Consider the following 115,343-nt stretch of genomic DNA (forward strand, 5'->3'; position numbering starts at 1 on the left):
ACTCCTGCGGAGCTTATATACACGAAGGCAAGCTGATTATTCCCTATGCGATGTCCGATTATGCCTCAACGTATGCCGTTGTCGACGTGAACGAACTGCTGGAACACCTGTTGGCCCGGGGCTGAGGTGCCGCCGGGCCCGGCGTTATTTTATTTCTTTTCGTTTTTGTAAACCGTATTCAGCGCTTGGAGCACTTCGTTGGTGATTTCCAGGCTCTCATCTGCATACAGTACCGCTGGATTGGCCGTAGAGTAGGAGAGCACCATTTTATACCCGTTTTCCTTGGCGTGTTTTTTCAGGTAATCCGTAATCCGTGAATACAGCTTTTCGTTTTCTGCCGCTTCTTCCTGGGCAAACGATGTGCTGGCATTCTGGTTGTGACGGGCAAGTTCATCCTGCTTACGGGCGAGCCGCTCTTCAGTGCTTTGCCGGTCGGCAGCACTCATGGTTGCTGCCTTTTGCTGGTAGTCAGCCACCTCACGCTGGAAGGCTGTACTACGCGATTGCAGGTCGGCCTGTGCTTTCTTGGCCTTGTCTTCCAGCCGGGTGCGTACATCTTTGAAGTATTCGTATTTTTCAAGCAGGGTGTCGGCATTTACATAGACGATCTTTTCCGTATTTGCCTGCGTGGAATCACGGCTGGCTGATGCGGCGGACGGTGCCGTTCCCTGGTTGTTGCAGGATATGACCGCGGCGGCGAGCACGGCGAATACGCCAGTTCTGGTAATCAATGCGGATGCGTTGTTCATGTTTTCTGTCTTTTTCTGATTTAAAGCACAAACCTAAGAAAAAATCCAGCATTTTCTGTTTTTTGTCCTCCTTTTTAACGGGGATTATCCAGGGTTATTATGCCGGGGTAAAGGTTTGGATTTACCGTTGTTTTTGTGTATTTTTGGGCATCGAATTTCAGAATGATAATGAGCGAAGAAAACAAAACCAAATCTACTTATTCAGCAGATAACATACAGGTATTGGAAGGACTGGAGGCCGTACGTAAGCGGCCTTCGATGTATATTGGCGATACCGGTGTCAAAGGACTCCACCATTTGGTATACGAAGTGGTTGATAACTCCATTGACGAAGCTGTAGCAGGTTACTGTGATGATATTCAGGTTGTTATCCATAAGGATAACGCCATTTCAGTTGAAGATAACGGCCGGGGTATCCCCACTGGTATCAACAAAAAAGAAAATAAATCCGCCCTTGAGCTCGTCATGACGGTGCTGCATGCGGGCGGCAAATTCGATAAAGATACCTACAAGGTATCCGGCGGCCTTCACGGTGTAGGGGTGTCCTGCGTGAACGCCTTATCCACTTTGCTGATTGCCGAGGTGTACCGGGAGGGGAAAATATTCAAGCAGGAGTATGAGCGGGGTAAGCCGATGTATGATGTAAAAACGATCGGCGAGAGCGAACGCACGGGGACGAAGGTGACCTTCCACCCGGATCCGGAGATTTTCAGTTTAACCACGGTGTATAACTACGATACGCTGGCAACCCGCCTGCGTGAGTTGGCTTTCCTGAACAAGGGTATCCGGCTTACATTGATGGATGAACGCGAAGATCAGCCTGACGGATCGTTTAAGAAGGACGTTTTCTTTTCCGAGGGCGGACTTAAAGAGTTTGTGAAATACCTGGATGGTACCCGCCAGCCGCTCATTCCGGAGCCGATTTATGTGGAGGGGGTAAAACAGGGAATCCCGGTGGAGCTTGCGCTGCAATACAACGATACCTATTCGGAAAACGTACACTCCTACGTCAATAATATCAACACAATCGAAGGTGGATCCCATGTCGCCGGCTTCCGCAGGGGACTGACCCGCACGCTGAAGTCGTATGCCGACAAATCCGGTTTACTTAAAAACCTGAAGGTGGAAATCACCGGCGATGACTTCCGGGAAGGACTTACCGCCGTGATTTCCGTGAAGGTTGCCGAACCGCAGTTCGAGGGGCAGACGAAGACCAAACTGGGCAACAACGAGGTGATGGGAGCCGTGGATATCGCCGTAGGGGAGATCCTGGGGATCTACCTTGAGGAGAATCCCCGTGAAGCCAAGGCCATCGTCCAGAAGGTAGCGCTTGCCGCACAGGCTCGTGCAGCTGCACGCAAGGCCCGTGATATGGTACAGCGTAAGAACGTGATGGGTGGCAGTGGTTTGCCCGGTAAACTGGCCGACTGCTCCAACAACGATCCGGCAAAATGCGAAATTTACCTCGTGGAAGGGGACTCCGCGGGTGGTACGGCCAAACAGGGCCGCGACCGCGAATTCCAGGCAATCCTTCCCCTGCGGGGTAAGATCCTCAACGTGGAGAAGGCCATGGAGCACAAAATCTACGAAAACGAGGAAATCAAGAACATGTTTACCGCCCTGGGCGTCAGCGTAGGCACCGAGGAGGACGGCAAAGCGCTGAACCTGGAGAAACTCCGCTACCACCGGATCATCATCATGACGGATGCTGACGTGGACGGGTCGCATATTACCACGCTGATCCTGACGTTCTACTTCCGCTACATGAAGGAGCTGATCGAAAATGGCTACGTATATATCGCCACACCGCCGCTTTACCTGGTGAAAAAGGGTAAGGAGCAGCAATATGCGTGGAACGATGATCAGCGGGATGCCGCTATCCAGCGCCTCAAGGGAACAGGTAAGGAAGACAGCGTGCATGTACAGCGCTACAAAGGCTTGGGTGAGATGAACGCCGAACAGCTTTGGGAAACCACCATGAATCCCGAAACACGGACGCTGCGCCAGGTAACCATCGAAAATGCCGCGGAATGCGATCACATCTTCTCGATGCTGATGGGCGATGAAGTGGCTCCCAGACGGGAGTTCATCGAGCGCAATGCGAAGTACGCCAAGATCGATACGTAGATCCTGTTATAATTTCTCGACCGCCTGCCCGTGCAGGTACCTCTTTTGGATACCCAATCGTGTTTCGGCTATTTGCGGACGGGACTCACTTTTGTCCTGAGCTGTGCGATGTCCTTTAAAATCTGCGTTGTATTGCTGTGGATTTCGATCTCCTCGCCAACAGGCCCGTCAAATGCCGGATTGTTTTCCTGTGTTATTGCCATTTCCGCCGTGATGTGGAAGGCATCCAGGATAATGGTTGGATAGAAGCATTTATTCGTGGTGGGTATCCGCTGGTTCAGCCAGTTCATGGAAGCGTAACGTAACGAGAACACCACGAAAGCGATGGCGCCGGCCGGCAGTTGCCTACGGCTGATCCAGTTAATTTCCGCCTGCTTATCCTGGTTAGCGAACGGAAAGCTGGCATGATCAATTAACCACATGTATCCTACCTTTTCCCGAAAGTGAAATGCGACGATGGCGATGGTAAACTCCAGGTCCATCCGCGGGCTGTCCGTTGGATAAGCAATGTCTTTCAGGATGTTGAACGTCGGGAGCGAAAACCGGAACTCCCCATCCGGCATACGCTCAACGAAGGGCTTTACGGAAACCAGCCGTTCAAATGGCGCGTCCGTATTGAACGGAAACCCGACGAGGGGCTGGAGGTCCGCATCGTGCAGATCGCGCTCCCCGATCTCCTTCCCGGATGCCCGTATACAGGCCGCTACTGCGGCATTTAACCGCAATGACATTTTGCTGTCGCATTCGTCGTAGAAGGGGCGCATAACCTCCCGGAGTGCCCGTGCCTGGGTACTTGCCAGCCCAAATTCCAGTGCATTTAATTTCGTAGCCAGGGTTTGCTTTACCCGGCCCGGCATTACCTGCATGATCTGTTTATCTCCGGCTGTCCGGTATACGGTGTTATTCAGCTTGCCATGGATCTTGCCTTTTCTGTCTTGTATAGCCATAATGAAATACTATTGTGTAATATGATTAGGTTTTGCTATTTTGGTTTATCCTCTACGCATGCCAACATCCCACCGTACGGCCCTGCCGGGCTTGTATCCCCCACCACAGTGTCTTGTCACCTGCTTCGGGGTCAATCAGTCGTCCGGCTATCGTGCATCCGGCATGAGTCCAGGTATTTATCGATGAAAACTGGACTCACCCTGGACTCACTATGGACTCACCCTGGACTCACTCCGAAGAAGGTGCGGGCAGCATATCCACCCGGTCCCGTACCGGTATGCTTTTGCCAGGTCAAATCAATCAGCAGAAATAGGTTACGTTTAGTTGCTGAACCAAAGGTAATGGTTTACATCCTTAATCCCAAATCGGCTGCGTTTCAATGAGATGCAAATCGTGCTGGCATATGACTCATGGAGGGGCTGACCGGTTATGTTGTTTAAAATAGTATATTGCAGTTTGATAAACCTTTTTTGCACTAAACATGTCAAAAATGAATAGGAAGGATAAAAACGATCTCTTTATCATGGGGCTGTTTATGGCGGCCGTTTTCTCATCGTGTTCAGGTACCCCATCGGACAAGACAGATCCGCCAAACGATATCACCGGACGGTACCATCTTCCCGCGCTGGTGGATTCAACTAATAGCGCTTACCTGCGGGGTGAGCTGATTTATTCGCTGGACAATAGGCCTGCTCCACAAAGTCATGCTTCGACCATCGTGGAAACACCGGACGGTATGGTCGCCGCTTTTTTTGCCGGTACCCATGAAGGCAATAATGATGTGGGCATCTGGATTTCGAGATTGGTGGACGGAAAATGGACAAGGGCTCAGGAAGCCGCTAACGGCATCCAAAGCGACACACTCCGGTATCCCTGCTGGAATCCGGTGTTGTTTCAACCCGAAGGCGGAGACCTGATGTTATTTTATAAGATTGGTCCCGGACCGCAAACCTGGTGGGGCATGGTAATGACTTCGTCGGATAACGGACGATCGTGGTCCGAACCGCGGAAACTGGGGGAAGACCCGAAGATCGGATCATTGCTGGGGCCGATAAAAAATAAACCGATACAGCTGGATGATGGGACGATTATCAGTCCAACAAGTATCGAATATCCGAAAGGAGACGGGGCGGACCAGGACTGGCGGGTTTATTTTGAGATCAGCAAAGACCTGGGACGTACCTGGGAAGTGGTAGGGCCGATTAATGATGGTGTTGAATTTGATGCCATTCAGCCCAGTATACTCACGTATCCCGGCGGCAGGCTTCAGGTGATCTGCCGTACACGGCAGGGGGTGCTGGCAGAAAGCTGGTCGGACGATCAGGGTCGCACGTGGAGTGCGATGACCGCCATGGACCTGCCTAATCCGAATTCAGGGACGGATGCGGTGACATTGCGTGACGGTCGGCAGCTGCTGGTATACAACCACTCCACGAAAGAGGGAGAAGAACCTAAAGACCGGAACATCCTCAACGTGGCCGTGTCGGCGGATGGAAAGGACTGGACACCGGTAATGACCCTTGAAAATGAACCCGTCGAAGATGGCTATGCTTATCCGGCAGTTATACAGGCATCCGATGGGTACGTACACATTACCTATACATACAACAGAAGGTCAATCAAGCATGTTGTACTTGATCCTTCGGGCATTTAACCATTGTACGTATGCATTCATCGTGGTAATGTGTAGGTACTAAGTAACATGGCGGCATCGCCAAACACAAACAACATGCCGCATTTGACAATGGTTTTTTTATATTCGCATGGAGATCGTAATCGTCTTTAACCACCAATTTTATAACCATGAACAGAATTGTATTCATCCGTATGTTTACCGCTACCTGCGGGCTGCTTTTCCTTTCTTTATGGGGTGTTGCGCAAACCCAGTCGCGTTCCGCCCAGTTGATCCAGGTACTGGTAACCCCTAATAAGGCAGACTGGACCTACGCGCTGGGGGAGGAAGCTTCCTTTGAAGTGACTGTATTGAAGCATCAGGTGCCGGTTGAAAATGCGACCGTTAGCTACCGGATCGGACTGGAAAAAATGCCACCCACCCAATCGGGTGAAGCCACCTTGTCTTCCGGTACCGTCGTGGTAGGCAAAAAAGCCACGCTGGACACCCCGGGTTTTCTGCGGTGTGAAGTGCGTGTCACGGTTGACGGTGCGGATTACCGGGGATTTGCCACGGCCGCCTTTGCACCGGAATCCATACAGCCTACCCAGCAGCTTCCCAACGATTTCTGGACCTTTTGGAATGCCGCCAAAGCCGAGGCTGCTAAGGTTCCGATGGATGCAAAACTGACCCTGCTTCCCGGGCGTGGCACGGAAACAGTGGATGTATACGAAGTTAATATCCAGAACTACGAGCTGGGCACGCGGTTATACGGTATTCTCGCGCGCCCGAAAAAGCCCGGAAAATATCCGGCTGTGCTCCAGGTGCCAGGTGCTGGCATCCGTCCTTATGCCGGCCTCATTGAGCTGGCAGCGGAAGGCATGATTACGTTGCAGATCGGTATCCACGGTATGCCGGTAACCTATGAGACTGGCCTTTATAACGACCTGGGTGCCGGCGCGCTCCGGGGCTATCAGTTCTTTAATATGGACGACCGCGACCGGTATTACTATAAGCGGGTATACCTGGGCTGTGTGCGTGCCATTGACTACCTTTATTCGCTTCCTGAGTTCGACGGCAACAACCTGGCCGTCTGGGGAGGCAGCCAGGGCGGCGCGCTGGCGATTATTACGACAGCATTGGACAATCGGGTGAAGTACCTGGCTTCGTTTTACCCGGCACTGAGCGACCTCACCGGATACCTTCATGGCCGTGCCGGCGGATGGCCGCATATGTTCAACGAAACGAATGCACCGTTTATGGCCAAAGACGATAAAATTGCCGTGTCGGCCTATTATGATGTGGTCAATTTTGCACGCTCGGTAAAGGTACCCGGCTTTTACAGCTGGGGCTATAATGACGAAACCTGTCCGCCCACCTCATTTTATGCCGCCTACAATCAGATAAAGGCCCCCAAGGAACTCTACCTCGTACAGGAAACGGGACATTGGACGTTTCCGGAGCAGCAGATCAAAGTGCAGGAGTGGCTGGTTGCGCAGCTGCGGCGGTAATGTCCGGACAAATGTCCCAAAGATTTCAGGCAGCGGGACAGCGCTGCGGGTATCGCCTTTGATTACTGGCTAAAATTTCCCAAATTTGGGAAATGCGCAGTAAATTTCTTTTTGGGGCCGTCATTATCCTGGCGGTAATCGGCCTCGTCAGCATGTGGTGGTTACCCGTGCTGTGGAGCTTGGTTATCGTTTTGCCGCTGGTGACGCTGGGGATAGTTGATATGATCCAGACCCGGAAAGCCATCCGTCGGAATTTTCCGCTGTTCGGCCGGTTGCGTTACCTCTTTGAAAGCATCCGACCGGAAATACAGCAGTATTTTGTCGAAAGCGATACGGCCGGCCGGCCCTTCAACCGGCTGCACCGCAGCCTGATTTACCAGCGGGCTAAGCGCGAGCTGGATACCACGCCGTTCGGCACACAGCTTAACGTATACGACAACAATTACGAGTGGCTCAATCACAGCATCAACGCACTCGATTTCTTTAAGATCAACGAACACCCGCGCGTGGTGGTGGGTGGCCCGGAATGCACGCAGCCTTACTCGTCAAGTGTGTACAACATCTCCGCCATGAGCTACGGTTCCCTGAGTAAGAATGCGATCCTGGCGTTAAGCGAGGGCGCTAAAATCGGCAACTTTTACCACAACACCGGAGAAGGCGGCCTGAGCGATTATCACCTGGCAGGGGGCGGCGACCTGGTCTGGCAGATCGGGACGGGGTATTTCGGCTGCCGTCATCCCGATGGGAACTTCAATCCCGAGGCGTTTGAGATAAAGGCACAGCATCCGCACGTGAAGATGGTGGAGATCAAACTCTCCCAGGGAGCAAAACCGGGTCATGGCGGCATACTGCCAGCCGCCAAGGTAACGGAAGAGATTGCCCGTATCCGGTTGGTGGAAAAGGGAAAAGAGGTGGATTCGCCACCTTATCACCGTGCATTTACTACACCGATTGGCCTGCTGGAGTTCGTCAAACAGCTACGCGAACGCTCCGGTGGCAAGCCGGTGGGATTCAAGCTTTGTATTGGGCACCGAAGCGAGTTTGTCGCCATTTGCAAGGCCATGATACAGACGGGTATTTATCCCGATTTCGTAACTGTTGACGGGGGCGAGGGCGGTACCGGCGCGGCGCCCCTGGAATTCTCCAACTCCGTGGGCATGCCGTTGCGCGACGCGCTGGCCTTTGTATATGACTGCCTCACCGGGTTTGGCCTCAAGCAGCATATTAAAATCATCGCATCGGGTAAGATTGTCACGGGATTTGACCTGGTCAAGTATTTTGCGCTGGGAGCCGACATCTGCAACAGCGCCCGGGGCATGATGATGGCACTGGGGTGCATCCAGGCACTGGAATGCAATACCAATACCTGCCCTACGGGGGTAGCGACGCAGGACCCGGAACTCGTGAAAGGGCTGGTTGTGGCCGATAAGAAGGTGCGCGTTGCCAACTTCCATCACGATACGGTAAAGAGTGCGGGCGAATTGATGGGAGCTGCCGGCATCAAGCATCCGGATGATATCCACCGGATTTATATCCATCGACGTGTTTCCGCCAGCCGCATTGAAACGTACCTGGACAGTTATCCCTATATCCCCAGCCGCTGCCTGTTGCAGCCGCCCTATCCCAAATCCTTTGAACTGCTGATGAAGGTCAGCCGCGCGGAATCCTTTGAACCCAGCTTTGAAGATGTCGATTTCGAAAAATATGCCTGGGCGAAGAAACCCATGACGGGTTAGTTACAGTCCGAGATGTTGCTTCAGCTCGCTGGCCGCCGAACGACCGGCACGGTTTGCACCGATGGTGGAGGCGGAGGGACCATAGCCCACCAGGTGAATGCGCGGATCTTTGGCTACCTGCGTGGCCAGCCTGCCAGCCATGACGATGCCGCCGTTGGGTTCGCGCAGCATCAGCGGAAGCAGGTGATCAAGCGAGCTCCGGAAGCCGGTACACCACAGAATCACATCTGCATTGACCGTATGGCCATCGGCCCACCGTACACCCTGTTCGGTGATTTCGCTGAACATGGGCTGCCGGTTGAGCACGCCGCGGGCCTGCATGGCCGTGATGGCAGGCGTCAGGGGGAGCCCGGTGACGGACACGACGGAAGCGGGGGGCAACCCGCGCCGTACCCGGTCTTCGACCATTGCCACGGCTGCGCGGCCGTCTTCTTCGGTAAAGGAGCCCTCCCGGAATGCCGGAGGCCGCCGCGTGACCCATGTGGTAGTCGTTACCCGGGAGATTTCGTCAAGCAACTGTATGGCGGAAATACCCGCGCCGACAATTACTACGTGCTTACCGAGGAAGGCATCCGCTGAGCGATAATCCTTCGTGTGCAGTTGGGTGCCCTGGAATCGCTGGGCACCGGGGTATTCGGGGATATATGGTGTTTCCCACGTCCCGGTAGCATTGATGATGCCCTGTGCCGAAAAGAGTCCCCGGTCGGTTTCCACCCGAAAGCGGTCGACCCGGTCACAGATCACCACCACCTTTACCGGCCGGTAAACCTGCAGGTCAAATGCCCGTTCATACGCCTCGAAATAGTGGGGTACCGCCACACTGGCCTGTACGGTCGTGTCCCCATCCGCTATCGTATCGGCAAAGCGCATGCCCGGCAGGTCGTGGATGCGGTTGACGGTACTCAGCGTAAGCGACGGCCAGCGGTGCTGCCAGGCTCCGCCCGGGCGGGGCGACTGATCGAGTACGACAAAACCCTTGCCGGCCGGGACACCCAGTTTGCTGAGGTGATAAGCCGAAGACAGTCCTGCCTGGCCGGCGCCGATAACCACAATATTGGTTTTGTATATTGCCTGCGTCGATTGTCCGGGGGATGAATGGGAATGCGAAGCCATATCTTTTGTGACTAAAATAGCAACAAAATACCGAAGTACAAAGATTGCATTACGGCAGGTCGCACCAATCGGCCATCCCGTTCGTGCAGAAATCCGGCTTCCGTGATAATTTCCGGCTTAACCGCCGCTAATCCGGCAGGTTTTTGGCCACCCAGGCAGCAAAGGCATCGATAAACCCGTTGAGAAATTTCCGGGTTGATTCCTTAACCAGCTGATCGTTGCGGTCGAACAGTTCGCCGGCATTTCCGATATAAGCTTCTGGCTGCTGCATGGCCGGCATGTTCAGGAATACCAATGCCTGCCGCAGGTGATGGTTGGCACCAAAGCCGCCGATGCTGCTCGGCGAAACGCTCACGATTGCCGCCGGTTTTCCGTCCCACGTGCTTTGGCCATAAGGCCGCGAACCCACGTCAATGGCATTTTTAAGTACCGATGGAATCGAACGGTTATATTCAGGTGTTACAAAGAGGATACCGTCGCTCTCCCGGATTTCCTTTCGGAACGCTGCCCATTCGGGGGGAGGGGATTGGTCCAGGTCCTCGTTGTAAAGTGCCAGCTGGCTGATATCTACCACATGGAGTTCGAGCGATTGGGGCGCCATTGCGATCAGTGCATGGGCTACCTTTTTATTCAGGGACGCCTGCCGCAGACTACCCACGCAAACAGCTATGTTGTATGTTTTCATATCTATATAAGCACAAAGAGGTGCAAAAGGTTTTCGTTGGATTCGGCTAACCTGATGGATAATCCGGGCGGACCAGTATGCGGATCTGTCGGACGCGTTGCGATTAGCGGGAGCGGGACAGGCCCGTTGTCTGTACCAAAAACACAGCCGGGCTGCCTTTTTAGGCAGCCCGGCTGTGGCTGGTAAGCTTGTGATGTGGCTATTTTGCCGTTTCTTTCCGTACCGCGGCAACCTCATCGGCAGTTACCGGGCTTGAAGTGTTGCCGAAGTTCGACCGCACATACGTTAACACTTCGGCCACCTGGGCGTCATTCAAAAAGCTTCCATGCGCCGGCATCGGCTCTTCGTAAGGCAATCCCCGCACGGTAATTGGACCGGAGAGACCATTTAGAACCACATTGATGAGCCTGGTTTTGTCGCCATTTACCCACTCGGATTTTTCAAGCGGCGGAAAACGGCCGCCATCGCCCTTGCCATCACGCTGGTGGCAGGCCCGGCAATACATCATATAAACCGCAGCGGCATCCACGGGCCGTCCACGGTCCAGGTTATCTGCTACCGGATCCGGATCCTTGATATTTGCTGCAGTAGCTTTGCGTTCGGCCATTTTGGCGAGCTGGGCTTCACCGAAACCATCCTTATCGCCTTTGTACATGATGCGCCAAACCCGACCCTGTTCCGTATCGCTCACGTAGATGGAACCATCCGGACCTTCCGCGAGACCCATGGGCCGGTAATGTGCGTCGCTATTGCTGACGATAGTATCAAGCCCCGCAAAGCCATCGGCAAACACTTCCCAGGGGCCGGAAGCTGCGCCGTCCTTCATCGGTACGAATGCGATGATGTAGCCGGCCTGCGGGTACGGTGCCCGGTTGGTGGAGCCGTGGAGGGCTACGAATACCCCTTCCTTATAACGCGCAGGAAATTGATTTCCCTTGTAAAACAACAGGTCGTTCGGTGCAAAGTGGCCCGGAAAGCCCACAATGGGCTTCGTCAGCTTTCCACCATTCGCTTCATTTTTGTTGCCGCCATATTCCGGGTTGAGCAGTTTTTTGCCCTGTATTTGATCGTAGTAGTAATAAGGCCATCCACCGTCGAGCCCTTCGTGTACGCGGAAGAGTTCTTCGGCAGGCAGTACGGCACTTTCCCAGGGAGAATACATACCCGGCCAAAGCATTTTGAAATTGTCGCGGCCGTGCGATACGGCATACAGGGAGTTGGAATTGCTGTCCCATTCCATGCCGACGATGCTACGCAGGCCTGTGGCGTAGCGTGTGCCGTCTTCCTGACGCTGGTTCAACGTGTTTTCATTGAATTTCCAGATGCCGCCATGGTCCAGCAGCTGCGGGCACCCTTCACCGGGTGTGGCAGGATCCGCCACTCCCTGGCCTTTTGATCCGGGCTGGCCGTCGGAGCAGTCGTCCGAGCCAGCTCCCCAACCCACATACATATTGCCCTTGCCATCGAATGCCACCGGCTTGGTCTGGTGCGCATGGCTTGGCGGGTTATCAATAACGATGGTGTCCAGCTTGCTGTCCGGTACCAGTTGTCCCGGTTTCAGCTTGTAACGATAAACGATCAGGTTGGAGCTGAAATACAGGTAGCCATTATGGATGCGCATGGCCGTTCCATACTGTCCGCTTTCGTATTTGCTGAAATACACGATGCTGTCCGCTTTTCCATCGTTGTCAAGGTCGCGCATGGCGATGTTGCCGTAGCCGTCCGTGCGTGCATGCAGCCGTACTTTTACATAGATGTCGCCGTTGTCGTTGACGGCGAGGTGCCTGGCGTAGCCATTGAGGCTGTCGACTACCACCAACGCATCGAAACCGTCGGGGAGGTAGAGCCCGCCGTTATCCGGGTCGCCCGGAGGCAGCTTGGAGCCTGTCTGACATTGCACGAAAAAAAATACGGTAAAAAGTACCCCTAAGGCCATCAGTAAACGGGTGGCTTTCCACGGGTGAAGTGATTTAAAATAGGCAGTCATTTTTAGTTAGTTGTTATCATGAAGTTAGTAAAACGCAGCAGGTGCTGTTCCATGCAATAGCGAACGGGAATTGTTCCACGGGCATTAACTATCGTTCATCACAGGGTGGTGTGCGTGCATGGTTAGTATCTGCAGGCTAAACTACATATTCCCTTCGTTTATTCCAAATGATATTGGCCGAAATATGTGTTCATTTTCCGGACGTTGCCGGTTACAAAACAGCAAATTCAATTGGATGTAACGGCGGGAAAGTCCCGCTGTTCTGTATCTTTACACCGGAAATCCAGTATGGTATGCGTATGGAAAAACAAAAGATCATCGTTGTGGGCGCCAGTTCGGGAATCGGGCGCGCGCTGGCCGGTGTCCTGGTGTCGGCGGGCCACACTGTGGGCATTACCGGTCGACGCGCTGAACTGCTCGAGGAGGTGGCGGCCACCTGCCCGGAACGCGTTTACGTGCGGGCATTTGACGCGACAGACACAGCGGCATGCGGGGCGGAACTGGATGCCCTGGCAGCGGCCATGGGGGGTGTGGATGCCGTGGTAATCAGTGCGGGCGGGGGGGATGTCAACGAACAGCTGGACTTTGCCCTGGAACAGCAGATGATCCGGCTCAATGTACTGGCTTTCACCTGTATTGCAGACTGGGCTTTTACCCGTTTTCTGGCACAGGGTTATGGACAGCTGGCGTCCATTACATCCATTGCGGGTATCCGGGGCAGCCGCCAGTCGCCGGGCTACAGTGCGGTTAAAGCTTACCAGATTAATTACCTGCAAGGATTGCGACAGAAAGCGCGGCGTATGCAACCCGCCATTGCAGTGACCGACATCTGTCCGGGGTTTGTGGCCACGCCAGGAGCGAAGTCTCCCAAAAGATTCTGGGTCGCCCCGGTTGATAAGGCCGCGCGCCAGATTTACCAAGGCCTGCAGCGGCGCAGCAGGGTGGTATACATTACGCGGCGCTGGCGCATGATTGCGGCGCTGTACCGGTGGTTACCGGGCTGGCTGCACGAAAGGCTATAAAAAAGCGGGCACCCCTTATGAAAAGGGGCACCCGCCGCAACCAATTATCACAATCTTTATTCCCTTATTCCTTATCCCACCAGATCCGGGTCATGAACAGGTCCGGTCCCTGATGCTGGATAGCTGCATTGTAATTTTCCGTATTCAGGCTGATTTCCGTATCTGGATACATGAGCCGTCGCTGGATCTTTCCACCGGTTTCGTTACCCGGATAGTCCGTCGGTATCAGGTTGGGATATCCCGTCCGCCGCCAGTTGGCATACACCTCGATGTTGTTCATGAACAGCGACGCCCAGAACTGGGTATGGATCTGTTTCATTTCACTGTCGAAACTGCCGGGAGTATACGGATTGTCTGCCAGGTAGCCGTTAGCGGCAACCAATGCCTGGTTGGCATCCATCGCATTGGGATACAGTTCCTGGGCCTGGAATGCAGCGCGCACGCCCGCCTCGTAATGTTCCTGTGCCGTGCCCGGTCCCCAGCCGCGTAGGGCGGCCTCGGCGAGCAGGTATTCCACTTCGGCGTAGCTTTGGAAAATGGTCGGAGCTTCCAAGTGCGCAATGGTATGGATATTGATTTCCGAGTATTCCTGTTGCATGTTGTCGGTCCAGCCCGGTATCAGGTCCTGGATAGAGGTGTAGTCATAACCACCCGGTAGGCCCTTCTGCTTTTCAGGCAACGACTCGGCAGGTAGTTTGGTAATGTCAATATTGCCCTGCCATAGGGTAGCATAAAAAGGTAACCGCGGGTCGTTGGTCGACTTCAAATAATCAATAAACGTTTTATTAAGCTTCGAGAAGCCCTTGCCCTGAGCGGAGGGTGGCACGCCTTCGGCCGTTTGCAGCTGGCGCGAGTTCCAGTTCCAGTTGGTTCCCGAACCGGAAGTATGCTCCAGTCTGGCAATGTCGGCATTGCTTTGCATGACGCCGGCCGCGATGGCCTTCTTCACCCAGCTTTCCGCAGCTGCAGGATCTACCTTGGTCATGCGCATGCCCAACCGCAGTATCAGTGAATTGGCAAAAACACGCCATTGCTCCACGTCCCCGCCATACAGAAAGTCGGCAGCACCATACGACGGTTTTGCCGGATCGAGCGCGGCAGCCGATTCTTCCAGTTCCTTCAGCATATCGGCATATACCGCTTCCTGGTTATCATATTTCGGCTTATAAGTGCCATTGATATAACCCAGGCCAGCCTCAAAGTAGGGGATATCCCCGTACATATCCGTTACCCGGTGCAGGATGAATACCCGCCATATCCGGGCGATGTTGTGCAGGTTGGACTGCTCCGGATCATCGGCGGTAAGTTCCAGGATCTGTACAGGTTCTTTCAGTTCAGTGCGGTACGCGGTATTCCAGAGCCCGTTATTGTAGTCTGGTTTATACAGGTACTTGTCGCCTGTCCACTGCCACGGATTGAGTGAGGCGAAATACTGGACAAAGCAACCTGCCTGTTTGGAATTGGGATAGAGTGTATTGCCGTCCCCCACGCCCGCGGTGCGAATGATCGCAGCCGAAAACAGGTTGCCGATTACGGGTTCCGTAAACGCATTGGGGTTCCGGTTCATCTCTTCGAAGCCCTTGTCGCACGAAGACAACAGCAGCACAGCCGCCGTGCCCAGGCCGAAGGCCATCTTTGAAATTCCTTGCTTGATGTGATCTATCTTCATGTCTTGAATGTTAAATGTTATGATACTTCAGCTGATTGACCGTTAGAACCTGACCATCAGGTTCAGTCCAAAGCTGCGTGTAGGCGGTACCCCGAAATTTTCCAGGCCCTGTGAATTTCCGGCCACGCTGTAGCTTGATTCGGGATCCACGTTGTCCACTTCGCTGTATAAAAGCAGCAGGTTACGGGCAACGAGCGACAGGCTTGCCGATTGCAGCGGTGTGCCCGCGAGCAAGCGCTGCGGCAGGCTGTAACCGAATGTCAATTGGCGGAGTTTCACAAAGTCGGCTCCCGAAACAAAGTCCTCGGTTAACGTGAATGCCGTGCCCTGGAAATATTCCTGTGCGGGAATGACCCGTTCAAACGGATTGCCATCCTGGTCTACTCCGGATACCGCTACACCCGATTCCCGTACGCCGTTTTCCACGGTGCGTTTGTGCAGGCCATAGTTGGTTGCATAAGCATTGGTTGACGTATACAGTACGCCGCCGAATTTTCCGTCGAGCAGGATGCCAAGCGAAAATCCTTTGTACCGGAAATCGTTGGATAAGCCCAGGGTAAGCGGCGGTACACCGCGTCCCAATGCTTCCAGCGGTCCGCGTAGCGGCAGCCCGTTGCCACTGTTGTACACTACATTGCCATTTTCATCACGCAATCTCCGGTAACCGGCAATCATGCCATACGGCATACCTTCGTAGTGGTATACATAGGCATTCTGCGTGCGCGGCTGTCCGCCGGCCAGGCTGTTCAGGTCGTCCGAAACTTTAATTACCTTGTTGTCGTTGTAGGCCATGTTGAGGCTCACATCCCAGTTCAGGCCTTCCGGTACCCGTATAGGCGTTCCGGTCAGCAACACTTCGATACCGCGGTTGCGCATTTCACCCACATTGAGGCTTACGTTGTTGTAGCTTGCGCTCGGTGGCACGGAAGCGCTGACGATGTCATTGGTCGTCGTCCGGTCATACACCGTAATGTCTGCACCTAAACGGCTATCCAGCATCCGCAGTTCCACACCGGCTTCGGTAGTGGTTGAGGTATACGGTTTCAATGCGTTGGGAATGGTATTCCCGTTGATGGTCATAATGGGCTGTCCCAGGTGCGGAATAGAACCAGCAGTATATACGAGGTTCAGGCCGTACGGGCTTGGCGCGCCGCCGCCCACCTGTGCCCAGGAGGCACGCAGCTTGGCGAAGCTTAACCATGCCGGGCGGGTGCCCATCGCTTCCGACAGCACGAAGCCGACACCCACCGAGGGGTAGAACAGGCTGTTGCTTTGGGGCGAAAGCGTGGAGAACCAGTCCTGGCGGCCGGTCAGGTTCAAGAACAGGTAATTGTTGAAACCGACGTCAGCCGACCCGAACACGGAATTGATTGCCCATTCCGAGAAATCTTCCGTAAAAGTCTGGCTGCTGCCGTTGCTGATGAAATACTGGAAAGGTACATTGAAGTTTCCACTGTTCAGCGATACACCGCGGGCCTGGTTATACATCTGGTTACCACCAACCATGGCGTTTACGGAAAACCGGCCGAATGTTTTATCGAATCCGATCATCAACTCGGCGTTGGTTTCGTAAAATACGTCCTGGTCCTTGGTCATGGCACCGAACTGATTGTATAGGATACCACTTGGCGTGATGTTTTCGGCATTCCGGCTGATGTGGTCCATGCCCAACCGGCCACGGGCATACAAGTAATCGGTAAAGTTATACCGGGCGCTGAAGGAACCGATGAACCGCTTGCGGTCGTCGCCGTTCCGCACTTTATTGACGGCAAAATAAGGATTGGTTACGAAGTTATAATCGTTCCATGGCGTTTCAAAGCCATTCGCATCATATCCCGGAGCCAATGTCCGCACGTCAAGGCTTGTGGCCATTACACCGATGGATGCGTTGGGATTTGCCGTAAAGTCGGCGATAGCCGTACGGTTTTTCGCTTCTTCAATGCTGTATTGTGCACGACCTTCGAAGAGGATCTTATCTGACAGGTTCGCATTGGCGCTCAGGTTAAATGTTTTGCGGTTCAGCTTGGAGTTAGGCACGATGCCCGCGTTGTCCATATTAGACACCGAAAAGCGGAAATTCAATGCCTCGCTGCCGCCATTGAGGGCCAGTGTATTGGAGAAGGTACTTCCCAGGTCGTAGAAATTTTTGACATTGTCTTTCTGGGCCACGTAAGGGCGCATTACGCCGTCGTGCTGGATTACCGGCTCACCATCGAGCGGGGCACCCCAGGACATCCGGCCGTTGGCTACGGCTTCACCCTGTGTGGTGGGCTTCAATCCACGGGATCCGGAGCCATAATCAAACTGGTAATCGGGAATAGCCAGCGGCGATTCCATGGTGTAGGTGGAATTGAATTCCACGCCGATACCCTGTTGCGCGCGGCCGGATTTTGTCGTAATCAGGATGACACCGTTTGCTGCGCGTGAGCCATAAAGTGCTGCCGCGGTTCCACCTTTAAGCACGGAGATGCTCTGGATGTCATCGGGGTTAATGCTGATGAGGCCATCGCCCATATCACGCCCGCCAAATGTGCCGGGTGTGCCCTGGTTGGCATTATTGATGGGAATGCCGTTGACCACATACAGGGGCTGGTTATCGCCGCTCAGTGAGCCGTTACCGCGGATGATTACGCGGCTTGAACCGGCAGGTCCGGTTGCCGAGCTCGAGGCATTGACACCCGCAATCCTGCCCGAAAGGGCATTACCAAGGTTGTTTTCACGGGCCTGGGTAAATTCCTCGCCGCCTACTTCGGTGACGGAATAAGACAGCGATTTCTTTTCGCGGGTGATGCCGAGTGCGGTTACCACCACTTCGCCCAGCGCTTCATTGGCCGTCACCAGCTGCACGTTTATGGTGCTGCGCCCGTTTACGTTGATCCGCTGGCTGTCAAAGCCAATGATCGAGAACACCAATACCGCATTTCCACTGGCCGCATTGAGCTGGTAAGCACCCTGTGCATTGGTTGTTGTTGCCGTAGTGGTGCCCTGTACACTGACCGTTACCCCTTCCAGCGGTTCGCCCGCGTCACTGGTAACCGTTCCCGAGACCGCCTGTTGCAGCATGGCGCTTGGCACATTCGCCCCGGCTCCGTTGAGCTTCATCGTCGGTTTCCGATGGATTAATACCGTCGTATTCTTAATTTCGTAGGTTAGCGGCTGGTTGGCGAGCACATTTTTCAGTACCTGATCCAACGGTTGCTGTTTTACGTCCAGGGTCACCGGGTTTGCCTGCCTCAGGTCTTCCGACACATACAGGAAATCATAGCCGGTCTGCTTGGTGAGGGTCCGGAATACTTCACGCAACGAAACGTTCTTTACCTGGATGCTCACCTCCTGGGCGAGTACATTGGCATTTACCTGCACCACGCTGATTAATAGGCATAACACGGCTAATTTCATGGCAAGAAGTGATTTGAATAACGCACGGTGTTTATTCCGTACGAATACCATATTTTTCTTATACATTTGCAATTAGGTTAAATAAATAGCGATTGTTAGTAGCAATTCGTTGTTGCCTAAACAGGTCCTGAACTTTTCAGGCATTGGCCGGCGATGCGCCCACATTGCCGGCTTTTTTGTGGCAACAATTTTTTTGGGTATGGGTAATTACATGCTTACGATAACCCTCCTTTCCGATAACTGGAAATGCGCGCCACTGAGTGCTTCCAGGTGATTCAATAGTTCCTGCAGGCCTTTCGACCGGAGGTAGGTACCTCCGATTTTCTTATAGTTGCCCTTGCCTTTATATTCAATATCCACGTTGTACCAGCGTGCAATATCGTTCATGATGGTCTTGATGTCCTGGTCTTCAAATACGAAATACCCCTTGGTCCACGCCAGCGCGTAAAACGGATCCACATTGAGTTTTTCGATCTCGTCGTTTTCGAAGTTACTGATCGCCTGCTGGCCCGGGGCCAGCACCAGCCGGGTTTTATTCTTGGATACGATGACACCGCCTTCGACCAGTGTGGTCTTTACCTGTTGCTGGTCGTTATAAGCCGAAATGTTAAAATGCGTTCCCGTTACCTCGATTTCATTATCCAATGCCTGTACGATAAACGGCTGCTCGCGGTTGTGGGCCACTTCGAAATAAGCCTCCCCGGTGAGGGTAACGGTCCTTGTTTTGCCTACAAATACCGCAGGATACACCAGCGTGGAGCCCGAATTGAGCCAGACCTTGGAACCGTCGGGAAGCGTGAGCTGGTATTTGCCGCCACGGGGGATGCTGATGGTATTTTTGGCCACGTTGCCGTCTTTATCCAGCGGGATGGATTTGTCGACTTCGTAGACCAGTTCGCCGTTATCCATTTTTTTGATCATTACCCCGTTTTTATTGGACAGCAGGCCATTATCCGCTTCATCCAGCCGGATGGTTGAGCCGTCGGCGAGCGTGAGCAATGCCGCGCTGGATCCGGGATCCACCGCCTCGCTGGTATAGAATTGTTCGTATTGGTCTGTTGATTGCCGCCCGGCATACAGCCACGCCAAGGCACTGAATAGGCAAAGTAAGCACGCTGCGGCGACGGGGCGTAACACCGTCTTCCGACGGTACCATGCCGGCGTAAAGAGCGTGCGGTCCAGGCGATGGTACAGCATCTCCCGTACGGCCATGCGCTCTTCCTCGCTTTGCCATACCGGTTCGTCGCGTTCCGCTTGCCCGGCCAGCCATTGCAGGAGTAGTTTTTTCTCCGCCTTGGTGCAGGTATTCTCCTCGTACCGCTTTAATAACGCCAATACGTCTTCTTGCTTCATTACCTTGGTTAGTTTTGTCAGCTATAGGTAAGTGTCATAAAACACCGTTTGGTAGTAGGAAAAATTAAAATATTTTTAACCTATTGGTTATTCAGGATTAAAATGGCTTTTTAAGGGGCAGCCGGAGCGTGTAGGCGGTTTATTTGAACCACGCATTTACCATCAGGAAAACGAGCAGTGGCAGGTAGTGGTTGGTGATCTTCAACCGCAGGAGTTTCAGCGAGTTGCTGATCTGTTTCTTTACTGTCTTATCCGAGAGCTGTAATTTTTCGGCTATTTCCTTGTAGGAAAGGTTCTCGTGGCGGCTCAGGGTAAAAATGACGCGCATTTTTTTTGGGAATCGTCCTATTTCATCATCAATAAGCTGCTGCAACTCGTCGGCCATCAGCAATTCTTCCGGACTTTGTTCGTGGTGGGTCAGGAAAGCAGCGAGGGAGTCTGCGTAATCTTCGCGGTGAATATGTTTCCGGATATATTGCAGGGATTTATAACGGGCAATCGCAAACAGGTACGCTTTCAGGGATTGTACGGTGGGTACTTGCTGGCGTTGTTCCCACAATGCGATAAATGTTTCCTGCACGATGTCAATAGCATCTTCTTTATTCTGGATTGCCCGGGCGGCATAAACGAACAGCGGTTCCCAATACCCTTCATAGAGCAGTGCGAACGCCGACCGGTCGTCGCCATCCGCAAGGAATCCGATAAACTGTCTTTCAAAATGCTCCATGAATGGACAATTGGTAAAAGGGCTTGCTTATTGCCAGCCCGGTTATTACCCCTCAGTAAACCACCATTTAATTCGTTAGGCCCGTATATATTGGCATTCAATATTACGAATTGATTTTTAAAACGGAAAAAATAAGCTGCAATATCTTTTTGCAGGCCGTCCGTCCGGCTGTCCGGTGCGTTGCGGAAAAGGGGTTTGTGCCGTGTCATTTATCCCTGGGTTACGGCCCGCTCCATTGGCGTAGCGGTGTTCTTACGCACTGCATCTTTGGGTTTCCGTGTTTTCATTTTAAAGAAAGTGACCAGGCCAACCGCCGAGACGGTGATCCAGAGCAGGTCGACAGCGAGGATATCCACTGCGCCCTCACGCCAGGTATTCCAGAGCCAGTTATCACTGAAAATTCCATTGGCCAACGGCACGAGGAAGCCCAGCAAGCTCCCCAGCAATAAGGTTTCCGCATGAGTACGTTGGATATTCCGGCGGGCAATGTAGTAGACCGACAGCGCCAGCCAGCTGTAAAAATAGAGCGGATAAAGAAAACCCTGACCGGAGAGGTGTGTTGCCTTAACCGCAATGAAGGTGAGCGCCGTTACGGGGAACATCGTTAAACAAACCGCCAGGAATACGTTGGCTGCCCAGAAGTTGAACTTCCTTTTGTGATTGGCTACGTTATTTTTATCCCGGGCAACCAGCCAGATCATAATGCCGGATGCGATAATGATGCATCCCATGATACCCAATACAAAATAAATGATCTTTAAAGGGTATCCGCCGTAGTCACCAAAATGGAGACGGTATACCAGGGCACGGATCCAGTCGATGTAGCTGGCGTCGGTATTGGCTGGTTTATCGTATACAATGGAATCGCCGGCCACGTTATAAATCAGTTTTCCGGTAGCGGCAAAATCAGTGTGGGCGTGGGCCGCACCGCGGAAAATCAGGTGCATGCCGCTATCGCCGTAGTTTTTGATCTGTATGTTCGTGAGCCGTGTCGCCGGCCACCGATCGTCAATCTTTTGCATCACCGCGTTGAGATCCACCGGTTTTTGCAGGGGTTTATCCTGGTAGGCAAACTGTTCGTTACTGTAATTGTACACAGTATCGTACAGCTGATCCGGATTGTCGCGGTATAGCAGTTCGCTGAATGGCAAAAGCAGGGCGGTATTGAAAATCAGTACGATGCCCGTCACCGCGTAAATAAACTGATAGGGATAGCCGATTACCCCCAGCACCGTATGCACGTCGGTCCACACGGTTTTCCATTTGGACCAGGGCCTGAATACATAGAAATTGGAAACGATTTTATTCCAGTGCAGCAGCAGGCCGGTGATCAGCGCAAATAAAAACAGAAAGGACACCAGTCCGGCCAGAAAGTAACCGAATGGACCGGCCACACGGAGCGGGACGACGTTGAGTTGCGCCAGAAAGTGCAGCCGGTATAGAAACTCCCCGAGATCATACGACTCGGTATAGGTTGATTTCCGGTGATCGGCAAAGTTATAGGTGAGGGATGCCGGCTTGGCACCTGCGGCATTGGCAACGGTATCCTGCGACGGGGTAAGACTAACGTACGTCTGGTAGTTGTTTGCTTGCAGGTAGAGCTCCATATCCCGTCCGTGAAGGTGGTATTGGGTATCAATGGAATCGATGAGCGTGTTGTAATCGAAAGCCAGCGTACTGGCATGGGTGTAGGACTGGTCTTTTTCCCAAGCCTGTATCTCCTTTTTGAAAAAAGAAAATGAACCCGCGAAGAAAATTACATACAAAATCGCACAGATCAGAATACCGCTGATGGTATGCGTATGAAAATAGATGTTATAGTTCCGGTTATTCATGTTGATCAGCGATTAAGGAGATAGGGTAGGGAGCATATTGCAGTAATTGCCAGGTAAATCAGCCAGATTTTCCACCAGCTCCGGGCCAGGAAGGCGCAGAGCAACAGGATGGCCCAAAGAATATAGCCCGAGAAAAAGGCGGTGGCCACTACCGCATCTTTGCTGAAAACCGATGCCAGCGCGAGGTGTGCCGAAATCATGACGGCATAGCCGCCGACAAAACCGGCCGTAATCTTCATGAACCGCTGGAAGGGGGATTTTGTAAGGTATTTTTTGTTGGCAGGCATGGGCTATACAATAAAATATTCACAGGCCAGTGCGGCCAGGTAAATCAATGCAAGTGAAAACATATTCAGGTATCGATAGGGAAAGAGAACCACGACAAGGCACCCGATTCCCATCACGATGACGACCAGTGAAAAAATACCGGCACCGATCCCATCACGTTCAACCAGCGCCCACACGGCCAGTGCCATCAGCAGGCCGGCCAGTGATCTGGATAGCACCGGGCGTTGCTCCAGCCATTTCATCCATTGGCTTTTCCCGGGCCATCGCATGCGGTGCGAGGTGTTGTAAAAGAGAAAAAAGGCAAAGAATAAGATCAGAAAAACCGTACTGTGCATTGTTTTTGGATTATGGCTACCCCGGCCGGAGCCAAGGTAGCCAACTGTTTCTTGTTTTTTAGTTTCAACCTATAATTTGCTTACGGCAGTGATGACACCGCCCTCCACCTGCAACCCTGGAGTAGCTGTAGCCGTGGCCGCGTTGACGTTATAGACCACGCTTTTACTGTCGGCTGTGGTAATGCCGATGTATGCTGTTTTTCCATCCAGCGGCGTGTAATTATTGGTGGTCACACTCGTGATTTCGGCTGGCTGGGGCGCTCCGGTTACCCATTCGAATGTTTTGTTTACCAGGTTGATGCTCGCCAGCCGGTTACCACCGCCCCATTGGCTTTTATCGGCAGCAGCCTGCATCAGCGCAATTGCATTGCCATTGCCTACGTATACCCATCCCGTGATGCTGTATCCGCCCGAAGCCTGCTCGATGTTGAAATAGTAGTTTTGGTCAAAAGCTGTAGTACCGGCATTTATCCGCACGATAGCTGATGGTTTGCTGGAGTTAAATTGCTGCTTTTTAATCGTATTTGAGGCCGAAAAGGCGTATAAATCACCCTGTTCATCCAACGCCATCCCCCCTTCGAAATAATAGCCGATATTGCTAGTGCGGTTGTCGCGGATCACTTTGTTGAGTGTCATTTCGGGATAGTCGAATACCGCAATCCAGGCGCTGTCGGGGTAGTCGGTGTCCCAGCCTCCCTCATCGGTTGCTTTGATGCAAAAGTAGGGTGCAAACACCTTGTTGCCCACTTGTTTGATCCAGCTGATGTGTGCCAGTTCGCCATTGCCGGCCAGCTTTTCCGAATCAAACTGCCCTTCACCGGTAATGAGCAGCTGATCGGTATTGACCTGGTACCAGTGGCTTACCGGAGACGCGAGGTTACGTGAGTTCTTAATGAGCAGGACGTCCTGGTCGGCGGGGGCAAAAGCCTGTACCGTTTCGGTCTGGAAATTAGTCAGCTTGTTCAAAGAACCGTCGCGCAGATCGTAGGCCGTCACCGCACCGGGATTTCCCTGGCCATACAGCATGCTGAAAAATTTATTGTTATGCGTTACGTAATACCGGTAGGTACCATCCTGTTCCAGTCCATTCCCGGCGGTGGAAATGGTGCCGTTATCCAGTGATGGCGCATTAATCAGGTAGTCGGCAACCCCGGTGGTGGCCACCGGGGTAACGGCGACGATGTAGCTGCCTTTCGTTTTTCCGGTATTGTTGTCAATACTGTCATTTTTGGAGCAGGCACCCAGCGAAATAGCCAGGCTTAAGGCTGTCCATGCGTAGTAATGTGTTGAAATTTTCATCTTTATTTGAGTTATTTATGAGTAATGGCGTATATAATGTATTAATGGAGGGCGGTAATGAAATACCGGAATTTGAGGTAAAAACCACGGCTGGGTTTCTGCAGGCTGTAATTGTCGTAAAGCAGTGCATCCGTCAGGTTCTTGCATTCCAGTGCAATATTGTAACGGCCGTCTTGCAGGGTGTATACGATGTTGGCATCGTGCGCGAGCTGGCGGGGTACGTCGAACTTCCCTGACCCGCGGCTTGGCCAATACAGGTAAAATGCATGTACGTACAACAGATTATAACCAATGCTGAGTGTATTGCCGGCTTTAACGAAGTTGTTGAAGAAGACCGAAGCATCTGCATTGCCAAACAGGAAGGGAATATTGGGCATTCTGTCTTTATACACCGGACTTACACCGGTATAATTCGGCTCGTATTTTTGGCGGTTCAGGATGTTCTGGTATGTTAGGTTTGCACCTAGTGTCAAGCGGTTTTTATACGAATAACGTACTTCTGCATCGCCACCCAGGTTGGATACACCCTCCAGGTTCTGGGCAACCAGTTTCGACTGGTTATTATTGAGTACATAAAAAATATAATCCGTGGCATAGCGGTAAATGGCATTTCCCGAGAGTGAAAACCGGTGATGGCGGTTTACGGAAAAGTCGTACATAATTCCCAGGTTAGCGTTATCGCTGCTCTCGGGTTTCAGGTCGAAGTTGCTTTCCAGGTTTTCGTAATCGCCGAAAAAATCTTCATTTTCCGGAAGGCGGTTGCTCCGTTCATAGGACGCTTTTAATTGCAGGTTGGGACTGAAAAAATAGCTGACGGCCGCCCCATATCCCGGCTTACTGGTCCGCTTAACCTCTTCCCGGTAATATTCATCGTTCCAGTCGCCTGTCGGACTGAACAGTCGGCCTGTCTTTGCATATTGCGAAATGAACTTTCCGAAGAGGGAGACGCTCCAGTGGGGGTTGGGATCGTATTTGTATCCGACGCCGAGTACATTCTTGTTTGTAAGCTGTGGCTGGGCATATTCTTCGCTTTGCGGGCGTGTCCGGTCGAATCCTTTTCGGTCAAACGTGGAAAAAACATTGTTTAATGTAAAGGCATGGCGCTCGGTAGGGGCGTAGTTAAAGGTAGCGGTGACTAGCCCGTTGTTATTCCCGTATTTATACAGGCTGCGGGAACGTTCGCCACCGTTGCCGTTAAATTCTTTATAATTACCGAACCAGTCGTATCGGCGGAAGAGTGTGTCAATGTTCTGTTCTTTCCCGAAGTTGTAATTGGCATTAACCGTTACGTCCAGGCCCGTTACCAGGAGGTCTTTCTTTTGGTATTTTAATGTTGGCATCAACAAAGTGCCGCGGCGGTGCCATGCGCCAAAGGTGGATACCATCCTTGCTCCGGTCTGGATTTCCTTGTAATTGCGTCCGAGTGCTATACCCAGCATCAGCCGGTCGGCAAACGGGCGGTTCACTACCCCGACGTTGGCGATTATCGTTTCGTTGTGATACTGGTCGTGAAAGCGGCGGACGGTTTGGCCGGGGTAATATTGGCCGGTATTGATATCGGCGACATCCAACTGCACCCTGTAATCGTTGTCCGAATAGTTCTGGAAGGCATTGACCTGAATGGTAAACCCATTCCGTGCCGTGTAACCGGCATTGATTACGCTGCGGTGTGTGTTGAACGAGCCATAGGAGTAGGAGACATCCAGGTAGCTTTTCGTATTGCTGGCCGTTACGATATTGACCGCTCCCCCGAGCGCATCGGAGCCCAGCCAGATGGGAACAACCCCTTTATATACCTCGATCCGCTCGGCGAGGTTGATGGGAATGTTATTGATCTGAAAGGAAGAGCCGAAATTATCCATGGGAATTCCATCGATGAAAAACTTCACCCGGTTACCCGAAAAGCCGTTCAATGAAAAGTTGAAATTGGATCCTACACCACCGGTTTCCCGCACGCGTATCCCCGACACCCGGTCGAGCGCATGCGAAAGGTCCAATGTCGAGTTGTGCAGTGCCGTCGCTTTGATGGCCGTTACATTGTAGGACTGCCGGTTTACCTCCTCTACTTTGGTGCGGCCGAAGACCTCGACTTCATCGATATAAGCGATGTCTTCCTCCAGATTGAAATTTTCGGTTAACTGGCGATTGACGGTTACCTGCCGCTCCAGCAGTATACTGCCGATGTGGGCAATGGTTAGCAGGTAGCTGCCGCCCGGCACGTCCTGGAATTCATAGACCCCGTTTTCATCGGTTGTGGTGATGCGGTTATCCAGCTTTACCGTTGCGCCGATGGCGGCGTTGCCCGTGTTGTCTGTTACTGTGCCGGATATGCGGAAACCCGTCTGTGCAATCGCGATATGAACGCCGATCAACAGTAAGCCCCACGTGGCATAGTATTTTCGGGTGACCTGTTTCCGTATGTGTTGAAGATGATTGAAGCAATACATTATTTAGACTAATTATAATTAAGGTCCAAAGATAGCGCTTGATCGGAATATGTCAAGAGGAAATTTAAATTAATTCTAAATAAGCAATTGTATGCGGCTGGATGCCGGTAAATGCTGGCGGAATTGATTATTTTTTTGTGTTTGTCCAATTCCAGCGGTTCGATTGTCATTGGGGTATAATTCATTTTTAAATTTTATACTCATGGAACAACGGATCAATATCCAAGAACAAGGACAGGAAGCATTAAGGGCCCTCTTCGGCATTGGTGCCTATCTGAAGAAATCCCCGGTCGGACAACCCCTCCTGAACCTGATTTATTTTCGGGTGTCGCAGCTGAACCAATGCGCTTATTGCCTGGACATGCACCATAAGGATGCCCGTGCCGAAGGCGAAACTGAACAGCGGTTATATGGGTTAAGCGCCTGGCGCGAGTCGCCGTACTACACCGACCGTGAACGGGCAGCCCTAGCCTGGGCGGAGGCAGTTACCGCATGTGCTGCACCGGATGCACTATACAACGAAGTAACCGCTGTGTTCAGCGACCGGGAGGTAATTGACCTGACGCTGGCCATTACCACGATTAACACCTGGAACCGGATTAACCATGCCTTTTACAATGAACCGGGGATGTACCGTGCGGGACAGTTTGGATAAGTTTATATTTGCGTATACCGTATGCGCTTGAATACATTAATTACCTATAAAAAACGAATGTCATGAACGAGTTTTTAATCGCGATCCATCGGGATCTCAAAAGCAAAGACGCTAAACCCTCTCCTGAACAGATGCAGGAGGCCATCAAACCATTCCAGGATTGGATCGGCAGTATTGCTGCACAGAACAAACTGGTGGCACCGCCCAAGCGATGGGACCTGGGTGGCCGTGTGGTCACTTCAGATACCGTGACAGACGGGCCCTATGCCGAAATCAAGGAATCCATCGGTGGCCTGGTCCTGATCCGGGCCGAGAGTTATGACGACGCCGTGGAAATTGCAAAAGGCTGCCCGGTACTGAAATGGGGTGCAACCGTGGAGGTACGCATGGCGCTGACGGCTGGATAGTGTTGTATTTACCTGATTGCCAGGGATCTGAAGCACTGCGCAGCTCCCTGGCATGATTAAGGGATGATGGACAACCACGTATTGATACCCCACTTATTCCGTACGGAATACCGGAAGATGGTTTCCGTGCTGTGCCGTTTGTTCGGTATCTCCCACATTGAGGTGGCAGAAGATATTGTTTCGGATACGTTTTTGACGGCAACGGAAACGTGGAGCCTGGACGGTGTTCCGGCAAACCCCACGGCTTGGCTTTATACCGTGGCCAAAAATAAGACAAGGAACCAGCTGAAACGGCACCTGTTATTTGAGCAGAAACTGGCACCTGCCATCACCTATGAAACGGATGCCGCCGATACATTGGAAGTTGACTTTTCCGAAAAACACATCGCCGATAGCCAGCTGGCCATGCTGTTCACGGTCTGCGATCCCGCGGTTTCGACAGCATCGCAGATTGCGCTGGCGCTGAATCTGCTGTGCGGCTTTGGGATCCAGGAAATTGCTGACGCATTCCTTACCAATAAGGAGGTGATCTATAAACGGATCAACCGGGCAAAGGATAAACTGAAAGCCGCGGCAATCAAAATTGAACAGCCTTCGCTGTCCGCAATTGATGCGCGGCTTGAAGTGGTACTCACCACCATCTACCTGCTGTTTTCCGAAGGGTATTATTCTACCTCGCACCATACCGTCCTGCGCCAGGAGTTCTGCGCCGAGGCTATGCGGTTGTGTGATCAGCTGATTGCTAACAGGCGTACCGCCACGCCGGCAGTCCATGCCCTTATGGCCCTTATGTGCTTCCATGCTTCCCGTTTTGACGCTCGGACAGGCGCCCACGGGGAGATTATCCTCTATCGCGACCAAGATGACACGCGGTGGGACAAGGCATTGATCGAGCAGGGTCAACATTACCTGAACACGGCATCCACCGGCATCCAGGTTTCCAGGTACCACCTGGAAGCGGGGATCGCCTATTGGCATACGCAGCGTGCCGATACCGAGGAAAAATGGGAAAATATACTGACGTTATATAACCACCTGCTTACCATTGCCTATTCACCGATTGCTGCACTGAACCGTACGTTCGCGCTGGCGAAAGCCCGGGGGAAGGCCACGGCTATTGCCGAAGCCGAAAAGCTGCAGCTTACGGGCAACCTATTCTACTACTCACTGCTGGGCAACCTCTACACCGGTATCGATAACCGGCAGGCGCTGGCCCATTACCGGGCGGCGTTGAAGACTGTCGGCACGGACGCGGACCGCGAAATCATCCAGCGGCACATAACTGAGCTTTCTTCCGATATTCAGGATAGCTGAGCGGGAAGCGATTGGCTACCGCAGCGCCAATTTTTCCAATGCCGCTTCGGTTGAGGCAACGAAATTAACGATCCGTCCCTTATTGCTTTCGTAAATAAAGTCGCGCAGGCTTTTGGATGGGAACCGGTCGAAATCACCTACAATGGCCAGACGCACACGATAATTGGAAAACTTTTGCAGTAGTTCCCCCGCAATACCGTTTTGCAGATCGAAAAAGGCAGGTGTGATATTTTTTTGATGGATAACAATGCTGTCGAATCCCTGATAATACAGGTTTCCCATTAGATCCAGGCCGTCAGCGGCATGGTGCAGCAGGATTTCGTCGGTGACAACCTCGGCGACTTTATTGTTACCCAGGAGATGTGTTACTATATTCATATCCGGTGATTCTTTTTCCAGTTGCGGTACGCCGTTTTCATGCAGTTCCCGCATGGCCGGTATCCCTGTTGCCGGGCTTCCTCCTCGGAACAAAAGAATACCCGGTTTTCCCTTTTCATATTTTTCCCTGATCCGCACCGCAGTGTACCATAAATCTTCAATGCACCATTACCGCCCCAGGAAATCTGTTTTTTCCGGATTAAACTTCGTAAGTTGCCCTCACTTATGTCGGTATGCCGTATCATTGATTGCTGCCATTTACCACCTTTCCCTCGTACTGGCTGCGGTGGGATTTCGGTGGCTAAACAGCGAATGTATCAAAAATAATCGGGGATTATCGGTAAATGGGCGGGCATCGGAGCGAAAAAAAAAATGAAGATGCGACGTGTACCAATGGGCGGCTTTTGGTACTTATCTATATTAAGCGGAAGTACACATGGATGCGAAACGGGCAAAAGTGCTTTTTGATAAATATATTCGGGGAACCTGTTCTCCCCGGGAACGAGAGCTATTGGAGCGGTTTTTAGACTCGTTTCAGGAGCGCGACACGTGGCCGGATGCTGAATTCGATGAGCCAACCCAGCGAAAGATCCTGGCAGGTATCCATGCCAAAATGGAAGACCGGCAACGGCGTAACAGGTCCCGTGGCATCTTTAGCCATCGGTGGGCCGGTATATTGAAATATGCCGCGGTGTTAGCCGGCTTGGCAATCGGGCTTTGGTGGTGGAAAGGCGTAAACAGTCATCATAATCAGCCGGCCACCCAGCTGGATAAAATTGTGCTGAAAACGAGTGCGGATACCTATAACGAGCTCGATATGGGGGTGAATGGTGAAATCCGTAATGCGGCCGGTGAACCCATCGCTTCCCAACAGGGCGATGTGGTAGTTTATCAATCGGGTAATACTACCGGTGAACCGGTGTATCACGAGCTGATTGTACCGATGGGCAAAACCTTTAAACTGATTCTTTCAGATGGAACTTCCGTCCACCTGAATTCAGGTACGGTTTTTCGGTTTCCGGTAAATTTTATTGCGGATTCCGACCGGCAGGTCTTTTTAAAGGGAGAGGCCTATTTTGAAGTTGCCAAGGATAAAAACCGCCCGTTTATCGTCAATGCCAATGACTTGGATATCCGGGTGCTGGGTACTCATTTTGTGGTGAGTTCGTATACCGGTTCGGTAAGCCACACCGTATTATTGGAAGGCAGTGTATCAGTAACTGAACATGGTAACGAGGATCAGCAGAATTCCAGGGTACTTGTCCCGGGGCAGAAGGCGACGCTGGTTTCGGGAAATATCGCGGTGGAGGAAGTTGATGTGACAGACTATACGGGCTGGCGGCAGGGCCTGTTAATATTCAATAATGAGGCCTTCGCTGAAATTATAAAGAAGATTGAGCGGAAATATAATGTGGTTATTCAGAATAACGATCCGGCACTGGGCGCAACCCGGTTTAATGGGAAGTTTAAGGATGAAACGCTGGCTGACTTATTGGAAACATTCAGGGCTAGTGCGGGATTTGATTTCCGTATCGCGGAAGATCGGGTAATTATAAATTAAGAACCAATATAACCTACACAAACAGGTATTGTGTATGGTCGTTTAGATTGAACGGCAATATTAATGGTGGACAAGTATCGTCTCGATGTACTGCACTGTGCATTGCGGGCGATATAGGCTATTAGACCCACTTTAGTGGAAATTAGTAAATGGCATGCTGACCAGTTTTAAGCTATAATCCGGCGCTTGAAACAGCGGAAGTAATCCGTCTGGACCCTTCATGCTTGGAGTAATAGGTAAGGAACATGACAGAATTGATTCTGAAAGATCAAATTTTGAGCGAAAATGGATGATAGGTATACCGATCAGGCGTTGTGGGAGTTGATGCGCAACGACGAAACCGCCGCGTTTGAAGAAATTTATAATCGTTATTCCAAGCGTATGTTTACGTATGCTGCCAATGTACTCCATAAACAGGACGTATGTGAAGATATTATTCAGGATGTTTTCGTTGATTTTTGGTCTAAGCGGAAAACAGCGCAGATTACCAATATTAAACCCTACCTTTTTCAGTCGGTCAAGTTTCAACTGCTTAAACATATGCGCAGCCAGCGGATTTCCGACGAGGACCTGACGCGACTGAATATCATTGATGTTTCCCTTGATGTTTCCCAACACCTTGAATTAGCCGAGCTGGAAGCGCTCATCCGTGACCGGGTTAATAAGCTTTCCCCGAAATGCCAACAAGTATTTGTAATGAGCCGCTACGATTTTAAATCGAATAAAGAAATTGCACTGGAACTGGGCGTTACGGAGCAAGCGGTAAAAAACCAAATCAGTAAAGCGCTTAAGTTCATCAGGCAGGAGCTTTATCCCCAGGAGATTATATTGCTTCTCTTTTTCCTGCTGATTTTCTGACCCCTGTATTTCACGTCTGACAAGCCTTATCTTTTAATTAATAAAAAAAATGCGGAATGACATGTACCGGTGCTTGTCTTTTGGTACTTACTATTGACAGCGCGCCAATGCGCTGCTGAAGGAACCAATTTTTATCTATCAATAAATGCCATGGAAAATAAATGATACCCTAGCTATTACACCTCTGTACAAATGAAACCAATTTTTGACCCTTATTTAAATTGACCATTATGCAAAAAAACAAGTCGGCTTTCCGGCACAGCGGCGAGCGTCTTATTAAGCTGTTTATGAAAAGGAGGTACCTGGTGCTGCCAGTACTTTTGTTTATGGGATTTTACGCTGAATCACATCCGCAGGATGATAAGATTACATTAAATGTAAATAACGCAACCATGGCGTATGTGCTTAACCAGATTGAATCCCAGAGCGACTTCTCCTTTTTTTACAAAACGGAAGAAATTGACCTTAACCGAAAAGTATCATTACACGTGAATCAAATGCCCATTGAGAAAATTCTGAAAATGATTTTCAACGATGGTTCAGTGTCATTCACCACGGTAAAAAATCAGATTGTTTTAAAAAAGAATGTATCCAATGTTTCCCGGGGAAGTGCCCGAATTGAAGAGGCACCGAATCAGGCCGTCCAGGTCGCGGTAAGTGGTACCGTCAAGGACGAAGGTGGAAACCCCATACCGAACGTTTCAGTCATGGAAGCCGGTACGGGTAATGGTGTCGGTACCAATAACGAAGGCAGCTATACGATTACGGTTTCAGGGAATGAGGCGGTACTGGTGTTTACCTCCGTAGGTTATACCAAACAGGAAATTATAGTGGGAAACCAGCGGTCCCTCCATGTGACCCTGTTGGACGATGTCCAAGCATTAAGTGAGATTATTGTGTTAGGCTATGCCTCACAGCAGAAGTCTGATTTAACGGGCGCAGTATCCACAGTGAATGCGGAAGATATTAATAATCTTCCCGCTACCAGTGTGGCTGAAACACTCCAGGGGCGTGTATCCGGCGTGCAGGTCGTTACCGGGTCCGGTGAACCGGGCGCAACCTCCGATATTGTGATCCGCGGTGGAGGATCTGTGAACGGGATGCCGCCTTTATTTATCGTGGACGGTATTCGCATGGGTACTAACTATAGTTTTAATAACCAGGATATTGAATCAATCGAAATCCTGAAGGATGCCAGCGCGGCAGCTATTTACGGTGCCCAGGCTGCGGGCGGCGTGGTATTGATACAGACCAAGCGCGGCGCGCGGGCCCAGGAAAAGATTAATGTGAATTTCGACGGTTATTACGGCATACGGAATGCCATTAATGTGATCCCGTTGTTGAATACCGAGCAGTATTTCAGGGCCCGCCGGGCTTTTGGTGCGGACGTATCGGCCTGGGGTAACCCGGCGGAATTACCCGATGTAAACTGGACAGATGTGCTGTTTAATCCGGGCGCTGACCAGAATTATTCCCTGTCACTTAATGGGGCCTCGGATAAGGCGAACTATTATGTGTCCGGTAATTATTTCCGGCAAAAAGGAGTCCGACTGGACAATTCCTTCGAACGTTATACGCTGCGGTTGAATTCGGACTACATCCTCGGTCCGAAATTAAGGGTAGGGGAGACCGTGTATCTTTACCGGAGTTATTCCAATCCGCCCGAGGCGGGCGGCACTTATTTCCGGTCGGTCCCGTCCATGGCTGTCCGGGATGCGGATGGCGCGTGGGGTGATTCCCCTGCAGGTGGTTATTTTAACGGCAGGAACCCTGCACAGCGCACATTGGGCGCACACGGAGGCACCGGTGAGCATGCTATAGAAGGCAACGTTTACCTTGATTATAAAATACTGGACGGGCTCAGTTTCCGTGCAACACTCGGTGCGTCCATTGGCAGCAGCCAGTATTCCCTCTTCAATGAGGCTTACAATACAGGTGCCCAAACCGGTCCGGCAAACCTAACTAAAACCTTCACTGCATGGGAAAATTATACGGCAAACTTTGTATTAAACTATACTAAAACCTTCGGCCTGCACGATATTAAGGCATTGGCGGGCTACGAGGTTTACCGTGAAGACCGTCATTATATGGAAGGTTATGCGGTTGATTTCGCAGTAAATGAGACACAATCGTTCTTTTTGAATACTGCGCTTGAGACACAGCGTGTTACCGGTGGTTTGTTTCCGGACTCACGGTTGCTTTCGCAATTTGGCCGGGTTAATTATTCCTTTAACAATAAATACCTCTTTTCTGCTACCATCCGCAGGGACGGTTCCGACCGGTTTGGCGCAGAAAATAAATGGGGGATATTTCCCGCATTTTCTGCCGGGTGGCGGATCAGCGAGGAACCATTTTTTAACGTGGATGCCATTTCTTCCCTGCAGCTCCGTGCCAGTTATGGATTGTTGGGGAATATCGGCGCAATTCCGCAATATTTATATCAGGGGTCATTCGGACCGCAGAACATTACCGGTTTAGCGGACGGATCCAAGGTCCAATCCTATGGCCGTAACCTGTCTATGCCCAATCCGCGGATCAAATGGGAAGAAGTAAAGACCACCGATGTGGGCGTGGATATTTCCTTCCTGACTAATCGACTGACGGTGACGGCGGACTGGTATCGGCGTATTACCCAGGATATGATCTATGCCGTTCCCGTGCCGCTATCAGCTGGATATGATGGAAATCCAGTGTTTACCAACATCGGCGAATTGAGTAACCAGGGTGTTGAGCTTGGTGTAAACTATCAGGCATCGATAGGTGATCTGACGATGAATTTAGGGGCTAACGGATCATATAATGAGAACAAGGTAATCAGTCTCGACGGTACGTCGAGCCAGGCGATCAATGCCGGCGAGGGAGGGCAATATTTGTCTAACCTGATTTCCCGGACTGTTCCCGGCCAACCACTTAGCCAATTTTATGGCTATGTTGTCGACGGTATTTTTGCGACGGATCAGGAAGTAGCTGACCGTGGCATCACGCAGACCGGTGCCGGAGCAGGTGACCTGATCTACCGTGATGTCAACGGTGACGGGATTATCACCGAGGAAGACCGTGATTTTATCGGGAATCCATGGCCAAAATTCAATTATGGACTCAATTTCAGCTTTAACTATAAGCGGTTTGATCTTTCCATGGCCTTTCAGGGTGTATTTGATATGGATATCTATAATGCGAACCGACATTACTCTGATTTTCTGGCGGGCGACTACAATACTTCCCCAGCGGTATTTGATGCATCTTTCTTTGATGGCAATGGGTTGACAGACCGGCCAAGGCTTGGGTTTACCAATGGGGCAGGCGACTATGTTCGGGATCCCAATGCCAATTATACCAAGATATCCAGTTACTTCGTAGAGAATGCCTCTTACCTCAAACTCCGCAACATACAGCTTGGGTATAATTTTTCCGGGGATTTCCTGGAGAAGCTGAACATGACGTCGGCAAGCATTTACGTTATGGCGCAGAATGTTTTCACCCTGACCAACTATACCGGAACTGATCCTGAAGTACTCGGAGAAGGGATTACGGCGAGGGGCATTGATAACAATAGCCGCTATCCTCAGACACGATTTGTCTCTTTGGGTGTCAAATTAGGCTTTTAGGCGCAACAGGTAAATCATCGTAACAACTTAAAGAAACACCATGAAAAAATACATAGTACTGCTGATGACCGGATTATTACTCGGCTGTAGCACAGACTTCTTAGAGCTTGAAGACCCGAATAACCTGGTGGAGTCAAATTACCCGACTTCAGCCGCTGATATCGAACAGCTGCTCCAGGGAGCATACGGCACGCAGCACGCTTTTGGCTTATATGGCCATACCATGCTTGCTAAGAACCTTTTTTGCTGGGACCATACACAGGACATGGCCTGGCTGGGTACACAGACCTGGATCAACCTTGCTCAGAACGATACACGGGCATCCGATCCATTTCTTCAGGATACCTGGAATGATTCCTACAAAGGGGTGCAACGCGCCAATACCATTTTGGAAATTGTTGAACGGTTCCGGACGGAGGATGCCCATGGGGTGACCCCGGAGCAGCTGAATACATTTGAAGGCCAGGCACATTACCTCCGGGCATGGTTTTATTTTAACCTGATATCGATTTGGGGCGAAACCTTTATTATTGATGGGCAGGGCAGGGATGGAGCAGGTGTGCCGCTGATTACCACGGTTGCCGGTTCTAATGACGAAACAGCGATTGGACGCTCATCCGTAGGGGAGGTCTGGGATTTTATTATTGGCGAACTGAAGCAAGCCGAATCATTGCTTGAAAACACTTCCTGGAGCGGTGCAGATATTTATAAAGTCAATGTCTGGTCAATCCGTGCATTTTTGGGTAAAGTGTATGCCTTTACGGATGATTGGCAATCAGCCCGAACCTATTTACAGGATGTTGTTGAAAACAGCGGCAAGTCCTTGGTGCCCTTTCAGGTATATAAGGATATGTTCAATGGTGAAAATGAATTTAACTCCGAGTCCCTGATTGAAATCCCGCTGACAGATGATGTTGGCGGCAATGCGAACACCGATCTGACAACGGGTTCCTGGATCGGAATGATCATTGCACCTTCGTGGGCAAACGACGCCGGGTCGCCTGTTGGATCGGGATGGTCAAACGCATTTCCCCATCGGAAGAACCTCAGACGCTTTGGCTATGGCCTGGCCCACTATTTCGATGCCGGTGTCACTGAGGCAAATGCCAATAACGTGCGTGCAGGCTATGTTGATGAGGCGAACGCGGTCCGGGAAAATAAATCCGTGGACCCCCGATTATGGGTAGCCATGCTGCAGCCCTATGTCGATTTTATGACAGTAGGAGGCATACAGCGTGCAATTTCCCATTACCATGACGGCGTCGAGGTTCAAATGGATGCCTGGAGTTTCCGCAAGTACGTATACTTAAAGAACAACCAGACTTCCGTGCGGAATTTCGGGGCGAATATTTATTTCCTGAGGCTTGCCGATGTGTACTTATTGTACGCGGAGGCGCTTATTGAGACCGGAGACCCTGTGCTCGGCCTGGAGTTTGTCAACAAGGTGAAAAGGCGGGCTTACGATTATCCGGTGGATGCCCCTTCTCCGGTGGATTATGCCAGTTTGACCAGTCAGACCATGGCCAATGATCCGGTATTGCAAAATGATCCGCTCAAATATGAACGATTTGCTGAACTTTTCGGCGAAGGTCATAAATGGTTTGATACCCGACGCTGGCAGACAGGTGCAGCAGAAGCCGCCTATTATGAAAGTGTCCGCGGTGGCAGCATAAACTGGGAAGATACGGATTATGCACAACCCATTCCGACGCTGGAAATCGAAACCAATCCGGCTATTGAGTTTGCTGATCAGAATCCTGGTTATTAAGTTACATGATCCACACACGTGCATACTCGTTAAAGCAGCCATCCGGTGATAGCTACATGACTCTATAGGCTGCTTTAGCTTTTCAAAAATATGAATGCGTTAATGAAAATACTGCTGACCTCGATCGGACTGATTGGGTTGTGCAATGCGTGCCGGGCGCAGGTGCCGCCACCGGAAGCACGGCTTTCAAACGGCATCCTTGAAGCAGTGGTCTACCTGCCCGATCCGACGAACGGGTATTATCGTGGCGGGCGGTTCGACTGGTCGGGAGTAATGCCCGAGTTAAAATACAAAGGGCACACTTTTTTTGGGCAATGGTTTGAAACCTACGATCCGTATGTCCATGATGCCATCGTCGGACCAGTTGAGGCATTTGACCCTATCGGTTACGCGGAGGCCAACGTGGGCGGGCCGTTTATAAAGGTTGGTGTTGGCGCACTAAACAAATTGGATACACTGCCTTATCATTTTGCTAAGCCTTATCCCATTGTTGATCATGGGACGTGGGATGTCGACACCGGTGAAGATTGCATTTCATTTACCCACGTATTGCGCAGGGGTCCATTTCCTTATGAATATAAGAAGGTAATCCGGCTGGTCGAAAATAGGATGGTTATTACGCATATGCTGATAAATGAAGGGACGGAAACCATGGAAAGCCAGGTGTTTGACCATAACTTCTTTGTCATAGACCAGGACAGCATCGGCCCGGGATATGTGGTCCGCTTTCCTTTTGCGATTAGCGCGCAGACTAACAGACTTGCGCCATTCGCAACAATTGAGGGTAGAGAGATCAGGTTTATCAAGGCATTAGGTCCGACAGACCACCCCAACCTACGATACATTACGGGCTACCGGCCAATAGCCGCAGACAACGATATCACCATCGAAAACAGGAACACAGGCGTGGGTGTCCGGATTACCTGTGATCGGCCGATCACTAAGCTGGATTTCTGGTCGGCCGCCAAAACGCTTTGCCCCGAACCTTATATCGAGGTGAACGTCGGGCCGGGCGAATCTTTCTCATGGACCATCACTTATGCATATTACACGTTGTAATCCACTCATCACAATGAACAAAGTATTCTTATATGCGTCCTTCGCTGTACTTAGTGTTTCTGCCTGCGATAACCCGGGTTCATCGCTGTATCAGACGGGCGATAACTGGCCCGCCTACGGAGGTAACAAAGCGGGAAACCGGTATTCGCCCCTCGACCAGATTAACCTGGGAAATGTCCGCGATCTGGAAGTCGCATGGATGTATCAGGCGCGAGACCCATTGGATTCCGCGGCTTCCGGGCAGCGCATCCGGGAGATACAATGCCAACCGGTTGTCATGGACGGTGTGCTGTATGGTACCACCCCTGAGCTGGCACTTTTTGCCGTTAATGCGGCAACGGGTGAGGCACTTTGGGAATTTTCACCGCCAATCGAAGGGAATCGAAACCGCGGTGTGATGTACTGGGAAAACGGCACCGACAAACGTATTTTTTATACGGTTGAAGCTGAACTTTATGGCATCGATGCCAAAACCGGTAAATTGATACCGACCTTTGGAACGAAAGGCGTTGTCGATCTGCGTGAAGGGCTGTCGACAGACCTGAAAAAGGACATCAGCAACGCACGTGTCCGGGCAACTTCGCCGGGTGTTATCTATAAGAACACGCTGATTATCGGATCGGCTGTTTCCGAATCCGGTGATGCTGCACCAGGGCATATCCGTGCATTCAATGTCGTTACTGGAAAACTGGAGTGGGTTTTCCGGACTATACCACATCCCGGTGAACCTGGTTTTGAAACATGGCCCGCTGCAGCACATCAGGAAATCGGCGGGGCCAACAGCTGGTCGGGTATGGTACTCGATGAAGCGAAAGGTGTGGTTTTTCTCGGTACCGGCTCGCCAGCGGCTGATTTTTACGGAGGTAACCGGCCTGGCCAAAATCTATTTGCAAATTGTATCCTTGCCCTGGATGCCAATGACGGCCGCTTAAAATGGTTTTTCCAGACCGTAAGCCATGATCTTTGGGATCGTGATATTCCGCTTCCGCCCAATTTTGCGTCGATTGAGCATAATGGAAAGCAGCAGAATGTAGTGGTACAGGCTACAAAAGAGGGATTTGTATATGTGCTGGATAGTGAAACAGGTGAATCACTTTTCCCAATAGAAGAATTGCCGGTGTCTACTGAGGGGTTGCCAGGGGAAACACCGTGGCCGACACAGAAATTCCCAACAAAGCCGAAGCCTTTTTCGCGGCAGGTTTATACCGAAGATGATATATCGGATATCTCGGAAACTGCCCGTGAGTATACCCGGAAAATCTATGAGCAATACCGTACCGATCATATGTATACCCCTCCAAGAGAGGGTGGTACGCTATTGTTTGGGTATAGTGGTGGTGCTGAGTGGGGAGGGAACGCGGTTGATCCTGATGGCATATTATACCAAAATTCGAATGATAATCCGTGGATCCTCGAAATGGTTGAGAATCCTCAATACAATAAGCGCAATACCGGGGAGCTACTTTCAGGTAGTGCACTTTATGCTGCTAATTGCGCAGCATGCCATGGTGTCGACCGTAAAGGAAACGGAACTGATTTTCCCAATATCAGTAATGTGAAGAACCAGTTTAGCCGCCTGCAGCTGCTTAATACGGTTACTAATGGTGTGGGCCGAATGCCATCTTTCCAGCACCTGTCGGCATATGATCGGCAAGCGATTGTAGATTTTCTGTGGGACGGGACCTCGCCTGAGCCACCGGCTTCTATTCTAAATGAACGGAATGAAGTAGTTAGCATTACTACCGATGTCGCTGATAGTGCTTTCGGATTCCAGCCAAGGTATGTGATCAAAGCCTGGACCAAGTTGTTCGACCCTGACGGGTACCCGGGAATAAAACCTCCGTGGGGCACACTGAATGCAATTGATCTGCGTACTGGCGAATACCTATGGCGCGTCCCACTGGGTGAATTTCCCGAGCTTACTGAAAAAGGGATACCGATTACCGGGACGGAAAGTTATGGCGGGCCAATTGTTACAGCTGGCGGACTTGTTTTTATTGCAGGTACAAAAGATGAACGGATCCGTGCATTCAATAAGAAAACGGGGGAGGTTGTATGGGAATATCAACTTCCCGCCGGCGGGTTTGCCACGCCGGTCACCTATGCGGTAAACGACCGGCAATACATTGCCATCGCGGCCGGTGGTGCGCGGGGCCAGCAGGCAGGTCATTATTATATCGCATTTGCATTGCCTGAATAGCAATATGGAAATCAATAACAAATTATAACAACGCATAATTATGAAGACAACAAGCAACATGGATCGCAGGGATTTATTAAAAGCGCTCGGTATTTGCTCCGCAACCGGAGCTATGGGACTATTTGGGCAGTCACGTGCACAGGGTGCCGTGGGGGAAACCCCAAACTACGGCAGAGGAATGGCTAAGGTAACAATCAGGGATGTCAAAGCAATAGCCACCGCGCCAAACAGAGCCAATTTGGTTGTTGTAAAAATTGAGACGTCCGAGCCGGGGTTGTATGGTTTAGGATGTGCTACATTCACACAGCGTGCAGGCGCTGTAGTAACCGCAATCGAAAAATACCTGAAACCATTTTGTATTGGGAAGGATGTTGACAACATTGAGGATATGTGGAATTCGTTCTATATCGATTCCTATTGGCGTAATGGCCCGGTATTGAATAACGCCATTAGTGGAATGGACCAGGCGTTATGGGACATCAAAGGTAAACGGGCTAATATGCCCGTTTACCAACTACTTGGTGGAAGATCGAGATTTGCGGTTCCAGCATACGCAGGAGCAGGAGGATCAACCCCCGAGGAAGTCGCCGAACAGGTACAGCAGCGTATGGAGCAGGGATTCCGTTACGTTCGGATGGGGACATCGGGTGGAGGCAATGCTCAGGGCGATTTTCAGGCTGCAGGTTATGGCTATGCAGGAGATCGTTACATGGATATCCCAGCTTACTTGCGAACAATGCCTAAGGTATTTGAGACCGTTAGAAAAGTGTGCGGTGATGAAATCGAATTGATGCACGACATACACGAGAAGATCCAGCCGATGGAAGCCATTACCCTGATGAATAACATAGCGCCTTATCGTCCGTTCTTCCTTGAAGATCCAGTATCGCCTGAGAACATGGGTTGGTTTAAGGAGATTAGGCAGAGCACGAATGTGCCAATCGCCATGGGTGAGCTTTTCAATAACATCAATGAATTCCTCGAGCCGATGGCTAATCGTTATTTTGACTTCATTCGGTGTCATATTTCACAGATTGGTGGATTGACACCAGCTATGAAAGTTGCCCGGTTAGGTGAGTGGTTCGGCATACGTACGGCTTGGCATGGTCCGGCTGATGTTAGTCCGGTTGGGCACGCTGTGCATGCGCATATCGATACAGCCATCTGGAATTTCGGTGTTCAGGAAATCCGTGATTTCACGGATGCGGAGCGAGAGGTGTTCCCAGGCGCACCAACTCACGAAAAGGGCTATATCCACATTAACGAGAATCCTGGTATCGGCGTCGACATAGATGAAAAAGAAGCAGCTAAATATCCGATCAGTTATCGGGGCTATTCACAGATCAGGAAGGCAGATGGTACGATTATCCGTCCATAGCTCAATTTAGTGCAGGCCGACGAATATATTAGTTAGTAGTAGTTAGTTAAAGTTGCCAGAGCGGAGTACACCAGATTTCTGGTACGCTCCGCTCTACTTTTTGTATTGCCTTTTCCAGCAAACAGGCGGCATTCGTTTGATGGAAACAAGCCGGCTATTGCCGGTGCTAATCCATCGTCTGCGGCTTACGTATTAAAACGTAAACCGCAGGCCAATGCCGAACCGCGCTGCCAGAAACTCACTGTCACCGTCATACAACAGAAATTTTGGCCGCCAGTCAAAAGACAGGGCAATCGGTGCCTTCGCAATTTTGTAATCAAGTCCTGCAGCAGGTACAATGCCAAAAGTGGCGTCGACATCTTCTTCAAAAAAGATATTTCCACCAATACCGAGGTACCATTGCAGTCCGTTCAGCTCACCAATGGGCTGATTGTACTGGTACATGGCCTGCAAGCTGGTTACCCCACCACCAAAGAGTAGCGCGGCCTCCCCGGCATGATTCGGTGCAAAAAAGTGCTTTACATGCGGGCCTACGAGGGTGACTCCCTCACCGACGTCAATGAGTAGGCCGGCTCCCGTGCGATACGGTTGTGCGGCGGATTGCGCAGTAGCGAAAAAGACAGTACAGATCAGGCAGCATGCCAGGGCAGCGCTAATAAACATCTTGGATTTCATGGTTGTTAATTAAAAATTAGTAAGGATTATTTTCGGAAAATCAGTGCAAAGGGCTCACCATCAAAGGTGATACTCAGTTGTAACGTTTGGTTATCATCATTTAGGGAGATGCCCAGGGGTTCCCGTTCACCGTCGGTAATTACGTAATAGGTGCCACCGTCGTTTTCCCAGGCGGCCGACTGGGACTCCGTTTGACAAGAGGCATCCGGCTGACCTGATGGTACTGAAATAAAGAGCGTGAGGTTGTTTTCGTTTACATCGAAACGAGTATCCTGGAAACAGGGTTCGTTCGTGACCTCAATAACCTCTTCGCCATTGTAAATGGCGCGTAACTGCCATGCCCCAATTAATGGGTCTTGCTGACCATTCGGCCCTTCGTCATCTTTTGAACAGGAGAGCACTGTAAATGCGGCGAGCGCCATCATAAAAAGGAAACGTTTCATAATCGTATGTTTCTGGGTTATGCGTTATTTATCTGTCAGATGCAAAGATAGTTTCCGGGAGTACACGGGTAAATCCCAGAAAACCAGTATTTCTTGTCCACGCAACGTAGTGGTTCAATGAAATGTCGGGACTGATATGCTGTAAAGCCTTCATTGCAAGCATGTTGGTTGATGTCGTCAGCACAGTGTTCCCGGTCGCACTGGGGAGTATTTGCCGCTGATGGCGTCCGTTATTGCACCGTTTGAATGCGATAAATGCCTGAGTTTGCCGGCAATGAGGAAAAGGCAGTTCGGTAGATGCCGAAAATAAACGGTAACTTTAGGTATGGTGTAAATGATTAAAGGAACTGTGCAATGAATAAAACGCATGTTGTATTGCTGTTAATGGCAACGTTATTTGCGGCCTGTAAGATCACGGAACGTATTGGGGACAACCGGTATATTTATGTGCAGCGGGAGGGGAGGGAAGCAAAAAACTGGAAACTTGTCTGGCATGACGAATTCGACGAAGCTGCACTCGATACATCCAAATGGTCGCGCATTACCCCGGGCACTTCCGACTGGAACCGGCACATGAGCATCGATGATCAGCTTTTCCGGTTGGATAGCGGGCAATTATACCTGTTGGGTATCAACAACCCGGATACGTCGGTTGACCATCGTCCGTATCTTACAGGGGGTATCCGGAGTAAAGGTAAATTTGCATTCCAGTACGGGAGGGTGGAAATCCGTGCAAAACTGGAAAATGCACAGGGAGCATGGCCGGCCCTGTGGATGCTTGCCGAACAGAACCGGTATGGCGCGTATCCGCGAAATGGTGAGATTGATATCATGGAACACCTGAACCACGATACGATTATTTACCAGACTACCCATTCCCACTATACACTCAATCTGAAGCAGACGGACCATCCACCCCATTCCGGCATAGCACCGTTTCAAGGTGACGGGTACCATGTCTTTGGTATTAACTGGTACCCGGACCGGATTGTATTCCAGCTGGATGGCCAAGATACCTTTACCTATCCCCGTCTCGCAGGCGTAGATCCCTCACAATGGCCCTATGACCAGCCGTTTTACCTGCTGATTGACCAGCAACTGGGCGGCAGCTGGGTAGGTGAGGTGGATCCTGCACAGCTGCCGGTACAACTGATCGTGGATTGGGTTAGGATATACCAATAGCCATACATTGGGAATGCGCGCTAGCCGCTAATGGGCGGCGGATACGTCAATTTTGTCAGTTGACATGTTATTTTTTAACATCAGGATAAAGGGTACGCAAATCAGGAACATGATCCCGATGTACAGGAATACGTCCATATACGAGAGGACAGCTGCCTGGCCCATAATGGATCCGTCCAGCGCGTGTAGTGCAGCTGCCCGTGCTTCGTTCGCGGCCATCCCGTGCTGCATAAAATTGGCGACCATTCCCTGGTATTTTTGCTGGAAAACTTCGTTTTCCGGATTGATATAACCAATCATATCGTTTCGGTGCAATGCGTTCTGGCGGGTCATGAACGTCGTGATCAGGGCGATGCCGAAAGAGCCACCGAGCTGGCGCATCATTCCGGTAAACGCCGCACCCTGACCGATTTGTTTCCCCCGCAAGGTAGACAGCGATAACGTAGTAACCGGAATAAACAACATACTCATTGCCAGGCCCCGCAGCATCAACATCCAGAAAAATGCGTCGTCACCGGTATCGGGTGTCAAAATGTGGTATCCCCACATACAAAAGATGAAAAACAGAAACATACCGGAAGCCGCCAGGTACTTTTGCCGGACACCCCGTTGGATGGCCTGACCGATGATGGGCATCATAAAGGCGGTCATCAATGAAGAAGGTACCATCAGCAGGCCTGCCTGGTAGGCCGTCCAGCCCAATGAATTCTGGGTGTATAACGGAATGATAAATGTAGATCCGTATAAGCCGAACCCGAGAATGAAGGAGAGTATCGTCCCGACACGCAGGTTACTGTTTTTTAACACCCGTAACTCCACAATGGGATTTTTATAGGTTAGTTCCCGCCAGATAAAGAGGTAGGCACATATACCGCATAAGATGGCGAATCCCAGAATCATGCCACTGGAGAACCAGTCTTCTTCCTGCCCGCGCTCCAGCACAAACTGGAGTGAGCCCACGGCACCGGCAAGAAACACGATCCCCCACCAATCGATCTGGCTTGCTGCCTGTTTTTCGCCGTATTTTGGACTTTTTATATACGTTAGCGTGAGCATGGTGGCGATGACACCAATAGGTAAATTGATGTAAAAGATATACGGCCAGCTGTAATGTTCCACGATATACCCGCCCAATGGCGGGCCAAGTGTGGGGCCTACAATAACCCCCAGGCCGTAAATTGCCTGGGCCATACCGCGTTTTTCTAACGGGTATGCCTCGGTAATAATGGTTTGCGAGGTCACCAGCAACGCCCCCCCACCTACACCCTGGAGAAAGCGGAAAAGCACGAGTTCCCACATCGTCGTGGCGTTCCCGCATAAAAAGGAACAGATCGTAAAAAGGACGATGGAGGCTGCGAAGTAATTACTCCGACCGAATTGCTGCGACAGAAAACTGGTTAACGGCACGACAATGACATTCCCAATCGCGTATGCCGTTATCACCCAACCAATCTCACTTAACGTGGCGCCCATGCTGCCGCGCATCTCGTTGAGTGCCACATTGATAATTGTAGTATCCACAATTTCCAGCAGGGCGCAGCAAACCGCAGTAATGGTCACTATTACCCTGCGGAAACCGTATTCGACTGTTAAGTCCTGTTGCATGGTATCAGTTAAGGTATACGTCTACCAGCACATTCATCCCGGTCCGGATTTTCTCAATAAAATTTGCATTGCCCGGTTCCCGGTCAAAATCAATGCGGACCGGCAGCCGCTGCACCACTTTCACAAAATTACCTGAAGCGTTATCCGGCGGCAAAAGCGACTGGACAGCGCCAGTAGCAGGGGAGAAGGAGGCGATCGTTCCCTGCAGTGTGGTGTCGGGATATGCATCTACCTGGATAGCTACTTTCTGTCCGACATGCATGTGGGTCAGCTGGGTTTCCTTAAAATTCGCAACAACCCACTTGTCTGTGGCCGGTACAATATGAAACAAGGATTGGCCGGTGGCCAGAAACTGGCCGGGCTGCAGGTTAACCTTGCCTACCTGACCGTCTACAGCGGCCGTAATTACGGTATACGAAAGGGTCAGGCGTGCGGCATCCACCTCGGCCTCGCGCTGTCTGATCAACGCATTGGCTACCTGGGTCTGGCTGCTGCTTACTGACTTCTGCCGGCTCACCGCATCCACCTGCCGTGCGGCGGACTGTCGTTGTGACTCCAGAATATCGAGTCGTTTTTCAGCCAGCTGCCTGGTGGCCAGGGCCTGCTCATATTGCTGCTGGGTAATGCTGTGATCGGCGATGAGGTTGGCATACCGTTCAAAATCTTTTTCAGCGCGCCAAAGATCAATTTTCGCTGATTCAATCTGGGCCTCCACCGTCCCGATATTGACTTCGGATGTGCTGATGTTCGCCTGTGCCACGGCTACGCCTGCGCCCGCTGCAATGACATTGCTTTTTGCCGATTCAAGCATTGCCTCTGCCTGCGCAAGTTTTATCTGGAAATCCCGGTTATCGAGAACTACCAGGGTGTCACCTGCATGTACTTGTTCATTATCCTTGACCCTGACTTCCCGGATGTAGCCCGATATCCGCGGAATTACCGGACTGATTACCGAGACTACCTGCGCGTCATCGGTTTCCTCGTGGTGCTGTGCATGGAGGTATTTGATAATACCATAAGTGCCGCCGGTTAAAATAAGTACGATAAAAACGAGGGCGAACCGCCTGTTTCCTGATTTTTTCCCGGCCGCTTCGGTCGGATGCTGTTGAGTTGTTTCCATTACTTATTGTGATACCTGTTGATGGGATTGTTCGTTTTGCTGCGATGTTAACGGTGAATACTGGGCGACTGTGATGCCCGCGCGTTCATGAAGCTGATAGTACGAAACCAGGGCATCGGCCTTCGCATATTCATAATCGATGTGGGTCTGTAACCTGGCTACGTCCGCATCCAGCAGATCAGTTGTGGTCGCCAGGCTATTGTCATATTTATTTTTGGTTATCCGGAAATTTTCATCGGCCTGCACCATCGCTTTCTGGCAGACGGTTATTTTTTTCAGGCTTTGATCCAGGTCCTGGTAGGCTTGATGAATTTCGATTTTGATGTCGTCCTGCAGTTGTTCCCGGTTCCAATTCAAGACTTCCTCCCGCGCACGTGCCCGCCGCACGGTTGCACCCGCTTTATATAGCGAAGCCAGGTTATAGCTTAATCCTGCACCTGCATTCATGGCATTGGTCACGGTTAGCGCATGGGGGACATTAACTGCTACGTAGCCCGCACGCAACGCCAGGGTGGGGTAGTAACTGCTTTTTGCCCCCGTTACTGCGGCGTGTGCTGCAAGGATTCTGTTTTCCAGTGCTTTTTCATCGGCGCGATGGTCCAGCGCCGTTTGTTCCCAGTCCATGAGCGTACCGGTAGTTGCACGCCCCTCCACTGCGGTGCTGTCAAGTAGCAGCGGGGTATTTTCAGCGATCCCCAGCATAAGGTCAAAATTGTAGTTGGATATCTGCTCCTCATTTTTTGCAGTCAACAACGCCAATTCCAGGTTGCTTTCCTGCAACTGTACCTTTAACAGGTCGTTACGTGCTACCAGGCCGTTTGCCTCCATATTAATAAAGTCGGCCACCCTCCGGTTTGAAGACCGCAGGTTCTCTTCCACTAATTTGACAGCGGCCTGGGCCTTATACAGGTTAACGTATGCCGCAACGGTATTTTGTATTACCTGCTGCCTGTTGTCTTCGGCATCCAGTTCAGCCGCTTTTTCGAGGTATTTAGCTGATGCGATTCCACTGCTGATCCGCCCGCCAGAGAATAGGGGCAAGGTAGCAGTAGCCATTCCAAACATGGCCTGACTGACGTTTGGCGCAGCAGTACCCTGCTCTGCTTCACCGTCGGTCTCCTGGGTGCCGCCGATTTTCAGCTGCATGTTCGGCTTATTTACCCGGAGGTATTGCCCCGATACATCGATGTCGGGCAGCCGGTGGTTTTTTGCCTCTTTCACCGTTGCAATGGCCTCATCAATTTGGCTGTCTGCTATTTTCAACGCATGACTGTGGTCCAGGCTTAACGCAATGGCCTCTTCCAGGCCCAATGCCCGCGACTGGCCATAGGCCGTTGCCGCTCCAGGACCGATCAGGCTAACCGCAACCAGTAAGCCGGTACTGATTCGTCTACAGTATAATTGGATTATCTTCATTTGAACAGCTTAATTTGTTTACGTTATTGTCCTTCATCAATGGTCAGGTACGCGATGAACATGCGTTTCAGGTGTTTTCGTAATGCATTTATACGGTTCTTTTTAGCGATTTCCTTTTCTTCAGCAGTCCATTGTGTATGTTCCATTTCATACCGGTGGTTGGCCAGATTCTGATTGACACTGCCGATTAACACGGACGACATAAAAAAGACATCTACGTCTTTCCGGAATACGCCGAGACGCTGTCCGTTTTTCACGGCTTTTTCCACCAGCCTCCGGTTGGTTGTCTTCAACTCGTAGATCATGTCGAATAATGGCCCTTCTTTGATAACGCTCGATTCGCGCATCATCAGCCGGTGGAACAACTGATGTTGTACCAGCATGTCAATGAAAATATCAATGAATTTTTCGACCTTTTCGATGGGTGAATGCGTTTTCTCGTAAATGATGTCACGCAGTATCTCCCGCATCGTGCTGAAACGATGAATAAAAATAGCTTCCAGCAACTTATCTTTTGAACCGAAGTAATAGGATACCATGGCAACGTTTACCTCGGCTGCCCGAGCAATATCGCGTATCGAGGTCTTATGATAACCATGATCCGCAAAAAGCGCCAGTGCGACGTCCATGATCTGCCGTTGTTTTTCACTATATTCCATCTTGCTGACTTTGATGGTACAAAACTAAACAAACGTTTAATTTAAACAACTGTTTGATTTTTTTACTCAGACAAGTGTGTGTGGTAACGTGTTGTTTTATAGTATTTTAATATGTATTTTTATTTGTCAGATTAGCGTAAAATCGTACGGTAACTATTGGATACAGGATGATTACGCTGGAAGTTGCCTTTTAGTTTATGGTTGCGTGTAACGTTCAGCAGCACTGAAACCGGAAGGAATGGGTGCTGATTTTTTCCTGAGCGATATGCTGGATTAACAATTTAATAACGAATTGTTGATTATCCGTTCACCACGCACTTGATAGTTTTGCGTCATGCGTAACATGCATGAATTGCCTAGTGAATCAGCCGAGCTGATCGCCCTTGCTTCGGGAGATGCCGCTGCATTTAATGCCGTTTACCGGCGTCATTATAAAGCGGTTTACGCCAATATTTTCAAACTGGTAAAAAAAACGGAACATGCCGAGGATATTTTGCAGGACGTGTTTGTGTCGCTTTGGCAAAATCGTTTTAAAATCCGGTCCGACCGGCCGGTAGCGGGGTGGCTATTCGTCGTAAGCTACCATAAGGCACTCACTTTTTTAAAACAGGCGGTACGGCGACCGGAGGAATACGTGGACAGTTATGTCCGGTTTGAGTCGTTACTGGACGACGAAACGCACGACGAGGCTGTCTTTGAACAGCGGTTGAATGCCATCGAAGAAGCAGTTGAATCACTTTCTGCCCGGCGTAAAGCAGTGTTCCGGCTGTGCCGGCTCGAGGGGAAGACAAACGAAGAAGCCGCGGACATGCTCGACCTCTCCACCGAGACGGTAAAAGATTATTTGAAACACGCTACCAAGGCCATAAAGGTATATATCGGTGCTAAATATCCGCAACACCTCGCGGAAATAGCGGTATTGTTCATGCTACTGTCCAATTGATCTTTTTGTTAAGATAACTTAACGATTGTTTAACCTGATTACCCACCCCCTTTTTCCAGCCTTATCGTATTTATTATTGAAATGACAAACAGGAATCTACAGCAGTTGATTGAAAAGTTTTGGTCGGGAAAGGCTTCTGAAGAGGAAAGGCACATCTTGCTGGATTACCTTCACCGTCATCGGGAGCTGCGAACCCTGATGGAGCGTACATATATGCGGAACGACCATTCGGAAAAGCAACCCATCATCGACGTGCCGCAATCCGATACGTGGTTACAGCGTATACACGTTCGGGCGGGAATAACCGGTCAGACAGCCCAACGCACACGGATTAGACCAGTCCTGTGGATTTCTGCTGCTGCGATGCTTGTGTTAAGTCTGGCGGTTGGGCTAACGCTGCACATCGTGTCTCGCCCGGAACAAATCCCGCAGGAACAGGCGATGGTTGTTCCCGCACCGATCACTCATCAGAATACGGGACAGGAAGCGAAGCTGATTTCACTGCCGGACAGTTCTGTTGTCCGCCTTTCGCCGAACAGTGAACTCACGTATTCTTCCGAATACGGAAGCAACGCCCGGGGAGTCCGGTTAAGCGGTAGGGCCATTTTCAAGGTGATGCCGAATCGGGAGAAGCCATTTACCGTATATGCTAATGGGTTCGCCACTACGGCATTGGGTACCGAATTCATTGTCAGCACCCGGGAAGCAGGTAAAACGATGATCCAACTGTTATCCGGAAAAGTTGTGGTCACTTCTACCCGGTCCGCCCCATTTGTGATGACAGCTACTTATCTCAAACCCGGTGATGAACTCCGCATCGATGCGCTGGAAGAGACACTTTCCATGACACATACCCCGTCACAGGGTTCCGGCAACGTCAGGGGCCCGCTAAAAAGCAGGGTAGTTGCCGAAACCCTGCAGTTCAGCCGGACTCCCCTGGTAGATGTATTCCAGCGGCTGGCCGAAGCACGGGGGATACGCATCACGGTGCAGGGAACCCGTTTGAAGGGGCTGTCGTTTTCCGGTGCTTTTTTGCCAACGGATTCGCTTGAAACCATGCTGTCCATTGTATGCACCATGAATGATTTGAATTATCGATATGAAAAAGATGACCACATTGTAATTACCAACAAGTAAATACCGAGATTTTCCAGGTTGCAAAAGACAGCTTTTTAAGCTGAATGGGATGCCTTTGCACTACGAAAACCGGTTTGAAAACAAGTTTAAAAATTAACGGATTCAACTGATGAAACAAAAAACACAACTAATTGACAGCTTCCGGTGGGTCGTATGCCTGCTTTACCTACTGGCGGTATTCCCGGCACATGGCCAGGAGGATGGGCGGATACAGGGCACGGTGGTAGACAGCAGGGGGAAGTTACTGCAGGGGGTAACGGTGACGGCAAACAACAGCAAAGGCGCGCGGATTGCTGTAACAACCTCCAATACCGAAGGGCTGTTCAGTCTGCACGGATTAACCGCTGGTGAACGTTATACCATCCGATTTTCCCTTATCGGCTATGCAGGCTATGAGGTTTCCGACTTTCTGGTGCAGGCAGGTGACACAAACTCCATTTTGGCCAGGTTAACGGAACAGGCAACGGATCTGGATGAGGTGATCGTCACTGCACTTGGAATCAAACGTGAAGAGAAAGCATTGGGTTATGCACAGCAGACCGTTAATGCAGAAGCATTGGCTACGGCAGTTTCGACGAACTGGTCGGAAGGACTGAAAGGCAAAATTGCCGGCTTGAATATTATTTCCGGCAGTACCGGACCGATTAACTCGCAGAGCATCCAGCTGCGTGGCACCACGTCGCTGGATCCGGGTGGAAACGCCGCATTGATTGTCATCGATGGCGTACCAATGAACCAGGAAACCACGGCTTATGGCAATAACGTGGGGGCAGCCTACGGTACGGAGGCACCGGTTGACTATGGTAACGCGGTCTCCGAACTCCGGCAAGAAGATATCGAAAGCGTAACGGTATTGAAAGGACCGTCGGCAGCGGCCCTGTACGGCTCCCGGGCGGCTAACGGCGCGTTGATTATCACAACGAAATCTGGACAGAAAAATCAGAAAATAGGCATTAGTTTTAATTCTACCCTGCTAACGGACCACATTATCAACTGGCCGGACTATCAGTACGAATACGGCGAAGGAGGCATTGCCCGCGTTAATGAAGCCGGTGAGCAGTACTATTCGTGGAACGATTCAGAAGATGGCCCCAGCACCAGAACACCGGTAGCTTTTGGTCCGAAATTCAACGGCCAGTACTACTACCAGTATGACCCTGTAACACAGGACCAGGGAGCGGAAAGGACGCTATGGAGGCCATACAAAAATAACATGAAAGATTTCTACCGCACGGGCATGACGTTTGAAAACTCATTGTCGTTTCAGGGCGGTGATTCGCGCGGTTCCATGCGGCTCAACCTGGGACGTACGGACAACCGGTATATCGCCCCTAACACAGGCTACGAACGAAATACCGTGTCTTTCAATGGGAACTACCAAATTACCAATGCGATCCGGTTATCTTCGGTAATGAACTATAATAACCGAAGCAGCGACAACCTCCCCGGGTTTGGTATGAGCAACGGCTCGCTGGGCTACTTTATGATGTTCCTGCTGCCTAATGTGGATACGGATTGGTACAAACCAATCTGGGTAAAAGGCCGGGAAAACCTGGAGCAGTTAAATCCATTTTCTGCCTGGTCGACTAACCCCTATTACCTGATGTATGTAGATACGAACCCGTTAACGAGCAATCAGCTTGTCGGCAACGTCAAGGCAGATATCAAGCTATCGGATCACCTGGACCTGATGGGACGGGTTTCGCTGAACTCCCTGTCGCAATTGCGTGAAACGCACCGGGGTTATTCCAGCAAAAAGCACCCCCGGGGATATTACGGCCGGCAGGACGTGACGAGCGAAGAAATCAACGCCGACTTTCTGCTAACCTATAAGAACACCTTTGCAGAGCGGCTTAATTATACATTGATGGCAGGCGGAAGCCGGATGTCTTATGATCATCGCAACGTGATGTCGGAAGTGGATGCATTGATTGTCCCCAACGTATACAGTCTGGCCAACGGGGTCAACAATCCCCTCGTACGCACCAACGACAGGCGTAAGCAGATCAACAGTTTCTACGGTATGCTTTCGCTATCGTGGGATGACAAGGTCTTCCTCGATGCTACCGGGCGTAACGACTGGTCGAGCACATTACCGGCGGGTAATAATTCCTACTTCTATCCGTCGGTGACAACCAGTGTCATCCTGTCGGAGTTGTTCGCCCTGCCGGAGCCGGTGAGCTTCTTTAAATACAGGCTTTCCTATGCCAAGGTGGGTAACGACGCCAACCCCTACCAAATTTCGAAGTATTACAGCCAGAGCGGATTTGCCAGCTCAGCAGTAGTGCCGGCAGCGATGTTCAATGCAAACCTTAAACCGGAAATTACATCGAGCTGGGAAACCGGTATCGATTACCGGATGTTTGATAGCCGTTTGGGGTTAGATCTTACCTATTACGTTTCGACCACCGAAAACCAAATTCTCTCACTGCCGAGCGATATCGTATCCGGTTACAGCAGCCGGGTAATCAATGCCGGTGAGGTGCGTAATAACGGTGTAGAAGTTGTCGTCACCGCCACTCCTATCCGGAACACCAATTTTGAATGGGACATCACGGCTAACTGGTCGACCAACCACAATGAAATTATCTCCCTGAACGACAACCTTGAGCGCCAGACATTGGCAACAGTATACCAAGGTTCCCTGATCGGCACAGTCGGCGGCAGCACGACCGACCTGTATGGAACGAAGTACGTCAGGGACGACCAGGGTAATCAGGTATTCGAAAACGGGGTTCCGGTGCGGACGGCAACGACCGAATACCTCGGCAACGTTGCACCCGACTGGCGTGCCGGGATAACCAACACGCTGCGGTATAAAAACTTCCGGTTTAATGCCACGATCGACGGTTCATATGGGGGATTGATCCTGTCCAATACGTATAACCGTTCCTCCTGGGATGGCTTTATGGCCAACACCATACCGGGCCGGGATGAAGGGGTAATCATTGGGAAAGGGGTGATGCCTGCCGAGGGTGGCGGGTACGTTGAAAATACCATCCCCGTAAATACACAGACGTATTATAGCCAGCTGCACCAGATCGCCGAAACCGGGGTATTCGAATCGTCATTTATCAAACTTAGGGAGGTTTCCCTGACCTATACGTTCCCGAAATCCCTTGTTCAGGGAGCTCATATAGACAACCTTTCCCTCAGTGTCTTCGGAAGAAATATTGCCGTGTTTGATAAGTTCCCGATGTGGGATCCGGAAGGTGGTACCATGAACGGAACATCCTTCGTACCCGGGCTTGAAATGGCACCGATGCCATACACGGCCACCTATGGGGCTACATTGAAAGTTGGGTTTTAATTAACAAAAGAAAGTCAGATGAAAACGATTACAATATTAGCAGCATGCAGCTTATTATTAGGTGCTTCGAGCTGCGATAATAACTTTGAGGAAATCAATACCAATCCGAACCTGATTGACCAGATCAGTCCGGGTACATTGCTGAATGAGGTCATCTACAACATGGCCTCCAATAATGTCACCAATCACTATAACATCAACTGTCAGCTGATGCAGGTACAGCTGCCGTACCCTGCATATTACGGTGGGATACAGCGGTATGAGATTCTGCCTACTACCGGGAATTCGCAGTGGAATGCTGCTTACAAATGGGCCAAAAACATCCGTGAGATGCGGATTACTGCGGAAGCGGACCAGTCAACTAATTACCTTGCCATTGCGCTCACGTTAAATGCCTGGGTGTATTCCAATTTAAGTGATACCTTCGGGGATATCCCGTTTTCCGAAGCTTCGCAGGCGGAAGATGGCATTCTCCAAGCCAAGTATGATGATCAGGAGACGGTTTACACGCAATTGCTGGCCGATCTCGAAACCGCAAATACACTGTATGATCATAACATTGCAATGGCCTACGGTACCGATATCCTTTTCGCCAACGATACCCGCCTTTGGCAAAAATTCACCAACTCCCTGCGCCTGCGCCTATTGCTGCGGGTATCGGACGTCCGTCCATCCGCTTATCAGGAAATGGTAGCCATCATTAACGATCCCGCTGCTACACCGATCATCGATGCGTCCTCGGAAGCCGCGGTATTTCACGTAACCGGGGTTACCCCGAATATCTCGCCATGGTCACGGGCACTTGATTTCAGTAATCAGCACGCTGTGGGTCAGTTTTTTATTGAAACGCTAAATGCGCTGGAAGACCCCAGGAGGCCGATTTACGTGGGACAGGCCACGGAACAAGGAGACCCAATCGGTTATAAGGGGATCCCAAGTGGATATGACAACGAGCAATTTACTTATTCGCCCTCCTATATGAATAACCAGCAGGTAGTAGCACCCATGATCATTCCGATACTTACCTATGCCGAAATCTGTTTCATCAAGGCAGAATTGGCACAAAAGGGACATCTGGATGATGTAGAAACCCATTATCAAAACGGCGTCCGGGCAGCGATTGAGCTGTGGACCGGCGAATCCGTGCCGGCAAGCTATTTTGAAACCAGCCAGGCTAAATACGACGGTACGCTTGAACGTATTATGCTGCATAAGTATCTGGCACTTTATTTTACCGATAACCAACAGTGGGCAGAATACCGCCGCACCGGGTACCCCGAGCTGCCTACTACCCATTCGATGTTAAATGATGGAGTAATGCCCTCCCGGCTGCTTTATCCGGATGTGCAGCCAATATACAACCGGACAAACTATGAAGCCGCTGCACAGGCCATGGGTGGCGACAATATCAATTCCAAAGTTTGGTGGGATGTCAATTAATAGGAGAAAATAACCATGAAAACGCACTATTTCTTTATTTTTCTTTTCCTGGCTGCAATCAATTGCAGTCAGGCACAACAGCAGGCCCAACCGGGATTCCGGGTAGCTTCCTACAACATCCGCTATGCCGCTGAGGCTGATGAACAATCGGGTAACGGCTGGGACATACGCAAGCAGCCCCTGTCCGAACTGATTAGCAGCCACGGTTTCGATATTGTTGGCACACAGGAAGGCAACACCTCGCAGCTGGCCGATTTGAGCGAACTGCTGCCGGGATATGCTTACCTGGCGCATCCTTATGGCGGACAGGACGGGCTATTATCTAACTGCGCCATTTTTTATAAAGCAGCACGGTTTGATGCGCTGGACTCGGGTGTCTTCTGGCTTAGTGAAACACCGGATATGCCAAGCATTGGGTGGGATGCCAGCGACCGCCGGATCTGCTACTGGACACAGTTCCGGGAAAAGGAAACGGGAAAGACATTTTTCTTCTTCAATGTGCATTTCTACTGGCGGAAACACATCGCCAAGGAACAGTCAGGACCGCTGCTCGCTCGCAAGATCCGGGAAATCGCCGGTAGTCAGCCGGTCATTTGCACTGGCGACTTCAATTCCCTTTCCGAAACCACTCAAATACAAGCGGTAAAGGGACTATTGTCAGATGCTTATGAAGTAACCCAAACCCCACGGGTCGGCGTGGAGGGCACCGGGTTTCCGGGAGGTGTGTTTCAGGGCCAGCCCGGAGGGCGGATCGACTACATCTTCGTAAGCCCGCACTTTCAGGTAGTAGATTACCGGGTGTTATCGGATACCTACAATGGCGATCATTATCCTTCCGATCATCTGCCCGTGACGAGCTGGCTTAGCTGGTCAACAGAAACAGCGCACTGAAATTATCCGGGGCGGGTAATTCCTTTCTTTTGGTTTGTATGTATTTTTTCGACTTTATGTAGAAAGTGACATCTTTTTTGGATATTGGCCGTGTGGATAATTCGATTAAACAACACCTGCTGGAGGCGTGCAGACAGCATGTGACTGCGCGTATTGCGCATGCACAGCAGGCCATTGCCGCAGCCAGTGAAGCGGCCGCCAGCGACGGCAAGAGCAGTGCGGGAGACAAATATGAGACGACGCGCGAAATGATGCAGCAGGAAATTGACCGGTACCAACAGTCGCTGGCCAATGCCAAACAGATGGAACAGCACCTGGCAGCCGTGGATATCCGTCCGCAATCGGGGCCGGCTACGCTGGGTAGCCTGGTTGAAACAAACCGCGGAACGTTTTTCATTGCCATTGGCATAGGCCGTCTGGAGGTAGATGGCCGGGCCTATGGCATCGTTTCCCCGGTTTCGCCCATAGGTGCCCAGTTGCTGGGTAAAACAATTGGCCAGCGCTTTGTGTTCAATTCACAGGAATATACCGTTAGTCAAATTGCTTAATCGAAATTGCGCAATTGCGGCATCACGCCATTTTCACGGTAAGCAAAGTCTTCCTATATTCGTACAATCCATAAGAGCCGCATTATGTTATTGCCCATCGGAGACGAAAACCACGACCGGGAATCATTTCCTTTTGTCAATTACCTGCTGATCATCGCCAATATACTGGTATTTATATTTTTGCAGGGCTTCGGATACAACATTCACTTTACATATGCCTACGCGATCATCCCCGCAGAAATTCTTACGGGTAAGGATATCGTTACCGATAGCCAGTTGATCATCGACCCGGTTTTGGGCGGCTCATTTGAGATGCCGGGCCTGCAACCAACGGGAATTCCCGTATTCCTTACACTGATTACTGCGATGTTTATGCATGGCGGAATCGGCCATCTGGCAGGTAACATGCTCTACCTTTGGATATGCGGTGACAATGTAGAGGACCGCATGGGGCACTTCCGTTATTTACTTTTCTATCTCCTTTGCGGTGTATTGAGTGGCCTGAGCCATGTATTCAGCACGCTGTTCTTCGGCCAGGACTTATTGATGCCTTGCTTAGGGGCGTCAGGTGCGATCTCTGCTGTGCTGGCTGGGTATGTCGTGCTGTTCCCCCATAAGCGGATTACGATCTGGATACTGTTTTTTATTATTTCGGTGCCTGCTATACTGGCTATCGGGCTCTGGTTTATCTTTCAGGTTAGCAACGGCCTTGGGGCACTCGGCGGCCAGCAGGCGGGCGGTGTTGCCTATGCAGCACATATCGGCGGGTTTATTGCGGGGCTCTTACTCGTTGGCCGTTTTAAGGGGAAACGGCGTTACCGGAAATCCCGCGTGAGGAGCGGAAGGTGATTCAGTTAAACTAATCTCCCTTAAGTTAAGTGGTCAACATGGATTAAGGTCGGTATTTACGATCGTTTCTTAACTTGGATTAATAAATATGACCGTTGGATATAGTAACTTGCATTCGTAACCGACAGGGATAAACATCAGTCCGTTGGCTGATTAAAATAAATCACATATAACAGGTAAAAACAGCATTATGGAAAGAACAGAAGTCGTTATAAATCACAATAACCGGGGAGAGATCCAGTTATTCACTGATGACCAGAAGGCAGGGAAAATGGATATTGCCATCGCTGGTGGTAAGCTGATCGTTTACCATACCGAAGTAAATCCTGCGCATGAGGGAAAAGGTTTTGCAAGGTTGCTGCTGGACAAGCTGGTTTCCCATGCTCGGGAACATGCGCTGAAGATCGTACCCTTATGCCCCTACGTTTACGCACAGTTTAAGCGGCATCCGGAAACATACATGGATATCTGGTTCAACGAGCATGATCAGGATTGATCCTTAACAAATTCATCGCTGAAATGGGTGATGATGGCCGCCTTTAGTGCGGCTGTATCCGGGGTGCCGATCCGTAGCGTTTGCGTGCCATTTTTTCCATAGCGTATTTCCACTGCTTTATTCCCTTGGATATTGTACAGCATACCTGAAGGGGTAATCCGGATACCAAACCCGGCATAGAACGGGATCTTCACTTCCCTTACGGCTGTAATGTTCTTTGGTGTTAAATTGAAGTGTATTAATCCAATGCCATAACTGATGTGAATGATGCCTTGTTCAACGATCGTTCTCATGCGGTAGAAACATAATAACAGCAAAAGCAATACAGCACTTATCAGGCATAATCCACCCAGGTCAATTGGCTTTTCACCCAGCTGGAAAATGTAGGCGACAACCAGGAAAACAATTGCGGGCACAAATACCGCAATCATAATCCAGCCGGGTTGAATGTGTTGATATTTCACGGGGATCTAATGATTTAGTCGCAAATAAATCAAATATAGCAATACCTGACCGGATTGCCAAGGTTATCCATGCCGCGCTCGTTTATTGTGACTGGCCGGTTTACAGTGATTCCGGCGCCGGCAAGATTACCACCATTGTGCCGCAGGGATTTCATAATACGTGGTGTCGGGCGCTTCCTGCCAGGGTGCCCGCCAGAATTTCCAGCTTTTCTTTTCTTGGTCGAACCATTTAGCTAAATCCAGCTTTCCCCAGGAATATTCCACCCGATAATCTTTGCCATTAATAGCTATCCATCCAAAGATACAGGGTGTTGAATGCCCGGACACCCCATTCGTGTAAACGATGGCCTTTTCAAACGTGATCGGGGTACCCGCGGGAATCGTATCCAATATCACCGTTTCCGGCGGGTCAATTACAGTCCGGTCGATATACCACTGAAAATTTTCATGCTCGGGGTCCATTAGCACAAACGGGTAATCATCGTTGCGCGCCGGTATTTCCTGCATCAGGTAGGCCTCCCGGTTTAACCGGACAGTCTGCCCGATTAGCTTATCAAACGGAGCGACCTTATTCAGGCTTGATGTTTTTGTTTTTATCGTGGCATACAATATAACGCCGAACATCAGTAACCCAAGTACACCGACAAGCAGGATTATGCTGCCTATCTTCGATTTTCTTTTTTGCATTTGCCAATCGGATTACGGTTTCTTTTCGTCCAGGTAGTATTCCGTTTTCCCGTCCGTGGACATCAGCCGGATGGTGTAACCGCTTTTCTCGGTTAAGGTAGCCGGAATCGTTTCCATTTCAAAGTCTGTACTGTTCAGTTTTTCACTGGACTGGTGATTTTTGCTCATAACTGTACTTTTCGCCACGTAGAACGTGTCCTGTTTCATGCTGACGATTTTGAACCAGCCAAAACCGATGCCGGAAGCTATTCGGTCTCCTTTTTCCTTATACGCTTCAAAGTGCCCGAAGAAGACATCGCCGGGAACCAGGGGCGCTTCCATGGCTCTCGTCTGTGCCGATTTCGGTACCGGTGGTTTGAACGAATCGTAAACCAGGCTGGCGAGAATACCGATACATAAGGTAAGGAATATCCAGCCGAAGATAGTGACTTTAATTAAATAGGGCGGTTTGGGGACTTCTTTTACACGATCTGCATAGTACATCCGCATCTCCTGTGTCCAGGCCCGTTTCGGAATTTTTTTATTTTCAGCGGTATCCCAGTATTCACCGAAAGTCTTCTTCGTATAAACCTTATAAATAACCGTTCTTACGTGATTCCTGTAGATGCCCAGTACCATGTCATTCCCGGCTTTTTGGGGATTTATTAAACCATCCGTGTGATGTACGGACTGTTCCATTTTGTCGATCGCTAACCACATATTCCTTTGCGCTTAAATGATATATTTAATGTGTTGATACCGTGTCCTTTGCTGCCAGACTTCCAAAATCCGTTACCGTACCGAAAAGGATATATTATGCTTTTTGGCGTAGGCAATTGCCAATTGATCCAGCTTGTCAAATTTTTGAAAGAGGGTCTCTTCTGTATCCTCATACATTTTTGCGATTGCAGCATGAATCTCTTCCTCCGGTTTTCCGGTGTCGATCAGTTGGGCAATGGCGAGGTAATCGGTTTCAAAAATCTGCTGGCCGTATTCCATTACCTCCTTTGCCGTCGCAATTAACTCCTTCGCGTCGTCCGTTTTGCGGAGGCCGTCGACCTTCCCGATCGCTTTTTGTACCGGTTTTACCGCCCGTTCCATTACATATTCCTTTGCCGAACCCGTTAGCCGGCCATCGCCTTTAAGCGCTATCAATTCCGTGAAAAACATTGGCCGGTAAGCCGTTGATACTAAGTTGCTGTTCAAAGCCGTTACGGCGATGTACTTTTCGGGCGAAACTTGGTTGCAGGCCTGGTGTGCTGCCATTAACAATATACAGACGGCCGTGTAGTAAATTCCTTTCATCGGGATGTGATCAGTTATCCAAAAACGGAAATTGATTTTCAAAGCCCTTTCCGATTACGGGCAATGGTTTCTTTACCTCGTTTATTGCGTGAATAATTCCAAATATCATCAGCAACAGCAATAAAATACCAGCGTAGCTTACCGCCGAAGCGACGACGGGTGACACCAGACTGATAATAAACACCGCGACGTTAAAAAAAATACCGATGACAAGGAGCCCCAGGCCCTGTTTGAGGTGGTAAGTACTCAACGAATCACGCTGGCCCTTTCCGGCAAAATAGGCAATCAGCCAAAAAATGCCGAGATAACTTAAAATGGATTGGGTTCTGGTAGTCATGTTTCCTCCTTATTGATGATCAGGCAAAGTTGGACAGAAAAAAAAGAAACATTGTTTTTTTGGGCGCGACAAATCATATATGGGATCGCGTTTAATTGTATACAAAGTATCTACATAGGCCGAAAACGGTGGAATAACCGGGTTTTCAGATGCCCGGAGTTCCTGTTTCTCGCACCATGAACGTGCCACGTTACCGGAAAATATTTTATTATTGCATCGGAACCCATCCGGATAGCTACATGGATACTACCAAAATCATCAGATACCTTGTGTTATTGCTGTTGGCAGGTCCCCTGACTGCAATGGCCCAGGCCATCGACGCAGAGACAGCCGCCACACTTGAAAAAGTTGAACGACTGCAATTGGAAAACCAGACCGGTGCGGCCCTGAAAACACTGGAAGCTGCCATCCGGGCACACGCCGATAAGCCGGATGACCTGGCTTATCTATATGCACACCAAAGCGGAATCTACGTTGCCATGGATAGCCTGTTGTTGGGTAAACGACTGCTGGACAGCAGTATGAGGTACGCCACGGATCAGGCAGCGAAAGCAGTGGCCTATCGGGCAAAGGCCTTTCTGGCCAATTACCTCAATGAGCCCGATGAGGTGGTAAAAGATGCACTAACTGGCCTTACATACCTCAATGGTAACGACGGCGAACTGATTACACGGTATCACCTGAATTACCTCCTATACCGTGCATACAGTAAATGGGGTGACCGTGAAAAAATGGAGAAATACATCCTGGAGTGTGCCGTGTATGCACAGCGCATCGGAAGGCCCAACCTATTAGCCAACGTTAACAACGGCCTTTCCAGTATGTACCTGGCTGATTACAGAAAGTCGAGGGACCGCGCCAGCCTCGACAGCATGTATCATTACCTGAAACAGTCTTTTATCATCCAGCAGGAACATGTGGGGGAAGTAAGCGGCAATACCTTTGCCATCACCTGTATCAACCTGGGCAATTTTTACCTGACTTATTCAGATGCTCCTGCAGCCGAACGGGAAAGGCAGGCCTATTTTTACCTCGGACTCGCTGAAGAAGAATTGGAACAGCACCGCGCCAGTGCGGAAAAGTGGGTAAATGTATACGGTATTAAAAGTGGATTTGCCCTCAGTAATGGAAACATTTTACAGGCGGAAAAATACCTGCTGCAGGGTTTGAGCCGCATCCAGCAAAGCGATCAGGCTCACGATAAGGAAGCATATGCGATTTTTAAACACTTGTCGGATATTGCTGTCAAGAAACAGGATTATCCCGCAGCCCTGAATTACCAGCAGCAGGCCGAAACCCGGCTCAGGCAGATCCTGGACCACGAGCAGATTTTCAATGCCCAGAAACTGGAAATCCAATATGAAACCGAAAAGAAGAACGAACAGCTGAAACTGCTTACTGAAACGGCTTCGCTCCGGAAACGGCAGAATTACCTTTACGGTGGCCTGGCACTGGCACTGCTTATCGGACTGGTATTTATGTTCAGTTCGTATCACTTTAGGCTTCGCTATTCCATTGAGCGGGAGAAAAAACTGGCCAATGAAAAAGAAGAGGGCGAACGATATGCGGCCATGCAGTTGAAAATGGAAAAGGAGGAGCAGGCCCGCCTCCGTGCTGAACAGGAGCTGCTCGAACTGCAGCGGGGGCGGTTGCAAAAAGAAGCGCTGGCCAATTCGCTGATTATCGAACATAAAAACGATATGCTGAACCAGATCCGCAGCCAGCTCAAAACAGGTGACACCCATCACGTGCGTAAACTGCTCAAAGAAGAGGCACTGCTTAATGCCGATTTTGAAGAGGTTAAATTACAGGTGCAGGAATTACATCCTGGTTTTTTTAATCAGCTCACCGGAAAATCGGTACAGAAGCTTACACCGCTGGATCTGAAATACTGCACCTATATTTACCTAAAAATGAATGCCAAGCAGATGGCACAGGCATTGCATGTGGAGGTACAGAGTGTGCGTATGTTCAAATACCGGCTCAAACAGAAACTCGGGCTTCCCAGGGAAAGTGACCTGGAACAGTTCATTCAGCAACTGGGCAACTGATGCTATAGGGAAGATCTGCACGGGACAACACCTACCTATAATTCCTGCTCATAGTAGATCTTATAGTATTTTCGGCCCTTTTCATCGACGCCCTGTTCAATCAGTTCGCGGTTGCCGTGGATATAGATGTGGAAGTTTTTATCCAGTTTCAGCACGCTTTTGAAAATCCGGGCCTGTTTCTTCACCACCTGCGATGCGATGTCAAAGCTATCCGATAAATCAAGTTCATGGTCCTGCTGATAATGCTTATCAAACCTGCGGAATGATTCAATTACACTAGGATCGCCAAAAACCGTTTCTTCAAATTCCTTTTTATCGAAGGTTTCACGTTTCTTGAAATAATCCACCGATCGATTCAGCAAATCAATCTGATCGGTTCTGGTTACTTCAAAGTCTTCCTGAATCTGTGTCGTAATGAAGTTTTTTGTCAGTGTCAAGAAGCTGTTTGTGTTATTGATGTCGTCGTTTTTCGGCCGGTGGTTAATAAAATCGCGCTGCCAGTAGTCGGTTTCATTGGGGTTGCTGTCTACGACAAGCAGTGTATACGGTTCGTCGGAAAACAAGATCAGGCAAGCCTTATCGGGTTTTTTGTTCCCGATTCCCCTGCGGACATTCATCCCCACGCCACCGGCGTCCGTCGCTGTTTCAATAAAATGCTCCTTATCCTCAAATTTGTAAATCCCCAGCGCCGCATAAGCCTTGTTATTCATTAAAACGCCATCAAACTTCGCGATAAAAACATCGCCGTCTTTGATGTTGGGGTGCCTGGATGACGAGATCAGGTGCTGCGCAATATTTTCGGAACATTCCGTGAAATCATCGTTGGTGTAAATCCGCCTGGCAAGGCTAAACAGGATGTTATAGTCAATATTTACGTCGTGTTTAAATTCAAATGTCTGCGTTGTGGTGAGGAAGGGTTTAAGGAATATTTTTTTCAGTACCGTTGCTTCGTCGTCTGTATAATCAATGGGTGATTTGCCTATCACGGAATTACCCTCTGCTGCTATCCGGTGCAGGATCAGCTTGCCGATCACGGCTTCTTCAAACTGGATCATGTGTTCTCTTCTTAAATTTTGATGCCGTTTCGCTTCTTTGGAATGTCATTCGCCGATAAAGGTATCAATCATTTTTTATTCGACCCTGTTTCACTTGTTATTCGCGATAACCCACGAGCGATCGGCTACCTATTTTTTAAATTAATTTATTGATAAACAATGTCTTATAATCTTTTTGCTCTTTTTTCAATATACCGGGGGTAACAACCACACCCGTGGACTGATATACCTACAAAGAACAACAAGTTTCACCTTTTAAATTACATGGTTATGAAAAAGAGAAATTACGTAAGCGTGCTGTTGCTCAGTTTCACTGTCGGTCTTGTCTCCTGCGATAAGGGAGATCCGCTTGAGCCGGTCGCGGCACCAGAAAGCAGCATCAGCATCGAACAGATGGCCAATGCGCGAAACCCCGAAGATGGCACAGGCCGGATCCACAATGCGTACCTCGATTATTTTGCAGGTCAGGTCAAAGCCGGAGACGGAGTAGACCGGGAGAAATTAATGGCTGTCACGCGCGATTTTTACCGGGAGCAGGATGAAGCGTTCAACGAGCCGGAACAATACCGCCTGCAGTCGTTGCTCGGCCGATATGCCGAATTAACCAACGGACATCCCCGCGCGCTTGCTGCCCTGAATATCTGCGACATCATCCCATCGCTGTGCAATACGCCCCCCGGGTCCCCCGGCCCGTATAATCCATTTCCCATCGTATCGCTGTTAACCGGCAACGGTGATGGTACCGCCACTTCCGGTGTGCTCGAATTTATCCGGAAAATCAAATCCATGGAAGCGGACCTGATCAATAGCCGTGAAGTTAAGGAAGGAGACCGCCGCGTGCTGCTTCAGGCTTATGCAGTAGCCCGTTACTCGGCAGCATACTGGCACAATGCCACGCACGGTGTGGCCAAACACCCACTGCGCGAACCGTTGGCCGACCTGACGCCAGCTGAGCTGTCGGACGTGGTTGCCGCGGATATCGCGGGTGCAATAGTAGGCGGTTCAGCCGGTTCAGCAGGCGGTCCGATAGGCACCGTGGTTGGTGCCGGGGTCGGTGCCGGTGTAGCCAGCGCCTATGCGGTATTCAACAAATGGAAGTGGTCGTGGTAATACGGCCACCGGATTCAAAAGACACTAATTTTTAACCATTAATACACATCATCATGAAAAAGTTCAGCAAATTATCTTTAGCACTATTGGCAGGCATCCTGTTTATGTTCACTGCCTGCGACAAAAACCCGGCAACACCCATTGACGTTGCTGTAGAACGGGAAATTCCGGTCGATCAGATGGCCAATCGCCAAAACCCGTATGACGACGAAGGAAAACGGCATAACGATTTCCTGCAATATTTCCAGGCAAATGTCGATGATCCGGCCGCATTGAACCAGGAGCGGATTATGGCACTGGTACGTGACTACCACGAGGCCAGCAAACTTGAATACAACGAGTTTACCGCCCGGGCGTATGAACAGACCTTTGCCGAGTTTCAGGTAGCCGGTATCGGCGGACCGTATTACGACTTCAACTGGTGCAAGCGTTTCCCTATCCTATGCTCGTTCCTGCCCGGCCCGTTCTTGCCCTTTAACCTGTTACAGGCTTCCAATGGAGGTACAGCCACTGACCGGGTTAGCAAGTTCCTGGAAGCAGTTAAGAAGAAGGAAAGCGAATTGCTGGCCAGCAAGGAAATCGATGAAGATGCCAAAACGGCACTCCTGATTTACACAACCGTAGCGCGGCATTCCGCGGCCTACTGGCACAACGAGCTGGAGGTGAAAAAATCAGGAAGCAAATGGACCGGCTGGACGACCGGCGCCACCGCAGCTAAGGCCAAGCCCTGCCATACCTGCGATGTGATCGGTGCCGATGCATCGGGTGCCACGATCGGTTTCTTTTTCGGCGGTCCCTGGGGGGCCGGCATCGGCGGGGGTGTGGCCAGTGCCGCATCTATCATCGAAAAACTCTGGTTTTAGGTTGTCATAATTACGGTACTGAAGCACAGTGCCGGAGGGCGCCAACCGTGGAAAGCAACGCTTTCCACGGTTGGCGCCCCTGGTATTTGATCTGATGGATGGCAGGTTAAGCCGGATGTGTGAAGTTATTCCCGGTTTTGCCGCTGCACCGGCAGAAACGGATATCAATTTGGGATCAGGTGGTACAGGGAGATTATTTGCATTCGGATGTAAAAAATCGGGTGTAAGTAGTAACTTTATCAACGTGATTACCCGGGAACGATAAAAACACATAACCACATGGAAATACGGCCAAGGGACAGCGCCCAACCGCCCATTGAAGAAATGTACCGGATCGCCAGGCAATATTCCCGCCGGGAAGAGGAGGTGGATGACCTGGTGCAGGACCTGTTGCTCGAAGCCGTCAGTACCGGACGGGATTTTGCAGACATCCGTTTCATGGCTTGGGGCAGGGGATTCCTCCGTAACCGTGCCGCTTTTGTCGCCCGCACCGAAGGCCGCCGTAGAAAAAGGGAAGCACAGTTTGACCCGCATGCCGAGGATTCCGGCATACGCGTCCGGCAGCTGCCCGAAAGGTTTATTACCACCCTCCGTCCGTCGCTGCAGCTTGTTGCACGGCTGGTTAATTGCGGTCTCGACCGGAAGGAAATCCGATACGTGCTGAACATTGCTGATACGGCGTTGCGCCAACGGATGACCGCCCTGCGCCAGGCGTGGCGCGCTTACCTTGTCGCTTCCGGGCAGCAGCCCGAATATGCGGAAGAATCTTCACGGATGTTACCCAGCGGACTGATCCGCCGTTCACTCACCGGCATGTTCAAGCAGACCGCTGCCCGTCACACGAATACACCCATCATCGGTAGCCACGATCCGGATGGGCATTTATTCACCATCCGCTCCATACCTGCTCACAAAACCGATCCTCACGGCAACAATACCCCCGATAAGCCGGGAAAGGCCCGGCATGTTTAACTAAAAGAAAAACCACTATGGGAGTACAACTAAAAAATGGAATTGGCATCGTCTTTAATGTTAGCGATCTTGGTCGGACCGAACGTTTTTACCGCGACGTCTTAGGCGTGGAGGCCGAACGTCAACCCGGCGGGGATGGCGAACCGGAGTGGCTACTGGCCAAACTGAGTGAAAACATCGAACTGATTTTTTTCGAAGGTAAGGAAACTGTTGGCCGTTCACCGGTGGTCGTATTTGAGTTGTCGGATGGGTATATGGAAACCGTATTGGAAAAGCTGGCCAAAGAAGGAGTGGAGATCGTTACCCCGGTAACGGAAGCCCCCGGCGGCTGGAGTGCGGATATCCTGGATCCCGATGGCCATCTGCTGGCATTTTACCAGTCGGGTGAACTGCCGCTGAAATAAGCGGTATTTAATTAGTTGTCTATGCTTCCGATGTCGCTTCAAGCAGGTTTATGGGGGCTTTTGGCCGGCTCGGCACTTTTAATAGGTGCCGCAGCAGGCTATTTTATGCGCCTGGCCCCGCAATTTATCGCGGCTGTTATGGCCTTCGGCAGCGGCGTTCTGATCTCCGTGCTTTCCTTTGACCTGATGGATGAAGCCTATGCCAAAGGCGGCTTTGATGCTACAGCAATCGGATTCCTTTCCGGGGCGGCCATATACACGATGGCCAATTGGTGGCTTGGACATAAAGGAGCCAGGCACCGTAAACGATCCGGAGATCAGCAGCCCACTGAGCATGAGGATAAAGGAAGTGGGCTGGCCATTGCGATCGGCGCCCTGCTCGATGGTATTCCCGAATCCATTGTTATCGGATTGAGCATGATTGCCGGCGGATCGGTAAGTACCGTGGCCGTGATCGGCATATTCCTGTCCAATATTCCCGAGGGAATGTCGAGTTCTTCCGGCATGAAACGGTCGGGAAGGAGCGCTGGTTATGTATTTGGGATATGGCTGGTCATTGCCCTGCTGTCGGGACTGGCTTCTCTTTGCGGGTATGCCATATTCAGCGGCTTTTCACCCGACGTTGTTGCGGCCACTACTGCAGTGGCCGCGGGTGGTATCCTGGCTATGCTGGCAGACACGATGATGCCCGAAGCCTTTGAAGAAGTACATGATTTCACCGGGCTTATCACGGTGATGGGATTTCTGGCTGCATTTATCCTGACCAAACTGGCGGGATAAACCGGCATACGTGCTGTGTTAAATTTTAACCAGCTCTACTCGCCTGTTCTTTGCCTTTCCCTCTTCCGAATCATTGGCTACCAGTGGCTTTTCGGCGCCGTAGCCCACCGCTTTCAGCCGGGACCGGTTGATACCCGTTGCCGTCAGCGCTTCCAGTACCGCATTCGCCCGGTTTTCCGATAAGGTCTTGTTGTGGTCCGCATTTCCGGTATTATCCGTATGCCCCTCAATGCTCAGCGCCAGGGTTCCGTCATTATTCAGCACCTTGGCAATTTCCTGTACCGCTTCCTTGCCCTCGGGTTTCAACGTCGCCTTGTCCACATCGAAATTGATGTAAAGTACGGCTTTCCCTTTTTCTGTCAGTTCCTGCTGTATCTGATCTGCTTTAAGCATTGTGATCGTCTGCTTAAAGGGTTCGCTTTGCAGCACGTTGAGGTAACCGCCGGCATTGTTTCCAACCAGCTGGATGAAAACATTACCGCCGTCGGCCCGGTGTATGGCGTAGACTTTGATGTTTTGTCCGGCGTATCCTATTGAACCATCCTCCCCCAGATACGAGGCCTGACCATGATAACGGTCGTATTCTTCCTTGGTAATTTCACCATCGAAAATCTTTACGCCGCCCACGGCTTTGATCGCTTCGTCATAACTTTTTTCGAAATACGGCTGCGACCACTCCTCGGCAGCGTTCCGATTCATGGTAACGTTGGTTTTCCAAACCCGCCCTTCCAGCGGGGTCATTACCCCGTCGATGGGGAAAAAGAGGCGGTCAAACTTCCGTTCAACGGGTTTATTCTGGTTTGTCATTCCTTCCGGAAAACTAAAAAACGGGAACATACCCAGGTCGTGGTCCGATACGGGGATGTTATTAATGTCAAATGTAGTTGCAGCGCTGCTGTTTTCCGACTCACTTGGTGTGCCGGAGGTTTCCTGCTGGGTGCCTGTGGTATCTGTGTGGCCATTATTTTCCTGATTGCCACCACCACAGGAGATCGATAGCATGATCATGGGCAGCGCAGCAATGAGGACGCCTGTTTTCAGCGATTTGATCTTATTCATTACCATTTTTATTTGTAATTTAATTAGCCGGCTCTTAATTCCAGGGGCAAATGTACCCATTTTTTAATCCTCTTCCCCGTCAATCCCCTGAAATGTGCCCATGCCGCCCATCATAATGCCCAGGAGCTGCATGCCATAATTTGTATCTGTCAGGCGGTACAGCGGCTCGGTTTTTTTTGCCTGCAGCAGACTGTCGTCGACCGCTGTCGGCTCAACCGACGTAATTTCGTATACCATGGTAGGCTGGTCGCTGTCATCCATGAATACGTCAATCCGCATCACACCATGGTCTTCGGGCAGGTAATACGGGTGAGAGAAATTAATGGTTTTGGGCAGGTCTTCGCTGGTATACACCACCAGTTTCCGGAGCTGAACCATGGGAATGCCCGGTATTGCCTGCTCCGTGGGCTGGGTTGTCTTTGGCGTATACACCGCCTTTACGCACGGATGGCCCGCTATGGTAGCCGTTTCATTCGGTCGTTCAATGTGGAAACCTTCCGCCGTAATGCGTTTATCATCGGTAAACAGTTCATCATAACCTTCCGATGGTTTATATGCGGCTGTAACCGCTTCGCCCGGACGGATCAATGAGGCCGTATATAAGAACGCCTCATCCGACTTCAGGTTGTGGTAGTGCTGTATTTCATAACCAAAACCTTTCGTTTTGACCAGCGCAATACCCTCTTTAAGGTACATGGTCGCCCTGGGTGGCGTCATCATCAGTGCCATGCCCATCATCGGGTTCGCCTCCAGCATGGATTTTAATCGTTCCATGTCCTGGGGCGGGATATTTTTGAACAACGCCCGGGTTTGCTCACCCACATCCCCCTTGCTGTAATCAATCGACTCCGTTAACGTGCCCAGGTCGACACCGCCCATGGAAATGCGCGTGGTCAGTATACCTTCAAAAGCGGCCCCGGACGATTGTGCGCTTACGATAACCGGGATAATAAGTAAGAAAAAGAATAACAGGGGATAAATTTTCTTTTGCATATCAGATAAAATTAGGGTAATGGATATTCCTTTTACAGGCGATGATCCAAATCGGGCAAATATACTGGTAGGTTTGCTTTCTGTCAATTCATTCCGACTATTTAACGGTAATTTCATGTTATTGCGCATTGCCTGTAGCCAGCTTTTATGACAGCTGCTAAGTAATATAAAATGAAGGGGCTTATCAATCCATGAAAATAGGGATTTTTAACCAAAAAGATGGTATTTTTACTGCTGCGTACCTATTTCAGGCACATAACATCATGATTTACATTACGCAGCTTGTTTATATCCGGGATTCGAAAGCAGCAATATTCCATCAATTCGAGGAGTATGCGCTTCCCATTATTCCAAAATACAACGGGGTGTTGCTGTTGCGTATCCGGCCGGACCAGCCGGCATTTATAGAAGCCAACATGGAAACACCCTATGAAATTCATTTGGTTAGTTTTCCATCTGATTCCGATTTTCAGCGCTTTATGCAGGACGAAGAAAGAAAACAGTTTCTACACCTCAAGGAAGACTCGATAAAATCCGTTGTGCTCATCAAAGGAGAGCAGCTTTAATGCGTTTTGTGGGCAGCCCTGTCGCCGGACAATGGATGGCGTTTTTCCTATCAGGCCCGTACGATCGCTAAAATGGGATATAGCAGCTATTCCACGTCGGCTGTCAATATTCGCTTCATTACATTTTCCACGATGGCATCACAATAAATTAAGTTAAACGCGAACAGCTCCCCAACAGCGTATTTTTTTTCTATTTCACGCCGCAACATTGCCCGTGATCGGTTGAGCCGGACTTTTACGTTTGATTCGCTGATATGCAACAGGCCGGCTGTCTCCGACACATTCAGGCCATTTATTTCCCGGAGAGAAAATACCATCCGGTAATCAAAGGGAATCCGGCGAAGTGCGTCTTCGATGATATGCGTCAATTCCCGGTTTTGCATCAATCGTTCCACATCATTATTCGGGTCGGTAAACATCGGTTTTGAATCGTCATGTACATCCTGTATGATTTCATTTTTAAAACTGGGTTTTTCACGTTTTCTGTAGCAGTTATTCATCATAATACGGATTATCCATGTCTTAAAGCTGGAACGGCCCTCAAAGCGTATCAAATCTTTGTATGCGTCAATGAAGGTTTCCTGCATTAAATCCTGGGTGTCTTCATGATTATAATTGTATGCCCTGCCGACCTTGTAGAGATACGGGTTGAACCGCCTTACGATAATTTCATAAAGTGATTTTTCTCCCGCTAGAATCTGTTGGATAATTTCTGTCTCCGTAATTTTTTCAAACGAAATCATTGCTATACCCATTACGCCATGACCCGGGATATCCTTGCCATTGCAAAAGCCGAAATTGCCATCACTAAATCACGCACGGCCACATCTGCATAGTTAAAATCAAGTAGCAGGGTCAGCGCAATCAACGTGAGCCATGCTGCAACAATATATCCGCCAATTTCGGGTTTTTTCAGGACAATGAGGCCCGCAACAATTTCAATCACACCTACGATCGTCATGAAGGTGGTAGCCGAAAAAGGCAATAGTCCCGTTATTGATGGGTTAAGGTATTGCTCCCAGTGGGTAAGCAGATTGATGAACTTGTCCGCGCCGGCGACGACCGGTACAATTACAAATGTAAACTTTAATAGGTTGAAGGGCTGTGCAAGCAGCTGCTGTACGTTTTTGATTTCCATTTTTTGTTTTTTTAAGACGATTTATACTTCTTAGGGTATATGAAAAATGGAAAGGTTACAAAATCTGTAAAAATCCGTGTGGTGGCCCCTTACACCGGTATTGCTTTGCGCCGGAAATAGCACACGTGAAAAACGATATACGAGAGGGTAAACTGCATGGCGATGAGTAACTCACTGTGAGCATACAGGAGCAGTATCATCGTCACAATATACCATGCAAATGTATACCGGATGTACACCCAGGCGGCCGGTCCACTAAGGTAGTTCGCCATTTGTGTTACCAATGCACCACTTAACAAAATCAGCCCACCCTGTACTGCTATGGGACTATCGAACAAAACAAACAATCCGATCAGTTCGGGCAGCACCAATAGCAGTGTACTGATCACGGTAGCGCCGTAAACAGTCGCCCGCGGTATCGGAAGCTGCTGAAGGAAATACAGGTGCCGCTCCAAAAACAGTTGAACCGGATAGGCCAGTATGCTGTGCGCCAGCGCCATGCTGGCCACCATCGTATAGGCCACCAGCCATTGCCTGTCAGCATCGGCCAGAAAAGAGGCGCTTACCGCAAATAGCATCGCCGATAGGCCTTTCACCAATAAAAATGAAGCTTTGCGATGCAGTAATACTTCCAGCAGTGGAATAGCCGGCAACGGTTTCTTCCAGCGGCGGCTGAGCCGAAACAACCAGCCGGGACGCCCCCGCCCATACACATAAGTGTTAAACCGATAAACATAAACTGCCGCGCTGGCCAGTGCCAATAGCAGGATGACCAGTGCCGTGAGAACAAAAGCGCCATATTCCGCTATGGTCACCGCATAAATCCCTACCAGCAGCCAGTAGATCAGTAAAGGGATAAAGATAAACAGCTGATACAGGAACCACGCCGCAAACTGGGTGCGCCGCGGCAATGCGCTCGCACTGTATCGCCAGAACAAGTGTTCCGGTTCCAGGCTTTCTTTCCAGATAAATCGCCAGCTTTTTACGGTATAAAAAACCCATAAGGTATATACGACAATGCCAAAAACCGGCGTCTGGATAAACGCCAGCAGCATGGAAAAAACCAGGTAGCGGTGCTGTTCCGCATCGTGGATGTGCCCTGCCGTTTTAATGAACACACCGTAACCAAAGAGCAATATGGTTGCGTACAGCAGGAAAGTGCTGTTTACCCGGTAGAACTTTCCGCCGAATACTTTTACCAGTGCTTTAGCCAGTATAATCATAAGGCGGCAGCAGGGTGTAAGCCACCGTCGAGCAACAGCCACTGTTCCTGTATGGAGATACCCGGTGGAAATGCCTGGTGGGAGGTAAGTACAAAGCTGGTTCCCTGTAACCGCCGTTCTTCCACCCACAGCGAAAGACTGTTTATCGCCTGTTCGTCCAGTGTGATGCACGGCTCATCCAGCAGGATATAGTGCGAATCGTCAAGGAATGCCAATAATAACGATAGTTTTTTAACCATACCGGCCGAGTATTCCTGGACGGGGAATGACAGGTAGTCCGCCATGCCGAACTCGGCAATGAATTTCTGCTTCCGGGCAGTGTTTCCCCGCTTGGCCCGCATGAATAAACCAACCAGATCCAGCCCGGTCATAAACGCGGGGAATCTTGGTTCACTCTCCGCGAACGCGATCCTACGGCGATAGGCCATCGGCTGTTTGCGGAGATTCAGTCCGCCGAGGATGACATCCCCCTCATAGGCCAGCAAGCCCGCCATTATTTTCAATAATGTGCTTTTGCCCGAACCATTCCTTCCCTGAATCCAGGTTACACCTTCACAGAATTGATGTGCTGGAATGTCCAGTACCGTTTTATAGCCGTATCGTTTGGAGAGCCTGCTTATGGTTAATGCGTGCATGAATAGTAAAACTTGTCGGTAGGTAAGACGGCCGGACCATCATGTTGTTACACGATAATCGGCTGAGGGAGGTAGTACTTAGCTGTCACTGCACCTGACTGAGTCGCCTCAAAAAACCCCCTTTGGGGGGTGTCGCCGCACTGTGGGCACCGCTAACTTTGCCTGCACTATCCCGAAGGAGTATCATTACATCAACGGGTATTAAAAACTGAACATGATACCAGCTGTCAGAAAGCAATCACAATGATACTGTTGAAGAATAGGAAAATTAACCCTCAATAAACAATTATTTTTATGAAAAAAGCAATCTTAATCTTAATGGCTGTCACCATGGTCACACTGGCCAACGCGCAGCCTTTCCAAAAAGGAACAACCATGGTAAATGCCGGTGTTGGCCTGGGTACCGCTTTGGGCGGACTCGGGAAGGCGCGCCCTGCCATCAGCGTTTCGCTTGATCACGGTTTCTGGGAAATCGGCGGCCCGGGAGTCATCAGCCTCGGCGGCTATATCGGAAACACGGGGTATAAATATACCGACCCCGGGTACACCGCCAAATGGAATTACATTATCGTTGGGGCACGGGGTGCTTACCACTATAATGGCTTTGAGCTTCCTGAACTGGATGTTTATGGCGGCGCCATGCTGGGTTATAATATTGTCAGCTATTCCGCAGACGGTGGGGGCACGGAGCTAAGTAACAGTTACGGCAGCGGTCTCGGGTTTTCCGGCTTTTTGGGTGGGCGCTGGCTTTTCAATAGTAATTTGGGTGCGTATGCAGAACTGGGTTACGGCGTTTCCGTCCTGTCGGCGGGGCTAACGTTTAAATTCTGACCATACTTATCAGCTTATTATCCAGATAATAGCACATTGGTTATGCAATGACCGTGTACTTGCGTGTTCGCACGGTTAAAAAGGGGGCTGTCTAAAAAGACAGCCTCTTTTCATTTTGGTAGACCTGCTATTTTTAGCACCGGATGATAGGTCCGCTTGCCTTAGCAGCCCGACACGCGATGCATCAGTCGGTATACTTGACGGCCTTTGCTTTTTGATACTTTTCTGTTTCATCTGACCCCGCATAATCAAAACCCAGAATGATTACTGCATCCGCTCCCACTTCCTGGCCTTTCGCGATGATTTGTTTCTTGGCCCATTCGTCACCATTTAATCCCGGTGATTTTTCTGAAATGTGGCCGATCACCTTATATTCCCGCTTCACGTCTTTAGCCGAGTAGAATACCTCAATGGCCGTTGTCGGTGCATACCGGTCGCCCACATATGCCGTAGTCGCACACGCGCCCAGCAGCAGTAAAATTCCCGCAATGAAAAGGGGTCGGCATCTTTTTGTAAATGTCATCCAAGCAAACATAACCAAATCTGCCTTTATCTGCAAGACATGGGTATATCTGAACGGCGCTAAATAACGAGACGATCGCTGAGGGGCAGAAAGCTTAGGGCAGACCAGAAGCCAGGCAATTCCGGCAATGCTGAAAATAGCCTGCGCGGTAGGACAGGTCCCGCTGTCTTTGCACGGCTTTGAAATTTATGGAAAATAAGATATATTAGTCGCGGCCGGCGCGCAAAACACCGCGCCATTAGCCCAATGGGTACCCACACGGTATTTATCCTGCTGGGATACCAGATTACCAAATATAAACGGAAAATGTCTTCAGATAAGCATACATACGATGCCATCGTCATCGGATCGGGGATCAGTGGCGGATGGGCAGCAAAGGAATTGTGCGAAAAAGGATTGAAAACCCTTCTGCTGGAACGCGGGCGGAATGTGGAACACGTGAAAGATTACCCTAACGCATCAAAACCGATCTGGGAATACCCTTACCGGCTCAACCGTTCGCAGGAGATGATCCGCGAGCGGCCACTCCAATCGAGGCACTGGCCGATGAACGAACGCAATGTCCAGTTCATGGCTAATGATATCGAAAACCCGTACGAGGAAGTTAAGCGGTTCGACTGGATCAGGGGATACCAGGTGGGCGGCAAGTCGTTAACCTGGGGCCGGCAATGCTACCGCTGGAGCGACCTGGACTTTGAAGCAAACCTGAAGGATGGAATCGCGGTGGATTGGCCCATCCGCTATCAGGATATTGCACCCTGGTACAGCTACGTTGAACGTTTTGTAGGTATTAGTGGCAGCCGGGAGGGACTTTCCATACTGCCGGACGGCGAATTTATGCCGCCGATGGAGATGAACGTGGTGGAGAAAGCCGTCGCCGCCCGCATACGTCAGCACTACCGCGATAGCCGGCGAATGTTTATCGGCCGGGTAGCCAACCTCACGAAGCCGCTTCCGGGCCGTGTCAACTGCCAATACCAGAACCAGTGCGACGCCGGCTGCAATTTCGGTGGCTACTTCAGTACCCAGTCGTCTACGCTGCCGGCGGCGGTTAAAACAGGTAACCTGACGCTGCGTCCGTGGTCTATTGTGATGAATATCCTTTACGATAAGGACAGCGGAAAAGCGAAAGGCGTAACGGTGCTCGATGCGCAAAACAACCAGACCTATGAATACTATGCCAAGGTGATTTTCCTGAATGCCTCCACATTGAACAGTGCCTGGGTGCTGATGAATTCCGCAACCGATGTGTGGGAAAGCGGTCTCGGCAGCAGTAGCGGCGAGCTGGGGCATAACATCATGGACCATACGCTGAACAATGGTGCATCAGGTACATTCGAAGGCTTTGATGACCGTTACATTTTTGGGCGTCGGGCCAATGGCATTTACATCCCCCGGTTTCAGAATGTAGGCGGGGATAAACGGCCCTATTTGCGGGGCTTTGGCTATCAGGGCAGTGCTTCGCGGACAGGTTGGAAGCGCGATGTCCGCGAACTGAGCATCGGAGCCAGCCTGAAAGAAGAGCTCTGTGAGCCGGGCATGTGGCAGATGGGGCTTACGGGTTTTGGCGAAATTCTGCCCTATCATGAAAACAAGGTTTACCTGAGCAAAAATGTCCGGGATAAGTGGGGACTGCCGGTGTTGGTGATGGATGCGGAAATCAAGGAAAATGAAAAAGCCATCATCGAAGATATCGTTAAAGAGGCCAGTGAAATGCTTACCGTCGCCGGCGCCACCGATGTGCAGGAACGCAAAACCCCGTTCTACCTGGGGCAGGGTATTCACGAAATGGGCGCTGCCAGAATGGGGAGAGATCCAAAAACATCGGTTTTGAATGCTTATAACCAGGTCTGGGATGCTAAAAATGTATTTGTTACCGACGGGGCTGCGATGACATCAGCCGCATGTGTCAATCCCTCGCTTACCTACATGGCACTGACTGCGCGGGCCGTGGACTATGCTGTCACTGCCTTAAAAAAGGGTGATCTTTGAAAATGCCAAGCTAAATATGGCGCGGGTCCCATGCACACCTTGAAAATAGACATGGGCGAATGAACCGGTAGGTTCTTCTTCGAATGCTGGATGGTCTTCGAGTGGTCTTCGGGCGTTGTTCGAGTGCGCTTCGACTGTTCTTCGAGACTTGTTCGACCCTTGTTCGAGTCGGCTTCGACTCCGCTTCGAGGTTGCTCGGCGTGCAACGCGTTGCGGTCCGAAGACTTCCGGGAAGATCCCCGAAGCTGCCCCGGAGGAATACCGAACCTGGGCCGAAGCCGACTCGAACATTACCCAAACATCTTCCGAACACGACTTAACGGTTTTTGGGCGCTTGTTTACATAGGCATTGCTACGGGAGATTGGCTCCCTTACTTCCTTAAAATTTTCTCCATTACCTTTCCTTTCGCCAATTCATCCACCAGTTTATCCAAATAGCGGACCTGCTGTACGAGCTTGTCTTCAATTTCCTCCACCCGATACCCGCAGATTACCCCGGTAATTTTTGAAGCATCCGGATTCATCCGGGGTGCTTCGGCGAAAAAGGTTTCAAAGGTTGTCTTCCTGTCAATCTGCTGCTGCAATGTGTGTTCGTCGTAGCCTGTTAGCCAAAAGATAACCGTGTCCACCTCGGCTTTCGTGCGTCCCTTTTTTTCCGCTTTCTGTATATACATTGGATAGACGCCCGCAAAAGACATGTTATATATTCTTGCTTTATCCATTTTCATTATTCATTTTGGTATTTTTTAATTCATTGCGTTTTAGCCTCTGATTACTGCCGTTATTTATAAACATCAAGTACGCATGTTGCTTTCCTTATGCTAATTTACGAAAAGTATGCGCTTTTATTTTTATATACTTGTGAACTACCATCGATATCAGACTTCCATGAGATACCTGCCGTTTTTCTGCTGTATACTGTTGTGCGGGCTGTCTGCTTGCAAAAAGACACCCTCTACTGAACCTATTGACCCCGAAACACTGGATGAGGTATGGACGAAACTTGCCATCCCCGGTCAGCAGCGGGGTGTTTCTGCCATTTATGGCAATATCGATGACACGCTGGTAGTGGCCACGATGTATAAGATTTACCTGACAACGGATCAGGGAAATTCATGGCAGTTGGTGATGGATGCCGGGCGTGGAATTTCAGGTTTCGCCAGGGTGGAAGGAGAACTTACCGCATTGGATACATTTACGGACGGTGAAGAGACTGCGCGGACCCCATTTTTGTATTCTACGGACCACGGCAAAGCATGGGCTACCGAGGGGAAGTTTGATTACAGGGTATACGACAATATTAAAATCAACCGCAAGCGTGTCTTACTGACTGACGACCTGTATTACCGGATTACACCCGGTGTCGTGCTGGTAAATGAATCGACAGGGGAGGAACTTGCGCGTCCGGATGAGATCCACCGGCCCCGCGATGGTGGGGAATATGCCATATACTTTCCTTCGGCACGCCGGATGAACTGCTTATACCTGGACGATAACCAACGGCTCTACGTAGGTACGGAAGGCACCCGGTTTGTTTGGAGTATAGCAGGCAACACCCGGACGTTTCCCACGCATACCGATTTGGCATTCATCTATATTAGTAGGAAGCCGGTTGAGGTGAATGATCTCTAAAGTATCCCTTTTTCCCTGCACTCACCTGGATTGCAGCAATCGCAAGAACCGAATAATATCAACATGTTGTTGAGGATTTGGAACGATTGATTACATTAGTGCATAAGTACTAAATAACTTGGTTAACTAGAAGGACACCATCATGAAAAAAGGCATTTTGATCATCGCGTTGGCAGTTGCGGCGGCAGCCTGCAATAATGCCAATACAGCGGGAACCGACACACAGTCCACTGTGGCTGTGGAGGCAACACAGGAAACCGGAGAAAATGAACTGTTCGGAAAGGAATGGAAGCTGATTGCATTAAATGGCCAGGCCATTACGCTTGACACCACTTTTAACAAAGAGCCGCTTCTTGTTTTTGATAAGGAGAAAGGCAGCATAAACGGGAATGGTGGCTGCAATAATTTTATGGCAAGCTTCAAGTTAACGGACACGGGGGGCATGGAGATATCCCAGGGAGGAGCCACCCTGATGGCCTGTCCCAATCTGGAATTGGAGGGACAATTCTTTGAAGGCTTAAAACAAGTGACAAATTACCGTATTGCCGGTGATACGCTGTTCCTCGATAATGAAAAAAAGGAGGCAATTGCTACATTAGCGATAAAATAACAGCGCTGCCGCTGCACACCATTATATGCCGCATGCGGTTAGGGTTACCCGCATAGGTTGTATTCCTCGTATAAATACCTTTTTCATACGGGCAGCAACGCAATTCATTGTTTTGTAATGTGTTGCTGTTGATGCATGTATTTCAGGTTGTGTACCGCCTTTGTTGCGGCAGGAGTAAAGTTTTCGTTCAAAATATCAGCTAGTTATGTGTTTTATGTGCTATTTTATTTGCTAATTAAAATAGCGTTTCCGATTATTGTATTTGCTAAAATAATTAGTTTATTGCAATCGATATGGAAAGGCACGTGGTTCATTGCGATCTTGATTCGTTTTTCGTGTCGGTGGAGCGGTTGCAGCATCCGGCACTGGCCGGTAAGCCGGTGCTGATTGGTGGGAGCAGTGACAGGGGCGTGGTAGCATCCTGTTCGTATGAAGCCCGGCGTTTTGGGGTGCACAGCGCCATGCCTATGAAACTGGCGCTCCGGCTATGCCCCGAGGCAGTGGTGGTGCGGGGCGATCACGACCGGTACAGCCGATATTCCGGTACGGTTACCGAAATCATTGAAGAATGCACACCCGTGGTAGAAAAGGCGAGCATCGACGAGCATTACCTCGACCTCACCGGCATGGACCGGTACTTCGGCTGCTGGAAATGGGCGCAGGAACTCAGGCAGCGCATCATGAAGGAAACAAAGCTACCCATCAGCTTCGGACTGTCTGTCAACAAAACCGTCAGCAAGATCGCCACCGGCGAGGCCAAGCCCTGTGGCGAGCATCATGTTGCAGGTGGTACGGAGAAGCCTTTCCTCGCCCCACTGTCCATCCGCAAGATTCCTATGGTGGGCGAGAAGTCGTACGTACTGCTGCGTAATATGGGCATCCACCGTATCCGCACGCTGCAGGAGATGGAGGTTTTCACGATGCGGCGGGTATTGGGCGAAAATGGGGTAACCATCTGGCGTAAGGCCAACGGGCTGGACGACAGTCCCGTGGTCCCGTTCCGTGAGCAGAAATCGATGAGTAAGGAAACCACTTTCCATCAGGATACCATCGACATTACCCTGCTGCGCCGTACGTTGGTCGGCATGGTAGATGCATTGGCATTCGATCTCCGGCGCGATGCCAAGCTCACGGGCTGTGTTACGCTGAAAATCCGCTATTCCAATTTTGATACACATACGCAGCAGCTACGCGTCCCGTATACCAACTCGGACCGGACACTCACCGACACCGTGATGGAGCTGTTCAAGAAGCTGTACAGCCGCCGGATGCTTATCCGGCTCGTCGGCGTCAAGTTCTCGCACCTTATCCATGGCGCCTATCAGGTAGATTTGTTTAATGACAGCGAGGAGGAAGTGAACCTCATGCAGGCCATGGATCGTATCCGCACACGTTTCGGCGCGCAATACATCATGAAAGGGATCTGCCTGCCGGAGGAGGGGGGTATCCATGCTACTTAACGTGCATAGTTATTTTTCGCTGCGTTACGGCACCCTGTCATTGGAGGATTTACTACGCGGTATGCAGCAACACGGTTATGATACGGCCGTGCTCACCGATATCAACAACAGTACCGGTTCGCTGGATTTCCTGCAGAAGGGACGCAAGGAAGGCCTGAATATCCTCGGTGGAATGGAATACCGTAACGGTGATGCCCTGCTGTATATCGGTATTGCGCAGAACAGTGATGGCTTCAGGGAACTCAATGAACTACGTACGCAGTATAACCGAGCCAATCGCGACCTGCCTGCACGGGCACCGGAGTTCGATAACGTGTACGTTGTTTATCCCTACGGTACGGTCAACCCGCGGCAGCTGCGTGACAACGAATACATTGGCGTCCGCCCGGCGGAGCTTACCCGCATCCGCGTGGAACCTGTGGCCCATCAGCAACGGTACGTTATGCTGGCCCCCGTCACCTTTGACCCGCAGGAGTACAAGCTCCATAGGCAACTTAGGGCGATCGATCACAACCTGCTGTTCTCCCAGGTGGAACCGCAGATGCTGGCTGCGGAAAATGAGGTGTTGATACCCAGGACCGAGCTCCTGGCGCTATACCGCGATTTCCCGCAGCTTATCGATAATACCCGCAGGTTACTCGGCAACTGCTGCTTCGATTTCGATTTCAAGGTGATAAAAAACAAGCAGGTATTTACGGACAGCCACTATGGCGACAAACAGCGTCTGTATCAGCATACGGCCGACGGATTCGCGCGGCGTTACGGAAAAGAGGACCAGACGGCATGGGTGCGCATTACACATGAACTGGAAATTATCGAGCAGCGGCACTTCGCCAGCTATTTCCTCATCACCGACGATATCTGCCGTTATGCCCGTGAGCGGAACTTTCACTACGTCGGCCGCGGCAGCGGGGCCAACAGTGCCGTGGCCTATTGCCTGGGTATTACCGATGTCGACCCCATTGCGCTGCACCTGCCGTTTGAGCGGTTTTTGAATCCCAAACGGGATTCTCCGCCCGATTTTGATATTGACTTCAGTTGGAATGAACGGGATGATATATACCGTTACATTTTCAATAAATACCCCTGCACTGCATTAATGGGTACGATGAGCACATTCCGTAGCCGCAGCATCCTGCGCGAACTGGGCAAAGTATACGGCCTGCCTAAAGCAGAGATCGACCGGCTTGTGCACGAACCGGAACACGTACTCAACAAGAATGAGGTTACCGATACAATTCTTTCAGTATACGGCCGTATGGCCGATTTCCCCAACCAGCGTTCCATCCATGCCTCGGGTGTACTCATTTCCGAGCGGCCGCTTACCCACTATGCCGCCATGGATTACCCACCCAAGGGACTGCTCACCATACAGCTGGACATGTATGTGGCCGAAAATATCGGCTTCGAGAAATTTGATATCCTCAGTCAGCGCGGCATCGGGCATATCAAAGACTGCCGGGAGATCGTCAAGGCAAATACCGGGCAAACCATCAGTACCGATAACCCTAAACGTTTCTTTACCGATCCCCGGATCGCCGCGCAGCTCAGCAGCGCCAACACCATCGGCTGCTTTTACATCGAATCGCCCGGCATGCGGCAGCTGCTCACCAAACTGCGCTGCGACAATTACCCCACCCTTGTGGCAGCATCCTCCATCATCCGTCCCGGTGTGGCCAGTAGCGGCATGATGGCCGAATACATCAGGCGGCATCACGACCCGACGGCCGTGACGTACCCGCACCCTGTATTCCGGGAGCAGCTGGAGGAGACTTACGGCGTGATGGTTTACCAGGAAGACGTGATGAAGGTCGCCAATGCTTACGGCGGACTGGATATGGCCGATGCCGACGTGTTGCGACGTATGATGAGTGGCAAGTACCGCGATAAGAAACCCCTGACCGAGATTGAAGACAGGTTCTTCGCCAATTGCGGGGCGCGTGGTTATGACAAACAGGTTAGCCGCGAAATCTGGCGGCAGATGGAGAGCTTCGCGGGCTACAGCTTCAACAAGGCACACTCCGCGTCTTTCGCCGTGGAGAGCTACCAGAGTCTCTACCTGAAAACTTATTATCCCAGGGAGTTCATGGTGGCCGTGCTCAACAACTACGGAGGTTTTTACAACCGGAAAGTTTATGTTAATGAAGCCAGAAGGGCAGGGGCGGAGCTTCACCTGCCGTGTGTAAACCACAGCGTTTTCAACACCACGATATATGGCAGCGACATCTACCTTGGTTTCGACTGCCTGCTCCACCTGGAAGATCGGCTTGCACGCCGCATACCCGAAGCGCGTGCAGAACACGGTAATTACACCAGTCTGGAGAATTTTGTGCTGCGCACCGGAGCTGCGCTGGAGCAGCTGGTTGTACTTATCCGCTGCGGGGCGCTGCGGTTCACGGGGATAGAAAAGAAAGCGCTGCTCTGGGAAGCCCACCTGTTGCTGTCGGGTAACAGGCGGTCGGGCGCGGAGGGTGCGCCACCGCTGTTTGAGAGCCTGCGCCGCAAACCCGTATTGCCCCGGCTGGAGACCTCGCCCGTGGAAGACCTGTATGACGAGCTGGAACTCATTGGGTTCCCTGTATCAGGCAGTACGTTTGACCTGGCCCGGAGTAACTACCGCGGCGAGGTAATGGCGGCCGATCTGCTTGCGTACGAAGGCCGGACCATCCGCATGGTCGGCGATTTTGTAATCGATAAAAAAACGCGGACTAAACGGGGCGATGTAATGAAGTTTGGTACGTGGTTCGACGCGCGGGGTGATTTCTTTGATACGGTGCATTTCCCGCAAACGCTGCATCAGTACCCGCTGCGGGGCACCGGCCTATACCTTATTGAGGGTAAAGTGGTGGTCGATTTTGGCTGCCCAACGCTGGAAGTTACCCGCTGTGCAAAAATGCCGCTCAAGGCCGACCCCAGGAGTGAATAATGAATACATCATCAATTAAGCGAAACAATAACGTTAAACATTAATAATTATGGAACATGCAATTTTAGGACTCCGTACCACCATTTACCAGGTCGCGGACATCACGTTGGCTAAAAGCTGGTACGCCGCAGCATTCGGTACCCAGCCGTATTTCGATGAACCCTTTTACGTCGGTTTCAATATCGGCGGCTATGAGCTGGGCCTACAGCCCGAACGCACCGCACCGGAAAATAAGGCCGAGAGCGGGGTCGCCTATTGGGGTGTAGAAGATCTCCGCGGGGCGTACCTCCACTTCATCAAATCAGGTGCAGTGGCATTTGAGGAACCCACTGATGTCGGTGGCGGCATTGCCGTGGCCAAAGTCAAGGACCCGTGGGACAATATTATCGGGCTGATCTATAACCCGCATTTTGTCGTAGGGAAGTAGCTGCGGTATTTGTGTAGCGGCACAGCTAATGCAGTCGGCATGCTAAGGTTTAATAAATACAGGCGATCCGGTTAATGAAATGGTATTGGTTACGCTGGTCTGTTTATTTTCCCAATCGAACTGTGTAGCCGTTTTAATGGCCAGGGATGCGGGGAAACTGTACTGCGCGGCGGCAGTTTCCGACGCATTGCCGGTTTTGGCCCACAGCACATATAGGTAGTCGTCATTGGCGGCACTATAAAAAGCCCCGCCGTCAACATTGGATGGCAGTTGCAATGCAGCCGTTGCAGCCGGGTCGTATTGCCGGGAGGCCAATAAACCACTCACCGTGCGCCATGCGATACCCCCGGGTGTAATGGTTGCCTGGTAAGGACCGGATGTAATTTGTTGGTAAAAACCCATCACCTGGTACGGGTCGGTGGCTTGGGCCAAAGGCACGTTCTCGGAAGGACCGTAGATGTACAGTCCGTTGATGCCCGCTTTTTGCGCCACTATGGCGGCTTTTATTAAAAAATTCCGCTGTACCTCGTCACTGCCAACGTAGTTGCCAATGGCTTTACGGGGAACGTTGGTTTCGGTCACGATGAATGTTTTTGCAGGGTTTGCCGTTCCATTGTAGGCGTATTTATCCAGCACCGCCTGGAACTCATTTTTAAGATTAATAACAGCAGCAGCGGCTGCATCCGAATTACGGTTATTTCCCAATGAATACATCGGATATACGTGGTAACTTAACCCCTCGAACCAATCACCGCCCTTTTTGGGATAATCGGCGCTCACGCCTCCGCCATTGGGGTTATCCGTATTGCGTAATACCGCATCCAGAAAGCCGGGATAACCCAGACCACCTACGCAAACCACGCCATCCTTATCCAGTTGCTTAACGATCTCATACGTAATCCGGAGCATGCGTACATACGACTGTACCGGTGCGGCAAAATTGGGTAAATCGCAGGGACTGGGGTCTGACTGCGCCCAGGTCTGGCTTGCAGGCCAGTTGTTAGTATAATCCGGTTCATTCCAGACCTCCCAGTACTTTACATAAGGTCCGTAGGTCTTTACCGTATGGTAAACATAGCTGGCGTAATAATTATTGGGATTTACCTCTCCGGCGGCAGACCATATTGGTTCATATAGGTTGGCAAAAGTTTGCGACTGCACACCATTACAGTAACTTTTCTGTTCCCGGTGCCCATCCGCAGGCCCATTGAGAAAAACGGCGTGGTCCCTACCGCCCAGCTGGCGGTACATTTCAAAAGCGTTAACCCGGATGTCGTATCCCCATTCCTGTACAAAACGGTCGTATAGCGCGGGGCGCAGGCTGTTTACTCCCGCACCGGCAATATTTTTTGCCGGATTACCCATTAATAGTTCGGCCAGCTGCTCGTCGGACCAGCCCGCGTAACTGCCCATGTTGGAACCGTACAGGAACAACCCGTTTAAGTCGGAAGGTCCGGGGCCGGGAGGGGGAGACGGGTCAGGATTTGGATTGTCAGGATTCGAACTGTCGGGAGGAGAAACGATATCCGCCTTTTTCTTCGTACATGAACCCAAAGACAGGGTCAGGAATAATAAACAAAGAAGATAAATTCCACGAAACATGTACAATTGTTTAAGTTGTGTTGATGTAAACCGCTATACTGTTTTCAATGCAACGCAGGTTGTATGAAAAAGCCTTCGGATAAACTCAAATTTTGTACCAAACTATCTATCCTCCGGCATCGACCGGTCACCCTGCTGTCGGGTCAATGCCGACTCCTTCCCCGTGTTATGAATCTGCGGATATTCAAAAGTGTCCGTTATCACCGGCTCTGTCCGCCTTATACTTAAGCGACTTTGAATATCCTTATCTAGGTATTTGAAGGTGTATCATACGTTTAAAAACGCGAAGAATAAGTCTGTATAAATTATAAATCAACGAGATAACAAAAGCATGGGTAAAATTTATTTGTAATATTGTGTCTGTTTAATCGTCATATAAAAAGATAAAGCGTGCAAAATAAATGATTAAAAGTTGATAGATCCCACGACAATCATAGCCGATCACGATTTGGAACTATTCGTTAAGGAAGTTTTTGTATTGGAACAAACGGCCGGTCCAAAAAAATCCAAGCTTCCGTTTTTTGCGGATGGCTATCCGGGAATTGTGTACCTTCAATCCGAAAAAGGTGTACTGCTTCCAAAGAAAAAAATACTTACCTCCTTTTTCCTGTATGGGCAGATGATCGAACCCTTTGAGCTGTTGATCACAGGCCCTTATTTAATGATCGTTTTTCAGTTATACCCCGTTACTTCCAAGTTGTTGTTTGATGTTGATCCCAAAAAGTTAAATGACGACTGTTATGATCTTTCCAACCTCCGGTGGGCGGCGGTGGAAAACCCGTTGGAGGCGTTGGATGCCGCTTCCAAAATAAGCCAGCAGCTTGAAATTGCGGCCCGGTTTCTTTCGGAATTAGCCCGGGAAAAAGGAATGGAAGAATACCGGGAAATTCAGCAAGCCATCCAGGTGATCATGGATCATAAAGGTACCATTGCTGTCAATGACCTGGCCAGGCACCTCCATGCCACCGAAAGAACATTACGGCGAAAGTTCAGCCGCTATGTCGGAATATCCCCAAAGAAATTCGCGAAAATAATACAGTTCCAAACCTCATTGGAACAGCTCTCCACGGGTGATTTTTCAAAACTGACCGATGTAGTTTATGAAAACGGCTACGCCGACCAGTCGCATTTTATACGAAACATAAAGAAATTCACGGGTAAAAGACCTTTGCAGTTAAAAAAACCGCAATAATCGCTTTGACCGATTTGTTCAATTTCTGGTTTTATCCTTCCCGTACCTTTATTCCAGGTTTTAAATTGAAAAATATGGAAAACGAAGTTTTGGTATTTGGAACCTGTTTAACCCCCGATGACAGCTACGCCATCCGGATAGCGATGGCCTTAATCATAACCATTGGGTTGATCGCCTGTGCCTTTCCTATGAACGAGATTCCGGTACGCATGGGCGTTACGAAATAGAAATAACGGCTAAGCGTATCCGGGATTTCCTGTCCCTCCTGCAAAGCCGGTGCGGCGGAATCCGTCGAAAAGTGTAACTTCGGGCATGCTTATTCAGGTCAGCGCCGTTCACCCGCAAATTCAACATCAACCGGAAGACAGTCCGCTGTACCAGGTTTTTTTGCTTCCCGATCCCGTGGAGGCAGTGATCGACTTCACCCTGTACCGAACTGATTCCGCATCGCTGCTGTTCCTTAGCCCTTACCAACATTTAACCTGGAAAAGGCCATTTTCACAACCGGTTATGCAGGTCTTATTTCATGGCGATTTTTACTGCATCGAGTACCACAAAAAGGAAGTGGCATGCAATGGATTGCTGTTTAATAATATTTACCTCCAGCCCTTTGTAACCGTTCCTGCTGTAACGTATCGTGAAATTGAGCGCATCATCCAGCGAATGGATAACGAGCTGGGTAATGACACGCCATTTTCGGCAGCCGTCCTAAAAGCATACCTCCAGCTTATTCTGGCATTGTCAAGCAAGGAAAAAAGGCAGCAGGTCGACCTCGATGTCGTTGCCGAAGGAGCGGATATGCCGGAAGGGGCTGCCTTTCAGCAGTTGCTTGAGGCTAACTTTTCGGCACAGCGATCCGTGAATTTCTATGCCGAAAAGATGAACCTGACGTCCGATGTGTTCAGCCGGAAAATAAAAAGCCAGCTGGGTAGGTTACCATCAGCACTTATCCGGGAACGCGTGGTGCTGGAATCCAAGAAGCTCCTGCACCTCACGTACCTGTCGGTTAAGGAAATAGCCCTGAAACTGCATTTTGATGACGAACATTATTTCAGCAGGTACTTTAAAAAGTACGTTGGTGTCTCACCCACTGATTTCCGGTTACAGGTCGGTATTTCCATCGCCGCATCAAAATAATCCATTACAAATACGCTTTTGTCCATTTATCGGCGCGGTTGTACCTGCTATCTTCGTACTGAAAATAGCATGCGTATGAATTCGATACTACACACCCTTGCCGGCGCACAGCGGAACCTCGTTCATCTGTTGCGCATCTCCATTTTTATCGTTATGGCGTGGATCGGTGGACTCAAGGCCTTTCAATATGAGGCCGATGGCATCGTGCCGTTCGTTGCAAACAGTCCGCTGATGCAGTTTTTCTATTCGAAGGATGCCCCGGAATACCAGCAATATAAGAATCCCGAGGGAAAGACAGTCACGAAAAATATCGAATGGCACAAGGCAAATAGAACCTACCTTTTTTCGTATGGCCTGGGTACGGTTATTGTCCTGATCGGATTGCTCACCCTGGCCGGGATCTGGTGGCCGGGGTTGGGGCTGGTCGGCGGACTTCTTACGTTCCTGATGTCGCTGGTCACATTATCTTTCCTGATCACCACCCCGGAAGTATACGTGCCGAACCTGGGGGGAGATTTTCCCACCCCGCATTACGGGTTTCCCTACCTCTCGGGGGCCGGACGATTGGTGCTAAAAGACGTGATTATGTTGGCAGCGGGACTGATTACCGCGTCGGATGCCGCGCAGCGGCTGCTCCAACGCTAAGCTGTCTTTTCATGCAGTGGCCTGTTTCGCAAAACGAATAATCGTTACCTTTGTAAACCGCAGTACCCAAAAGCGAGCTTATGAAGAAAATCGGATTCCTGTCGTTTGGCCATTGGTCCAATCATCCCAACTATAGCGCCCGTACCGCCAGCGACACGTTGCTGCAATCCATTGACCTGGCTGTTGCTGCCGAAGAAATTGGCCTGGATGGCGCTTATTTCCGCGTACATCATTTTGCGGAACAGTTGGCATCGCCCTTTCCACTGCTATCGGCCATTGGCGCCAAAACCAGCAAAATAGAGATCGGTACCGGAGTGATTGATATGCGTTATGAAAATCCGCTGTATATGGTAGAAGATGCCGGTGCTGCCGATTTAATTTCGGAGGGACGGTTGCAGCTTGGCATCAGCAGGGGTTCGCCCGAGCAGGTTATTGACGGCTGGCGCTATTTCGGTTACGAACCGGCCGAAGGAGAAACCGATGCTGATATGGGACGCCGTAAGGGCCTGGAATTTCTGGAGCAACTGAAAGGAGTCGGGTTTGCCAAACCTAACCCACGTCCGATGTTTCCGAATCCACCGGGCCTGCTGCGCCTGGAACCCCATTCCGAAGGACTGCGTGAGCGTATCTGGTGGGGCGCCGCGTCCAATGCTACCGCCATCTGGGCCGCCGAAAACGGAATGAACTTGCAGAGTTCTACCCTAAAATACGACGAGAGCGGTAAGCCGTTCCACGTGCAGCAGGCCGAGCAGATCAGGCTGTACAGGGAAGCGTGGAAAAAAGCGGGGCATGATCGCGAACCAAGGGTTTCAGTAAGCCGGTCTATTTTTGCGCTGGTAACCGATCAGGACCACTATTACTTTGGACAGGAGGCCGGCCGGGTCGATAAGGTCGGGTTTATTGAACAAAACAAGCGGGCCATTTTCGGACGCAGTTATGCGGCTGAACCGGACCAGCTTATCAAGGAACTGGCGCAGGACGAGGCCATTCAGGAGGCTGATACACTCCTGCTGACGATTCCCAACACCTTAGGTGTAACATACAACGTACACGTATTGTCCGCTATTCTGGAACATGTGGCGCCTGGCTTGGGCTGGCGGTAAATCAAACGTGATCAATTTGATACCTGAGCGATACCAGCCCCGTCTCGTACGTTTTGTTTTCAAGAAGTGTCAGTCGCGTTCGGTTATCCCGGGGGCGGAAGAGCAGTTTTCCGCCACCTAATAGTATCGGGTGAACCGACAGCCACAACTCGTCCACCAATCCTTCCTGCATGAAGGCATCGGTCAGCGAGGCACCGCCATACAGCCAGATGGCTTTACCCGGCTGTGTTTTGATTTTACGTGCTTCATCGATCGCATTGTGCGATACCAGCACCGCACTGTCCTTTAAGCTTTTCAAGGTGGTTGAAAACACATATGTTTTCACAGGCGGCATACCGGGTGCCAGCTGCCCGTCATTCTCCTTTGCGTATGCCTGGGCAACCTCGTAACTCTTCCGGCCGATGAAGACCGCATCTATACGCGAGAAAAATTCATTCAACCCGTAATCCTGATCGGTAAAACACCAATCATATTCGCCATTGGGCCCTTCGATGTATCCATCCAGCGATACCGCCAATCCTAAAATTACTTTTCGCATTTGTTCTCGTTTTGATGCAAAGTTGCGGATTTCGGTTCATCGCCGATTGTACGAAACGGACATCAATATAAAATATGCCGGGCCTGTGCCAGCTCGCCGGGCGTATAGCCCGCATAGTCTTTATAATCGCGGATGAAATGCGCCTGATCGTAATAGCCGCTTTCATAGGCTATTTCGGTAAGCGAGTGAAGCGGATAGCGCTTTAGGTGCTGCAACGACCGGATAAACCGGTTTACCCGTAAATACGCGTTCGGTGATAATCCCACGGCCTGCTGAAACTTCCGTGAAAGCTGTCGCTGGCTCATGCCCGTGATTCCGGTGAGTTTTCCTACAGTTAGCCGACCGTCCGAAAGCTGCACCCGCTGCAAGCAGCAGGCTACCTGTGGATCCTGCCTGCTCTTGGCCAGCAGTCCGCTCAGGTATTGCTGTACAATCATAACCCGGGCGCGATTGTCAGCCGCATGGGCCAACTTGTCTTCCAATTCGACCGCCAAGCCTTTCCATATTTCTTCCGCCGCTGTGGTGGTGTCGGTCAGCAGGTGCATTGGCAGGGACATGAACCGATAAGCCATGCCCGGGAAAAAGCAGATGGCCAGGCAGCCCGACCCTTTGCGCATCTGTACATCCATCGGCTTACTCATCCTGAAGGTGACGATACTGCGCCGATGCAGTTCATCGCCGATAATTGCCACCGGCGTGCTGGTATAATTTACAAACAACTCCACGCAGGTGTCGGGCAGCACACGTATGTGGCGGGTATCCGCATCGTCATCGCAGTCCATCGTGCATATCAGTTTGATGAAGGGCTGCAGTTCCGGTATGATAGCGTATCGCTGCAAGTTCATGGTATACAAAGGTAGCTGCGTGGGGTTCAAAAACAAATTCAGTTTTCTTTTTGTTTCCTGGCTGCAGGACAGCCCATTCTTAACCTAAGTTAAGGAAATCCAGGGGCTAAAACCCGATTTTTGTGAATAAGGAATCAGATTTATACAATTAAAACATAGAAATAATGGCAAAGTTAGAAAACAAGGTAGCCGTAATTACCGGAGGCTCCGGAGCGATCGGTTCTACCGCTGCAAAATTATTTTTAGCAGAAGGAGCAAAGGTCGTTTTGGTTGACATCAATGAAGAGGCGTTGAGTCAGGTTGCTTCCACACTGGACAGCAAAAATGTGAGTTATGTCGCCGCTGATGTTACCAAAGCTGCCGACGTGCAGAAATATGTCCAGCATACGGTAAAAACATTCGGAAAGATTGATGTATTCTTTAATAATGCCGGTGTCGAGGGCGTAGTGAAACCCATTGAGGAGTATCCCGAAGAAGTATTTGATAAGTTAATAGCCGTGAACGTCAAGGGCGTATGGCTGGGTATTAAATACGTGTTGCCCGCAATGAACGATGGCGGAAGCATTATTAACACCTCTTCTGTTGCCGGATTAGCCGGTTCGCCCGCTGTAAGTCCGTACGTGACCAGCAAGCACGCCGTTATCGGCCTCACCCGGGCCATCGCCCTGGAGGCAGCTCCAAGAAAAATACGCGTTAACAGCATCCACCCCTCGCCAGTCGATAACCGCATGATGCGTTCACTGGAAGAAGGCTATGCCCCTGGTTCTGGAGCGGAAGCCAAGAAAAATTTTGAAGCCGGTATTCCGCTGAACCGGTATGCAACAAATGACGATATCGCAAAAGGCGCACTGTTCCTGGCCTCCGATGACAGTAAGTTTATCACCGGTACTAAACTCGTCATCGATGGGGGAATGACCATGGCCTGATGAGCAGTTGTAAGCAGTCCGTATACAACAGGTGTCTTCCGATGGGGGACACCTTTTTTGTTGCAGGCAGTAGCATGCTTCATGCATTTTGTCCTTTTTGCACCTGCAGCTTGTCTTCTTTTCCCACCCGATTGCAGCATAGCAACGGTATCTTTGTGTAATTGTGCTGCCCGCGGCCGGGCGAAGCACAGCAATTAAAAACTGAAGGAAATCACATGGGAAAAGTAATAGCGGCCATCAATATGACGCTTGATGGGTTTTGCGACCACACGGTCGGGATTGCAGATGATGAATTACATGAGCATTACAGTGCGCTGTTAAGCAGTGCCGGCACCATGCTATACGGGAGGATAACCTATCAGCTGATGGAGTATTGGCCACCGATTGTGAAAAATCCCACCGGCAACCAGTCAATAGACGAATTCGCAGTAATCATGGATATGGCACCCAAAGTTGTTTTTTCCAGGACGCTGAAAAAGACAGACTGGGAAAGTGCGCGGATAGCAACGCGAAGTATAGAGGAAGAAATTTCAATACTCAAGCAGCAATCAGATAAAGATATTTTGGTGGGTAGCCCGAGTTTGACTGTGGCCGTAACGGAACTTAACCTGGTCGATCAATACCAGCTCTGTGTCCACCCCATTATCGCGGGGAAGGGCCTGCCGTTATTTAAAAACATCAGCGATATGAAATTTCTGAAGCTCACAAAAACTAAAACGTTTGGCTCGGGTGCGATCGTGCTTTATTATGAACCGATAAAGAAGTGAGGCAAGCCGTCAAACCAGACCGATCCGGGGATGTGCCAAATATGAAGTACGGGATACTTGCACTATTTTTGTATGACTTCCATATATAGTAGGTAGCGTTGTCAAACTGCCCGGAAACATAATCGATTGGATATGAGAGTCAAACGGATAGTGGCCAATATAAGTGCCGGCCAAATTGGCGCGGCAAAGCGTTTTTACGGAGATGTACTGGGACTTGAAATCCTGATGGATCACGGATGGATAACCACCTACGGCAATGAATCAAGTGCGCACGTTCAAATCAGTTTCGCAACAGCAGGTGGTTCCGGTACCCCTATGCCGGACCTATCGATCGAAGTCGATGATATCGAAGCGGCATATGCAAAAATGAGTGCATCGGAATTTGCAATCGAATACGGACCAGTTGACGAACCATGGGGTGTACGGCGGTTTTTTGTGAGAGACCCCTTTGGAAAACTGGTCAATATCCTTGCACATTTATAGCATCGGTTTCCACCAATGTTGCCGATTACGCGAATGACGATTATACCGAAATAGAAATACCTAACAGCTTGTAAAACGCTTTCAGAATCTCCTGATGTCCCGGCCAGGCCGGGGATGTCACAAGGTTGCCATCCAATACCGCCTGATCCGCAGGGACATTTTTCCAGGTCCCTCCGGCCAGTTCAATGTCGGGTCCAACAGCCACGTATGCGGTCAGTGTCCGCCCTTTCAATACCTTTGCTGCTGTTAACACCTGAATGCCGTGACAGATAGCAGCTACCGGCTTATTAGCCTCAAAGAAGTGTTGCGTAATTTCCAGCACCCGCTGGTTGAGGCGGATGTATTCGGCCGACCGGCCGCCGGCGATGTACAGCCCGTCATATTCCGCCGGGTCCACCGCGTTAAAATTTTTATTGATTGCGAAATTGTGGCCACGCAGCTCCTTGTAGGTTTGGTCGCCGGTAAAATCATGTACTGCTGTTGGTACCACGTCTCCATTTTTGCGGTCGGGGGCAATGGCGTGTACTTCAATGCCCACTGATCCCATGGCCTGAAACGGCACCATGGCCTCATAATCTTCCACGAAGTCGCCAACCAATAATAATACTTTCTTTGCCATGATGATGAAGTTTTGATGTTGATACAATATTATATTAACGAATAAAAACCCGAATGCGTGTGCCTGTTGGGTTTTATTGGGCTAAACCGGAATTCACGTCATACCAATCAAAATGACACATTAATGCCGTATTTGCCTAAAAGTCCGGGAAGGCCAGCGACGGAAAACCGCGCTTTCTTAATCCGGTTGATTTCCGGATCAATGGAATAATGAAACGCCGTCCGGAAGTCGGCCCGCTCCAGTACCGAACGGTCAAAAGTGGCCTGTGCCAGGTCACAATTGTCAAATATGGCATCTGTAAGGTCCGTTTCCGAAAAATCCGCCCCCTGCAGCTGCGAGTTTCCAAAAATCGTCTTTTTGATCTTTAAGCCGTAAAACGATGTATGATTTAACAGGCAGTCCGCGAATGCAAAAGAAAGCCCGAACTTATCGCAGGTATCAAACCGAAGGCCCAGCATCTTGCAGCCATTGAACGTTACGTCCTGAAAAACGGTATTATTCAGCTTTGCCATGCTGAAATTGCAATTGTTAAATGTGCATTCCGAGAATTTAAAACCGGAAAGGTCGCCGTCGGCAAAGTTGCAGCTGTTAAAAATACAACTTTCATATTCGCCCTGGGCCGGCACATCGCTACGGTCAAAAGTTTTATCCTGTATATATGTTTCCTGCATCAGCCTGTCTGTCGTTTGAGCAAAAATACAAAAATAAGCCGGTAGGGTGTCCACCATTAACCCATTCGAAACATACCTTTGTAAGATGGCAGGGCGGCCCTCCGGGAGTACATTCAGCAAGCAAAATGCCGTAAACGGGTTTCATATGGAATACAGCAATCAATCAATAGTAAGAACAGCGAAGCTACATCGCATTACAGCATGGGCTGAGGAGAATCATGATATCCGGGTTGTATTGCTCACCAGTTCCCTGGTCAACCCAATGGCACCGGTGGATGATTTCAGCGACCTTGATATCGAGTTTGTTTTTGAAAACAATGCGCATTATGTCACCGATGCCGAATGGGTGAAAACCTTCGGCCGGCCGATTGCCATGGTTGAGGAAGACGATTCTTATTTTGACCATAAGCACGCGATGAAAATGGTACTGTATGACGATCAGGTAAAAGTTGATTTTAAGCTGTATAGCAAGGCCAAATTCCTGGAAGAAGCGAAACAGGATGTACTGCCTGAGGACTGGGATATTGGTTACCGCGTGCTGGTGGATAAAGACCAGCTGACCCACCAGCTGAAAAAGCCGACTTACCAGGTTTCCATAATCACGCGGCCCACCGAACAGCAGTTCCGGCAGGTATTAAACGATTTCTGGTGGGATACCACTTACGTTGCGAAATGCCTTGCACGGGATGAACTGTTCTTTGCCAAGTTTATGTCGGAGAACAACATCCGCACCGGGTACTTGCTCCCTTTGATTGAGTGGAAAATTGCAAGTGAGCATAACTGGAGCATCACAACCAATAAGTACGGCCGACTCTTTAAAAAATACCTGTCGCCGGCATTATGGCGTAAAATAGAACATACCTTTGCCGGCAGTAGTGTGGAGGATAACTGGGATGCACTGTTTGCCATGGCAGGTTTGGTAAATGAGCTGGGTGTTGAACTCGCCGGAAAGCTCGGCTATCCCTATCCCTACCAGCTGGAAAAGGACATTAGGCAATACTTAAGTGCCATAAAGCAAAAAAATATTGATTAATAACATATACGATGACTGAACGTCCACTTACGCTAACTAAGTATAATCCGGCTGATTTCGATAACTATTACGAATTGGTGCGCAGCGATATCCTAATGCAATATATTACCGGAAAAGGATTAACTGAGCAGGAAGCCCGGACAAAATTCCGCTCCATCATGGAAATAAATGAAAGGGAAGAAAAAATCGGATACTTCAAGGTTTACGATGCAGACGGCATATTTATCGGTGATTGTAAACTGGAGCGTTATCAAAAAGACCAAACATTGCTTGAAATAGGCTATATACTGAAAAAGCCATTTTGGCGCATGGGTTACGGTACAATGATTTGCACGGAGTTGCTCGCCCTCGCCGATGCGGTTGCCCCAACGGTTGATGTCATCGGTATTATTGACCCTGACAACGCAGCGTCTAAAAGACTACTTGAAAGGTTCAATTTCAGGCGCTATTTCATTGGAGATGAAGATGACCTGCCTACGGAGAAACTTAAGTTATCAAGGCCGTTTTGATGTGTCATTTGCGTGGCGCTACAATCGATGTATTTAAAGACTGAAGCTCATCTTTACGCGCTTACCGATATTAAGCGCGCACCCGGTTTGAATAGTTAATTCCTGTCGTATCTTTGCTATCTGACACCCCCATACCGATGAAACAATGCCCCGCTTTCCTGCTGCTTTTTTCCTGCCTGATAGCAACGCAGCTGCTTTTTGGACAAACCCTCGATGCCGGCCGGGACAGCCTGGTTACCGATGAGCTGGTGATCCGGCCCATCGCCGAAGGCGTTTACGTGCATACCTGTTTTCTCCAGACCAACGACTTCGGTAAGGTACCCTGTAATGGTATGATCGTCGTTTCCGGAGGCGAAGCCATCATTTTTGATACACCAACCACGGATAGCAGTTCTGCCGAACTCATCCGGTGGATCGAAGACCGGTTACATTGCCGCGTTACCGGCGTTATTGCCACCCATTTCCATGATGACTGCCTGGGCGGGCTCAATGAGTTTCATCGCCGCGGCATCCCATCTTATGCTAACCGGCTCACCCAGCGGTTTGCACAGGAAAACCATGCGCCCGTCCCACAGCATGGCTTTGATGATCAGCTTCAACTCGCTGTTGGTAGCCAGCCGGTCATTGCGGATTTTGTAGGGGAGGGGCACACCCGTGATAATGTCATCGGCTATTTTCCCGCAGCCCACGTCCTGTTCGGCGGTTGTCTGGTAAAGGAGCTGGGTGCCGGTGAAGGGTATCTTGGCGATGCTTCTGTTGGCGCCTGGTCATCCACGGTCAGCCGTGCCAGGGCAGCCTATCCCGAAGCAACGCAAGTGATCCCCGGCCACGGTATCCCCGGAGATGTTTCACTGCTTGATTATACCATCAAGCTATTCGCACCTTACCGATAAGGCAGGTAGCAATGGCGTGTCGACTATACTGCTTTGAAAACCGCATTATTTTTATTCTCTTTGCCGGAAATAATAAAACTGGTTTATGAAGTATCTTCAGGGATTATTTTTCGGCTTATTGGTTGCGTGTTTGAGCGCACCAGCAGCAGCACAGGAACGGAAAGTGGACTTTTACGAAACAGGCAACCGAGCCCAGTCGTTTTATGTAGAGCTGGGCGGTCCCGGTTTTATTTCAGCCAATTACGACGTCCGGTTTCAGCAGACACGCAACGGGTTAGGTGCCCGGGCCGGTATCGGCTATTTTTCGATAGAAGGCGAGTCTTTTCTGACCATTCCGGTACAACTGAATTACCTGCTGGGCAAAGCCGGCCACTATTTCGAAATGGGTATCGGTGCATCGTATGTGAGCAATTCGTACGACGCGCACTATTGGACCGGCAATGCGGAATATACTGACCGGACAACGGATAGCAAGGCCCTGGGGTCTCTCGTTTTCGGCTACCGCAAACAACCTGTCGATGGTGGATTTAATTTCCGTGCGGGACTTTCGCCCATTCTATTTGATGGCAATTTCATACCCTACCTGCCCTATGTTTCCTTCGGTTATTCGTTCTGAAGCGGCAGTGATAGAACCTTGGGGAATCCTGACACTTTTCAACGGTCAGGCTATGTCCGTATTTTAAGCATTCTCACCTAACTGTCCGGGACCATTGCCATCATTTTGAACCTCAGTTAAACTTGATTGGCAGCCCTGAACGCCACAATGCTTGTCGATGAATATTACCTTGCCATCCATAAGGTGCCGGGCTGTCAGTCGTTGCCGGGCGTGAAACGTTGATTTTGGTTTGCGTGCTGGTTAGGCAATCACCGTAAAAACAAATGCAATCAAAGCGGGGAGGCCCTGTTTAAAAAAAATACTTTTAGCTGCGGTCAACGCACCGTAAATGGCGGCTATAATCACACAGCCCAAGAAGAATAACGCGACATGCTGCTGCCAGTGAGCGTCCTCAATCAGCAAAGACCAAATCAGGCCGGCTGCCAAAAAGCCATTGTAAAGCCCTTGGTTGGCGGCTAGGTTTTTCGTCTCCGCAAATAGATGACTAGGTAGCGAAGTAAACGTTTTCTTTCCTTTCGTTTCCCACGCAAACATTTCTATCCATAAAATGTATAGATGTTCCAATGCCACTACGCCGATCATAATTTTTGCGATTATTCCAATTGTACCTTCCATTAATTCTCTTTTTTAGGGGATGAATAACCAGTTGTTTGCAGGCGATCCCAGAAAGGTAATATACTTCGTCTATATTCCGCATACCCCTCTGGAAGATGTTCAAAAGCCTCCATGACAAAAGTAACGGGCTTGTCCGGCGGCCACGTCCAGTAATTTCCCTCCAAAACAGCGGTCGAAGACCGAATATTCCACTCGGGGATATTTATCATCGAGAACCCAGTTGCCGCATCGAAACCAATACCGGCCTTTTCCAGCGATTCGGGGTCGGTGTAACTTACTTGTATATCGGCATTCAGCAGTAGATTACTGCTGTGTAGCAAAACCTTTTCTATGGTAAAACCATTTTCCCCGGCCTTTTCGCCATGCTGTGCAATGACGAGGATCCGCTGCAGCTCATTTACTACCGCAACGCTATCTTCCGGCATTACGATGATGGAAAAAAGATCTTCCTGTGCTATTTCAATGGTTTTAGTGGCAGGATTAAACGTCACCGAAACTTTCCTGCTTACAATCCTGGCTTCCTCCATGCCCATGAAGGAAGCCAGTACAAAGAATAAAATGTTTACCGGATTCATTGTTCCATTCTTGCTGACATGCGCTATGATTGATCCGCCTTTCAAAAATAACAGGATTTATCGGAGAACCGTTCCCCCGGAACTGTTTTTTTCGAACTGTGCAATCACTAAGCGGTTCAGCGTCGGATACCGACCTGGTTGTTGTTGCCGAAAACGGAACGTACCGCGCCGGGCACAGCCAGTAAGTGACCGACGTCCGGTTAACGGTTCACCCTCAGGTGGTATAGGGCAGTCGTCTGTTCGCCGTTGTCCGGGTCCTCGCAAAGGAAAAACGTCAGGTATTTTGTGTCTGCTGCAACAAACGTTATTCCCTCAAATTTATGTGCATCCGAAATCAGGGTGTAATCCTCCAGGGTAAGGTCGGGCAGCGACAACGTACCCAGTAGCGTCCCGTTTACGGCTCCGTCATGGTACACCGACTCTGTGTCTTCAGCGGCGGCGAGAAAGTATACCGTGTTGCCCACCGCAACCGCATCGGTAAAGGCAGTCCGCACGCCACCCAGTTCCGGCAATTCTACAGGCAGAAAGGTCGTGTCCCGGCTTGCAGCGTCCAGCTTAAAGATGCCGTTCATCTGGTTAGGGCCATTCCCCCGGTTAAACAGATAGACTTTCCCGTCGCGATGGATGGCGCCCTCCAAGTTAAAGTCGTCTTCCGTCAGGCCGACGAGCTCCCTTAGCCGGGCATAGCTATGCGTTACATCTTCAACGGTATCCGGTTGTCGGCCTTCCATATCAAGCGCAATCCGCAGGTTCCGTTTCCCGTTGTCACTTGACCCCGACCCATAAATATAAAACCGGTCTCCGTCGGCTGCGACCGCCTCAAAATCCCGTTTTTGCTTTTTGGGGAGCTGTTCGTCAAGACTGTCGGCTACCAGTAGTACCTTGCTGAGCGTATTGGCGGATAACGAGTAACGGTACAGGTAATTGCTGTCGTCGGAAATCACGTATACCGAATCATCACGGAAAAACAATCCCGAAGCGGCGCCCACGCCAATAATGGTTGCTACTACCTTTAATGCAAAATCACTCATGCCCAATGCTGTTAATACACATACCTAATAATGTCCCCATCGTTCCGTAAAATTATCATCCAAAGGTATCAAATTGATTTTCCATTTTACGCTCGGTTTACCGCGGGATGGAAAGACAGATCAAAGTCGGGTGTGCAAACCGAATTCAAAATCAGGATACACGGCTTAAGTGTAGTTGTTTTTTTAGATATTGCCGGGTATTTATCCATAAATATCAACCAATAGTATGCATGTAAAATTTTATGATTCCGATCCATTGCTGAAAGCGCATATTTTAATGTTTGCCTATGCCGAATTATCGGCAGAAGAGCTTTCAAAAACCAAATTTCTGCCAGACAATGCCACATCACTTACCCTGTTCCTCAATACCGATCCGTCGGTAACCGATTATTTCACAGGCAATACGGTGGCTTATCGGGTTGCTTTTGCCGGGCAGCATTCCGTATCCGTATGTTATACACCACGCGAACATATTCGCATCATCAACGTAGATTTTCTTCCGTGGGGTGCTTATTCCGTTTTTGGCCTGGAGCAAGCAGCCTTGCATAATGTAACGTCGGATGCCACGGAGCTGTTTCCCGGTCTGAAGGATTTTATGCCCGAACTGGAATCCCATTTACACGATGAAGACCATTGTTTGCGGGTTATTGAACAGTTCCTTCTGGCCGAATTGAAGAAAAGGACGAGGTATGCGGATGAACGGATTATCAACGCCTGCAGGCAAATCACGGAAAGCAGGGGAAATTTACAGATCAGGGAACTCTGCAGCACCGTGGGCATGTCTCACTCCGGGCTTACCCGCTATTTCTCGGAAATGATAGGCGTTACCCCTAAAATATTCGGCCGGGTTGCGCGGTTTACCGCTGTTCAGAAATTTTTGGGAGAAAACCCCGATGCCGGCTGGGGCGACATCGTACATCAATTTGATTATTTTGATCAGAACCACTTTATCCGCGAGTTTAAGCAGTTTACCGGTGCGGTTCCAAAGGACCGGAGGCAGTGGGAAGCCCTGTTTGACCCACTGAAAAAGGCCATGGAAGAAGGTTTTGCAACCGATGCCGAGCAGATGCAGCGATACCGGGATACCTCATTGTATCAGATACTGCATTATATTCAACGAAACGCCTGATTACCCCCTGAAACCAGACAATCCATGGCATAAAATCCATTTGACGATTTTATGCTATTTTTTTGTATAGCTTTTTCCGTGTTTTGCCCGCTACTTTGGGTTGCGAATCAACCCATACAGGCTAACATCTACATACAGGAACTTATGAAAGCAACAAACACCCTTTTCCGAACAATTTTATTTGTTTTTATTGCCGCATTTGCGGTTGCGGCTTGCAGCCCCGACGACGGGATAGACGGGTTGGATGGGATAGATGGCATTAATGGCGTTGACGGGAAAAACGGCATTGATGGCAAAAATGGCGTTGACGGCAAAAATGGCACTAATGGTAAAGATGGCGCCCGGGGCCCCGCCGGCCCGCGCGGTCCAGCCGGTGCCGATGGAGAGGATGGAAAGGACGGTATTCAGGGCCCCGCCGGTCCCCGCGGCCCTGGCGGCCCCGCTGGTCCCGCCGGCAAAGATGGCGAAAATGGCAAAGATGGCAACGCCAATGTGTTTTCCTCCCTGTGGAAAAGCATTACCACCTCCGAGCAGATTCCACCGTATCCGATAGACCTGCTGAACCGGGTCAAAGACACGGTGTTTGACGGTTCCAACTACAGCATCGGAGGAATCCGGGCGCCGGAGTTTACACCAACCCGGCTGGCAAACTCGGTTGTCATGGTGTACATGCGGTATTACGATTCAAATCATCTAACCGCTTTTAACCTCCCTTACGTTTCAGCTGCCAGCGGCAAAGTAAGCACGGTTAGTTTCTATACACAGCCGTATGCGCTACGCCTACTCCGCTTTGCTCATGACAACTCCAACACCGTTAAGTTGAATTATTCACTGCAGTTTAAGTACGTTATTATTCCAAAGGGGCTTGTGGCAAATGCCCGGTCCAACGGAGTCGATCTCAACAACCTGGCACAGACTGCCGCTTATTTCAAACTTGAAGATTAATCTTTTTATTTCAATAACTTAATGCGTCCCGACCGATGTATACGCTAATATATAAACTTGAATTTTCGCGCTTATTGAAGCAAATCACATTCACACTCTTAACCCTGACGTTGTTTCTTGCTGCCTGTGGTAAAGATGATCCGCAGGCCGATCCTATCCAAAACGAAACAATACAGGGAAAATGGAAGGTCACCCATGTCGAGGGAAAGCTCTTTGTCAACGTGCCCGGTATTCCCGAAACGGAAGCACCCCTGGGCACTTTTTGGGAAAGTAAAATCTTCTTTTTCCAAAGCGGCAACCAGTTGAGCGTGCTTGAAGACCAGGCCGAAATCTTCGACTTCGGCCCATATACCTTAAGTGGCAACAAGCTAACCGTTGCCAATTATCCCGGAGTGCTGTACGTCGATCTATCTGATGCTGCAACAATGAAACTCACCAGCCAGCAGGATGATTACTACCGGATGATGGCCTTCTACACTGGACAGTCCGAGGCCGAGCTCCGGCAGATGTACCGGGTGGAGGGTGATATCGTATTCCGGTTGGCCCGTTAGCCTGCAGCAGCCATCACAGGCAGCGTTTCGTTTCAGATAAAACGGATATATTTCGTGATTACACCGTAAGTTACTTGCCGGGGCGGGCATCCGGTATTTAGGGCATGATGCGCTGCAAATTCCTGCAGCGCATTCCTTATTACCGATTATTTTTAAGAACTTCGTAATCAATCATATCCCTAACTAAATGAAACTAATTACCCATATCCTCGCTGTATTATGCCTTTATGCCTGCAGTCCAGCAACGGACGGCCAGCTCACCGTTACCGGATTACATGAACCGGTTGAAATCATACGCGATGAGTGGGGGGTAAACCACATCTATGCGAAAAACCAGCACGACCTGTTTTTCGCCCAAGGGTATGCAGCGGCAAAAGACCGGCTTTTCCAGTTTGAAATATGGCGCCGGCAGGCCACCGGTACCGTAGCCGAAATGCTGGGACCGCGCGAACTGAAGCGGGACATAGGCACCAGGCTTTTCAGATTCCGTGGAGATATCACAGCGGAAATGAACCATTACCACCGCGACGGGGCCGAAATCATCACCGCGTTTACCGATGGCGTAAATGCCTATATCGATGAAATACGGCAGACCCCTGAAAAGCTGCCGGTCGAGTTCAACGTGCTGGGCATCGTCCCCGAAAAGTGGACCCCTGAAGTCGTCATATCAAGGCACCAGGGCCTCCTCGGTAATATCGGCGCCGAACTGAAAACCGGACGGGCCGTTGCCGCACTGGGCGCAGACGTAACGAAGGACCTTTCCTGGTTCCACCCAATGGACCCGGACATCAACCTGGACCCCAGCATCAATAAAGAACTGTTGTCTGCCGATATTCTGGAACTTTATAACGCCTTCCGTGCGCCGCTGCAATTTGAGCAGCAGGATATACAGACCGCCTTCCGCCCTTCGGACACAGCAGCGCTGGCACAACGGTATGATGAAAAAGAGGAAGATATCCTTTCCATCGGAAGCAACAACTGGATCATCAGCGGCGCACACACGGCAGATGGCAACACCTATATGGCCAATGACCCGCACCGGGCTATCACCGTCCCCTCCCTGCGGTATATGGCACACCTCGTTGCGCCGGGGTGGAACGTTATCGGCGGCGGCGAGCCCGAGATCCCCGGCATTTCCATCGGGCATAATGAATACGGCGCCTGGGGGCTTACGGTGTTCAGCACCGATGGCGAAGACCTCTATGTTTATGATACCAACCCGGACAACCCGAAACAGTACCTATACCGGGGCGAATGGTCGGATATGGAAACAATTTCAGAAACCATTTCCGTGAAAGGCCAGGAGGCCGTAACCGTGGAGCTGCTGTATACGCGGCACGGCCCGGTCGTATATACGGATTCTATACACCATAAGGCCTATGCTGTACGGTGTGCATGGCTCGAGACCGGAGGCGCACCCTATATGGCTTCGCTGCGGTTCAACCAGGCCAAAAACTGGGACGAATTTCGCGAAGCCTGCAGCTACAGCCATATCCCCGGCGAAAACATGGTCTGGGCAGACCAAGCCGGCGATATCGGGTGGCAGGCCGTGGGCATTGCACCCATCCGCCGGAATTTCAGCGGCCTTGTTCCCGTGCCCGGCGACGGCCGGTACGAGTGGGACGGCTACCTGCCCATCACCGAAAAACCCCATGCGCTGAATCCATCAAAAGGTTTTTTTGCCACGGCCAACCAAAATGTCACACCTGAAGATTATGACCATTGGGATGCCATCGGATTCTCCTGGGCAGACGCGTTCCGTGGCGACCGGATCAATGAAGTACTCAGCACCGGCCAAAAATTCACGATAGCTGACATGCAGGCCCTTCAGGTTGATTACCTGTCTGTACCGGCGCGGACACTCGTGCCATTGCTCGACTCCCTTACGTTATCAGGCAGGGCAGCAGAAGCAAGGAGCCAGCTCAGCGGCTGGAACCTCCAACTGGCACCCCGATCCATTGAAGCTGCCATTTACGTGGCCTGGGAAAACGAAATAAAAGCCCTTGCCGCAAAGCGGTTTATCCCGGTAGCCGCCCGGGATATGATCGGCAGTATACCGCTGACCAAACTGCTCGGCTGGCTCACCGCGCCTGATGCCCGGTTTGGCCCGAACTCGCGGGAAGGCCGAAACACATTTTTAAGTGAAGCCTTTACCAATGGGATTAATTACCTAGCAGCAAATCTGGGCAGCGATATGGACAACTGGCAATATGGCCAGGAAAAGTTCAAACATACCTACCTGCAGCACGCGCTGGGCAACCTGGTTAACGAAGGCCTCCAAAAGAAGCTGAACCTCGGGCCACTGCCAAGGGGAGGAAACGCGTATACCGTGGGTTCAACAGGTGAAAATAACCGGCAGGCAACCGGTGCCTCATTCCGGATGATCGTCAATACCGGTGATTGGGATGCCGCCATTGCCACCAACGGCCCCGGGCAGTCCGGCAATCCGGAAAGCCCCTTCTACAGTAACCTGTTTGCACCCTGGGCAAATGATGAATATTTCCCGTTGTATTATTCCAGGGAAAAAATAGCAACTGCGGAAGCTGGAAAAACGATCCTGAATCCTAAGGAGTAAGAAGCATCAAAATCGATTGCTTCGCTTTTCCGTGCCAAACGGATATTTCCAGCGCGATCATTTATTGAACTGACCGCCCGGAATTGTAAATTTGCTTTTTCGCTTTTTACAATGAAAATAAGCCAGCTGCACCACATTGCCATTATCTGCTCAAATTATGAAGCCTCCAAAAAATTCTATACCGAAGTTTTAGGCTTTACGGTCGTGAATGAAGTTTACCGGAAAGCGCGTCAATCGTACAAACTGGATTTATCCCTGAACGGGCAGTACCTGATCGAGTTGTTCTCTTTTCCAGATCCGCCGGCACGCCCCACCACGCCCGAAGCAACCGGGCTGCGGCACATTGCCTTCGGGGTGGATGATATTTCAGCATGGGTTACTTTTCTCCAATCCCGTAATATCACCGTGGAGCCGATACGGATTGATGAATACACGCAGAAGAAATTTACATTTTTTAGGGACCCCGACCAGTTACCTATCGAATTATACGAGTTATGACATCCCTAAAACTAAGAGGATTGCTTATCGCCCTCTTCCTGCTGGGTAGACTTTTACCGGGCCTGGCCCAGGTAAAGCAGGCGGCGATGACCGAAGACGATCAGCTGCGAGCACAGATCGATGAATGGATGCTGCCCTACCGGCATGAGAAGCGGGCTGAATTGACTGCCTTTTCCCGTGCGGAACAGCACACACCAGCCACCATCAAACAGCATCCCGTGTACAAACGGATGCAGCAGTTTTATGAAGCCCACCAAACCACCTACCACAAACTCCGTTTGGAAAGCCTAAGGCGTTACCCGCCTGCACCGGCAGAACTGCCCGGATATGAGCCAGTGGATATGGCCTATATCGAACGGGATTTTAAGGGCGAAGCAATCGGGCTCTATGACGTTATCGATGTCGTGCAGGACTTTTCCAATATCCGTACGTTGGATGCCAGCGATACCCAGACAGCCCTGGGCGTCCTGTCGGGCTTTGCATTTCGTTACCTTACCGAGGAACGCGGAATGAGCCGGACGGATATGGCCGTGCGGATGGCCTCCGGGAGCATGCTGTTTGCAGATCAGCTTGCCGCAACTGAATGGAAACTCACTTACCTAAACCGGTTATATGCTATTCGTTTCCATTGGGATATCCACACCAATGGGATAACCGGTCTGGAGCTGCTGGTGCATACCGGTGCGCCTCAGGCAGCCGGATGGATACAGGATGTGCAGGTTGACGGCTACACACCGCGGCTGAAACTTCTCCATGAAATCCAGGCATTCCGCTGGTCGCTTTATGATCAGTCAGTAACGACGCCATCCTCCGGAGGGGCGGAACAGCTGACCTGGGATTTCATCCGGGCACACCGTGCTGAATACACTGAAATGAGGAAATCGGCATTGGCCCGGCTCCCGCGTCCGGATGAGGCATGGCAAGCAGCCTACCGGCAGGAAGCTGCCGGATTGCTGGGTGATTTGCTGTATGGCCTTGGGATAGTTGGCAGTGAACAGCTGCTCCCGGCTGCTGTTTCCTTTGCTGAAATCGGCTATGAAGAGGTGTTTACCCAATTCCAGCTGCAGATTGCCCAACGGGAGGATACCCCGAATGCCGGTGAGCACTTTTTGTTTTCGTGGCTTGTTGGCAAGGAAGTATATGCCCGGGAAATCCGGGAAAACGTGTGGGAAATTATTGCTTTTGTTGACGAATACGCACTTCAGTATACCTGGAATATCGCCACGGATGAACTAACGGAAATTACCTGCTGGCAGAAAAAATAACGTTGCTGATTCACCCAAAAACACGACATTTACCCGGGTAAGAACCGATTGAACGATGATGAAGTTCCTTTTCCTTCCGCTGCTGTTTCTATTACCCGGCCTGGGTGCCTCCGCGCAATTTGCAGGCTACTACATCGCACCGGCGAAAACTGATGGCCAGCCCGAGGTACGGCTGGTGATCGAGGAGGTTGGGCGTTATCACCTGTTTGCCAATGAGCGGTATTATCAGGGCAAGTGGCACTCCCTTGACAAGCAAAAGGCCGAATTAGTGATTGATAACCCGGATGCTGTTGAACTCTATGTATCCACCGGTAACGAAAACGGCGGGCAGATCCTGTTCACCGGATTTGGCGACCAGCAGGCCTTTTTCCAGCTGGGCAGCACCGGCTCATTCCGGCCCATTTTTAAGGAAGAACCAACATGTCCGTACAGCAATACCCAGCAGCTCGGCGTCTACCGGTCAGATTTCGATGAGGTAACCGTAGCGATAAACCGTCCGGCCGATCAGGGAGATTCTCTCACCACGCTGTATACCTATCAGATCCCGAAAGAATACGATGAGCTTTATGTTGATGTCAATTCAATTGCTACCTATGCAGGCAAAAAGCTAACCCTTGAACAGCAGGACAATCAATACGTCGTAGAAGGCATATCATTCGAAAAACAGCCTGATTCAACCCCGATACTGAAGGTGCTGGTTGAGCAGTTGCGGTTATTGCACAATGTGCAGGTCGATCATTTCAAGATGGTACACTACCTCCAGTCAGACCGCATTAAGCGGATAACGCCGCGCATCTCGCGCCGGGTGATCCGTACCAGTGATGTCCCTATTTTCAGTATCGAGTGCCCGGACGTAAACGATTTCCCGGTGGAAGCACCTATGCCGCCGAGGTAATTGTACGCCAACATTACGCCAAACCCTTATGACAACGCTTTTTTAATCCGTTCAATTTTCCAATGCCGGTCAAGCACGTATGTGCTGTCTGTTTTTTCCAGATGCTCATAAATAGTCAAGCATTGTGCATACAGTTTTTTGTGATCGCCAGGGTTGTTATCCGCAATGAATAAAAGTATGTCAGCAAGTTTATCTAAACTTTCATTGGTTAGCCCCTGCTGTGTTTTGAGTGTGTCTATCAAGTTGTCGGAGGGAATGTCAGCCAGTTTCTGGATGTCAAGGCCCAACCCGTTTTCAAGCGCTTGGTTTATGGTTTCAATCCCATCGTTCAGTTGGCCCTTATCTTTCCGTCCGAGTAAGTCGGAAAACAACCTGGCCAATACAAGTCCAAGCTGGTCAATTTGTTTTTTCAAGTAGTCTTCTTGTGCCATACTCAATAAATATACGCAATAATCTCACGGTAGAATAATGCCGATCCCAATACCCCTTTATTTGTTAATTAATGTAAAGAAAGTTAAAATTGTTAAATGTCTGATTGTCTGTAATTTGGTTGGTTAAGTTTGCGGCATACAATTACGTTATGCACAAACATCAACTTTTCATTGTGGCCGTTCTAGTAGCTATTACGGTCACAGCAAACGCGCAAACCGTTCCTTCGCCACAACAGAAGCATTACCTTGATCTGGGTGCCCTTGCCGGCTACAACCCGCACACCAAGGGAATCGTATACGGCGGTGGGCTCAACTATGAATACCGGCCGGTGAAGCAATGGGGTTTTACCGCCGGATTTAATTACGACTTCACCAAGACCGATCAATCCGGTATATGGACAACCGGCGCTCCCGGGGTTACCAGCACAAAAGCCGATTATTGGGGGCTGGGGATGTATTCTGCAAGTGTAGGAGCAAGGCGTTACATCGGCCGTTTCTTTGTCGGCGCTTCATTTGGTCTGGCCTATGAAAGAAGCTGGGCAAAAATGGACGATGGCGTCCGTACCGCCGTTACCGATCGTTATGGATTCCATCAACATTATTATGTGGGTTACCAGATCCCGCTGGGGAACAACCAATATTTAGAGATTATCGGCGGAGCCTTCGGTGCCGGGCCGCTGAAAGTAGGCGGGGGGCTGCGCTACAAATTTGGTCTGTAGCCGGTATCCGGTATAAGGATGTTAAATCCCGGCTATTCTGATTCGGAATAGCCGGGATTCACTGGAAATCAGTAAAATGGCGAGAACCGGTAAAACCATCCTTTTCAGCCAAACAGCCATTACACTTGCTATCATCAACGTATATATAGCCAAATTTTGTTTCGGAAATTTGCAAACTGCGGATGCCGGAGGGCAACCACGAACCTGCTAACGCTTCAAAACGCCATGCAGCTGCCGCACCTTGCCCACGGGTACACGGTCAGCAGTAAACGCGAGCTGTACTTCCCCGGAATATTCCTATTTTTGAACGAATCAACGAATACAAACAAAGATGAGTAGTTTAAAAGGAAAAAAGGCGATCATAACAGGCGGGGGCCGTGGCTTAGGGAAAGCCATTGCATTGGCTTTTGCCGCTGAAGGTGTAAATGTCGGTATTACCGGACAACATGAGGAAAACCTGCAAACGGCGATGTCCGAGCTTCGCGGGCATGGTGTGGAGGCGAGCTATGCGGCATTTAATGTGGCAAATGAGGCCGAAGTGAACAGCGGCATCAAGCAGCTGGCCGACGCATTGGGCGGTGTAGATATTTTAATCAATAATGCCGGCGTTGCGCAATTTGGTACTGTGATGGAGCTGTCCCCGGCAGATTTTAAGAAAGTTTTTGATACCAACCTCTACGGCGTTTACTATGTTGCCAGAGCCGTGTATCCATACCTGAAAGCATCCGGACAGGGAGATGTGGTGAATGTGGCTTCTACCGCCGGACTGAAAGCGGGGGCTGGCATGTCTGCCTATGCCGCATCCAAAGCCGCGGTGATCTCCCTTTCACAGTCGATGATGGCCGAATGGCGTAAAGATGATATCCGTGTCATTACCCTGACCCCGAGCACCATCGCTACCGATATGAGCAAGCAGTTGAACTTAACCGATGGCAATCTCGAGAAAGTGCTGCAGCCCGAAGATTTTGCGCAGTGGGTATTGGATATCCTGAAGATGAATCGCCGTGCACTGATTGCCAATGGGTCCATTTTCAGTACAAACCCGTAGATTGGCTTTGCCGGCATAAGAAACCAGGGCCCGTTATGCTGATGCCGGACAACACTAAAAGACTTATCGCTATAAAAAGCAACCATGGAAATACTATTGAAAGAGAACGATGCCAAGGGCGCTGCCATCGCGCAGGAAAATGGTGAACGTGCAGGGATGATGAGCTATTCCATCGCCGGAACGGCCTTGATTATCATAGACCATACCGAAGTTGAGCCGGCGTATAATGGTAAAGGGGTGGGCAAGCAAATGCTATACAAAATCGTGGAAATGGCCAGGGCGAAAAACATCAAGATTATGCCGTTATGTCCGTTTGCGGCAAGCCTATTCAAAAAACTCGAAGATATTCAGGATGTTTTAAAAACATAAACTACCGCCGTCAACTAAGTACCTTCAATTCCAGTTAACAAAGCAAACAAGTCCGTTGGTAAAATCAGTCTTTGACTGCTTTGGGCAATTCCTGCTTTGGATTGTACCGGACACCCAGTCGTTCCGCGTTTTCCTCTACCGTTAGGTCGAAGCCTTTCTCCCTGCGCAATTGATTGACCCGTTCCGGGTCTTTGATCGGCCAAACGAAGCCACCGCCTGTCGTATCGCCCGAAGCCTGTGTGCCGTAGATCTGCTTTTTGCCCTCATACATCAGCAGCCTATCTTCCATCATGGCTGCATGGGTGGCTTTTGCTTCGTTTTGTTTGACCTGTTTTTTTAAATGGGGGAGATGTTCCCGGATCAGTTCCTCCCCACCATGCTGCACAACCAGAAAAATCGCATCGGAGGCCTTTTCGCCCACCTTAGTCTGTGGAAGCCAACCATAGGCCGACAGGATCGTTTTGACTTTCATTTGATTTACTGAATCAATTTGCGCCATGCCGCTGAATAACTTTCCCACATCTCCACCCCAGGAAGCTATGAGCTCTTGCCTGATCGCTTGATCTGCATCGTACACCGCTTCAAGTACAAGCCTTAGTGAATCGTAAGGCACTGAATCCGTTGCCATGTTTTGCCCTCCTGTATCATCGCTGAGCGTACTGCAGCTGGTTTGGGCAATCAATAAAATCAGGAGACCCGGCATAGCCATCCTTTTTAGACAAAAGACCATTACGCTTGCTATCATTGAGGTAAATATAACCAATCTTGTTCGATCAGATGACTATTTGTTAATTAATGTAAAGAAAGTTAAAATTGTTAAATGTCTGATTGTCTGTAGTTTGGTTGGTTGAGTTTGCGACATACAATTACATTGTGCACAAACATCAACTTTTCATTGTGGCCGTTCTAGTAGCTATTACGGCCACAGCAAATGCAAACCGACCCATCGCCACAACAGAAGCATTACCTTGATCTGGGTGCCCTTGCCGGCTATAACCCGAACACCAAGGGAATTGTATACGGCGGCGGACTGAACTATGAATACCGACCCGTAAAGCAATGGGGTTTAACCGCCGGATTTAATTATGACTTCACCAAAACCGATCAATCCGGTATAAGGAAGTTAAATCCAGGCTATTCTGGTCCGGAATAGTCGGGAGCTATTATCCGTGTTGTTTTCATCAGCTACCTGTTTTATCCTTACCGTCATTCTTTTCAGCTTTTCCCCCAGTGCCTGCCTAATTTGTTGTTAACCTAACCGATTCAGCAATATTAATCTGCATTCACAGCAAGTAAAAACCCCCTTCCAGCATTTCCACACTTTTCGATGCTTTTTCGAAATGAGGCGGAAAGCTCCAGCCCCTGCCTATAAAGGGTATTTTCTCCATGCTTTATCCTCCGATAATTACAGTCGGCAGCCCGATCACTATGGTGCCGCCATGCGCGGTACTGTCGCCCAGTCGGGCCGCGGGTTTTCCGCTGATCATCACTGTGGATGATCCTTTGATAATGGTATCCGGCGGACCTGTGCAGGTGCATAGATCGCCTAAGCAGGCGGCCGGCTGACCGCCGATTAATACCGTTGGCGCTCCGGGTGGCATCACCGGACCGCCGACATGGGGGGTAGGCCCCGTGAACATCGGGCATACATGCATATCTCCGATTCTTGCTGCTGGCGGCATATCAGTTAATTTGTACGATTGAACCTTTAATTGTTGTCGTTCCGCTGGACTTAGCTTCGAGGCTTGCCGAGCCTTCTGCCGTAAATCCCGTGTTGGCTTTCATATTCACATTCATTCCTTCGGCTTCAAAATCCTTTTGCGCTTTCAGGGTGATTTTTCCTTGTGTTTCAATGGTAATGCCGTTGCTGTCCATGGTGATGGCGTTGTTATGGTCGTCTTCCAGTTTGATCAGGTCGGCATCTTCGTCCATCGTGATTTTTTTTCCAGCCGGGGTTTCAATAATCAACGATTTTTTATTGTCGTTAAAGATCACCTTCATCTTGCTCCGTGTGACGATCCCTTTTTCATGATTTTCATCCGATGCCTGCAGTGGGGCAGGTTTGGCGCTGCTGTTGAGCATGCCCAGCACCACCGGTTGGCGTGGGTCATCGTTCAGAAAACCGACGATCACCTCGTCGCCAACTTCCGGGAGGAAAAAGCTTCCCCTTTCGTCTCCGGCATCGAGCGTGGCCACGCGGGCCCAGATTCCCTGTTCATCAGGGTTGATGATCGGCAGGCGCACCAATATCCTGCATTCACTGTCCGGATCGCTTTCCAACTGCGATACCAGCCCAATCTGCAAGCCGGAAACAGCCGGAATCAATGCCGAAGCGGGCCTGATGCTGGTCTCAAATTTCTCGGTAAACCAATCAGGTTCCAGCCCCAGCTGCGCATCGAGCTGCCAGTTCCCGGCAATGATGGTATGCTGTATGCCACTTACAAAAGCTTTCCCATTAAAACGGTCGCTCAGGCTGTTCAGCTCGACCAGCATGCCCGGCTTAAGCGTATGCACGCCCTTGAACCGCACCCGGCCGCGAACCTTACTCAACACCTGTTTCAGCTTTAAGGTATCGGCCCAAGCCTTCAGTTCCTGTTGCGGAATATTGCCTCCATGATTCAGGTTGATGTCGTCGGAAAATACATTGGCCAAATCGCTCACCGTCAGGTTCCCGTTAAGTTCCGAAGGCGCCTGTGCTTCAGCTTCGTCTATGGCCTGGTCGGCCGGTGTCCACGATCGACTTTTGATTTCTGGGTGCTGATTACGTGCATCGATTTCGGCATCCAGCTCCAGTATAGTCGCGCCGAAAGTCAGCGGCAGGGCAGTACCCTGCGAAAGGTCAGGCTTTTTGACAACCAGGGTTCCATCGTCCGTATATACCAGTTTACCATTCACTTCGGCTCGGTTGACGATGAAATCCCAGTCAGAAGCCTCATACTGGATCAGGTTTTTGTGCGAAGTATCGGTTGTTTCAATATCCGTGTTCAGGCCGCTGTAATCGCGGGCTATCTCGCTGATCGCATCGCTGTCTTTCGTATTGTCAGGAAAATACTTGCTCCGGCGAGACAAGGTCATGGCGATGGCTTTATCCCGGCATTCGACAACCAGTTTAGATGTGCCAGTTCTGATCTTAATGGCATGTTTAATGATTATTCCCTTAAACAAGGTATACGTGTCTGATTCGTATCCGCAGGCAATTTCAATTTCCTTGCCGGGAATAAACAGGTTTTCGTTGCTGGCTTTGAACTGCTCACCGGCAGCATCGCCGTCAATGAAGATCACCCGCGCTGAGGAGATGCGGTTAACCGCCTTTTCCACCACAATGCTCTCGATATTAAACGTACGTGCAATCTCCGCTCCGTCAATTTTAATAAGGGGAGTAACAACAGTACTGGGGCGCGTGGTTTCTATGATCCGGCTGTCTGGCATCTTTATTTGGCTAAGGGTGGAAACTTGATCTTTGTTCGTTTAGCGAGGTAGCGAAAGTTTTGGAGCTTATTTACTTTCGCCACTTCGATGTAATATTTCGAGTCGCCATAGATTTGGTAGCAGAGCAGCGGCAGGGTATCGCCCTCGTTAACCACACGCACGTGGGTCAGATCGGGCGAGCTGGCATTTTCCTGGACATAAACGCCCGGTGTTTTATAGGCCATGATCTTGGTTATTAAGGAGTTTGAACCATTTTGTGACTAAAGCGCAGAATAATGAATTCAGCAGGCCGTACCACGGCCATTCCGATTTCGACAATCAGGCGCCCTTCAAGAATATCCAGCGCGGTCATGGTTTCGCCGAGCCCGACTTTGACAAAAAAGGCTTCTTCCGGTTTGGCGCCCTGTAAGGCACCAGCCCGCCATTGCAGCGTCAGGAAATTTTCGATCATGCCGCGCACTTTCGACCAGGTATTGCCATCGTTCGGCTCGAAAACAAAGGGTTCCGTTGATTTTTTTACCGACTCTTCCACCATATTAAAGAACCGCCTGACCGAGATATAACGCCATTCATTATCATTCCCGGCCAGCGTACGTGCACCCCAGACCAAAATACCCTTTCCGCTGAAAGCGCGGATGGCATTTACCGATTTTCCGGTGCTGGTTACGTTCATATCGGTCTGATCTTCGTCATCAATTTTCACCATCGGCTCTTTCACCAGGTTCAGACTCACATTGGCCGGAGCCTTCCACACGCCGCGGGTATTGTCTACATAGGCATAAATGCCCGCTACAGCCGGTGATGGAGGTGCAATAATGGTAAACTTACTAATCTCCTTATGGATAACATTATAGAGATCACTGTTCACGTGGTAGATGGATGCGGTTGGGTTCTCATCGTCCCGGAGCACAGCATTGTTGGGAAT

The 115,343-nt window shown here is 50.3% G+C and carries 112 protein-coding genes (2 of these 112 running past the window's edge); 62 read left to right on the forward strand and 50 right to left on the reverse strand.

Translation table 11 applies throughout. The features are described from left to right. Positions 1 to 125: the final stretch of a glycoside hydrolase family 130 protein gene (locus tag NEV57_RS07830; RefSeq protein ID WP_257657755.1), read on the forward strand. Its footprint begins 1,357 nt before the window's first position; only the last 125 of its 1,482 coding nucleotides appear in the window; its start codon lies beyond the left edge, outside the window; its stop codon occupies positions 123 to 125. A gap of 24 nt (positions 126 to 149) precedes the next feature. Here NEV57_RS07830 and NEV57_RS07835 read toward each other — a convergent pair whose 3' ends face one another. Then, positions 150 to 749 carry an OmpH/Skp family outer membrane protein gene (locus tag NEV57_RS07835; RefSeq protein ID WP_257657756.1) on the reverse strand — a complete coding sequence of 200 codons (600 nt, stop codon included), beginning with the start codon at positions 747 to 749 and terminating at the stop codon, positions 150 to 152. A 168-nt stretch (positions 750 to 917) separates the two neighbouring features. Between NEV57_RS07835 and gyrB the strand changes: the two genes are divergently transcribed. Then, complete coding sequence (gene gyrB / locus NEV57_RS07840) at positions 918 to 2,876, forward strand: DNA topoisomerase (ATP-hydrolyzing) subunit B (RefSeq protein WP_257657757.1); 1,959 nt, start codon at positions 918 to 920, stop codon at positions 2,874 to 2,876. Between the two features lie 68 nt (positions 2,877 to 2,944). Here the strand turns inward: gyrB and NEV57_RS07845 are convergent, their stop codons facing one another. Then, positions 2,945 to 3,823, reverse strand: coding sequence for a hypothetical protein (locus tag NEV57_RS07845; RefSeq protein WP_257657758.1), 879 nt, complete (start codon positions 3,821 to 3,823; stop codon positions 2,945 to 2,947). Between the two features lie 491 nt (positions 3,824 to 4,314). Here NEV57_RS07845 and NEV57_RS07850 point away from each other — a divergent pair, with 491 nt between their 5' ends. The 3 genes from NEV57_RS07850 (at position 4,315) to NEV57_RS07860 (ending at position 8,683) form a co-directional block, all read left to right on the forward strand. Further along, complete coding sequence (locus NEV57_RS07850) at positions 4,315 to 5,478, forward strand: sialidase family protein (protein ID WP_257657759.1); 1,164 nt, start codon at positions 4,315 to 4,317, stop codon at positions 5,476 to 5,478. Between the two features lie 149 nt (positions 5,479 to 5,627). Beyond that, on the forward strand, positions 5,628 to 6,947 hold the full coding sequence (locus tag NEV57_RS07855) for an acetylxylan esterase (protein ID WP_257657760.1): 1,320 nt from the start codon (positions 5,628 to 5,630) through the stop codon (positions 6,945 to 6,947). A gap of 92 nt (positions 6,948 to 7,039) precedes the next feature. Further along, on the forward strand, positions 7,040 to 8,683 hold the full coding sequence (locus NEV57_RS07860) for an FMN-binding glutamate synthase family protein (RefSeq protein WP_257657761.1): 1,644 nt from the start codon (positions 7,040 to 7,042) through the stop codon (positions 8,681 to 8,683). On the opposite strand, the gene NEV57_RS07865 is transcribed toward NEV57_RS07860, so the two are convergent. The 3 genes from NEV57_RS07865 to NEV57_RS07875 form a co-directional block, all read right to left on the reverse strand. Beyond that, on the reverse strand, positions 8,684 to 9,796 hold the full coding sequence (locus tag NEV57_RS07865; protein ID WP_257657762.1) for an NAD(P)-binding domain-containing protein: 1,113 nt from the start codon (positions 9,794 to 9,796) through the stop codon (positions 8,684 to 8,686). It abuts the gene before it with no gap. Positions 9,797 to 9,923: 127 nt separating this feature from the next. Next, positions 9,924 to 10,481 (reverse strand): NADPH-dependent FMN reductase, encoded by a 558-nt coding sequence (locus NEV57_RS07870; protein ID WP_257657763.1) that lies wholly within the window; start codon positions 10,479 to 10,481, stop codon positions 9,924 to 9,926. A 199-nt stretch (positions 10,482 to 10,680) separates the two neighbouring features. Continuing rightward, positions 10,681 to 12,468 (reverse strand): PQQ-dependent sugar dehydrogenase, encoded by a 1,788-nt coding sequence (locus tag NEV57_RS07875; protein ID WP_257657764.1) that lies wholly within the window; start codon positions 12,466 to 12,468, stop codon positions 10,681 to 10,683. Positions 12,469 to 12,767: 299 nt separating this feature from the next. On the opposite strand from NEV57_RS07875, the gene NEV57_RS07880 reads away from it, so the two are divergent. Beyond that, on the forward strand, positions 12,768 to 13,490 hold the full coding sequence (locus NEV57_RS07880; RefSeq protein ID WP_257657765.1) for an SDR family NAD(P)-dependent oxidoreductase: 723 nt from the start codon (positions 12,768 to 12,770) through the stop codon (positions 13,488 to 13,490). Positions 13,491 to 13,554: 64 nt separating this feature from the next. On the opposite strand, the gene NEV57_RS07885 is transcribed toward NEV57_RS07880, so the two are convergent. From NEV57_RS07885 to NEV57_RS07925, 9 genes are all read right to left on the reverse strand, one after another. Next, a complete protein-coding gene (locus NEV57_RS07885) occupies positions 13,555 to 15,159 on the reverse strand; it encodes a SusD/RagB family nutrient-binding outer membrane lipoprotein (protein WP_257657766.1) in 1,605 nt (534 codons plus the stop codon). A 42-nt stretch (positions 15,160 to 15,201) separates the two neighbouring features. Further along, entirely contained in the window at positions 15,202 to 18,624 is a 3,423-nt protein-coding gene (locus tag NEV57_RS07890) for a SusC/RagA family TonB-linked outer membrane protein (protein ID WP_257657767.1), read from the reverse strand. A gap of 141 nt (positions 18,625 to 18,765) precedes the next feature. Further along, positions 18,766 to 19,911: a FecR family protein gene (locus tag NEV57_RS07895; RefSeq protein ID WP_257657768.1), complete on the reverse strand. Its 1,146-nt coding sequence runs from the start codon at positions 19,909 to 19,911 to the stop codon at positions 18,766 to 18,768. A 139-nt stretch (positions 19,912 to 20,050) separates the two neighbouring features. Next, complete coding sequence (locus NEV57_RS07900; protein WP_257657769.1) at positions 20,051 to 20,638, reverse strand: RNA polymerase sigma-70 factor; 588 nt, start codon at positions 20,636 to 20,638, stop codon at positions 20,051 to 20,053. Between the two features lie 209 nt (positions 20,639 to 20,847). Then, positions 20,848 to 22,473, reverse strand: a complete 1,626-nt coding sequence (locus tag NEV57_RS07905) for a PepSY-associated TM helix domain-containing protein (RefSeq protein WP_257657770.1) — start codon at positions 22,471 to 22,473, stop codon at positions 20,848 to 20,850. A 5-nt stretch (positions 22,474 to 22,478) separates the two neighbouring features. Further along, positions 22,479 to 22,760 carry a hypothetical protein gene (locus NEV57_RS07910; RefSeq protein ID WP_257657771.1) on the reverse strand — a complete coding sequence of 94 codons (282 nt, stop codon included), beginning with the start codon at positions 22,758 to 22,760 and terminating at the stop codon, positions 22,479 to 22,481. A gap of 3 nt (positions 22,761 to 22,763) precedes the next feature. Beyond that, positions 22,764 to 23,096, reverse strand: a complete 333-nt coding sequence (locus tag NEV57_RS07915; protein ID WP_257657772.1) for a hypothetical protein — start codon at positions 23,094 to 23,096, stop codon at positions 22,764 to 22,766. Positions 23,097 to 23,165: 69 nt separating this feature from the next. Then, positions 23,166 to 24,395 carry a DUF4374 domain-containing protein gene (locus NEV57_RS07920; RefSeq protein ID WP_257657773.1) on the reverse strand — a complete coding sequence of 410 codons (1,230 nt, stop codon included), beginning with the start codon at positions 24,393 to 24,395 and terminating at the stop codon, positions 23,166 to 23,168. A 41-nt stretch (positions 24,396 to 24,436) separates the two neighbouring features. Next, on the reverse strand, positions 24,437 to 26,842 hold the full coding sequence (locus NEV57_RS07925; protein ID WP_257657774.1) for a TonB-dependent receptor: 2,406 nt from the start codon (positions 26,840 to 26,842) through the stop codon (positions 24,437 to 24,439). 202 nt (positions 26,843 to 27,044) lie between these two features. Here NEV57_RS07925 and NEV57_RS07930 point away from each other — a divergent pair, with 202 nt between their 5' ends. From NEV57_RS07930 to NEV57_RS07940, 3 genes are all read left to right on the forward strand, one after another. Further along, the gene (locus NEV57_RS07930) at positions 27,045 to 27,497 is read left to right on the forward strand and encodes a carboxymuconolactone decarboxylase family protein (protein WP_257657775.1); all 453 of its coding nucleotides are present in this window, start codon (positions 27,045 to 27,047) and stop codon (positions 27,495 to 27,497) included. Between the two features lie 62 nt (positions 27,498 to 27,559). Then, a complete protein-coding gene (locus tag NEV57_RS07935) occupies positions 27,560 to 27,904 on the forward strand; it encodes a YciI family protein (RefSeq protein WP_257657776.1) in 345 nt (114 codons plus the stop codon). A 63-nt stretch (positions 27,905 to 27,967) separates the two neighbouring features. Further along, positions 27,968 to 29,218, forward strand: a complete 1,251-nt coding sequence (locus NEV57_RS07940; protein ID WP_257657777.1) for an RNA polymerase sigma factor — start codon at positions 27,968 to 27,970, stop codon at positions 29,216 to 29,218. A gap of 15 nt (positions 29,219 to 29,233) precedes the next feature. Here the strand turns inward: NEV57_RS07940 and NEV57_RS07945 are convergent, their stop codons facing one another. Further along, positions 29,234 to 29,596, reverse strand: coding sequence for a DUF4180 domain-containing protein (locus NEV57_RS07945; protein WP_257657778.1), 363 nt, complete (start codon positions 29,594 to 29,596; stop codon positions 29,234 to 29,236). Continuing rightward, a complete protein-coding gene (locus tag NEV57_RS07950; protein ID WP_257657779.1) occupies positions 29,593 to 29,841 on the reverse strand; it encodes an Ada metal-binding domain-containing protein in 249 nt (82 codons plus the stop codon). Before NEV57_RS07950 ends, NEV57_RS07945 begins: the two co-directional genes overlap by 4 nt. A gap of 191 nt (positions 29,842 to 30,032) precedes the next feature. Between NEV57_RS07950 and NEV57_RS07955 the strand changes: the two genes are divergently transcribed. The 7 genes from NEV57_RS07955 (at position 30,033) to NEV57_RS07985 (ending at position 42,028) form a co-directional block, all read left to right on the forward strand. After that, complete coding sequence (locus tag NEV57_RS07955; RefSeq protein WP_257657780.1) at positions 30,033 to 31,157, forward strand: FecR family protein; 1,125 nt, start codon at positions 30,033 to 30,035, stop codon at positions 31,155 to 31,157. Positions 31,158 to 31,442: 285 nt separating this feature from the next. Further along, complete coding sequence (locus NEV57_RS07960; protein ID WP_257657781.1) at positions 31,443 to 32,015, forward strand: RNA polymerase sigma-70 factor; 573 nt, start codon at positions 31,443 to 31,445, stop codon at positions 32,013 to 32,015. Positions 32,016 to 32,245: 230 nt separating this feature from the next. Continuing rightward, complete coding sequence (locus NEV57_RS07965; protein WP_257657782.1) at positions 32,246 to 35,623, forward strand: TonB-dependent receptor; 3,378 nt, start codon at positions 32,246 to 32,248, stop codon at positions 35,621 to 35,623. 40 nt (positions 35,624 to 35,663) lie between these two features. Next, a complete protein-coding gene (locus NEV57_RS07970; RefSeq protein ID WP_257657783.1) occupies positions 35,664 to 37,391 on the forward strand; it encodes a RagB/SusD family nutrient uptake outer membrane protein in 1,728 nt (575 codons plus the stop codon). 102 nt (positions 37,392 to 37,493) lie between these two features. After that, positions 37,494 to 38,450, forward strand: coding sequence for an aldose epimerase family protein (locus NEV57_RS07975; RefSeq protein WP_257657784.1), 957 nt, complete (start codon positions 37,494 to 37,496; stop codon positions 38,448 to 38,450). Between the two features lie 13 nt (positions 38,451 to 38,463). Continuing rightward, positions 38,464 to 40,650, forward strand: coding sequence for an outer membrane protein assembly factor BamB family protein (locus NEV57_RS07980; protein WP_257657785.1), 2,187 nt, complete (start codon positions 38,464 to 38,466; stop codon positions 40,648 to 40,650). A gap of 112 nt (positions 40,651 to 40,762) precedes the next feature. Further along, the gene (locus NEV57_RS07985) at positions 40,763 to 42,028 is read left to right on the forward strand and encodes an enolase C-terminal domain-like protein (protein WP_257657786.1); all 1,266 of its coding nucleotides are present in this window, start codon (positions 40,763 to 40,765) and stop codon (positions 42,026 to 42,028) included. A 192-nt stretch (positions 42,029 to 42,220) separates the two neighbouring features. Here the strand turns inward: NEV57_RS07985 and NEV57_RS07990 are convergent, their stop codons facing one another. Further along, the gene (locus tag NEV57_RS07990; protein ID WP_257657787.1) at positions 42,221 to 42,703 is read right to left on the reverse strand and encodes a hypothetical protein; all 483 of its coding nucleotides are present in this window, start codon (positions 42,701 to 42,703) and stop codon (positions 42,221 to 42,223) included. Positions 42,704 to 42,729: 26 nt separating this feature from the next. Then, the gene (locus NEV57_RS07995) at positions 42,730 to 43,146 is read right to left on the reverse strand and encodes a lipocalin family protein (RefSeq protein WP_257657788.1); all 417 of its coding nucleotides are present in this window, start codon (positions 43,144 to 43,146) and stop codon (positions 42,730 to 42,732) included. Positions 43,147 to 43,500: 354 nt separating this feature from the next. Here NEV57_RS07995 and NEV57_RS08000 point away from each other — a divergent pair, with 354 nt between their 5' ends. Continuing rightward, positions 43,501 to 44,328, forward strand: a complete 828-nt coding sequence (locus NEV57_RS08000; RefSeq protein ID WP_257657789.1) for a glycoside hydrolase family 16 protein — start codon at positions 43,501 to 43,503, stop codon at positions 44,326 to 44,328. Between the two features lie 27 nt (positions 44,329 to 44,355). Here NEV57_RS08000 and NEV57_RS08005 read toward each other — a convergent pair whose 3' ends face one another. The 4 genes from NEV57_RS08005 to NEV57_RS08020 are packed head-to-tail and all read right to left on the reverse strand — an operon-like array spanning position 44,356 to position 49,128. Continuing rightward, positions 44,356 to 45,933 (reverse strand): DHA2 family efflux MFS transporter permease subunit, encoded by a 1,578-nt coding sequence (locus NEV57_RS08005; protein WP_257657790.1) that lies wholly within the window; start codon positions 45,931 to 45,933, stop codon positions 44,356 to 44,358. A gap of 4 nt (positions 45,934 to 45,937) precedes the next feature. Continuing rightward, positions 45,938 to 47,053, reverse strand: coding sequence for an HlyD family secretion protein (locus NEV57_RS08010; protein ID WP_257657791.1), 1,116 nt, complete (start codon positions 47,051 to 47,053; stop codon positions 45,938 to 45,940). Positions 47,054 to 47,056: 3 nt separating this feature from the next. After that, positions 47,057 to 48,469 (reverse strand): TolC family protein, encoded by a 1,413-nt coding sequence (locus NEV57_RS08015; protein WP_257657792.1) that lies wholly within the window; start codon positions 48,467 to 48,469, stop codon positions 47,057 to 47,059. Between the two features lie 23 nt (positions 48,470 to 48,492). Next, on the reverse strand, positions 48,493 to 49,128 hold the full coding sequence (locus tag NEV57_RS08020; RefSeq protein ID WP_257657793.1) for a TetR/AcrR family transcriptional regulator: 636 nt from the start codon (positions 49,126 to 49,128) through the stop codon (positions 48,493 to 48,495). Between the two features lie 334 nt (positions 49,129 to 49,462). On the opposite strand from NEV57_RS08020, the gene NEV57_RS08025 reads away from it, so the two are divergent. The 8 genes from NEV57_RS08025 (at position 49,463) to NEV57_RS08060 (ending at position 58,742) form a co-directional block, all read left to right on the forward strand. Then, on the forward strand, positions 49,463 to 50,071 hold the full coding sequence (locus tag NEV57_RS08025) for an RNA polymerase sigma factor (protein WP_257657794.1): 609 nt from the start codon (positions 49,463 to 49,465) through the stop codon (positions 50,069 to 50,071). A gap of 81 nt (positions 50,072 to 50,152) precedes the next feature. Continuing rightward, positions 50,153 to 51,208 (forward strand): FecR family protein, encoded by a 1,056-nt coding sequence (locus NEV57_RS08030; RefSeq protein ID WP_257657795.1) that lies wholly within the window; start codon positions 50,153 to 50,155, stop codon positions 51,206 to 51,208. A 109-nt stretch (positions 51,209 to 51,317) separates the two neighbouring features. After that, the gene (locus NEV57_RS08035) at positions 51,318 to 54,518 is read left to right on the forward strand and encodes a SusC/RagA family TonB-linked outer membrane protein (RefSeq protein ID WP_257657796.1); all 3,201 of its coding nucleotides are present in this window, start codon (positions 51,318 to 51,320) and stop codon (positions 54,516 to 54,518) included. Between the two features lie 18 nt (positions 54,519 to 54,536). Continuing rightward, positions 54,537 to 55,958, forward strand: coding sequence for a SusD/RagB family nutrient-binding outer membrane lipoprotein (locus tag NEV57_RS08040; RefSeq protein ID WP_257657797.1), 1,422 nt, complete (start codon positions 54,537 to 54,539; stop codon positions 55,956 to 55,958). Positions 55,959 to 55,973: 15 nt separating this feature from the next. Continuing rightward, entirely contained in the window at positions 55,974 to 56,849 is an 876-nt protein-coding gene (locus NEV57_RS08045; protein WP_257657798.1) for an endonuclease/exonuclease/phosphatase family protein, read from the forward strand. 77 nt (positions 56,850 to 56,926) lie between these two features. Next, positions 56,927 to 57,397: a GreA/GreB family elongation factor gene (locus NEV57_RS08050; protein WP_257657799.1), complete on the forward strand. Its 471-nt coding sequence runs from the start codon at positions 56,927 to 56,929 to the stop codon at positions 57,395 to 57,397. An 84-nt stretch (positions 57,398 to 57,481) separates the two neighbouring features. Continuing rightward, positions 57,482 to 58,246, forward strand: a complete 765-nt coding sequence (locus NEV57_RS08055) for a rhomboid family intramembrane serine protease (RefSeq protein ID WP_257657800.1) — start codon at positions 57,482 to 57,484, stop codon at positions 58,244 to 58,246. A 190-nt stretch (positions 58,247 to 58,436) separates the two neighbouring features. Next, positions 58,437 to 58,742, forward strand: a complete 306-nt coding sequence (locus tag NEV57_RS08060; RefSeq protein ID WP_257657801.1) for a GNAT family N-acetyltransferase — start codon at positions 58,437 to 58,439, stop codon at positions 58,740 to 58,742. Here the strand turns inward: NEV57_RS08060 and NEV57_RS08065 are convergent. From NEV57_RS08065 to NEV57_RS08085, 5 genes are all read right to left on the reverse strand, one after another. After that, complete coding sequence (locus NEV57_RS08065; protein WP_257657802.1) at positions 58,733 to 59,206, reverse strand: protein kinase family protein; 474 nt, start codon at positions 59,204 to 59,206, stop codon at positions 58,733 to 58,735. The genes NEV57_RS08060 and NEV57_RS08065 overlap by 10 nt on opposite strands. A gap of 126 nt (positions 59,207 to 59,332) precedes the next feature. After that, positions 59,333 to 59,893, reverse strand: coding sequence for a hypothetical protein (locus NEV57_RS08070; RefSeq protein ID WP_257657803.1), 561 nt, complete (start codon positions 59,891 to 59,893; stop codon positions 59,333 to 59,335). A 12-nt stretch (positions 59,894 to 59,905) separates the two neighbouring features. Then, positions 59,906 to 60,592: a hypothetical protein gene (locus NEV57_RS08075; RefSeq protein ID WP_257657804.1), complete on the reverse strand. Its 687-nt coding sequence runs from the start codon at positions 60,590 to 60,592 to the stop codon at positions 59,906 to 59,908. 72 nt (positions 60,593 to 60,664) lie between these two features. Beyond that, positions 60,665 to 61,177 (reverse strand): hypothetical protein, encoded by a 513-nt coding sequence (locus NEV57_RS08080; RefSeq protein ID WP_257657805.1) that lies wholly within the window; start codon positions 61,175 to 61,177, stop codon positions 60,665 to 60,667. 10 nt (positions 61,178 to 61,187) lie between these two features. Beyond that, positions 61,188 to 61,514, reverse strand: a complete 327-nt coding sequence (locus NEV57_RS08085) for a DUF4870 domain-containing protein (protein WP_257657806.1) — start codon at positions 61,512 to 61,514, stop codon at positions 61,188 to 61,190. A 239-nt stretch (positions 61,515 to 61,753) separates the two neighbouring features. Between NEV57_RS08085 and NEV57_RS08090 the strand changes: the two genes are divergently transcribed. Further along, positions 61,754 to 63,565 (forward strand): hypothetical protein, encoded by a 1,812-nt coding sequence (locus NEV57_RS08090; RefSeq protein WP_257657807.1) that lies wholly within the window; start codon positions 61,754 to 61,756, stop codon positions 63,563 to 63,565. A 35-nt stretch (positions 63,566 to 63,600) separates the two neighbouring features. On the opposite strand, the gene NEV57_RS08095 is transcribed toward NEV57_RS08090, so the two are convergent. Continuing rightward, positions 63,601 to 64,620, reverse strand: coding sequence for a nucleoid-associated protein (locus NEV57_RS08095; RefSeq protein ID WP_257657808.1), 1,020 nt, complete (start codon positions 64,618 to 64,620; stop codon positions 63,601 to 63,603). A gap of 270 nt (positions 64,621 to 64,890) precedes the next feature. Between NEV57_RS08095 and NEV57_RS08100 the strand changes: the two genes are divergently transcribed. The 5 genes from NEV57_RS08100 (at position 64,891) to NEV57_RS08120 (ending at position 68,749) form a co-directional block, all read left to right on the forward strand. Next, entirely contained in the window at positions 64,891 to 65,730 is an 840-nt protein-coding gene (locus tag NEV57_RS08100; RefSeq protein WP_257657809.1) for a hypothetical protein, read from the forward strand. 53 nt (positions 65,731 to 65,783) lie between these two features. After that, entirely contained in the window at positions 65,784 to 66,593 is an 810-nt protein-coding gene (locus NEV57_RS08105) for a hypothetical protein (RefSeq protein WP_257657810.1), read from the forward strand. A gap of 279 nt (positions 66,594 to 66,872) precedes the next feature. Further along, positions 66,873 to 67,565 carry an RNA polymerase sigma factor gene (locus tag NEV57_RS08110; RefSeq protein WP_257657811.1) on the forward strand — a complete coding sequence of 231 codons (693 nt, stop codon included), beginning with the start codon at positions 66,873 to 66,875 and terminating at the stop codon, positions 67,563 to 67,565. 17 nt (positions 67,566 to 67,582) lie between these two features. Further along, the gene (locus NEV57_RS08115; protein WP_257657812.1) at positions 67,583 to 67,969 is read left to right on the forward strand and encodes a VOC family protein; all 387 of its coding nucleotides are present in this window, start codon (positions 67,583 to 67,585) and stop codon (positions 67,967 to 67,969) included. Positions 67,970 to 67,999: 30 nt separating this feature from the next. After that, positions 68,000 to 68,749 carry a ZIP family metal transporter gene (locus tag NEV57_RS08120; protein WP_257657813.1) on the forward strand — a complete coding sequence of 250 codons (750 nt, stop codon included), beginning with the start codon at positions 68,000 to 68,002 and terminating at the stop codon, positions 68,747 to 68,749. 18 nt (positions 68,750 to 68,767) lie between these two features. Here NEV57_RS08120 and NEV57_RS08125 read toward each other — a convergent pair whose 3' ends face one another. Next, positions 68,768 to 69,808, reverse strand: a complete 1,041-nt coding sequence (locus NEV57_RS08125) for an OmpA family protein (RefSeq protein WP_257657814.1) — start codon at positions 69,806 to 69,808, stop codon at positions 68,768 to 68,770. Between the two features lie 63 nt (positions 69,809 to 69,871). Beyond that, entirely contained in the window at positions 69,872 to 70,801 is a 930-nt protein-coding gene (locus NEV57_RS08130; RefSeq protein ID WP_257657815.1) for a hypothetical protein, read from the reverse strand. Between the two features lie 191 nt (positions 70,802 to 70,992). On the opposite strand from NEV57_RS08130, the gene NEV57_RS08135 reads away from it, so the two are divergent. Beyond that, positions 70,993 to 71,367, forward strand: a complete 375-nt coding sequence (locus tag NEV57_RS08135) for a hypothetical protein (protein WP_257657816.1) — start codon at positions 70,993 to 70,995, stop codon at positions 71,365 to 71,367. An 86-nt stretch (positions 71,368 to 71,453) separates the two neighbouring features. On the opposite strand, the gene NEV57_RS08140 is transcribed toward NEV57_RS08135, so the two are convergent. From NEV57_RS08140 to NEV57_RS08155, 4 genes are all read right to left on the reverse strand, one after another. After that, complete coding sequence (locus NEV57_RS08140) at positions 71,454 to 72,110, reverse strand: sigma-70 family RNA polymerase sigma factor (RefSeq protein WP_257657817.1); 657 nt, start codon at positions 72,108 to 72,110, stop codon at positions 71,454 to 71,456. 11 nt (positions 72,111 to 72,121) lie between these two features. After that, a complete protein-coding gene (locus NEV57_RS08145) occupies positions 72,122 to 72,505 on the reverse strand; it encodes a hypothetical protein (protein WP_257657818.1) in 384 nt (127 codons plus the stop codon). Positions 72,506 to 72,594: 89 nt separating this feature from the next. After that, on the reverse strand, positions 72,595 to 73,728 hold the full coding sequence (locus NEV57_RS08150; RefSeq protein WP_257657819.1) for a hypothetical protein: 1,134 nt from the start codon (positions 73,726 to 73,728) through the stop codon (positions 72,595 to 72,597). Beyond that, a complete protein-coding gene (locus NEV57_RS08155) occupies positions 73,725 to 74,363 on the reverse strand; it encodes an ABC transporter ATP-binding protein (protein WP_257657820.1) in 639 nt (212 codons plus the stop codon). The genes NEV57_RS08150 and NEV57_RS08155 overlap by 4 nt, the downstream gene beginning before the upstream one ends. A gap of 294 nt (positions 74,364 to 74,657) precedes the next feature. Between NEV57_RS08155 and NEV57_RS08160 the strand changes: the two genes are divergently transcribed. Beyond that, positions 74,658 to 75,194, forward strand: a complete 537-nt coding sequence (locus tag NEV57_RS08160; protein ID WP_257657821.1) for a hypothetical protein — start codon at positions 74,658 to 74,660, stop codon at positions 75,192 to 75,194. A gap of 184 nt (positions 75,195 to 75,378) precedes the next feature. On the opposite strand, the gene NEV57_RS08165 is transcribed toward NEV57_RS08160, so the two are convergent. Further along, positions 75,379 to 75,717: a hypothetical protein gene (locus NEV57_RS08165; protein ID WP_257657822.1), complete on the reverse strand. Its 339-nt coding sequence runs from the start codon at positions 75,715 to 75,717 to the stop codon at positions 75,379 to 75,381. Between the two features lie 306 nt (positions 75,718 to 76,023). Here NEV57_RS08165 and NEV57_RS08170 point away from each other — a divergent pair, with 306 nt between their 5' ends. Next, entirely contained in the window at positions 76,024 to 77,709 is a 1,686-nt protein-coding gene (locus NEV57_RS08170; protein WP_257658020.1) for a GMC oxidoreductase, read from the forward strand. A 371-nt stretch (positions 77,710 to 78,080) separates the two neighbouring features. Here NEV57_RS08170 and NEV57_RS08175 read toward each other — a convergent pair whose 3' ends face one another. Next, positions 78,081 to 78,431, reverse strand: a complete 351-nt coding sequence (locus NEV57_RS08175; RefSeq protein ID WP_257657823.1) for a DUF2200 domain-containing protein — start codon at positions 78,429 to 78,431, stop codon at positions 78,081 to 78,083. Between the two features lie 166 nt (positions 78,432 to 78,597). Here NEV57_RS08175 and NEV57_RS08180 point away from each other — a divergent pair, with 166 nt between their 5' ends. From NEV57_RS08180 to NEV57_RS08200, 5 genes are all read left to right on the forward strand, one after another. Next, complete coding sequence (locus tag NEV57_RS08180; RefSeq protein ID WP_257657824.1) at positions 78,598 to 79,341, forward strand: hypothetical protein; 744 nt, start codon at positions 78,598 to 78,600, stop codon at positions 79,339 to 79,341. A gap of 142 nt (positions 79,342 to 79,483) precedes the next feature. After that, complete coding sequence (locus tag NEV57_RS08185) at positions 79,484 to 79,951, forward strand: META domain-containing protein (RefSeq protein ID WP_257657825.1); 468 nt, start codon at positions 79,484 to 79,486, stop codon at positions 79,949 to 79,951. A gap of 293 nt (positions 79,952 to 80,244) precedes the next feature. Beyond that, positions 80,245 to 81,411 (forward strand): DNA polymerase IV, encoded by a 1,167-nt coding sequence (gene dinB, locus NEV57_RS08190; protein ID WP_257657826.1) that lies wholly within the window; start codon positions 80,245 to 80,247, stop codon positions 81,409 to 81,411. Beyond that, positions 81,401 to 84,337 (forward strand): DNA polymerase III subunit alpha, encoded by a 2,937-nt coding sequence (locus NEV57_RS08195; RefSeq protein WP_257657827.1) that lies wholly within the window; start codon positions 81,401 to 81,403, stop codon positions 84,335 to 84,337. Before dinB ends, NEV57_RS08195 begins: the two co-directional genes overlap by 11 nt. A gap of 49 nt (positions 84,338 to 84,386) precedes the next feature. Continuing rightward, a complete protein-coding gene (locus NEV57_RS08200) occupies positions 84,387 to 84,764 on the forward strand; it encodes a VOC family protein (RefSeq protein WP_257657828.1) in 378 nt (125 codons plus the stop codon). Positions 84,765 to 84,806: 42 nt separating this feature from the next. On the opposite strand, the gene NEV57_RS08205 is transcribed toward NEV57_RS08200, so the two are convergent. Continuing rightward, on the reverse strand, positions 84,807 to 86,366 hold the full coding sequence (locus NEV57_RS08205) for a glycoside hydrolase 5 family protein (RefSeq protein ID WP_257657829.1): 1,560 nt from the start codon (positions 86,364 to 86,366) through the stop codon (positions 84,807 to 84,809). A gap of 412 nt (positions 86,367 to 86,778) precedes the next feature. Here NEV57_RS08205 and NEV57_RS08210 point away from each other — a divergent pair, with 412 nt between their 5' ends. From NEV57_RS08210 to NEV57_RS08230, 5 genes are all read left to right on the forward strand, one after another. After that, the gene (locus tag NEV57_RS08210; protein ID WP_307876409.1) at positions 86,779 to 87,558 is read left to right on the forward strand and encodes a helix-turn-helix domain-containing protein; all 780 of its coding nucleotides are present in this window, start codon (positions 86,779 to 86,781) and stop codon (positions 87,556 to 87,558) included. 74 nt (positions 87,559 to 87,632) lie between these two features. Further along, complete coding sequence (locus tag NEV57_RS08215; protein ID WP_257657831.1) at positions 87,633 to 87,785, forward strand: hypothetical protein; 153 nt, start codon at positions 87,633 to 87,635, stop codon at positions 87,783 to 87,785. Between the two features lie 85 nt (positions 87,786 to 87,870). Further along, positions 87,871 to 88,695: a helix-turn-helix domain-containing protein gene (locus NEV57_RS08220; RefSeq protein ID WP_257657832.1), complete on the forward strand. Its 825-nt coding sequence runs from the start codon at positions 87,871 to 87,873 to the stop codon at positions 88,693 to 88,695. Between the two features lie 75 nt (positions 88,696 to 88,770). Then, positions 88,771 to 89,340 (forward strand): DUF417 family protein, encoded by a 570-nt coding sequence (locus NEV57_RS08225; RefSeq protein ID WP_257657833.1) that lies wholly within the window; start codon positions 88,771 to 88,773, stop codon positions 89,338 to 89,340. 80 nt (positions 89,341 to 89,420) lie between these two features. Then, entirely contained in the window at positions 89,421 to 90,443 is a 1,023-nt protein-coding gene (locus NEV57_RS08230; protein ID WP_257657834.1) for an LLM class flavin-dependent oxidoreductase, read from the forward strand. A gap of 1 nt (position 90,444) precedes the next feature. Here NEV57_RS08230 and NEV57_RS08235 read toward each other — a convergent pair whose 3' ends face one another. Both NEV57_RS08235 and NEV57_RS08240 read right to left on the reverse strand, forming a co-directional pair. Further along, positions 90,445 to 90,981, reverse strand: coding sequence for a dihydrofolate reductase family protein (locus NEV57_RS08235; RefSeq protein ID WP_257657835.1), 537 nt, complete (start codon positions 90,979 to 90,981; stop codon positions 90,445 to 90,447). A gap of 62 nt (positions 90,982 to 91,043) precedes the next feature. After that, entirely contained in the window at positions 91,044 to 91,826 is a 783-nt protein-coding gene (locus NEV57_RS08240; protein ID WP_257657836.1) for a helix-turn-helix domain-containing protein, read from the reverse strand. Between the two features lie 164 nt (positions 91,827 to 91,990). On the opposite strand from NEV57_RS08240, the gene NEV57_RS08245 reads away from it, so the two are divergent. The 3 genes from NEV57_RS08245 (at position 91,991) to NEV57_RS08255 (ending at position 94,002) form a co-directional block, all read left to right on the forward strand. Further along, positions 91,991 to 92,752 (forward strand): SDR family NAD(P)-dependent oxidoreductase, encoded by a 762-nt coding sequence (locus NEV57_RS08245; RefSeq protein ID WP_257657837.1) that lies wholly within the window; start codon positions 91,991 to 91,993, stop codon positions 92,750 to 92,752. A 215-nt stretch (positions 92,753 to 92,967) separates the two neighbouring features. Beyond that, a complete protein-coding gene (locus NEV57_RS08250; RefSeq protein ID WP_257657838.1) occupies positions 92,968 to 93,519 on the forward strand; it encodes a dihydrofolate reductase family protein in 552 nt (183 codons plus the stop codon). A gap of 132 nt (positions 93,520 to 93,651) precedes the next feature. Then, a complete protein-coding gene (locus tag NEV57_RS08255) occupies positions 93,652 to 94,002 on the forward strand; it encodes a VOC family protein (RefSeq protein ID WP_257657839.1) in 351 nt (116 codons plus the stop codon). 40 nt (positions 94,003 to 94,042) lie between these two features. Here NEV57_RS08255 and NEV57_RS08260 read toward each other — a convergent pair whose 3' ends face one another. Continuing rightward, complete coding sequence (locus NEV57_RS08260) at positions 94,043 to 94,621, reverse strand: DJ-1/PfpI family protein (RefSeq protein ID WP_257657840.1); 579 nt, start codon at positions 94,619 to 94,621, stop codon at positions 94,043 to 94,045. Positions 94,622 to 94,728: 107 nt separating this feature from the next. After that, complete coding sequence (locus NEV57_RS08265) at positions 94,729 to 95,349, reverse strand: pentapeptide repeat-containing protein (protein WP_307876410.1); 621 nt, start codon at positions 95,347 to 95,349, stop codon at positions 94,729 to 94,731. 88 nt (positions 95,350 to 95,437) lie between these two features. Between NEV57_RS08265 and NEV57_RS08270 the strand changes: the two genes are divergently transcribed. From NEV57_RS08270 to NEV57_RS08285, 4 genes are all read left to right on the forward strand, one after another. After that, entirely contained in the window at positions 95,438 to 96,325 is an 888-nt protein-coding gene (locus NEV57_RS08270; protein ID WP_257657842.1) for an AadS family aminoglycoside 6-adenylyltransferase, read from the forward strand. 11 nt (positions 96,326 to 96,336) lie between these two features. Beyond that, positions 96,337 to 96,834, forward strand: coding sequence for a GNAT family N-acetyltransferase (locus NEV57_RS08275; protein ID WP_257657843.1), 498 nt, complete (start codon positions 96,337 to 96,339; stop codon positions 96,832 to 96,834). 137 nt (positions 96,835 to 96,971) lie between these two features. Continuing rightward, complete coding sequence (gene bla, locus NEV57_RS08280; RefSeq protein ID WP_257657844.1) at positions 96,972 to 97,727, forward strand: subclass B1 metallo-beta-lactamase; 756 nt, start codon at positions 96,972 to 96,974, stop codon at positions 97,725 to 97,727. A gap of 85 nt (positions 97,728 to 97,812) precedes the next feature. Then, positions 97,813 to 98,343: a hypothetical protein gene (locus NEV57_RS08285; protein ID WP_257657845.1), complete on the forward strand. Its 531-nt coding sequence runs from the start codon at positions 97,813 to 97,815 to the stop codon at positions 98,341 to 98,343. 240 nt (positions 98,344 to 98,583) lie between these two features. On the opposite strand, the gene NEV57_RS08290 is transcribed toward NEV57_RS08285, so the two are convergent. From NEV57_RS08290 to NEV57_RS08300, 3 genes are all read right to left on the reverse strand, one after another. Next, entirely contained in the window at positions 98,584 to 98,958 is a 375-nt protein-coding gene (locus tag NEV57_RS08290) for a DUF1304 domain-containing protein (protein ID WP_257657846.1), read from the reverse strand. Next, the gene (locus NEV57_RS08295; protein WP_257657847.1) at positions 98,958 to 99,578 is read right to left on the reverse strand and encodes a hypothetical protein; all 621 of its coding nucleotides are present in this window, start codon (positions 99,576 to 99,578) and stop codon (positions 98,958 to 98,960) included. The genes NEV57_RS08290 and NEV57_RS08295 overlap by 1 nt, the downstream gene beginning before the upstream one ends. A gap of 155 nt (positions 99,579 to 99,733) precedes the next feature. Beyond that, positions 99,734 to 100,564, reverse strand: coding sequence for a DUF6929 family protein (locus NEV57_RS08300; protein ID WP_257657848.1), 831 nt, complete (start codon positions 100,562 to 100,564; stop codon positions 99,734 to 99,736). A gap of 226 nt (positions 100,565 to 100,790) precedes the next feature. On the opposite strand from NEV57_RS08300, the gene NEV57_RS08305 reads away from it, so the two are divergent. From NEV57_RS08305 to NEV57_RS08335, 7 genes are all read left to right on the forward strand, one after another. Next, complete coding sequence (locus tag NEV57_RS08305; RefSeq protein ID WP_257657849.1) at positions 100,791 to 101,693, forward strand: helix-turn-helix domain-containing protein; 903 nt, start codon at positions 100,791 to 100,793, stop codon at positions 101,691 to 101,693. A gap of 144 nt (positions 101,694 to 101,837) precedes the next feature. Then, the gene (locus NEV57_RS08310) at positions 101,838 to 102,638 is read left to right on the forward strand and encodes a collagen-like protein (RefSeq protein ID WP_257657850.1); all 801 of its coding nucleotides are present in this window, start codon (positions 101,838 to 101,840) and stop codon (positions 102,636 to 102,638) included. Positions 102,639 to 102,673: 35 nt separating this feature from the next. Continuing rightward, positions 102,674 to 103,189: a hypothetical protein gene (locus NEV57_RS08315; protein ID WP_257657851.1), complete on the forward strand. Its 516-nt coding sequence runs from the start codon at positions 102,674 to 102,676 to the stop codon at positions 103,187 to 103,189. 187 nt (positions 103,190 to 103,376) lie between these two features. After that, a complete protein-coding gene (locus NEV57_RS08320) occupies positions 103,377 to 105,764 on the forward strand; it encodes a penicillin acylase family protein (RefSeq protein ID WP_257657852.1) in 2,388 nt (795 codons plus the stop codon). 111 nt (positions 105,765 to 105,875) lie between these two features. Then, positions 105,876 to 106,262 (forward strand): SMU1112c/YaeR family gloxylase I-like metalloprotein, encoded by a 387-nt coding sequence (gloA2, locus tag NEV57_RS08325; RefSeq protein WP_257657853.1) that lies wholly within the window; start codon positions 105,876 to 105,878, stop codon positions 106,260 to 106,262. Further along, positions 106,259 to 107,527 carry a hypothetical protein gene (locus NEV57_RS08330; RefSeq protein ID WP_257657854.1) on the forward strand — a complete coding sequence of 423 codons (1,269 nt, stop codon included), beginning with the start codon at positions 106,259 to 106,261 and terminating at the stop codon, positions 107,525 to 107,527. Before gloA2 ends, NEV57_RS08330 begins: the two co-directional genes overlap by 4 nt. A 55-nt stretch (positions 107,528 to 107,582) precedes the next feature. Then, positions 107,583 to 108,422, forward strand: coding sequence for a hypothetical protein (locus NEV57_RS08335; protein WP_257657855.1), 840 nt, complete (start codon positions 107,583 to 107,585; stop codon positions 108,420 to 108,422). Positions 108,423 to 108,448: 26 nt separating this feature from the next. Here NEV57_RS08335 and NEV57_RS08340 read toward each other — a convergent pair whose 3' ends face one another. Next, entirely contained in the window at positions 108,449 to 108,853 is a 405-nt protein-coding gene (locus tag NEV57_RS08340) for a hypothetical protein (RefSeq protein WP_257657856.1), read from the reverse strand. A 149-nt stretch (positions 108,854 to 109,002) separates the two neighbouring features. On the opposite strand from NEV57_RS08340, the gene NEV57_RS08345 reads away from it, so the two are divergent. From NEV57_RS08345 to NEV57_RS08355, 3 genes are all read left to right on the forward strand, one after another. Further along, positions 109,003 to 109,572 carry a hypothetical protein gene (locus NEV57_RS08345; protein ID WP_257657857.1) on the forward strand — a complete coding sequence of 190 codons (570 nt, stop codon included), beginning with the start codon at positions 109,003 to 109,005 and terminating at the stop codon, positions 109,570 to 109,572. A 331-nt stretch (positions 109,573 to 109,903) separates the two neighbouring features. Next, complete coding sequence (locus tag NEV57_RS08350) at positions 109,904 to 110,620, forward strand: 3-ketoacyl-ACP reductase (protein ID WP_257657858.1); 717 nt, start codon at positions 109,904 to 109,906, stop codon at positions 110,618 to 110,620. An 84-nt stretch (positions 110,621 to 110,704) separates the two neighbouring features. Continuing rightward, positions 110,705 to 110,989 (forward strand): GNAT family N-acetyltransferase, encoded by a 285-nt coding sequence (locus NEV57_RS08355; protein WP_257657859.1) that lies wholly within the window; start codon positions 110,705 to 110,707, stop codon positions 110,987 to 110,989. A 64-nt stretch (positions 110,990 to 111,053) separates the two neighbouring features. On the opposite strand, the gene NEV57_RS08360 is transcribed toward NEV57_RS08355, so the two are convergent. After that, the gene (locus NEV57_RS08360; protein WP_257657860.1) at positions 111,054 to 111,692 is read right to left on the reverse strand and encodes a DUF6624 domain-containing protein; all 639 of its coding nucleotides are present in this window, start codon (positions 111,690 to 111,692) and stop codon (positions 111,054 to 111,056) included. 228 nt (positions 111,693 to 111,920) lie between these two features. On the opposite strand from NEV57_RS08360, the gene NEV57_RS08365 reads away from it, so the two are divergent. Beyond that, a complete protein-coding gene (locus tag NEV57_RS08365) occupies positions 111,921 to 112,142 on the forward strand; it encodes a hypothetical protein (RefSeq protein ID WP_257657861.1) in 222 nt (73 codons plus the stop codon). A 238-nt stretch (positions 112,143 to 112,380) separates the two neighbouring features. Here the strand turns inward: NEV57_RS08365 and NEV57_RS08370 are convergent, their stop codons facing one another. The 4 genes in view from NEV57_RS08370 to NEV57_RS08385 are tightly spaced (at most 11 nt apart) and all read right to left on the reverse strand, a layout consistent with a single transcriptional unit that may run on beyond the window. Next, on the reverse strand, positions 112,381 to 112,671 hold the full coding sequence (locus tag NEV57_RS08370) for a PAAR domain-containing protein (protein ID WP_257657862.1): 291 nt from the start codon (positions 112,669 to 112,671) through the stop codon (positions 112,381 to 112,383). A 1-nt stretch (position 112,672) separates the two neighbouring features. After that, a complete protein-coding gene (gene vgrG, locus NEV57_RS08375; protein ID WP_257657863.1) occupies positions 112,673 to 114,418 on the reverse strand; it encodes a type VI secretion system tip protein VgrG in 1,746 nt (581 codons plus the stop codon). Between the two features lie 2 nt (positions 114,419 to 114,420). Next, the gene (locus NEV57_RS08380; protein WP_257657864.1) at positions 114,421 to 114,642 is read right to left on the reverse strand and encodes a LysM peptidoglycan-binding domain-containing protein; all 222 of its coding nucleotides are present in this window, start codon (positions 114,640 to 114,642) and stop codon (positions 114,421 to 114,423) included. Positions 114,643 to 114,653: 11 nt separating this feature from the next. Then, positions 114,654 to 115,343 carry the end of a phage tail sheath family protein gene (locus tag NEV57_RS08385; RefSeq protein WP_257657865.1) on the reverse strand. 759 nt of this gene lie beyond the right edge of the window, so 690 of the gene's 1,449 nt are visible here — the last part of the coding sequence; its start codon lies beyond the right edge, outside the window — the gene reads right to left on this strand; it ends in the stop codon at positions 114,654 to 114,656.

Source organism: Parapedobacter lycopersici (assembly GCF_024643285.1).
Classification (GTDB): domain Bacteria; phylum Bacteroidota; class Bacteroidia; order Sphingobacteriales; family Sphingobacteriaceae; genus Parapedobacter; species Parapedobacter lycopersici.

Excerpts from the sequence above, each read along its gene's own strand:
- NEV57_RS08145 (WP_257657818.1), bottom strand. The coding sequence starts at position 72,505 with ATGGAAATCAAAAACGTACAGCAGCTGCTTGCACAGCCCTTCAACCTA.
- NEV57_RS08180 (WP_257657824.1), top strand. The coding sequence starts at position 78,598 with ATGAGATACCTGCCGTTTTTCTGCTGTATACTGTTGTGCGGGCTGTCT.
- NEV57_RS08330 (WP_257657854.1), top strand. The coding sequence starts at position 106,259 with ATGACATCCCTAAAACTAAGAGGATTGCTTATCGCCCTCTTCCTGCTG.
- NEV57_RS08360 (WP_257657860.1), bottom strand. The coding sequence starts at position 111,692 with ATGCCGGGTCTCCTGATTTTATTGATTGCCCAAACCAGCTGCAGTACG.
- NEV57_RS07860 (WP_257657761.1), top strand. The coding sequence starts at position 7,040 with ATGCGCAGTAAATTTCTTTTTGGGGCCGTCATTATCCTGGCGGTAATC.
- NEV57_RS08365 (WP_257657861.1), top strand. The coding sequence starts at position 111,921 with ATGCAAACCGACCCATCGCCACAACAGAAGCATTACCTTGATCTGGGT.
- NEV57_RS08205 (WP_257657829.1), bottom strand. The coding sequence starts at position 86,366 with ATGTTTCGTGGAATTTATCTTCTTTGTTTATTATTCCTGACCCTGTCT.
- NEV57_RS08315 (WP_257657851.1), top strand. The coding sequence starts at position 102,674 with ATGTATACGCTAATATATAAACTTGAATTTTCGCGCTTATTGAAGCAA.
- NEV57_RS08250 (WP_257657838.1), top strand. The coding sequence starts at position 92,968 with ATGGGAAAAGTAATAGCGGCCATCAATATGACGCTTGATGGGTTTTGC.
- gloA2 (WP_257657853.1), top strand. The coding sequence starts at position 105,876 with ATGAAAATAAGCCAGCTGCACCACATTGCCATTATCTGCTCAAATTAT.
- NEV57_RS08175 (WP_257657823.1), bottom strand. The coding sequence starts at position 78,431 with ATGGATAAAGCAAGAATATATAACATGTCTTTTGCGGGCGTCTATCCA.
- NEV57_RS07930 (WP_257657775.1), top strand. The coding sequence starts at position 27,045 with ATGGAACAACGGATCAATATCCAAGAACAAGGACAGGAAGCATTAAGG.
- NEV57_RS08015 (WP_257657792.1), bottom strand. The coding sequence starts at position 48,469 with ATGAAGATAATCCAATTATACTGTAGACGAATCAGTACCGGCTTACTG.
- NEV57_RS07925 (WP_257657774.1), bottom strand. The coding sequence starts at position 26,842 with ATGTATTGCTTCAATCATCTTCAACACATACGGAAACAGGTCACCCGA.
- NEV57_RS08285 (WP_257657845.1), top strand. The coding sequence starts at position 97,813 with ATGAAGTATCTTCAGGGATTATTTTTCGGCTTATTGGTTGCGTGTTTG.
- NEV57_RS07900 (WP_257657769.1), bottom strand. The coding sequence starts at position 20,638 with ATGGAGCATTTTGAAAGACAGTTTATCGGATTCCTTGCGGATGGCGAC.
- NEV57_RS08355 (WP_257657859.1), top strand. The coding sequence starts at position 110,705 with ATGGAAATACTATTGAAAGAGAACGATGCCAAGGGCGCTGCCATCGCG.
- NEV57_RS08255 (WP_257657839.1), top strand. The coding sequence starts at position 93,652 with ATGAGAGTCAAACGGATAGTGGCCAATATAAGTGCCGGCCAAATTGGC.
- NEV57_RS07950 (WP_257657779.1), bottom strand. The coding sequence starts at position 29,841 with ATGATACGGCATACCGACATAAGTGAGGGCAACTTACGAAGTTTAATC.
- NEV57_RS08335 (WP_257657855.1), top strand. The coding sequence starts at position 107,583 with ATGATGAAGTTCCTTTTCCTTCCGCTGCTGTTTCTATTACCCGGCCTG.
- NEV57_RS08165 (WP_257657822.1), bottom strand. The coding sequence starts at position 75,717 with ATGACATTTACAAAAAGATGCCGACCCCTTTTCATTGCGGGAATTTTA.
- NEV57_RS08005 (WP_257657790.1), bottom strand. The coding sequence starts at position 45,933 with ATGCAACAGGACTTAACAGTCGAATACGGTTTCCGCAGGGTAATAGTG.
- NEV57_RS08200 (WP_257657828.1), top strand. The coding sequence starts at position 84,387 with ATGGAACATGCAATTTTAGGACTCCGTACCACCATTTACCAGGTCGCG.
- gyrB (WP_257657757.1), top strand. The coding sequence starts at position 918 with ATGAGCGAAGAAAACAAAACCAAATCTACTTATTCAGCAGATAACATA.
- NEV57_RS08270 (WP_257657842.1), top strand. The coding sequence starts at position 95,438 with ATGGAATACAGCAATCAATCAATAGTAAGAACAGCGAAGCTACATCGC.
- NEV57_RS08125 (WP_257657814.1), bottom strand. The coding sequence starts at position 69,808 with ATGAATAAGATCAAATCGCTGAAAACAGGCGTCCTCATTGCTGCGCTG.
- NEV57_RS08300 (WP_257657848.1), bottom strand. The coding sequence starts at position 100,564 with ATGAGTGATTTTGCATTAAAGGTAGTAGCAACCATTATTGGCGTGGGC.
- NEV57_RS07980 (WP_257657785.1), top strand. The coding sequence starts at position 38,464 with ATGAACAAAGTATTCTTATATGCGTCCTTCGCTGTACTTAGTGTTTCT.
- bla (WP_257657844.1), top strand. The coding sequence starts at position 96,972 with ATGAAACAATGCCCCGCTTTCCTGCTGCTTTTTTCCTGCCTGATAGCA.
- NEV57_RS08105 (WP_257657810.1), top strand. The coding sequence starts at position 65,784 with ATGAAAAAGTTCAGCAAATTATCTTTAGCACTATTGGCAGGCATCCTG.
- NEV57_RS08120 (WP_257657813.1), top strand. The coding sequence starts at position 68,000 with ATGTCGCTTCAAGCAGGTTTATGGGGGCTTTTGGCCGGCTCGGCACTT.
- NEV57_RS08350 (WP_257657858.1), top strand. The coding sequence starts at position 109,904 with ATGAGTAGTTTAAAAGGAAAAAAGGCGATCATAACAGGCGGGGGCCGT.
- NEV57_RS08240 (WP_257657836.1), bottom strand. The coding sequence starts at position 91,826 with ATGAACTTGCAGCGATACGCTATCATACCGGAACTGCAGCCCTTCATC.
- NEV57_RS07940 (WP_257657777.1), top strand. The coding sequence starts at position 27,968 with ATGATGGACAACCACGTATTGATACCCCACTTATTCCGTACGGAATAC.
- NEV57_RS08160 (WP_257657821.1), top strand. The coding sequence starts at position 74,658 with ATGAAAAAAGCAATCTTAATCTTAATGGCTGTCACCATGGTCACACTG.
- NEV57_RS07880 (WP_257657765.1), top strand. The coding sequence starts at position 12,768 with ATGGAAAAACAAAAGATCATCGTTGTGGGCGCCAGTTCGGGAATCGGG.
- NEV57_RS08305 (WP_257657849.1), top strand. The coding sequence starts at position 100,791 with ATGCATGTAAAATTTTATGATTCCGATCCATTGCTGAAAGCGCATATT.
- NEV57_RS07935 (WP_257657776.1), top strand. The coding sequence starts at position 27,560 with ATGAACGAGTTTTTAATCGCGATCCATCGGGATCTCAAAAGCAAAGAC.
- NEV57_RS08085 (WP_257657806.1), bottom strand. The coding sequence starts at position 61,514 with ATGACTACCAGAACCCAATCCATTTTAAGTTATCTCGGCATTTTTTGG.
- NEV57_RS08195 (WP_257657827.1), top strand. The coding sequence starts at position 81,401 with ATGCTACTTAACGTGCATAGTTATTTTTCGCTGCGTTACGGCACCCTG.
- NEV57_RS08090 (WP_257657807.1), top strand. The coding sequence starts at position 61,754 with ATGGATACTACCAAAATCATCAGATACCTTGTGTTATTGCTGTTGGCA.
- NEV57_RS07855 (WP_257657760.1), top strand. The coding sequence starts at position 5,628 with ATGAACAGAATTGTATTCATCCGTATGTTTACCGCTACCTGCGGGCTG.
- NEV57_RS07835 (WP_257657756.1), bottom strand. The coding sequence starts at position 749 with ATGAACAACGCATCCGCATTGATTACCAGAACTGGCGTATTCGCCGTG.
- NEV57_RS08150 (WP_257657819.1), bottom strand. The coding sequence starts at position 73,728 with ATGATTATACTGGCTAAAGCACTGGTAAAAGTATTCGGCGGAAAGTTC.
- NEV57_RS08070 (WP_257657803.1), bottom strand. The coding sequence starts at position 59,893 with ATGCAAAAAAGAAAATCGAAGATAGGCAGCATAATCCTGCTTGTCGGT.
- NEV57_RS08260 (WP_257657840.1), bottom strand. The coding sequence starts at position 94,621 with ATGGCAAAGAAAGTATTATTATTGGTTGGCGACTTCGTGGAAGATTAT.
- NEV57_RS07995 (WP_257657788.1), bottom strand. The coding sequence starts at position 43,146 with ATGAAACGTTTCCTTTTTATGATGGCGCTCGCCGCATTTACAGTGCTC.
- NEV57_RS08040 (WP_257657797.1), top strand. The coding sequence starts at position 54,537 with ATGAAAACGATTACAATATTAGCAGCATGCAGCTTATTATTAGGTGCT.
- NEV57_RS07945 (WP_257657778.1), bottom strand. The coding sequence starts at position 29,596 with ATGAATATAGTAACACATCTCCTGGGTAACAATAAAGTCGCCGAGGTT.
- NEV57_RS07970 (WP_257657783.1), top strand. The coding sequence starts at position 35,664 with ATGAAAAAATACATAGTACTGCTGATGACCGGATTATTACTCGGCTGT.
- NEV57_RS07985 (WP_257657786.1), top strand. The coding sequence starts at position 40,763 with ATGGGACTATTTGGGCAGTCACGTGCACAGGGTGCCGTGGGGGAAACC.
- NEV57_RS07915 (WP_257657772.1), bottom strand. The coding sequence starts at position 23,096 with ATGCACAGTACGGTTTTTCTGATCTTATTCTTTGCCTTTTTTCTCTTT.
- NEV57_RS08320 (WP_257657852.1), top strand. The coding sequence starts at position 103,377 with ATGAAACTAATTACCCATATCCTCGCTGTATTATGCCTTTATGCCTGC.
- NEV57_RS07965 (WP_257657782.1), top strand. The coding sequence starts at position 32,246 with ATGCAAAAAAACAAGTCGGCTTTCCGGCACAGCGGCGAGCGTCTTATT.
- vgrG (WP_257657863.1), bottom strand. The coding sequence starts at position 114,418 with ATGCCAGACAGCCGGATCATAGAAACCACGCGCCCCAGTACTGTTGTT.
- NEV57_RS07870 (WP_257657763.1), bottom strand. The coding sequence starts at position 10,481 with ATGAAAACATACAACATAGCTGTTTGCGTGGGTAGTCTGCGGCAGGCG.
- NEV57_RS08370 (WP_257657862.1), bottom strand. The coding sequence starts at position 112,671 with ATGCCGCCAGCAGCAAGAATCGGAGATATGCATGTATGCCCGATGTTC.
- NEV57_RS08310 (WP_257657850.1), top strand. The coding sequence starts at position 101,838 with ATGAAAGCAACAAACACCCTTTTCCGAACAATTTTATTTGTTTTTATT.
- NEV57_RS08215 (WP_257657831.1), top strand. The coding sequence starts at position 87,633 with ATGGAAAACGAAGTTTTGGTATTTGGAACCTGTTTAACCCCCGATGAC.
- NEV57_RS08170 (WP_257658020.1), top strand. The coding sequence starts at position 76,024 with ATGTCTTCAGATAAGCATACATACGATGCCATCGTCATCGGATCGGGG.
- NEV57_RS08220 (WP_257657832.1), top strand. The coding sequence starts at position 87,871 with ATGCTTATTCAGGTCAGCGCCGTTCACCCGCAAATTCAACATCAACCG.
- NEV57_RS08130 (WP_257657815.1), bottom strand. The coding sequence starts at position 70,801 with ATGCAAAAGAAAATTTATCCCCTGTTATTCTTTTTCTTACTTATTATC.
- NEV57_RS07920 (WP_257657773.1), bottom strand. The coding sequence starts at position 24,395 with ATGAAAATTTCAACACATTACTACGCATGGACAGCCTTAAGCCTGGCT.
- NEV57_RS08110 (WP_257657811.1), top strand. The coding sequence starts at position 66,873 with ATGGAAATACGGCCAAGGGACAGCGCCCAACCGCCCATTGAAGAAATG.
- NEV57_RS07905 (WP_257657770.1), bottom strand. The coding sequence starts at position 22,473 with ATGAATAACCGGAACTATAACATCTATTTTCATACGCATACCATCAGC.
- NEV57_RS08100 (WP_257657809.1), top strand. The coding sequence starts at position 64,891 with ATGAAAAAGAGAAATTACGTAAGCGTGCTGTTGCTCAGTTTCACTGTC.
- NEV57_RS08155 (WP_257657820.1), bottom strand. The coding sequence starts at position 74,363 with ATGCACGCATTAACCATAAGCAGGCTCTCCAAACGATACGGCTATAAA.
- NEV57_RS08115 (WP_257657812.1), top strand. The coding sequence starts at position 67,583 with ATGGGAGTACAACTAAAAAATGGAATTGGCATCGTCTTTAATGTTAGC.
- NEV57_RS08230 (WP_257657834.1), top strand. The coding sequence starts at position 89,421 with ATGAAGAAAATCGGATTCCTGTCGTTTGGCCATTGGTCCAATCATCCC.
- NEV57_RS08060 (WP_257657801.1), top strand. The coding sequence starts at position 58,437 with ATGGAAAGAACAGAAGTCGTTATAAATCACAATAACCGGGGAGAGATC.
- NEV57_RS07990 (WP_257657787.1), bottom strand. The coding sequence starts at position 42,703 with ATGAAATCCAAGATGTTTATTAGCGCTGCCCTGGCATGCTGCCTGATC.
- NEV57_RS08265 (WP_307876410.1), bottom strand. The coding sequence starts at position 95,349 with ATGGTGGACACCCTACCGGCTTATTTTTGTATTTTTGCTCAAACGACA.
- NEV57_RS08010 (WP_257657791.1), bottom strand. The coding sequence starts at position 47,053 with ATGGAAACAACTCAACAGCATCCGACCGAAGCGGCCGGGAAAAAATCA.
- NEV57_RS08245 (WP_257657837.1), top strand. The coding sequence starts at position 91,991 with ATGGCAAAGTTAGAAAACAAGGTAGCCGTAATTACCGGAGGCTCCGGA.
- NEV57_RS08020 (WP_257657793.1), bottom strand. The coding sequence starts at position 49,128 with ATGGAATATAGTGAAAAACAACGGCAGATCATGGACGTCGCACTGGCG.
- NEV57_RS07955 (WP_257657780.1), top strand. The coding sequence starts at position 30,033 with ATGGATGCGAAACGGGCAAAAGTGCTTTTTGATAAATATATTCGGGGA.
- NEV57_RS08030 (WP_257657795.1), top strand. The coding sequence starts at position 50,153 with ATGACAAACAGGAATCTACAGCAGTTGATTGAAAAGTTTTGGTCGGGA.
- NEV57_RS08225 (WP_257657833.1), top strand. The coding sequence starts at position 88,771 with ATGAATTCGATACTACACACCCTTGCCGGCGCACAGCGGAACCTCGTT.
- NEV57_RS08140 (WP_257657817.1), bottom strand. The coding sequence starts at position 72,110 with ATGATTTCGTTTGAAAAAATTACGGAGACAGAAATTATCCAACAGATT.
- NEV57_RS08080 (WP_257657805.1), bottom strand. The coding sequence starts at position 61,177 with ATGAAAGGAATTTACTACACGGCCGTCTGTATATTGTTAATGGCAGCA.
- NEV57_RS07885 (WP_257657766.1), bottom strand. The coding sequence starts at position 15,159 with ATGAAGATAGATCACATCAAGCAAGGAATTTCAAAGATGGCCTTCGGC.
- NEV57_RS08095 (WP_257657808.1), bottom strand. The coding sequence starts at position 64,620 with ATGATCCAGTTTGAAGAAGCCGTGATCGGCAAGCTGATCCTGCACCGG.
- NEV57_RS07865 (WP_257657762.1), bottom strand. The coding sequence starts at position 9,796 with ATGGCTTCGCATTCCCATTCATCCCCCGGACAATCGACGCAGGCAATA.
- NEV57_RS07960 (WP_257657781.1), top strand. The coding sequence starts at position 31,443 with ATGGATGATAGGTATACCGATCAGGCGTTGTGGGAGTTGATGCGCAAC.
- NEV57_RS08340 (WP_257657856.1), bottom strand. The coding sequence starts at position 108,853 with ATGGCACAAGAAGACTACTTGAAAAAACAAATTGACCAGCTTGGACTT.
- NEV57_RS08000 (WP_257657789.1), top strand. The coding sequence starts at position 43,501 with ATGAATAAAACGCATGTTGTATTGCTGTTAATGGCAACGTTATTTGCG.
- NEV57_RS08035 (WP_257657796.1), top strand. The coding sequence starts at position 51,318 with ATGAAACAAAAAACACAACTAATTGACAGCTTCCGGTGGGTCGTATGC.
- NEV57_RS08235 (WP_257657835.1), bottom strand. The coding sequence starts at position 90,981 with ATGCGAAAAGTAATTTTAGGATTGGCGGTATCGCTGGATGGATACATC.
- NEV57_RS07850 (WP_257657759.1), top strand. The coding sequence starts at position 4,315 with ATGAATAGGAAGGATAAAAACGATCTCTTTATCATGGGGCTGTTTATG.
- NEV57_RS07875 (WP_257657764.1), bottom strand. The coding sequence starts at position 12,468 with ATGACTGCCTATTTTAAATCACTTCACCCGTGGAAAGCCACCCGTTTA.
- NEV57_RS08055 (WP_257657800.1), top strand. The coding sequence starts at position 57,482 with ATGTTATTGCCCATCGGAGACGAAAACCACGACCGGGAATCATTTCCT.
- NEV57_RS07890 (WP_257657767.1), bottom strand. The coding sequence starts at position 18,624 with ATGTATAAGAAAAATATGGTATTCGTACGGAATAAACACCGTGCGTTA.
- NEV57_RS07895 (WP_257657768.1), bottom strand. The coding sequence starts at position 19,911 with ATGAAGCAAGAAGACGTATTGGCGTTATTAAAGCGGTACGAGGAGAAT.
- NEV57_RS08290 (WP_257657846.1), bottom strand. The coding sequence starts at position 98,958 with ATGGAAGGTACAATTGGAATAATCGCAAAAATTATGATCGGCGTAGTG.
- NEV57_RS07845 (WP_257657758.1), bottom strand. The coding sequence starts at position 3,823 with ATGGCTATACAAGACAGAAAAGGCAAGATCCATGGCAAGCTGAATAAC.
- NEV57_RS07975 (WP_257657784.1), top strand. The coding sequence starts at position 37,494 with ATGAAAATACTGCTGACCTCGATCGGACTGATTGGGTTGTGCAATGCG.
- NEV57_RS08275 (WP_257657843.1), top strand. The coding sequence starts at position 96,337 with ATGACTGAACGTCCACTTACGCTAACTAAGTATAATCCGGCTGATTTC.
- NEV57_RS08185 (WP_257657825.1), top strand. The coding sequence starts at position 79,484 with ATGAAAAAAGGCATTTTGATCATCGCGTTGGCAGTTGCGGCGGCAGCC.
- NEV57_RS08135 (WP_257657816.1), top strand. The coding sequence starts at position 70,993 with ATGAAAATAGGGATTTTTAACCAAAAAGATGGTATTTTTACTGCTGCG.
- NEV57_RS08380 (WP_257657864.1), bottom strand. The coding sequence starts at position 114,642 with ATGGCCTATAAAACACCGGGCGTTTATGTCCAGGAAAATGCCAGCTCG.
- NEV57_RS07910 (WP_257657771.1), bottom strand. The coding sequence starts at position 22,760 with ATGCCTGCCAACAAAAAATACCTTACAAAATCCCCCTTCCAGCGGTTC.
- NEV57_RS08025 (WP_257657794.1), top strand. The coding sequence starts at position 49,463 with ATGCGTAACATGCATGAATTGCCTAGTGAATCAGCCGAGCTGATCGCC.
- NEV57_RS08075 (WP_257657804.1), bottom strand. The coding sequence starts at position 60,592 with ATGTGGTTAGCGATCGACAAAATGGAACAGTCCGTACATCACACGGAT.
- NEV57_RS08345 (WP_257657857.1), top strand. The coding sequence starts at position 109,003 with ATGCACAAACATCAACTTTTCATTGTGGCCGTTCTAGTAGCTATTACG.
- NEV57_RS08045 (WP_257657798.1), top strand. The coding sequence starts at position 55,974 with ATGAAAACGCACTATTTCTTTATTTTTCTTTTCCTGGCTGCAATCAAT.
- dinB (WP_257657826.1), top strand. The coding sequence starts at position 80,245 with ATGGAAAGGCACGTGGTTCATTGCGATCTTGATTCGTTTTTCGTGTCG.